This is a genomic window from Paraburkholderia megapolitana (assembly GCF_007556815.1).
Taxonomy (GTDB): Bacteria; Pseudomonadota; Gammaproteobacteria; order Burkholderiales; family Burkholderiaceae; genus Paraburkholderia; species Paraburkholderia megapolitana.
This window is the reverse complement of record NZ_CP041745.1, coordinates 2,904,176-3,019,518: the sequence shown is the minus strand read 5'-3', so window position 1 is coordinate 3,019,518 and position 115,343 is coordinate 2,904,176. Positions and strand designations below refer to the sequence as shown.

Below are 115,343 nucleotides of genomic sequence, written 5' to 3'. Positions count from 1 at the left end.
GCGGGTACGCGAGCGGAAATCCTCGAATCTCGCGCGATCGCCGCCGCATAGCGCTCTGATCACCTCGCTATAGTCGACATCGCCGAGGAAGTTGATCACGTCGACCTCATCGAGGTCGTAGCGACTGAGTTGCAGCAGCATATGCAGCGGCACGTACTCGCCGCCCTTCGCGCGACTTTCTTTTTCGTCTTCGATGGCGAACAGATCGTTCGCATCGTTCCACACCATGGCAGCGGCGTTATGCCCGAGGAACAGACACGCCCGGCGATACCGACCGCGTTCCTTTGGTGGTGTCGCGGCCAACGCGTCGTGCGTAACACCCGGCGTCGTACCGTGAAGAGGGAAGTGGTCGCGTGTCACATGAATTCCTTGACCAGTTCGAGCGCCTTGTCGATGTCCTGCCGGGTATGGCCGTAGTTGACGAAGAAGCGCAGCCTCGACTTGTTCTCCGGGACAGCGGGATACAGGATCGGCTGCACGTTGATGTGGTGTTGCAGCAGCTTGTGATAGACGTTGACACAGCGGGATTGATCGCCGATCACCACCGGGATCACAGGCGTGTCCTTACTTGGGCCGGTGTCCAGCCCAAGCGAGCGCGCCTTGTCGAGGAAGTGCCGCGCCAGCTGCTGCACTTCCTCCACGCGCCACGGCTCGTTCAACGCCGTCGCGATCGCTGCGCGGGCCGCGGCCGCGTTGGCGGGCGGCATGCCGGTCGTGTAGACGAAGCCAGGGGTCGTGTAGCGCAGATAGTTGATGAACGAGCGGCTGCCGGCGATATATCCTCCGCAACTCGCGAAGCTCTTGCTGATGCCGCCCATCGTGATATCGATCAGCGTCGGATCGACGCCGGCATACTCGCAGATGCCACGGCCTGTCTTGCCTACCACGCCGATCGACAGGCATTCGTCGACCATCAGCAGGGCCTTGTGGCGCAGTTTGACCTCGATGAAACGCGCGAGCTCCGGGATGTCGCCATCCATGCTGTATGCACCTTCGATGAAGATCATTACCTTGCGGTATTTGCCGCGTGCTGCGGACAGGAACTGGTCGACGTCGTTCCAGTCGTTGTGCGGGAACGCGCGCATTGCCGCGCCCGAGAGCTTCGCGCCTTGCAGCAGGCTGTCATGGCTGTATTCGTCGTAGAGGATCAGATCGTCCTGTTCCATCAGGTGCCCGACAACCGTCACATTGCAGAAGTTGCTACTGACAAAGGTCAGGGCGTCTTCATGCCCGGTCAGGGCCGCGATCTGCCGCTCGAGCTCGACGTGTACCGTGCGCTGGCCGGCAACGATGCGAGCCGCCGAGACGCTGGTGCCGTACTGATCCACCGCAGCCTTGGCAGCGCTGACGACATCCGGATGTCCCGACAGCCCGAGATAGTTGTGGTTCGAGAAGTTGAGGTAAGCCTTCTCTCCCATCGTCATCTGCGCGCCGTTGATACCTTCATGCGTCGTGAAGAACGGCGAGCCGATACTCTCGAGCTGCCGGCTGCGGGCATCGATGTCCGCGATGCCCGACAGACGATCGATGTCGTAGTACTCGGCGGGGATCGTGGCCACGTCCTCGAATTGCAGCGCAGGCCGGGTTTCGCCCAGCTGCTGATACAGACGCTCGCGCATGCTGGGGTCGAGGGACTTGTAGCCTGCCGCAAAGCGATACACGGCGTTCGCTTCGTCGAGAAAGCCCTGCAGCTGCGTATGACGCGCGAACATGTCCACCGGCACCGGTGCGCCGATCAGCGTGGAAAGGTCGGCAACGAGCGTCGCCTGCTGCAGGGAATCGAGTCCCAGCTCGTCGAGCCGGACCTCGGCCGATGTGGCGGCCAGCGTATCGCCGGCTTTCTTTTCGATCCAGCGCCTGACCCATTCGTCGACGCCGTCCTGCGGCAGCGTCACGACTTCCGGCAGATCGTCCGCGGTGTCGTCTCGTAGCGCTTGCCATTCATGGATTGCGGGCAGGTTGCCGGCGCGATACGCATCGAGAATGGCCGCACGCCGGATTTTTCCGCTCGAGGTTCGCAGCAGCGTACCGGGCTTAACGAGCACGATCTTCTCGACACCAATGTCGTGACGCTTCGCGATGTCGAGTCGAATTTTGCGCAGCACCGTATCGACATCCACCTTCGCGATAAATTCGCGGCGGACTTCTTGCAGGACGATCAGCGCATCGCCATCGGATACCGCTGCCGTGCCACCGGACAGCAGTGCTTCGTCGCTCGCGCAAGACGTGTCCTCGATATCCTGCGGATAATGATTCCGGCCGCGAATGATCAGCAGATCCTTTAGCCTGGCGCTGAGGTAGAGCGTTTCATCGAGGTAGAAACCGAGGTCGCCGGTGCGCATGTACGGACCGGCACCGGATGCAGTGCGGGCCTGGAAGGTCGTTTCAGTAGCTACCGGGTTATTCCAGTAGCCGCGCGCAACCGACGGGCCTTTGATCCAGATCTCGCCTATTTCACCCGCAGTGAGTTGTCTGCGGCTCACTGGATCGCAGATCACGACTTCCTGGTTGTCGGCGGGAACACCGTGTCCGACCAGTGCGATCGTGTGTTCTGACTTCTCACAGCTGACCGCCTTGTCGACACCGAGATCCTGCGAGTCGAAGTGATTGACCAGCATGCCGTCCCCGCTCGCGCGCGTACCGGCGACGAACAGCGTGCTCTCGGCCAGGCCATAGCACGGATAGAGCGCACGGCGTGCAAAACCGCAGGTGGAAAAGCGTTCGGCGAAACGTTCAAGAATTTCGGCCCGGACCGGTTCGGCGCCGCAGAATGCGTTCTTCCAGCTCGACAGATCGAGGCTTTCCGAATCTGCTTCTCCGATGCGCTCCGCGCATTGCTCGTAGATAAAGTTGGGGCCGCCCGAGATCGTGCCGCGGTACTTCGAGATCGCGCGCAGCCAGCGCTTCGGTTGCTGGATCACTGCAACGGGCGGCAGGATGACGACAGGAACGCCGCTGTGAAAAGGCTGCAGAACGCCACCGAGCAGGCCCATGTCATGGTAGGGCGGTAACCAGATGATGCCCTGGGCATGCTCGGAACAATCGAAGCGCAGCCGGATCGTTTCGAGGTTATCCGCAAGATTGTCGACGCCAACCATTACGCCTTTAGGATTGCCTGTCGAACCCGATGTGTACTGCAGTAACGCCAGCGTTGCGCCGCCGCGCGGATCGGCCTGCTCGTGGCTCGATAGCAGCGTCTCGATGGCGAGGACTGCGACGCTCGAGTGCCTGCCTTCCGCGCGGAGTGCTCTTTCGATAGCGTCGGTCTGGCTGGCGTTTGCGAGTATCAGCCGCGGCGCACAGTCCGCAATGATGTTCTGTACGGTGTCCCAACCACGCCCTCCCGGGCGAGGCGAGTTGGTCGGCACGACGATCACGCCTGAGCGCAGGCAGGCTGCCATCGCCAGTACGAAATTGGGACCCTGCGGCAGCATCAGTACGACCCTGTCATCGACAGCGCATATCTGTTGCAGGTGCCAGGCCAGTTGCATTTCGCCATGGTGGAGCGTGCTCCACGTCAACGCATCCGTCTCGTTCTCTCCGTCACCGAGAAAACGGAAGGCATATTGGTCCGGCCGCTGGACGGCGTGCGACTGCAAGGCTGATGAGAGCGGATTCATGAATATTTCTGTCAGGAAATGGTTGCGTGCACGATGGTTGCGTCCGCAGCCCTGAAATATTCGGGAGGAAACGCGATTAATGAAGGAGTTCTACAGATTCATTCCGTTATTTTCTTAAACAAGATACGATCGCTATCGAGGTTCGCAGCAAGGTCGGCTTGCAAACCTGGTACTGCTCACGGTGTGGCACAAAGTAGGTTTCGTGGAGTCGGGTGTGTTGGTCGTGGATTTCGTGAGCTCATTCCAGAGAGTCATTTGACATTGGCGACCATTAGACTCGGCTTGTTTCGCGATGTCTGTCCCGGAAACAATCGACATGGACGATTCACAAGAGTTAGTAAGACTCTCCCGGCAGTACGGGGTAAGACTACGCAATGGCTGGAGCGTTACGTTTGCGTATGGCTGCTTATAGCGAGGCGCTATCGCAGCCATATCTAAATCCACTGCAAACTCGTGAAGTGAATCGATGGATGCGCATGGTGGTGAACAGGTCGATGAGACGCAGTGTTCGGCATGCGCCTGCCGAGTCGCGGAGGAGAGGGTGCACCACAAGCTGCCCGATTCTGGCGCCACAGCGAGTGGTTTCGAGTATCGGGCCGCGTACGTAGCAGTGTTCTCCGATATCTGCGATTGATGTGCGAGAGAGGTCGATCGCCGGGCTGCAAAAAAAACGGCGGTCCGAAGACCGCCGCGTAGTTCTATTCCGTTGCTATGTCGTCACTGTTCAAAAGATTCCGACATTTGCTTCTCGTCGCAACAGAACCCGATCAGAAGATATTGCGCAAACCAATAGCGACGCCAGTCTGGTTATTGCGGCCAGGGTAGTCCGCAAGGAACGCACCGTTACCACGGGTGAAGTCGACCGTGCCATACACCTCAGTGCGCTTCGACAACGAGTACTCGGCAAGCACCGTAGCCGAATAGTTGATACCGTTGCCAAGCGATCCGTCGAGCTGCGCCGCGTTGCGTGCGTGATCGTAGTAGCCGGCCACCGTAAGCGCCAGCGGTGCCGTCACCTGCCACGTCGAACCGACGTAGAAGCTGTCGTCGATACGGTTCGGACTCACGTGCGCGAGAGTCGGTGCGCCGGACTGCTGCATATCGACGTCGGCGAGACCGGTGTTGTCCTGCGAATGCAGCCAGCCTGCCAGCACCTTGAGCGTCGGTGTGAACGAATAGACCGCACCCACGTTCGCGATGTTGAACTTCTTGCCGGAGACGTCGTTCTGCTGGAAGCCGGCGACGGCCTCGAGCGGCCCAAGCGCATACGACGCGGCAAAGCCATACATGCTGTTCTGGCCCGTGCTGCCCGGTACGCCGCCAAAGCCGTACATACCTTCCACGTGCAGGCCACCAAACGTGCCGTTGTACTTCACCGAGCTGTTCGTGAACAGGAACGGGCCGACCGGGTTATAGACCCAGCTGTCCTGCCAGTAATCGCCGACCGTCAACGGGTCGAAGGTGTTGCCCATCATGTCGAAGAACGGCGTCTGCTGACGACCGAGGGTCAGCGCGCCGTACTGGTTGTTCGACAGACCAACATAAGCATTGCGCTGGAAAAGCGTGTTGTTGCTGTTGTCGAACTTGCCGGACCAGAGCTGGAACTGGTTCTCGAGCTTGAAGATCGCCGACGTACCGCCACCGAGATCTTCGCTGCCCTTTAAGCCGAAACGACTCGGCGTTTCGACGCCTTCGCCCATGGCGATCTGGCTGTCGTTACCGGCATTGGCGTTGGTCAGGTAGCGCACGCTGGTATCGACAAGGCCGTACAGCGTGACTGAGCTCTGTGCGAAAGCGGACTGGGCAGAGAGTGCAAGCAGAGCGGCGCCGAGCGCCGCGGTGGTCTTCTTCATGAAATCCCCTTTGGTTACTTGGGCCGACGGTGCGCGAAGGTATGGCGTCCGCAATGGCGTGAAATTCGCTGCGCGAGCGGTATCCCGCGCATGAACAGTCGCGATGATATTTCCGACAAATTAAGACCTGGGATGAATTCGTATGAATGTAGCCCGGCCGCAACATGGAGTTGACTTACCGGCAGCGACGATTTTCATTGTGATTTTCACGGTCTGGCTGCGTGAACGATATTTCGATCTTTGAGTTCGCGGTTTTCAGATTCGGCTGCGGCCGGATATAGACACGTCAGGGAGGAAGCACCACAGGAAACCGGACGTGCGGCGCGCTACGCATGTGCTGCAGTGCAATGCGAATCGCGATAGCCCGCGTGTAATTACATTTCCTTTCAACGGGTTAAACGACGTTGCGCGAAGCACCTTCCAAATTACTTCTATTGAAGTCGTATAAACGTAATTTGAAGATTGTTAATTGTAATGTTGTGAAAAAGACGATTTAGAGTGTTCATTCGAAGCGTGCAAAACCCGGCCTGAGGAAAGTTGAAGTTTTGCCTTCTTTCCGTAGTTAACCTGGTCAGCGTGTCGCTGTACCCAGGGTTACTACGAGGTCGCGATGTGATTTGCAGCCCTGTGACTTGCCAACGGTCTTGCGGGAAATCCGCATGCGGACGGGGGAGGGTCGGGCTTCGTCGAGTACTGCGGGTTGGCTGCTGCGTCGATCGTGCGTGTACAGCACGTCGGTCAGGGCCAGGTGGGTAGGGGAAAGAAGGTTCGGAACAGCACCGGAAAACCTGCGGGGCATAACCTTTCAAATATATAACAGCCTTTTCACAGATGTCGCAAAGTGTATTCCCGGCAAACTTCTTTTGCTCCCATCAAAAAAAGTTTGACCTTTGATTTTTTGACCTGCTATCTTCGCCTCCCATGAAAGGCAGCACAGATGTTAACGCCGATTGGCCGATAACGCGAAGTTTCCGTGCATGAGTTTGTTGCTATAGCGGACGCGAAACCGGCGCGACATATAAGCAGTGCGGTCTATTAGTGTTTATACGGATCGGAATGTGAAATCGCGATTTCCAGCCTGCAATGCGCCGGCTGCGTATCGCGTGCCCATGCGCAGTGCATTGGATGAGGCAGTCGGGATTCAACTGGTTCAGGTAGTACAACGTCAATTTCGGACTCCAGATCAAGCCGCCGGCGTTTTTTACCGAAGAACCTGGCGAACATGATCTGCAGCAGACAACCCACTGCGGCGCCGAAATGAATGGTTCACGCTGGAGGAGCAAAGGCAAGTATGAAAGTCGAAGGGCAACTTCCTGCAGTCACAGCCCGGATTGAACGACCGGGGCGTCCGCGAGAGTTTGGGCGCAAGCAACAAACCCCCGTGCGCCGTTTTGGCGGCATCGGCGTCGTAATTCTGCTGCACATTGTACTGATCTACGCATTGCTCAACGGTCTCGCCACCAAGGTGGTGCAGGTCATCCAGCATCCCATCGAAACGAAAATCATCGAGCCGGTGAAGCCACCGCCTCCGCCGCCTATTCCCACAGTGCAATTGCCGCCGCCGAAGTTCGCGCCGCCGCCGCCGCCGTTTGTGCCGCCGCCGGAAGTGCCGGTGCAGGCGCCGCCGCAGGCGACCATTACCCATCAGTCAGCGCCCGTTGTATCCGCGCCTGCCGTGGCGGCACCCGTTGCGCCGACGCCGACGAAGGCGCCGAGTACGGAAGTCGGTGTGGTGTGCCCGAACTCCGATCAGATACGTGGTTCGATCCCGTACCCGAAGGAAGCAATGGAAAACAACACCACGGGTGATGTGCTGATTGAATTCGTAGTCGATCCGCAGGGCCACATTACGAATGAACGCGTCGCGAAGTCGTCTGAAGATTCATCACTGGATCGTGCGGCATTCAACGCGGTCAAGCGGTTCAGTTGTATTTCGCAAGGCCAGCCTGTCCGAGTACAGGTTCCGTTCTCATTCACCTTGAATTGAGCGCACTGGCTGTACGCACGGTACCGGTAGCGATGTTTTTAATCCGGGTTTACAGGTTCAACGCATGAACTGGAGCAGGTATGAAGAAGCGAACTCTGGCCGCACTGGCCGCAAGCATGTTGATGGCCGTGACCACGGCGGGTACTTTTGTCGCGCCGCAGCTTGCGTATGCGCAGGCAAGCGATGCAACAGCCGCCGCATCGGCGGCCCCGGCAGCTACGGCTGCACCGGCTGACGCAACTGCGTCGCAAACGGCTACGGCACAGACCGCTGCGCCGTCCGCCGACCAGCCGGCACCGCCGCCTGAGCCCGCCACGTCGGAAACCGTCAGCAACCCGTACGGTCTCGGCGCACTCTGGAAGAACGGCGACTTCGTCGCACGCTTCGTGCTGATCCTGCTGGTGATCATGTCGATGGGCAGCTGGTACATCATGATCACGAAGTTCTTCGAACAGTTCCGCGCTAACCGTCGTGCGAAGAGCGCCGACGAACAGCTGTGGACCGCACCGTCGCTCGTCGAAGGCGCGAAGCTGCTGGACGAAGCATCGCCGTTCCGCTTCATCGCCGAAACCGCGATCGAAGCTGGTGAACACCACGACGAGGCCCTGCTCGAAGCCGTCGATCGCAACACCTGGATCGACACCTCGGTCGAGCGCGCTATCACCAACGTATCGAACCGTCTGCAAGACGGCCTGGCCTTCCTCGGTACGGTCGGCTCGACGGCACCGTTCGTCGGTCTGTTCGGTACGGTGTGGGGTATCTATCACGCGCTGACGGCCATCGGTATCGCCGGCCAGGCATCGATCGATAAGGTTGCAGGCCCGGTGGGTGAAGCGCTGATCATGACCGCAATCGGTCTGGCCGTGGCAGTTCCCGCGGTGCTCGGCTACAACTTCCTGGTTCGTCGTAACAAGTCGGTGATGGAGCGTGTGCGCAACTTCGGCGCGCAGCTGCATACCGTCCTGCTCGCCGGCAGCATGCGTTCGACGCGTGCTGAGGCTCGCCAGGCATCGCTGGCCCAATAAGCAGGAGTCGGCTATGGCAATGAGCGTTGGGCAGGAAGGGGATGACGACGAAGTCATCTCCAATATCAACACCACGCCGCTCGTCGATGTGATGCTGGTGCTGCTGATCATCTTCCTGATCACGATTCCGGTGGTGACACACAACATACCGCTGCAATTGCCGAAGGAGACGATCCAGCCGCTGCAGACCGCGCCCAAGAGCATCACGGTAGCGGTGAACCGCGACGGCGATTTCTTCTGGAACGAAAAGCTGGTCGATGCGCCGACCTTGCTGGCCGACCTGAAGAGTGTCTCCGAGCAGCTGCCGCAACCGGAAATTCACGTGCGCGGCGATCAGAACACGCGCTACGAGTTTATCGGTCGCGTGATCACTGCCTGCGAGCGTGCCGGCATCGCGAAGGTTTCATTTATCACGGAGCCGCCCGCGCGCGGTGGCTAGCTTTGCATGGGATCGGACCGGGCGCTAAAGAAAACGCCAGGTCCGGTCGACAGGAGTCGGTATGGGAATGAACGTATCTTCGGGCGGCCGCAACGCTGAACCGGAAGTGATGGTCGATATCAACACCACGCCGCTGATCGACGTGATGCTGGTGCTGCTGATCATGCTGATCATCACGATTCCGATCCAGATGCACTCGATCAAGATGAATCTGCCGATCGGCAATCCGCCGCCGCCGCTCGTACAGCCGGAAGTGGTGCAGATCGATATCGACTTCGACGGCACGACGACGTGGAACGGTGTGCTGGTACCGGACCGCGCCGCACTCGAAGCGAAGCTGTCGCAAGTAGCCGCTGAACCGGTCCAGGCAGAAATCCATCTGCGCCCGAACAAGCTGGTGCCCTACAAGGATGTTGCTGCGGTGATGGCTTCGGCACAGCGTCTGGGTGCGACGAAAATCGGCCTGATCGGCAATGAGCAGTACATGCAATAAGGAAGCAGGAATGCGAGTGATCCACCAACGGTTCGGACGCGCGATCGTCGCGGCTGCTTTCGGAGGGCTGTGTGCGTTTGCCATGCAGCCCGCACAGTCGGTTGCGGCAGATACACTGCGCCCCGACGTGGCTAAGCCGCTGAACGCCGCGCAGGATCTCTACCGTGCGCACAAGTACAGGGATGCGCTGACGAAGATCGATCAGGCTGCGGCAGTGCCGGGCAAGACGGCCTACGAAACCTACATGGTCCAGGAAATGCGCGGTGCCGCAGCGGCGGCAGCGGGCGATAACGCCACGGCCGCGCAGGCCTATGAGTCGCTGCTGAGCTCGGGCCAGTTAAAGGGCGCTGACGAGCAGCGCACCGAAGCGGCGCTCGCCGGAATCTACTTCCAGCAAAAGAACTACGCGCAGGCAATCAGGGTTGCGCAGCGATATCAGAAGGCGGGCGGCACGGACCCCGATATGCGGGTTCTGCTCGTGCAGTCCTATTACCTGTCGAACGATTGCACGAGTGTCGTCAATCTGGTTCGGCCGGGTATCGACGCGACGGCGCGTGCGGGCCGCGCGCCCGACGAATCGCAGCTCCAGTTGCTCGCGACCTGCGCGCAGCGCGTCAAGGACGACACGTCCTATCGCGGCGCGCTCGAAAAGCTGGTGGCGTATTACCCGAAGCAGTCGTACTGGGACGATCTGTTCCACGCGATCCGCAGCAAGTCGCACTATGCGTCGGCGCTGGACATCGATACGTACCGGCTGCGCCGCGCGACCAATGCGCTGACGACACCCGACGACTACATGGAGATGACGCAACTGTCGATCGTTGCGGGCACAACGGCAGAGGCTAAACAGGTCATCGACCAGGGCTTTACTTCCGGCGTGCTCGGCCACGACGCCGGTGCGGATCGCGAGAAGCGCCTGCAGGCACTGGCCGCGAAGCGCGCGGCGGCACCGGCCGATCCAGCCAACCCGGTCGATCCGATCGATGCGGGCTTTAACCTCGTATTCGCAGGAAAGGCAGCACAGGGTCTGGCCGCAATGGAAGCGGCGATTGCGAAGGGTGGTCTCGATCACCCGGATCAGGCGCAACTGCATCTGGGCGTGGCGTATTACATCGCGGGCCAGAAGGCCAAGGCGATCCAGGCGTTTCGTGCGGTCAAGGGCGACGACGGTTCGGCTGATCTTGCGCGTTTGTGGATACTGGTCGCATCGAAATAAGAGCGGCGGTCTGTTGGTCCGTGCATACGCGGACCAACCCGCTTATTGAGTGGAGGAAGACGACTTCAGATTTCCCGTGAGTCTCTCCAGCAGCCGGGGCATCCGGTTTCTGCCAGAGACGAGTGCAAAGCATCTCTCGTAGGGTCTGACCGGGACATTACGCTCGATGGAATTTACTTTGCTATGCCAAACAAATTTTGACTACGGGATTCTGACTTGCTATGGTTTTGCCATTCGATAACAAGACACAAGTTACGACAGCATTAGGCGAAAAGATCCGTGCACTCCGTCAGAGACTTAAGTGGACGCTGGATGAAACAGCTACGGCAGCGGGCATTTCGAAATCGTTTCTGTCGCAGATAGAACGCGGTCACGCAACACCGTCTATTTCCTCGCTGGTCGGCATTGCCGACGCGCTGGGCGTTACGGTGCAGTACTTCATCGACACACCGACCGAAGCGAGATCGGTGCGTCGGGGCAAAGAACTAAAGCTGTTTGGATTCGCCGGCACCGGTAACCTGTTTGGACGGCTGACGAATTTATCGGTCGGCAGCCAGCTGGAAGTCATTCTGGTCAGGATGCCGGTCGGAGAAACGTCGTCGGAAGTGACGACGCGGGCAGGAGAAGAGTTTTTGTATGTGATGAGCGGCCAGATATCGCTCACGCTTGAACATACGACGTTCGTACTTGAAGCAGGGGATACCGCGCACTTTGAGTCGACGGTGCCGCACGCGTGGTCGAATACTGCCGGCGAAGAGGCCGTGCTCGTGTGGGTAGGGACACCGGGATTGTTCTAGTTCTAGCCAAAGTGCGCAGAACCAGTTGTTGTTGTATCACGCCATCATGAAAGCATTCCTTAATGTTGTGACGATTTCCACTACGAAAAGTCGTGGATAAAGGACTTATGCTAGCTGGCATTTAAGTAATATAGAAATGCATTAGAAAGAAATTAATCGGTATTTTGTAATAACTTAGTAGTGCGATTTTAAAAAACTGAAGTGTCCTGTTTATCTCTCCGCACACAGGGGTGTGGCAAGCGGCAGGTACGTGGGACAACTTCAATGAAGCGCGGCGCACGATCGCCGCCAATCAAGTGGTGGGGCCATGGGCCTCCCCTCACATACTGACGTGGCCCTACTGACAAGCGAGAAGGGAAAATGAAACAGCGTGCATTGGCGTTGGCCATCAAAAGAATAATCTGGGCCGAACTGGCCTTATCGGCGGCTGTTGCTGTACCGGTGTTTGCGCAGAGCCAGCCGGCTACCGCAACGCCAACGGAAAGCACGGCTGCTCCCGCAGCGGCAGCGCCCGCTGCAGCCTCCGGCGTGACGACGGCTCCGGCCGCAAGCGCCGCGACGACCACACCAGCGGCAGCCGGTACAACAAGTACCGCGGCGGGTGGCGGTAAGGTTCAACAGCTCAAGACTTTCGAAGTGACCGGCTCGCTGATCCGTCAGGCGGACAAGACGGGATTCCAGGCGGTTCAAACGGTCACGGCTAAAGACATTCAAAAGAGCGGTGCCTCGACAGTCGCGGACTTCCTGCGCGATACGGCCGCCAACTCGGCTAATAGCTGGAGCGAAGGCCAGTCCGGCAACTTCGCCGCCGGCGCCTCCGGTATGGCACTGCGCGGTCTCAGCGAGAAATACACGCTGGTGCTGGTAGACGGTCAACGGGTCGCGCCGTTTGCGTTCTTTTCGAACAGCACGGATAACTTCTTCGACCTGAACACGTTGCCGCTCAACGTCATCGACCGGATCGAAATCGTCAAGACCGGCGCGGTGTCGCAATACGGTTCGGATGCTATTGCGGGCGTCGTCAACATCATCACGAAGCATAACTACCAGGGCCTGCAACTCGACGCCAACTATGGCGGCACGGCTGCTAGCGGCGGCGGCAACGGCACGACGAAGTTCAGCGTGCTGGGTGGCTTCGGCGACCTGAATGCGGATCGCTACAACATCACGGTTGCCGGTAGCGTGTACCAGGACGCGGGGTCGACTCTGGCCGATCGCGACTCGACGAAGAACCAGGACTTCACGAATCAACCGGGCGGCTTTTCGCTGCTCGCGCCGTCGTACTGGAACCTGCCTAATGGCAACGCACAGGCATTGAGCAATTGCCCGTTCGGTGGATCCGTGCAACCGGCAGGGAGCAACTTCCTCGGTTCGAGCACGAAGGGCGGGACGGTCTGCGGATACAACACGGCGAATAGCACGTCGATCGTTCCTGAAGCGCAGCGTCTAAGCTTGAAGGTTCATGGTGACTTCAAGATCGACGACACCACGACGGCATTCGCCGATATCTGGGTAAGCCACAACCAGACCACGACTAACGACGGCCTCTGGAACAACGTCACCGGTAGCCCGCAGACGCCGACGCTGTTGCTCGGGCCGGGTGGCGCACTCACTCCGTTCAACAATACGGTGCCGGCAAGCAACCAGTACAACCCGTACGGTGTTCCGACGGCACTCACCTATGCCTTCCCGAACACCGCGACCGAGAAAACGGACGCCAACTACTTCCGGTTTTCTACCGGCGTAAAGGGTTCGTTCACCGCGCCGTATGGCGACTGGGACTGGGCGACGTCGTACAGCCACTCGCAGAGCGAGGTGTCCAATACCTACTCGAACGTCCTGAATGCGAACGTACTGAGCAACGTCTTTCAGAACGGCATCTACAACTTCGCTAATCCGTCCTCGACGCCTAACGGCTTGAACGGTTTGTACACGACGGCGAACAACATCGGGATCTCGAAGCTCGATACCGTCGACGCAACGATTTCCACGCCGAACCTGTTCCATCTGCCGGCAGGCGATGTCGGCCTCGGTTTCGGCGCACAGTTCCTGCACGAAAGCGAATTCCTCGGTCAGGGCGCCGAATATCTGACCGGCGAGATCGCCAATCCGGATCTGGAAAATGTACAAGGTAATCGCAATGTCGCGGCCGTGTACTACCAGATCGACATTCCGATCATCCACAACCTGACGTTCAGCCAGTCCGGACGTTATGACCATTACAGCGATTTCGGCGGTGCGTTCTCGCCGCGCTTTGCCTTGCGTTATCAGCCGGTTCAGGCGCTGACGATGTTCGCTTCGTACAACCGCGGTTTCCGCGCACCGACGTTCGTCGAGAACGCCACGTCGCGGTCGTTGGGTATTCAGGAGCTTGCGAACGGTCCGGTCACGACGATTACGTCGGGCAACCCGGACCTTCAGCCTGAGCGCACGCGCAACATCAACCTCGGCTTCCAGATCTCGCCGACCCGTACAACCGACCTCGGTCTCGAGTGGTACAAGATCCGCGTCGACCACGTGATCGGCGAGGCGCTTACGCCGCAGCAGATCGTCACGAATCCGGCCAACGGTCAGATTCTCTACGAGGTGTTCCCGTATGAGAACCTCGGCTACCTCGACACCAACGGTTTCGACGCCACGTTCCGTCAGGCGCTGCCGACGCAGGTCGGTACGTTCACGCTGTCGGGCGACTGGGCGTACGTCAACCAGTTCAAGCTCGGTTTGCCTTCGGGTCCGATCAACGGCGCCGGCAACAACTACACGATCACGCAACCGTTCGGCGGCAGCTTCCCGCGCTTCAGAGGCAACACGACACTGGACTGGGAATATCGCAAGTTCGATACGGCATTGACGTGGCAATTCACAGGACCGTATGCGCAGAACGCGCAGCCGGATCCGGCATTGCCAAGCCGCGTTGGCTCGTACAGCCAGTTCAATCTGACCATGTCCTATACCGGCTTCAAGCACTGGACGATCTACGGCGGCATCAACAACATCTTCAATCGCACGCCTCCGTACGATCCACTGTTTGCTAACTCGACGCTCGATCAAAACGGTTACGACCAGTCGCTGTACACGTACATCGGGCGCTTTGCACAGGTTGGCGCTACTTACAAGTTCTAAGGCGTCGTGGCAGGTTTAGGGTCGATCGTTCCGGTTTCGTAGTCTTTGGTCTGCGGTACCGGAGCGATCTTTTTTTGATCCGACGATAACTCGAGTCTGCGCGCCGATAGCGACTGGCGTCGTCGCGACATGCTCCGACCAGAACAACAATAAGAACCATGAAATTCCAGCGGTCGCGCTGCGGATGCAAGCAGTGTCGCTCTGGTGGCGTTTAGGTATGTAGTGCCTGGCGGGTAAGCAAGATGCTGTAGATGGGTGCAGTGCGAGACCGTAGTCAATCGATGGGAGAGATCCACGAGAGCTCTCCTCACATATATAGGCGTGGCCCTACTGACAAGCAAGAGGGGAAAAATGAAACAGCGTGCATTGGCGTTAGCCGTTAAACGAATAATCTGGGCTGAGCTGGCGTTGTCGGCTGCAGTAGCCGGGCCTGTGTTTGCGCAGAGTCAGCCGGCTGTGCCGACAGGCACTGCGATTGCGCCCGCGGCGGCTGCACCGGCCGCATCGGCTGCCTCGTCCGGGACAGCGACACCGGCGGACACTACTACGAGCGCTGCGACGAGCACTGCGACGCCCACGGGCAAAGTCCAGCAGTTGAAGACGTTCGAAGTGACCGGCTCGCTGATTCGACAGGCTGACAAGACCGGGTTCCAGCAGGTTCAGGTCATTTCCCCGAAGCAGATCCAGGATTCGGGTGCGCAGAGTGTGTCCGACTATGTGCGCTCCATTTCGGCCAACTCGGCAAATAGCTGGGGTGAAGCCAACGACGATAGCTTTGCCGCGGGCGGTGCCGGTATCGCACTGCGCGGACTCAGTGAAAAGTACACGCTGGTGCTCGTCGACGGTCAGCGTGTTGCGCCGTTCGCATTTGCTGTCAACGGCACCGACCAGTTCTTCGACCTGAATACGCTCCCGCTAAACATCGTCGATCGCATCGAAGTCGTGAAGACCGGTGCGGTGTCGCAGTACGGCTCGGACGCTATCGGCGGTGTCGTCAACATCATCACCAAGCACAACTTCCAGGGCCTGCAGCTCGACGGCGGCTATGGCGGTGCAACGCAAGGCGGTGCGGGTACGACCAAGTTCGGCATTCTGGGCGGCTTCGGCAACCTGGCGTCGGACGGTTTCAACGTCACGGCAACGGCCAGCTATTACAAGTCAAACGGCTTTACGCTGGCCGATCGCGACACGACAAAGAACGAAGATTTCAGCAACAAGCCGTTTGGCGGCAGTATCCAGTACCCGACGTATTTCCTTAACCCGACGACGGGTGCTGCGTCGGTACCGTTCGGTTGCGCCGGCGGCACGCTTGCGCCGTACACGAGCAGCATCATCGCGAGTCAGAGAGCCTCGGTCAGCTCAGGCAATGTCTGCCTGAAGAATACGGCCGAAGACACATCGATTCAACCGATGACCGAACGCTATAACGCCAAGGTCCACGCCGACTTCAAGATCAACGACCAGACGACCGCGTACGCCGACTTGTGGGAAAGCTACAACACGACGACCACGAGCGATTTCAACGCGGCAATCGGCAACTTTCTCCAGTACAACCCGGTTACCAAAACGGTCAGCCCGTATACGTCGCTGGTGCCGGCAAACAATCCGTACAACACGACCGGCGTTCCGCAGGAGTTCTTCGGTTCTGTTCCGACTACGATCAACGTCAAGACGAATTCGAACTTCTGGCGTGCGGGCACGGGCGTGAAGGGCACCTTCTCGCTGTACGGAGATGACTGGGACTGGAACACCGGGTACACCCATTCGCAAAGTACCGTCAGCAATACGACCAACGGTGTGTTCAACCCGACCGGCTTGACGGCGGTGCTGCAAAACGGCACGTATAACTTTGGGAATCCGTCCGCGACGCCGAACGGTCTGAACGGTGCACTCACGCAGTCGAGCAACCTCGGTATTTCGAAGCTCGATGCGTTCGACGCAACCCTGTCGACGCCGTCCCTGTTCCACATACCGACGGGCGATGTCGGCCTGGGTTTGGGTGCGCAGTTCCTGCATGAAAGCGAACTGATCGAAGAAGACGGCGCCACGATGAATGGCGGAATTCTCAATCCTAATCTCCAGACGGTCGACGGTGAACGCAACATCGCCGCGGCTTACTACCAGATCGATATTCCGCTGATCAACAAGATGCTGACGTTTAGTCAGGCGGGTCGATACGACCATTACAGCGACTTTGGCGGTGCGTTCTCACCACGTTTTGCTCTGCGGTTCCAGCCGATTCAGCAGTTGACCACGTACGCATCGTATAACCGAGGCTTCCGCGCACCGGAATTCCTCGAGAACACGAATTCGTCGAACCTCGGCATCCAGCCAGTCGGCCCGAACGGTCAGAACGAAACCGTCGTGACCCGAGGCAACCCGGCGCTGCAACCGGAAAAAACGAAGAACTACAACATCGGCTTCGAACTGTCGCCGACGCGTACGACCGACGTCGGCTTCGACTGGTACAAGATTCACGTCGACAAAGCGATCGGCACCACGATCGATCCGGCAGGTACGGTTCTCAACCCGGATGGTTCGATCGCGTACATGCTGAACACATACGAGAACCTCGGTTCGTTCGATACGGACGGCTTCGAAACGACGTTCTCACAGTCGCTGCCTACCAAGGTAGGTACGTTCAAGCTGTCGGCTGACTGGACGTATGTGTGGCACTTCAAGATGAATGGGATTGGCGGTCTGTCTTCAACGGTCGACGGTGCGGGTAATGACCTGACGCTCTCGCAGCCGTTTGGCGGTTCGTTCCCGCGCTGGAAGGGCAATACGGATCTGTCCTGGGCGTACCATCAGTTCACGGCGGATCTGCAATGGCAATACACGGGGCCGTACTCGAACGCACTGGGTCTGAACTATTCCACCGCGTCGTATAGCGAGTTCAACCTGAACGTCGCCTACAACGGCTTCAAACACTGGACGATCTACGGCGGTATCAATAACATCTTCAACCGGGCGCCGCCGTACGATCCGTTGTGGCTCAGCACCACCGATCAAACCGGTTACGACCAGTCGTTGTACACGTATATCGGCCGTTATGTACAGATCGGTGCAACCTACAAGTTCTAGGCCTTTGAGCTTGTGGCGTAGTTGTGTAGTCGCGTAGTTGTGTAATGAACAGATCGCTCCGGTCTCGCGCGTTGAGACACGGAGCGATCGTCTTGTTTCAGCAGCATGGCGCGCAGATCGAAGCGCCGCAGTAAGGTGCCGCAGTCGGACACCCAAGTGACTCAAGCGGCAACCCTCCGGTTGCCGTCGCGTCGTTGACGAACCGCACTCCGGCCACAAGCCGGTATGCGTCTTCAAGCAGGCAGATGATGAAATTCGTGAAGTTCCGGCCGTCACACACGCGGCCTGCAACCGTAGCACGTGGGCGTTTTGCCCCGGCGCTGGTGACCGCTCTGACGGCGCTGGCGCTACTCGGCGTCGTACCAGTTGCGGCTCACGCGAGCTCCGGCATCTCGCAGTACGATCAGCCCAAATACCCCGCCAGTTTCACCCACTTCGACTACGCGGACCCCGACGTGCCGGTCCACGGCACACTGAATTTTCAGAACTACGACGAAGCGCAAAGCTACGACTCGCTGAATCCGTATCTGGTGCGGGGGTCGCCTGCGCCGTACATCAAGACCTTGATGTTCGACACGCTGATGCAGCGCAGCTGGGACGAACTCGCCTCCGAATATGCACTGATCGCAAACGACGTCGAAGTCGCGCCCGATCTGACCTCGGCGACATTCCACATCAATCCGGCCGCCCGTTTTTCGAACGGCGATCCGATTACCGCGGCCGACGTCAAGTATTCGTTCGATACGCTGGAAAGTCCGCAAGCCTCACCGGTCTTTAGTGCGCAGTTCTCCGTGATCAAGCGTGCCGTGGTGATCGACAAGAGCACGATTCGCTTCGACTTCAAGCAGGCCGAGCGCGACGGACCGCTAATCGCCGGCGATCTTCCGGTCTTCTCGCCGAAGTGGGGCATGCGCGCCGACGGCACGCGCCCGCCGTTCGACCAGATCGCAACGTCGCCGCCGATCGCGAGCAGCGCGTATCTGATCGAAGCACGCAAGAACGACAAGGCGATCACGTATCGGCGCAATCCGACCTACTGGGCGTCGGACCTGCCGACACGGCGCGGTATGTTCCGTTTCGAGCGGATCAATTTCAGGCTCTATCTCGACCAGTACACGAAGCTCGAAGCCTTCAAGGCGGGCAACGACGATGTGGATGTCGAATACAGCGCGACGCAGTGGGCGCGCAAATACGTCGGCAAGAACTTCAAGAACGGCTTGTTGAAGAAGGGCGAATTCGACGACGGCCCGGCCCAGATGCAGGGCTTTCTGTTCAATCTGCGCAAGCCGATGTTCAAGGATCCACGCGTGCGTCGCGCATTGGGTCTTGCGTTCGATTACGACTGGATGAACCGGATGATGTTCTACGGTCAGTACCGTCGGACCAACAGCTACTGGGAAGCGAGCCCGTTCGGCGCGACCGGTATGCCGGGACCGAAGGAACTGGCGTTGCTCGAACCGCTGCGCGGCAGTATTCCGCCCGAGGCCTTCGGCCCGATGCTGAAGCAGCCCGACACGATTCCCCCGCACTCGCTGCGCGACAATCTGAAGCAGGCGCGCGATCTGCTCGCGCAGGCCGGCTGGCACTATCGCGACGGCGCGCTGCGCGATGCAAACGGTACAGCGATGTCGATCGAGTTCATGGATGACCAGCCCGGGATGGACCGTCTGACGCTGCCGTACATGCAGGCGCTCGGCAATCTCGGCATCCAGACGAACTTCCGCGAAATCGACAGTGCGCTGTACCAGAAGCGGCTCGACAATTTCGAGTACGACATGACCACCTTTATCTACCCGCCGGTGACGATTCCCGGTATCGAGTTGACGCGCCGCTTCGGCAGCGCAGCGGCGTCGCAACCGGGCTCGGAGAACTATCCTGGCATTAAGTCGAAAGCCGTCGATTCATTGATCAAATCCGCACTGAGCGCCACCACGCTTGACGATCTGGAAGCGGCGACGCGCGCGCTGGATCGCGTGATGATCTACTCGTATTACCTTGTGCCGCAGTACTACTCGCCGGGCGCGCGGATCGGCTACAAGAATACATTGGGCTTTCCGAAAGTCGTGCCCAATTCGTACCAGTATGAAGACTGGGTGATTAACTACTGGTACCTGAAGCCGGCAAAGACGCCGGGCGCCGCGGCCACAGCCGCCGCCGCTTCTGGCTCCGCTGCTCACTGAGGAACAGCATGCTCACCTACATACTCAGACGTTTGTTGCTAATGGTGCCCACGCTACTCGGCGTCGTCACACTGACCTTCGTCGTCACACAGTTCGTGCCGGGTGGGCCGGTCGAACAGGTGATGATGCAACTCCGCCACGGCACCAGCCGTGGCGGAGAGGCGGGGCGGGCGGGGGTGGCTATCACGGCAGCCAGGGCGTCGACCCTCAGCAGATCGAACAGATCAAGAAAGAGTTCGGCTTCGACAAGCCGCCGCTCACGCGTTACGTGCTGATGCTGAAGAACTATGCGACCTTCAACCTCGGCCAGTCCTACTACCAGCATGACAGCGTCTGGGACGTAATCCGCTCCAAGCTGCCCGTGTCGATCACACTCGGGTTATGGACGGTGCTGCTCACCTACCTGATATCGGTGCCGCTCGGGATCGCAAAGGCGGTGCGCAACGGCTCGCGCTTCGACACGGTAACGAGCGTACTGGTACTCGCCGGCTACGCGATTCCCGGCTTCGTGCTCGGCGTGCTGCTGATCATGCTGTTCGGCGGTGGCACGTTCTGGCAGGTGTTCCCGATGCGCGGCATCGTCTCGGACAACTTCAGCGACCTGAGCGTCGTGGGCAAGATCCTCGACTACCTGTGGCACATCGCGTTGCCGGTCACTGCATCGGTGGTCGGCAACTTCGCGATCGTCACGATCCTCACCAAGAACACCTTCCTCGAGGAGATCGGCCGGCAATATGTGCTGACCGCGCGTGCCAAGGGGGCCGCCGAGCGCGACGTGCTGTGGAAGCACGTGCTGCGCAACGCGGCCATTCCGCTGCTGACCGGTCTGCCCGCCGCCTTCGTCGGTGCCTTCCTGAACGGCAACCTGCTCATCGAAACGCTCTTCTCGCTCAACGGCATGGGTCAGCTGTCCTACGACTCCGTGATCCGCCGCGACTATCCCGTGGTGCTCGGCTCGCTGTTCCTGTTCACGCTGATCGGCCTCGTAACCAAACTTATTGCTGACGTCTGCTATGTCCTCGTCGACCCCCGCATCCAGTTCAACCGCATGGACCACTGAGTCCGCGGTCGTCACCCAGGCACCGTCACCTTCCCCGTGGCGGCGCACCTGGTGGCGCTTCAGACAGCAGCGGCTCGGTTACTGGAGCCTCATCATCTTCGGTGCGCTGTTTGTCATCAGCCTCTTTGGCGAGCTGCTGGCGAATGATCGTCCGCTTGTCGTGCGCTATGAAGGGCATTACTACTTTCCGATCGTGAAGGACTATTCGGAGCTGGTGTTTGGCGGCGACTTTCCGGCGCGCGCGAACTACCTCGATCCGTATATCCGCTCGCGGCTCGAATCGAAGGGTAACTTCGCGATCTATCCGCCCAATCACTACCACTACGACACCATCGATTACTTCGCCGCGCACCCGTTTCCGGCGCCGCCTTCGGCCACCAACTGGCTCGGGACCGACCAGTTCGGGCGCGATGTGCTCTCGCGCCTGCTGTACGGTTTCCGGCTGTCGGTGCTGATGGCGCTCGCGCTGACGGTATCGGGGGTATTGCTCGGCGTACTGACAGGGGCGGTGCAGGGCTTCTACGGAGGGCGCACCGACCTGATCGGCCAGCGCCTGATCGAAATCTGGAGTTCGATGCCAGACCTCTACCTGCTGATCATCTTCGCCTCGATCTTCGAGCCGACGCTGTGGCTGCTGTTCATCCTGCTGTCGATGTTCGGCTGGCTGGTCCTGTCCGACTACGTACGTGCCGAATTCCTGCGTAACCGCTCGCTCGACTACGTGAAGGCCGCCCGCACGATGGGGCTCACGAACTGGCAGATCATGTGGCGCCACGTGCTGCCCAACAGCCTGACACCGGTCATCACCTTTTTGCCGTTCCGCATGAGTGCCGCGATCCTCTCGCTGACCAGTCTCGACTTCCTGGGTCTCGGCGTGCCGCCGCCCACCCCCAGCCTCGGTGAACTGCTGCAGGAGGGCAAGAACAACCTCGATGCGTGGTGGATCTCGATCTCGGCGTTCTCGGCGCTCGTGATCACGCTGCTGCTGCTGACCTTCATGGGCGATGCGCTGCGCAACGCACTGGACACGCGCATGCGCGGTTCGGCATTCGGTGGAGGCAAGTGATGGCTCAACCCATGACTCAACCCCTGCTGGAAATAGACCGCTTCTCGGTGCGCTTTGGCGACAAGGTCGCGGTGCAGGACCTGAGCCTCTCCATCGCACGCGGCGAACGTGTGGCACTGGTCGGCGAATCGGGCTCGGGCAAGAGCGTCACTGCGCTGTCGATCCTGCGGCTCGTCGCCCAGGCGGAACTGAGCGGGCGCATCCTGCTCGACGGTGATGACCTGCTGCAGAAGACCGAGCAGCAGATGCGCGGTATCCGCGGTGCGGACGTCGCAATGGTGTTTCAGGAACCGATGACGGCGCTCAATCCGCTCTATACGATCGGCAAGCAGATTGCAGAAAGCTTACGGTTGCACGAGGGCTTGCGCCCGAACGCAGCCCGTCAACGCGGCATCGAACTGCTCAAACGCACCGGCATTCCCGAGCCGGAGCGGCGTATCGACAGCTTTCCGCACCAGTTATCGGGTGGCCAGCGCCAGCGCGCGATGATCGCGATGGCGCTCGCGTGCCGCCCGCGCCTGCTGCTGGCCGACGAACCGACCACCGCGCTTGATGTGACCGTGCGCCAGCAGATCGTCGACCTGCTGATCGGCCTGCAGGAGCAGGAAGCGGCCGACCGCGGCATGGCCGTGCTGCTGATCACGCACGACCTGAACCTGGTGAAGCGCTTCGCACAACGTGTGGCGGTAATGGAAAAGGGCGTGCTGGTGGAAACCAACACCACCGAAGAACTGTTCTCGAACCCGCAGCACCCGTACACGAAGCGGCTGCTCGACAGCGAACCGCAACGCGCAATCGATGCGATCGAACCGGATGCACGCACGCTGCTCGACGTGGAAAAGCTCGCAATCGACTACCGGATTCCGGCCAAAGGCTGGCGTTCGATGTTTGGCCGCGCAACGTTCCGCGCGGTGCACGAGCTTGACCTGAATCTCAAACGCGGGGAAACGCTGGGCATCGTGGGCGAGTCAGGATCGGGTAAATCGACGCTGGCGGCAACTGTGCTCGGATTGCAGCGTCCCGCGACCGGCGAGATCCGCATCGACGGCATCCCGTTGCCGAAGTCGGGGCAGAGCCGCGAGCGGCGCGAACTGTGCGCGCGCATGCAGGTGGTGTTTCAGGACCCGTTTGGCTCGCTCTCGCCGCGCATGACCGTCGAACAGATCATCGGTGAAGGGCTGGCCGTGCATCATAAAAACGTCGAGACGAAAGAGCGGCGCGGCCGCGTTGCCGCGCTACTCGAGGAAGTGGGCATGCCGGCCGAATCGATGGTGCGCTATCCGCACGAATTCTCAGGCGGCCAGCGTCAGCGGATCGCAATTGCACGCGCACTCGCGGTCGAACCGGAACTTCTCGTGCTCGACGAGCCGACCAGCGCGCTCGACGTATCGATCCAGAAGCAGGTACTGAACCTGCTGACGAAACTGCAGAAGAAGTACCAGCTGAGTTATCTTTTTATCACGCACGATCTGGCGGTGATGCGCGCGATGGCGCATCGCGTGATTGTGATGAAGTCGGGGCGCATTGTCGAAGCAGGCGATACGCTCGATGTGCTGCGCACACCGTCGCATCCCTATACCCAGTCGCTGCTGGCGTCGTCGTTGATCAACCAGCCGGCTTCTTCCAGGACCACCGCATGATTGACGAACGTTGGGCGCAGGCCGCCCGCGCGCTGCACAGCGAGGCCGATTTCTGGTCGCTGCGGGTCGTCGATGAGCAGATCGAAGATCACGAAGTGCGCAACGATGTCGCACAGCCGCTCAGCACGAACCGCGATCGTGGCGCGATGTTGACTGCCTGGGTCGGCGCGGGTGCCGGTTACGCGGCGACAGCGAACCTGTCGGCAGCGGGATTGCAGGCCGCGCTCGATATTGCAACCGCACGGGCACACGCAAGCGCCGCGTTATCGCTGATCGATCATCGCGAAGTAGCGCGGCCCGCCGCGAACGGCCGCTACGCATCGCCGAATCTGCAGCAGGCGTTGCCGTCCCGCGCCGAATGGCTCGATCTCCTGCGTCACGAATGCGCAAGCGCGAATCGCGATGCGCGGATCGTCGAGCGCATCGCGGGTGTGCAGATCACGCATACCGATCAGCTCTATATCACCAGCGATGGCGTCCGGATCGATCAACAGTTCCGCTTCCTGCTGCCGGCCATGAGCGTCGCTGCGCACGCGGACGGCGATACGCAGGTGCGTACGCTCGGCAGCTACGGCACGCTTTCGCAAGGCGGCCTCGAGGTGCTGGCGCGTTTCGGCTTCGATGGTGCCGGTGTACGCGTCGCCGACGAAGCATTGCAGCTTCTGGCCGCGCCGAACTGTCCTTCCGGTCCGCGCGACCTGTTGCTGATGCCCGACCAGATGATGCTGCAGATCCACGAATCGATCGGCCACCCGCTCGAACTGGACCGTATCCTCGGCGACGAGCGCAACTTCGCGGGCTGGAGCTTCGTCAAGCAGGAGATGTTCGGCTCGTATCGCTACGGCTCCGATCTGCTGAACGTGACGTTCGATCCGGAGCTGCGCGAAGAAGCGGCTTCCTATGGCTTCGACGACGACGGCACCGAGGCGACCAAGCAGTATCTGATCCGCGGCGGCGTGCTCGAACGGCCGCTCGGCGGCGCGCTCTCGCAGCAGCGTGCGCAGATGCCGGGCGTCGCGAATTCGCGCGCGTCGAACTGGAACCGTCCGCCCATCGACCGCATGGCGAACCTCAACATCGAACCGGGCACCAGCTCGCTCGACGAGATGATCGGCAACATCGAGCACGGCATCATGATGCGCACGAACACATCGTGGTCGATCGACGATCACCGCAACAAATTCCAGTTCGGCTGCGAGTTTGGCCAACTGATCGAAAACGGCAAGCTCACACAGGTGGTCAAGCAGCCCAACTATCGCGGCATCTCGGCGAATTTCTGGCGCAGTCTGAGCGCGGTGGGTAATGCCGGGACGCGCGGCGTGTACGGCACGCCATACTGCGGCAAGGGCGAGCCGATGCAGATCATACGTGTAGGTCACGCGTCGCCGGCCTGCGTGTTCAGCAACGTCGACGTATTTGGAGGCGCATGATGAGTGAGCGCGACTGGCAGGCTCACTTCACGCGGCTCGCCGATGAAATCGAACGTTTGCAGCAAGGTGCGGAAACGACGCTGAGTTCGTTTGTTGCGGAGCAGTCCGACTTTATCCGCTTCAATGCGGGCAAGGTGCGGCAGATCGGCAGCGTGTCGCAGGGCAAGCTGACGCTGCGTCTGATCGACGGTGCGCGTCAGGCGTATTCGACGTTCACGGTATGCGGCGACGTGCAGCAGGATCTCGATGCGATCGATGCAGCGCTCGCCGCGTTGCGCGACAGCCTGCGCGATGCCGCAGACGATCCGCATCTGCTGTTCGATACAACGCAATGGCAGCGCGTGACGCGTCGCTCTGGTCATCTGCCCGATCCGCAGGCGCTCATCCGCACGGTGGCTGAATGTGCGCAAGGTCTCGACTTCGTCGGTTTCTATGCCGGTGGGACGATCGTGCGCGGCTTTGCGTCCACAGGCGGCAGCCGTGGCTGGTACGAAGTCGATAGCTTCAATTTCAGCTGGTCGTTGTACGACCCAAGCGGCCGTGCGATCAAGACGACTTACGCCGGCGACGACTGGAGCGACGCTGCATTCGCGCAGAAGGTCGAACAGGCGGCGGCACGGCTGCCGGTGCTCGCGTTGACGCCGCGCGCGTTGTCTCCAGGGGGCTATCGAGCGTGGCTTGCACCGGCGGCGCTTGAAGAGTTGCTCGGTGTGGCGTCGTGGAGCGGTTTCTCCGCGCGTGCGCACGCGACCTCACGCAGCGTGCTGCGCAAGCTGCACGCTGGCGAAGCCGCACTCGATCCGCGCGTGACGCTCAGCGAAGACCTGGATCTCGGCATCACGCCTGGCTTCAACGAAGACGGCTACGTGCGCGAGAGCGTGCCGCTGATCGACGCGGGACGCAGTGCCGGTCGCCTCACGAATGCACGCAGCGCGCGCGAATACAGTCTGCAACCGAACGGCGCACTGGCATCCGAGGCGCCCGTTGCACTGTCGATGCTGCCGGGCGACCTGCCTGACGACGAGGTACTGGCGAAGCTCGACACGGGCCTGTACGTCGGCAATCTCTGGTACGTCAACGTGTCCGACCCGATGAACTGCCGTCTGACCGGCATGACGCGCTTCGCGACCTTCTGGGTCGAACACGGGAAGATCGTCGCGCCGCTCGACGCGATGCGTTTCGACGACAGCCTGTACCGTCTGCTCGGCGATCAGCTCGAAGCACTTGGCGCACAGCCCGAACTGCTGCTGAGCGACTCGACGTACGGCGAACGCGCGACCGGCGGCATGCAGTTGCCTGGCGTGCTGGTGCGCTCGTTCGAACTGACCTTGTGAGCGTATGAATCGAACGGTCGACACGACATCCAGACAACCGCCCGAAGGTTTGACGCTGCGCGCACTGTGCCCGGCCGATGCCGAGCAGCTTCACGTTTTGATGGGGCTACCTGCATCGATGCATGGCAATCCGCTCAAGCCTTTCGCGACGCTCGCCAGCACGCGTGAGTACATCGAGAAACTCGGTGAGTCGCAGATCGCGATCATGGCAACGGTCGGCGACACGCTGGTTGGCGAAGCAGGGCTGATGTCTAACAAGGGGCGTCGGGCGCATTCGGGATCGATCAGCATCGGTGTGCACGATGCGTGGCATCGGCGCGGCATTGGCCGTGCGCTGATGACCGAACTGCTCGATCTCGCCGACAACTGGCTCGGTCTGCGCCGCGTCGAATTGCGGGTGTTCGCGGACAATCACGCGGCGATCGCGCTGTATCGCGCGTTCGGTTTCGAGGTCGAAGCCCGGCGCCGCGGTGCTGTGTTGCGCGATGGCGTGCTGATCGACGACTATTTCATGGCGCGCTTGCGTGACCCCGCGCCGTTCGCCGCGGGTTAGCACGATGAACGAATACACAACACGAAACGAAGCGGCAACAGGTAGCCACGTGACAGTGCGAGCCTGCGAGCCCGAGGATATGGCCGCGGTTGCCGCCATTTTCAGCCAGCCTGGCGTGCGGCACGGCACGCTGTCGCTCGGCTATCGCAGCGCTGAAGCGATGACTGTCTTGCTGGGCCGCTTCTCCAGCGGAAGCACCTCGATCTGCGCCGAGCTCGACGGCCGTGTAGTCGGACATGGCGGGTTGCGTGCATATCGACCGACGTGCGCGCATGGAGCGGACTTAAGTATCGCCGTGGACGATGCGTACTGCAGGCGCGGCGTCGGTTCGGCGCTGATGCGGGCGTTGATCGACTGCGCGGATCACTCGCTCGGTTTGCGGCGCCTCGAACTCATGGTGTTCGCCGACAATGCGGCCGCGATTGCGTTGTATCGCAAGTTCGACTTTATCGAAGAGGGCCGCTCGCGTGGTTATGCGATGCAGGACGGCGTACTCGTCGATGCACTGCATATGGCGCGTCTTGTCGATGCACCGCCGCTCGCCGCCGTCGTCTGATTGATCTGTTGTCAGATGAGTCCCCCGCATTCCTGACACGCACCTCTGCAAATGCGGCACAGGTTCCACGCGGAAAGTTTGTAGAATGGCGCGGACGTTGCGGGCATCGATTGCCGCTGCGTCCTTCATCTACTTCCGCGAGATCACGACCGATCATGGCGCCGCCCAAGTCTCTTCCCGACCCGATCGCACCGGCGCAACTCGACGCTTCCGGCTATGAATTCTCGGAGCAGATCGGGCATCTGCTGCGCCGCGCCTATCAGCGGCATCTCGCGATCTTCAGCCAGACCATCGACGACCCGCAACTGACCGCGGTGCAATTCGCCGTGCTCAGTGCGAACCGCCGGCTCGGGCCGTCGTCGATGAGCGATCTCGGCAAGGCGACGGCGATCGACGGCGCAACGGTGCGCGGCATCATCGAGCGTCTGCAGGCGCGTGGGCTGGTCGAGCTGCAGAGTAGCCCCGACGATCGTCGCAAGAGCATCGTCGAGCTGACCGGCCGCGGGCACGCGCTGCTCGAACAGACCACACCGACGGCCGCGCGCATCAGCGAGCTGACGATGAGCGACCTCAATGCCGTAGAGCGCGTCGCGGTGCTGCATCTGCTGCGCAAACTGTGCGGTCCGGACGGCGAGTAGATCCGCAGCGCTACGTGAACGCACACCGCTCGCAAGATGCGCTGCACCAACCTCGGGACGATTTGCAGTGGTGCGCTTTTATAGTGTGTACATGTTTTTCAGTGGTGCGTCGCGGTACCGGTGGAAAGCTCGATGTCAGTCTCGATGCACTTTCTGAATGTTTTTAATATGTTGAATTTAAAAGGATTTTTATCCGTGGTCAACGATGATTCGGACACGGGTAAACACCTCTAACCATGGCATGCTCATTGCAACTAATCTTGCAGTTACCGTGTGTACGCTCATTTCGCTACCAGATCGAGCGTGTCGGCGGTGCAGAGCTTCTATAGCCATCGGAGTCCCCATCCGGTTCCCTCGCCTGGAGTGCTATACATGAAGTGTTTCCTCAAACGGGTCTGCGCGACGTTCGGTGCATCGCTGGTTATGGCCGCGGGCGCTCTGCATGGGTCCGCTGCACATGCCGACGAGATCTCGGTGACGCAGTGGGGCAGCAGTCTCTACGGGCTGCCCTATGCGGTAGCGATGGACAAGGGGCTCTTCAAGAAAGCCGGCGTCGACATCACGGGCATTCTGACCTCGGGTGGCGGTGGCACGACGGTGCGCAATATCCTCGCGAGCAAGACGCCGTACGGTGAAGTCGCGGTGGCCGCGGCGCTCGCCGCGCAACGTCAGGGCCTCGATCTGGTGATCGTCAACGTCGGCACGCGCAGCGTCGCGGAAGCATCGATGGTGACGATGCCGAACTCGAACGTACACAGCGTCGCCGATCTGGCCGGCAAGAAAGTCGCGATCACGTCGCCGAAAGGCGTCTCCGAAATGCTGCTGCTGATGGTGCTGAAGGCCAAAGGCGTCGATGCGGACAAGGTGCAGCGCGTCGCGTCCGGCGGCTACGTGAACGGCCTGACGATGCTCGAGCAGGGCGCCGTAGCGGGTGCCGTGCTGATCGAGCCGCTCTCGATCATCCGCAAGGACAAGTACCGCACCGTCTATCGCGCCGGCGACATCCTGCAGCCGATGACCACCTCGGTCGGTATCACCACACGCGAATTCGCGAAGAGCCATCCCGACGAACTACGCGCAATCATCGCGGGTCGTCGCGCGGGTGTCGATGCGACGTATGCCGATCCGGCCGGCGCCGCGAAGCTGCTCGAAACGAGTTTCAAGCTCACGCCTGACGTCGCGCGCGAAGCGGTCGACAACATGGTCAAGTCGCACATGTGGAGCACGGGCGAATTCGATCGCGCCGAGCTCGATCGCATGACGGATGGTCTCAAGCTGATCGGCGAACTGAACGGCGACGTGGACTGGTCGAAGCTCGTCGACACGAGCTTTCTGCCCGCCGACCTCAAAGCGAGGAGCAAGCTATGAAAGCGTGGAATGCGCCGCCCGCGTTGCAGATCGTCGAGACGTCGACCGCGCGGGCGACCGTGCCGCAAGAAGCGCATGTCGAGCTGACCGGTGTCACGCGCTACTTCAACAAGAACGGCTCGAAAGAGCTGTTTCATGCATTGGGGCCGATCGATCTGACGCTGACGAAGGGCGAGTTCTTCTCGGTGGTCGGGCCGTCCGGTTGCGGCAAATCCACCTTGCTCGATGCACTCGCCGGTCTCGCGAAGCCGAGTTCCGGCACCGTCACGTTCGAAGGGCAGCCGGTGAAGGGCGTACCCGATGGCGTCGGCGTGGTGTTCCAGGAAGACGCGTCGTTCCCATGGCTGACAGTGCGCGACAACATTTCGTTCGGTCTGCGCATGGCGGGTGTCGACGGTGCGGAGATCGCGCGCCGGGTCGACTACGCGCTCGGCTTCATGGGTCTGAAAGATTTTGCGGGCGCATACCCGGCGCAACTGTCGGGCGGTATGCGGCAGCGTGTGTGCATTGCGCGCACACTGGTGATCCAGCCGCGTTTGATCCTGCTCGACGAACCCTTTGGCGCACTCGATCAGCAGACGCGTCTCCTGATGGGCGACGAACTGCTGCGCCTGTGGCGCGAAACCTCGGCGACCGTGCTGCTGATCACCCACGCACTCGACGAAGCCGCGATGCTGTCCGACCGGGTCGGCGTGATGTCGGCGCGACCGGGTCTGTTCATCGACATCGTCGAAACCGGTTGGGAGCGCTCGCGCGACAGTCGCGTGGTGTCGACGCCGCGCTTCGGCGAAGTGAACGCGCGCCTGTGGGAGAAGTTGCGGGCCGAATCGCTGAAGGTCATGGGCATGCACTGACCGGACGAAGGAGTTCGAAGTGAAAACCGAAACTGTCGTACGGTTTGTCGTCGTGGCCGGGTTTGTCGCGCTGGTCGAGCTGCTATGCCGCACCGGCGCGATTCCCGCTGCGGTGCTGGTGCCGCCGTCGGCGATGGTGACGCACGGCATCGAGATGCTGCGTGGCGGCAAGTTCGATCGCGATATCGTCACGAGCCTGCTCGACATCGTGGCCGCATCGGTTGTGTCTGTGCTGCTCGGTTTCGCACTCGGGCTCGTGCTGCATGCGCTGCCGTCGGTGCGGCGTCCGCTCGAACCGCTGCTGGCAAGTTACTACGCGGTGCCGACGTTTATCTTCTATCCGGTCTTTATCGTGCTGCTCGGCGTCGGTTCGCTGCCGATCATCGCCATCGCCGTGATGCTCGCCGTCGTCACGATGATCACCGCGACGCTCAACGGGCTCGACCGGATTCCGCGCGCGCTGCACAAGAGCGCCCAGGTGATGCGATTGTCGCCATGGCGCTCGGCGATCCATATCAAGCTGCCCGCGACGCTGCCGTACCTGTTCACCGGCGTGAAGCTGTCGGTCGCGTATGCGTTCATCGGCGTGATCGCGTCGGAGTTCATCCTGTCCGGATCGGGGATCGGCTACGCGATCGGTTATGCGTATAACAACTTTCAGAACGACGACATGTACTCGCTGATGTTGTTCGTTCTGGTGCTCGTCACGCTGGTCAACGTCGTGCTGAACCGGATCGATCACCGGTTCCAGGCGCGTCGGCAACAGTGATGTCACGGGCTACGGAGCGATCGTCATGAGACGCTTTACCGATTCGTTGCTGGTCGCCGTGGCGATCGTCGCGTGCTGGCAATGTCTGCACTGGGCGGTCGGCGACAGTTCGATGGGGTCGCCATGGAGCACCGTGCAGGCGCTGTTCGGCATGCTCGGTACGACTACTTTCTGGAGTAACGTCGGCGAGACCGCACGCGCACTTGCCTATGCGCTCGTCATCGCGCTGGCGGGCGGCGTTGCGCTCGGTGTGCTGCTCGGCGTGAACCGTCTGTCGGGCCTCGTTGCCGAACCGATCCTGCTGAACCTGTATTCGCTGCCGAAGGTGACGCTGTATCCGCTGGTGCTGCTGGTGTTCGGGCTCGGCCTGTCGGCGAAGGTTGCGTTCGGCGTGATGCACGGTCTGATTCCGATCCTGATGTTCACGATGAACGCGATCCGTCAGATGCGACCGGTATATCTGCGCGCGTCGAAAACCATGCGGCTGTCGGCGTGGCGCACGGTTATTCATGTCGTGCTGCCGGCCATCTTCCCCGAAATCGTCTCGGGCCTGCGGCTCGGCTTTTCGCTGACGCTGCTCGGCGTGCTGATCGGCGAGATGTTTGCTTCGCAACGCGGGCTCGGCTATCTGCTGACGAGCGCGATGAATCTCGGCGATATCCGCACGATCATGGCCGTCGCGCTGTTTCTGACCGTGTTCGCGCTGTCGTGCAACGGTCTGCTGATGATGGCCGACCGGCGCCTGAAACATCGCTGAGCGGTTGTGTACGATCGAATCCATTTCCGTTAAGAGAGGTAGGGACACCATGTACGACGTATTCCAGACGGACCGCCTGATCGACCTGTGGTTGACCGAGGACATCGGCTACTGCGACCTCACCGCGCAGTTGATGATCGAAGCGCACGAGACCGGTGCGTTCTACATGAATGCACGCGAACCGCTGATCGTCGCCGGTATCGATGTCGCAGCGCGCGTGTTCCGGCGTTACGACTCGACGCTCGACGTCGTCGTGCGTGTGAAGGACGGCGACAAGGTCGATCCGGGCGCGGTGCTGCTCGACGTGCGCGGTAACGCGCGCAGCGTGCTGACCGCGGAACGTACTGCATTGAACATCGTGCAGCGGCTCTCCGGCATTGCCAACCTGACCGCGCAATATGTGGCGGCCGTCGCCGGCACGCGGGCGCGTCTGATCGATACGCGCAAGACGACGCCGGGTCTGCGGATGCTCGAAAAGCATGCCGTGACGTGCGGCGGCGGATTGAATCACCGGCTCGGTCTCGACAACGGCGTGATGATCAAGGACAACCATATCGCCGTGTGCGGTGGCATCTCGAAGGCTGTGCAACGCGCACGCCGGCAGTTGCCGGTGCTGACGAAGCTGGAGGTGGAGTGCGATCGTCTCGAGCAGGTCAGCGAAGCGCTCGAAGCGGGTGTCGACGTGATCATGCTCGACAACATGTCGGTCGCGGACATGACGCGCGCCGTCGAGATGGTCGGCGGCCGTGTGCAACTCGAAGCATCGGGCGGTATCAACCTCACGACCATCGGCGCGATCGCGAAGACCGGTGTCGATTACATCTCCACGAGCAAGATCAACCAGGCGGCGTCATGCGTCGACATCGGTCTGGATGATACGGAGTAGCCGCCATGACGGCAGGCATCTTTTTCTTCGTGGTCGGTCCGAGCGGCGCCGGCAAGGATTCGTTGATCGAAGGCGCGCGGCGCCTTGACAGCCGGTTCTATTTCGCGCGCCGAGCGATTACCCGGCCTGCGGGATCTCCCGGCGAAGATCACGAAGCGCTCGATGAAACCACGTTCGCTGAACTTGAAGAACGCGGCGAATTTCTGATTACGTGGTCTGCGCACGGTTTGCGTTATGGCCTGCGGCGGGATCTGCTAACGCTGCTCGCCGAAGGTCGTCATGTGATCGCGAACGGCTCGCGCAGCATGATCGCCGAACTGGCGACACGTGTGCCGCGACTAGTTGTGATCGAAGTGAGCGCGCCGGCCGATGTGCTGGCCGTGCGCATTCTCGAGCGTGGCCGCGAGACGCCCGAACAGGTGCGGCTCAGGGTACAGCGCGAAGTCGCGCCGCACGCGGCCGATGTCGAGACCTGGCGCGTCGTCAACGACGGCACGCTGGAGCAGGGCATCGAGCGTTTCATTGCGGCGTTGGGACATGCCGCGAATCCGCCGGCCAGCGCGCCGCTACTGCACGCGAAACTAGCCTGCGAAGCGCTCGACGAAACGCAATACGAGGCGCTGCTGCACGACATCCTCGAGTTGCGTTATCCGGATCGCGAGATCGACCGGTTTTTGCTGCACGCATGCAGTCATCTCACCGATGCCGAAGTGCTTGGGCTCGCACGGGTACGGGCGAAGCTCATGCCGCGCATCGAGTGGCACGAGCCGATCGTCGTCGATAAGCATTCGATGGGCGGTATTCCCGGTAGCCGCATCACGCTGATTGTCGTGCCGATCGTCGCCGCGTACGGTCTGGCGATGCCGAAGACATCGTCGCGTGCAATCACATCTGCAGCCGGTACCGCCGACGCCATGGAAACCGTCGCGCGTGTCGATCTCACCGCGCAGGAGGTGCGGCGTTGCGTCGAAGAGGCGCGCGCCTGTATCGCGTGGAACGGCCGGCTCAATCATTCGCTGATCGACGATCGCATCAATGCGTTTACGCGACCGCTCGGGCTCGATACGAACCGCTGGTCGGTGGCGTCGATTTTGTCGAAGAAGGTGTCGGCGGGATCGACGCATGTGATCGTCGATCTGCCATACGGACCGCGCGCAAAGCTGCACACCGCCGAGGAAGCGCGCGCGCTCGGCGATCTATTCGAATACGTCGGTACAGGCGTAGGCTTGCATGTGAAGGCGCTCGTCACCGACGGCAGCGGACCGATCGGCCGCGGCATCGGCCCGGCGCTGGAAGTGCGCGACGTCGGTCTCGTGCTCGACAACGACGGCGCTGCGCCTGTCGATTTGCGTGACAAGGCGCTGACATTTGCGGCGCATATTCTTGCATGGGCGCCTGGTGTCGGCGACGTGATCGAGGGTCGGCGGATCGCTGCCGGGTTGCTGGCGAGCGGCGCGGCACGCACGGCGTTCGAGCGTATCGTCGATGCTCAAGGACGCCGCGCGCAGCCGGTACTACCCGGCACGCACGTGCACGCGGTACGGGCTGCGCACGGCGGCACGGTGACGTCGATCGACGGCTGGTCGATTGCGGGCATTGCGCGCGAAGCCGGCGCGCCCGCCGATGCCGGCGCGGGCATCGACCTGCTGTGCCGCGTCGGCCAGACGGTAGCGGCCGGCGACACGCTGTACCTGATTCACGCGAACGACGCGGCTGCACTCGATCGGGCCGCGACCCTGGCCGCGGCCACACTGCAGACGGGTTATCGAATAGAGTAAAGAGTGACGAGTGAATGACCGGATGAGGAAATCGAAGTGAAAACGACCGTGGTGTCGAGCTGGCAGCAGTTCATGAATCTGACGGCCGAACTGGACGGATGGGCGTTTCGCGGCCAGCAGGATGCGAACTGGCTGCTACAGAGTTCGCTGTCGCGCTACCTCGCGGCATTCGTGCCGGACCGCTCGACGTGGCGCATCCAGGAGCAGCGCGCCATTCGCATCTTTCGTCGCAAGGCGCACAACTATCTGTCCGATGTGCGTGCGCTATCCGACGATCTACGCTGTCTCGGGCTGATGCAGCATCATGGCGCACCGACGCGCTTGCTCGATTTCACGAAATCGCCTTACGTTGCTGCGTTTTTCGCGCTGGAGCGGGCCGTGTCCGATGCGGCGATCTTTGCGGTCAATACGCCCGCGCTATGGACCAATCGCGCTTACCCGACCACGACCCCGCACCTGACGCGCGACATGATCGATCCGCGGCGCAAGGGCAACTTCGAGAAATTCTTTCTGACCGACAAGAACCCGGTGATCTGGTTCGGCGAGCCGTCGGAAATGGACCAGCGTCTGATCGCGCAGGCCGGCACGTTTGTGCTGCCGGGGCTGCTGCAAAAGCCACTCGACGAGATCGTCAGCAACTATTCCAGCGACGACGAACTGCTGCGCAAGATCGTATTGCCGCCGTCGGTTCGTGAAGACGCGATGCGTTCGCTGTATCGCATGAACATTACGAACGCCTCGTTGTTTCCGGATATGGAAGGGCTCGCGCGATCGATCGCGCTTGAGCTGGAAATAGTCTGGCCGACTGCATCGGTAAAACACAGCGTCGATGATGCGTGAGTCGCGCGCCGCATGAGCGGAGCGCGGCAACGCAAACTATCGTGGTCGACATCCCTCTTGGGCGAACGTGGTCTCAAGGCTTGCACGCTTGTCGTAGACCCGACGATCGGGATCGTAGGCACGTGGATCGACGGGGCGCTTGTTTGCGATATCGAATTGCGGTGCGCCGACGGCGGGGAGATGCGGCGACGCTTTCTCCGCATCGATTTCCGACGCGAGCTGGGCGCAGCGCTTGTCGTCCGAAGCGGACGACGTGCCTCCCGGACGGCTAACCGCGGTAGCCGCGTTGGCTGCCTGAGGACTGAGGTACCGATGCGGCGGTGCTACCGCCGCCTGGGACGCGGCATCTGCTGCCCAAACGCCTGTCGAACCGATCGCTGCAACCAGCGTGGCGAGCGTGACGGATAAGCGAATCATCATGTTTTCCCATGCACGAATACGAAGACCCGCATTCTATTTTCATTGGCGACACCTTACTGTCATGAAAGGTGTAAAACTGTAATGAAAGATAGAAAACTGTATAAACATACAGTATAGTGTCTCATTCATTCCGCCTTCGCCGGCGCCCATAGTCGGCGGCTGAAGCACGCCGTGTGCCGTATGAGTTCAGGTCGCGAAGCCGGATCAACTCCTTCAGACGGTCAGCCAAATTGTCCTCTCACGGAACCATCCGCATCCGCGGAGCACGCCAGCACAATCTCAAGAACCTCGACCTCGACCTGCACACCGGCGAAATGACGGTGGTGACCGGGCCGTCCGGGTCCGGCAAGTCGAGCCTCGTGTTCGACACGCTGTATGCCGAAGGGCAGCGGCGCTATGTCGAGACGTTCAGCGCCTACGCGCGGCAGTTTCTCGACCGCATGGACCGGCCGCAGGTGGATCGGGTCGACGGTGTGCCGCCCGCCATCGCCATCGACCAGACCAACCCGGTGCGCAGTTCGCGCTCCACGGTGGGCACGATGACCGAGCTGAACGACCATCTGAAACTGCTGTACGCCCGCGCGGCCGAACTGTTCGACCGTAACAACGCGCAGGCCGTGCGGCACGACACGCCCGAAACGATCTATGCCGAACTGGTGGCACGTGCGGCGGCGGACGACCCGCGGCTCGTGGTGACGTTTCCGGTCGAGTTGCCCGAATCGGCGTCCGATGCGGAGATCGAGCAGTGGCTGTCGGCGAGCGGTTACACGCGCGTGCAGGCGCAGCGCGAAGTTGCGTCGCCGACCGGCACGCGCAAGGTGCTCGATGTGGTCGCCGACCGCTTCCGGCTCGGCAACACGGACAAGGTGCGCGCGGTCGAGGCGATAGAAGCATCGCTGAAGCGCGGCGCGGGGCGTGTGAGCGTCTACGTGCTACCTGCGGACTCCGCTGCGCGCACTCCCGATGCAGAACCACAGATCTGGCGCTTCTCCACCGGCCTGCACAACCCCGATAGCGACCTGCGTTACGCGGACCCGCAGCCCGCGCTGTTCTCGTTCAATTCGGCGTACGGCGCGTGCGAAACCTGCCGCGGCTTCGGTCGCGTGATCGGCGTCGATCTCGGTCTCGTCATTCCGGACGCGCGCAAGACACTGCGCGGCGGCGCAGTCAAACCGATGCAGACGCCGGCCTGGAAAGAATGTCAGGACGATCTGATGCGCTACGCGGCGAAAGCCGATATCCGTCGCGACACGCCGTGGGCGGAGTTGACCGATGCGGAGCGTCATTGGGTGATCAACGGTTCGCCGGACTGGAATGGCAAGTGGCAAAGCCACTGGTACGGCGTGAAACGCTTCTTCGAGTATCTGGAATCGAAGGCGTACAAGATGCACATCCGCGTGCTGCTGTCGAAGTACCGCAGCTACACGTCGTGCGAAACCTGCGGCGGCGCGCGGCTCAAGACCGAATCGCTGCTGTGGCGTCTCGGCACGAAGCCGAATGCGGATGCGGTGCTCGAACCCACGCGCCGGTTTTTGCCGCGCGGTGTCGAGTGGTCGCGCAAGCAACTCGAAGCGCTGCCTGGGTTGACGGTGCACGACGTGATGCTGCTGCCTATCGAGCGCATTCGCCGGTTCTTCGACGACATCGCACTGCCCAGTGCACTGCTCGACGATGCGTTGAAGCTGCTGCTCGCCGAGGTGCGCACACGGCTCAAATACCTGTGCGACGTCGGGCTCGGTTATCTGACGCTCGACCGGCAAAGCCGCACGCTGTCGGGCGGCGAAGTGCAACGGATTAACCTGACCACGGCGCTCGGTACGTCGCTGACCAAAACGTTGTTCGTCCTCGACGAGCCGAGCATCGGTCTGCATCCGCGCGACCTGAACCGCATCGTCGAAGCGATGCATCGGCTGCGCGATGCGGGCAATACGCTGGTCGTGGTCGAGCACGATCCGTCGGTGATGCTGGCTGCCGATCGTCTGATCGACATGGGGCCTGGTCCTGGCGAGCGCGGCGGCACGATCATTTACGACGGCACACCGACCGGCATCCGCAGCGTTACCACGTTGACCGGCGACTATCTAAGTGGCCGCCGTCATGTTGCCGATGCCGCGCACTGGTCGCGGCGCGAAGTCACAGCGGACACACCGCGCATCGTCCTGGAAGGTGCGAGCGAACATAACCTGCGCGACGTGACAGTCGAGATTCCGCTGCAACGGCTTGTCTGCGTGACCGGCGTTTCGGGTTCGGGCAAATCGACGCTGCTGCAAGACGTGCTGCATCCGGCGCTGGCGCGCCACTTCGGCAACCCGACCGAATCGCCGGGCGCGTACCGCAACCTGTCGGGCGCCGAATACCTCAGCGACGTCGTGTTCGTCGACCAGTCGCCGATCGGCAAGACCGCGCGTTCGAATCCGGCCAGCTACGTCGGCGCATTCGACGAAATCCGCAAGCTCTTCACGAAGGCGCCGCTCGCGCAGCAGCGCGGCTACGGCGCGGGCATGTTCAGTTTCAACTCGGGCGACGGTCGTTGCCCGACGTGCGGCGGCTCGGGCTTCGAACACATCGAGATGCAGTTCCTGAGCGACGTGTACCTGCGCTGCCCCGATTGCGACGGACGGCGTTATCGCGCCGAAGTGCTCGAAGTGAAGATCGAGCGCGGTGCGCCGGCGCGCGCGCTCAGCGTTGCCGATGTGCTGGAGCTGACAGTCAGCGAAGCGATCGCGTTTTTTGCCGACGACGCGGAAGTGCTGCGCGTGTTGCAGCCTATCGTCGACGTAGGGCTCGAATATGTGAAGCTCGGGCAGCCGGTGCCGACCTTGTCGGGCGGCGAAGCGCAGCGTCTGAAGCTGGCGGGTTTTCTCGCCGAGACCGCGCAGCCGCGTACTACGCGTACCGCAAAGCCGGCCGTAGCGGGGCGGCTCTTCATGTTCGACGAACCGACCACCGGGCTGCACTTCGACGACATCGCGAAGCTGATGCGCGCGTTCGGCAAGCTGCTTGCGGGCGGTCATTCTCTGATCGTGATCGAACACAATCTCGATGTGATTCGCGCCGCCGACTGGCTGATCGACCTCGGTCCCGAAGGCGGCGACGGCGGTGGCCTTGTGCTGTGCGCAGGCACGCCCGACGACGTCAAGCAATGCGCCGCGTCGCATACCGGCGCGGCGTTGATCCAGTACGACCGGGCAGTGGGCGCGGCGGTTGAGGCTACCGATGGTGTGCCGCTGCAAACTTCGCTTGCCGCAGCGCGCGCACGTCGGGCGATCGAAGGCGATGACGTCGTGCGTATTGTCAATGCGCGCGAACACAACCTGAAGGCGCTCGACGTCGATATTCCGCACGGCAAGTTCAACGTGATCACCGGTGTGTCCGGTTCGGGCAAGTCGACGCTCGCGTTCGACATCCTGTTCCACGAAGGGCAGCGCCGCTATCTCGAGTCGCTGAACGCTTACGCGCGCTCGATCGTGCAGCCGGCCGGGCGACCCGAAGTCGACGCGGTGTACGGCATTCCGCCGACGGTCGCGATCGAGCAGCGCCTGTCGCGCGGCGGTCGCAAGAGTACCGTCGCGACGACCTCCGAAGTCTGGCATTTCCTGCGGCTGTTATACGTGAAGCTTGGCATACAGCATTGCATCCACGACGGCACGCCGGTGACGGCGCAAAGCGTCGAGTCGATCGCGGCGCAACTGCTGCGCGATCATCGCGGCCAACATGTCGGCCTGCTCGCGCCGCTCGTCGTCAACCGCAAGGGTGTGTATACGGATCTCGCGAAGTGGGCGAAAGCGCGCGGTAATACGCATCTGCGGGTCGATGGCGAATTTGTGCCGGTGGACCCGTGGCCGAAGCTCGACCGCTTCCGCGAACACACGATCGAATTGCCCGTGGCCGATCTCGTCGTATCGGCGGACGATGAAGCGGAGTTGCGTCGTCGGCTCGACGAGACGCTTGAGATCGGCAAGGGTGTGATGCATCTGCTGGCGCCGCTCGATGGTCTGCAGGATGCGTTAATGAAAGGGCGTGTAACCGCAGGCGTTGGCGACGTGAAGGTGCTGTCTACCAAACGCGCCTGCCCGGTATGCGGCACAAGCTATCCAGAACTCGATCCGCGGATGTTCTCGTACAACAGCAAGCACGGCTGGTGTACGACGTGCGTCGGCACTGGTCTCAAACTCACGCGCGAGCAACGCGCTGCTTATGACGACACCGTGTTGATCGAAGACGGTCGCGGTCGCGAGCAGAGCCTGCCGTCGGAGGAACAGGAACCTGAAGGCGTGGTCGACGAACCGTGTCCGGACTGCAATGGCACGCGGCTGAACCCGGTCGCGGGCGCGGTCACGTTTAGCTCGAAGGCCATCGTCGATGTCGCGCGCTGGACGGTTACCGATACGCGTCGCTGGATCGACGGTCTTAAGCTGACTGGGCGCGATGCCGGTATCGCGCGCGATGTCGTCAGCGAGATCGGTAGCCGGTTGCAGTTTCTCGAAGAGGTGGGGCTTGGCTATCTGAGCCTCGACCGTGCTGCACCGAGCCTGTCCGGTGGCGAGGCGCAACGCATCCGGCTCGCCGCGCAACTCGGCAGCAATCTGCAGGGCGTCTGCTATGTGCTCGATGAACCGACCATCGGCCTGCATCCGCGCGACAACCAGATTCTGTTGAACGCGCTGCGCAAGCTCGGCGACAAGGGCAACACGCTCGTTGTTGTTGAACATGACGAAGACACGATCCGTCGTGCCGACCACATCATCGACATCGGTCCGGGCGCGGGCAAGCGCGGCGGCGCGCTGGTCGCGCAGGGCAGTGTGGCTGATCTCGCCAAACAGCCCACATCGCTGACCGGACAGTTTCTCGCACGACCAATCGCTCATCCGCTGCAACCGCGCCGCACCGTCGAACCGGCGCGCAAGAACAAGCCCGCGGTGCCGGAGCAATGGCTCACAGTGCACGGCGCAAAGCTGCACAACCTGCGCAATGTCACAGTCGGCATTCCGCTGGCGCGGCTCGTCGCTGTAACGGGCGTGAGCGGCTCGGGAAAATCGACGCTCGCGCGCGATGTGCTGATGACCAACCTGCTCGATGCGGTCGGCCGCTCGGTGCTGTCGTCGCCGGCCACGCGGCGTGCGCGTAACGCGGTTCAGAGCGCGCCGGCGGCGAACCGCCGTTCGAGCGTGCTTGCGCGCAGTGCACCGCGTCCTGCGTACACGGTGAACCACGTATGGCAGGGCTGCGATTCGATCACCGGTTGGGAAGCGATCGATCGCGTGCTCGAAGTCGATCAGACGCCGATCGGCAAGACACCGCGTTCGTGCCCGGCGACCTATATCGGCGTGTGGGACACGATCCGCAAGCTGTTTGCCGATACGCTCGAAGCGCGGGCGCGCGGCTACACCGCGTCGCGTTTCTCGTTCAATACCGGCGACGGCCGCTGCCCCGCATGCGAAGGCCAGGGCGTTCGTACGATCGGCATGAGCTTCCTGCCCGACGTGAAGGTGCCGTGCGATGTGTGCCACGGGCAGCGCTTTAATCCGGAAACGCTCGCGGTGAGCTGGCGCGGCAAGAACATCGGCGATGTGCTGACAATGGAAATCGACGAAGCCGTCGAGTTCTTCGCGCCGATGTCGAACATCGCGCATCCGCTGCAATTGATGAAGGATGTCGGGCTCGGCTACCTGACGCTGGGCCAGCCTTCACCGACGCTGTCGGGTGGCGAGGCGCAGCGTATCAAGCTGGTCACCGAGCTGAGCAAGGTCCGCGACGACATCACACGACGCGGGCAGAAGGCGCCGCACACGCTGTACGTGCTCGACGAACCGACGGTCGGGCTGCACATGGCCGATGTCGCGAAGCTGATTCGCGTGCTGCACCGGCTCGCCGATGCGGGACATAGCGTTGTGGTGATCGAGCACGATCTCGATGTGATCGCCGAAGCGGACTGGATCATCGATCTCGGCCCCGAAGGCGGTGCGAGCGGTGGCACGATCGTCGCAGCGGCTGCGCCGGAGCAACTGGTGCGTGTGGCGCGGAGTCACACGGGCGAGGCGCTGGCGCCGGTACTGGCGCGCAGTGGCGATCAGCCCGCGGTGGAAGCGCAGGTTAGCGTTGGGTGAGAGTTAGAAGATGCGTTCGCCGTGCCTGCGCAGTGCAGAGTGTGAAGTGGCACGGCGAACGTCATCGTGAGTGGCCCGCGCTTATTTGGTGGTGTAGCCACCATTGATCAACAACGTCTGACCGGTGATCCACCAGCCGTCCGTCACGAGATGACGGATCAGCGGCACGACATCCTGAATGTCGGTTAGCCCCGTCTTGCTGAACCCCGACAGCGATGCAGCGGTCTTGTGATACGCGACCGCATCCGCGCCTTCGGCGGGGTAGAAGAACGGCGTATCCATCGGCCCCGGTCCGACAGCCGTCACTGAAATTCCACGCGCACCAAATTCCTTCGATGCCGCGCGCGTGAAATGCTCGACGGGTGCCTTGCTGCCCGCATAGCTCGCGTAGAAAGGTGTGAACGCACCGAGCAGCGACGTGACGAGCGTCACGAGCTTGCCGTTGTCCTCGAGATGCTTGCCTGCCTCCTTGATGAAAAAGAACGCGCTCTTCGAGTTGACCGCGAACATGTCGTCGTACTCGGCTTCGGTAATCTCGACGAACGGTTTTTTCAGAACCTTGCCGACCGTGTTGATCGCGATGTCGATGCGGCCGAAGGCGCTCTTTGCGTCGGTGAACAGTTTCTCGACTGCGGCCGCCGTCGTTAGATCGGCCTGAAACGCGCGCGCCTCGACGCCGGACTGCTTGATGGCCGCAACAGTCTGCTCTGCCGCATCCGCCGTCGCTGCGCTGTTGTAGTGAACCGCCACCGCTTTTACGCCGTGCGCCGCGAGATCGCGCGCGATCAGGCCGCCCAGATTCTTGGCGCCGCCCGCGATGAGTGCGACCTTGCCGTTGAGCGAATGATCTGCCATGAAAACCTCCTCGTTACGATGGGACGTTCCAGTCTAGACAAAACATTGTTAAAGATAATCTAGTGAATACTGGATTAATTATCCCGATTCCTGAACAATCGATTCGTGCCAAAGGAAGACGGATATGGACCGACTCGATCAATTGAAGGTGTTCGTGCAGATCGCCGAGATGGGCAGTTTCATCAAGGCCGCGAACCGGCTCGAACTGCCGCGCGCGACGGTGTCCGCGGCGATCCAGCAACTCGAAGCCGCGATGGGCACGCGTCTATTGCACCGGACGACGCGCACGGTGCAGCCGACCGCCGATGGTCTGCTGCTCGTCGAACGCGCGCGCGAACTGCTTGCGCATGCCGACGAACTCGATGGGCTGTTCCATGCGCGACTCGATGTGAGCGGCCGACTCACCGTAGATGTGCCGAGCCGGATCGCGCGTCGTCTGATCGCACCGATGTTGCCGGGGTTGCTGCGGCGTCATCCGAAGCTGGAGCTGGCGCTGCGTTCCACCGATCGTTCGATCGACCTGATCCAGGAGGGCGTCGACTGCGTGATACGCGTGGGGGAACTGACGGATAGCAGTCTCGTCGTCAGGCCGCTTGGGCATATCGCGCTGATCAACTGCGCGAGTCCCGGTTATCTGAACGAACATGGCGTGCCGGCGCATCCGCTGCAACTGGAGCGCGAGCACTGGATGGTCGGCTACGCGTCGCCGACAACCGGGCGCGAACTGCCATGGGAATATCTGACCGATGGCGAAGGGCGCGCGTCGTATGTGGCGGTGCCGAGTCGCGTTATCGTCAACAACGCTGAGAACTATATTGCGTGCTGTCTCGCTGGCGTAGGGTTGATCCAGATTCCGCGCTTCGACGTGCAGTATCTGATCGATCAGGGGCGGCTCGTGGAAGTGATGCCGGAGTGGCGTGCGGCATCGATGGATGTGTCCGCGCTGTATCCGCACCGGCGGCAGCGCTCGCGGCGGCTCAATGTGTTTATCGACTGGTTCGAGGAACTGATGCAACCGCACCTTGAGCATGCGCGTTAGGCGTGTCATGGTGTGCTGCGATTACTCGGTTTCGAGTCAGGTTCGGGACATCAATCGTTACCGCGTGCGACCGCTCTCGTACATTGCGCCATGCATATGCCGTAGTTCGTACTACGGCATATGCCGATGCGTATCGTTTGACACGTACCGTTTGATCTTCAATTTTTCTCAATGAGAATTTTCGTGCTCGCTATCGATTCGATACGTACGCGCCGACGTACTTCCTCTTGCTAAAGCGGCGCGGCCTTCTCGCAAGGCACTTTCGGTGATCGGCAGGCAACACGACAGCGACCCGCTGTCGTCGTACCAATCCTCATCAATACAGAAATTCGTACATCGATATAAGCAAATATCGGTGGACCGGTTTTATTTCAGACCATTACATTCTGGGTTCCTTATAAAAAGAGATACCACGATGCAGCGGAAAATCTATAAGAAATGATGGCCTGATTTCGTAGTCGGGTTGTTGCGACCTGCGTTTCGTCGCGCGGAAAACCTGCTTCCAGATCGCCCGTAATCCCTCTCTCGTACATTTCCATCGCTGGCTTCTCGTCGTAGAGGCCGGATGGGTCACGTCGTGCCTAAGCATCGGCGAGATCTCTTATATAAACAACAATGGGTACTTCGAAAGGTAGCCTGCATTCCATCGGATTCCGACTGATCTGCGTCGGACTGGCGAGTCTGTCTGGCGTGGCCGCATATTCCGTTAGCGCACAGGAAACCACACCGGCCGTTTCCGCAAGTGCGGCGATTACCGCAAGCACACCCGTGGCCGCAAGCGCAGCGCAAGACGTGGTCAAGGGCGATGCCGTGAGTCTCAAACCGGTCGTCGTAACCGGATCGCGGATTCCCCGTTCGCAAAAGGAAGGACCGACGAGTGTGACGGTCATCACCAGCAAGGACATCGAGAGCAAGGGTTACCGGAATGTCTACGATGCGCTGGCGCAGCAAACCCAGAATACGGGATTTACCGAGGGTGCGGACTACGGAAATACCTTCACGCCTGCGGCAAACACGATCGATCTGCGCGGACTAGGACCCAATCACACGCTGGTACTGGTCGATGGACACCGGGTGGCCGATTATCCGGTCGCCTACGACGGCAACGTCAACTTCGTGAACCTCGCGAATATTCCGTCCGAGATGATCGACCGGATCGAGATCCTGAACGGCGCTGCGTCGGCAGTCTACGGTTCCGATGCGATCGCGGGCGTTGTGAACATCATCATGAAGAAGCATATCGATGGTGTGGAGGTGAACGTGAAGGGCGGCACAACACAGGGAGGCGGCGGTACCAACGGTCGCCTGCAGATATCGGGCGGCAAGGACTTCGGCGCGCTGAGTACCGTCTTCGGCATCGAGGTCAGCAAGACCAATCCGATCTGGTCGGCGCAGCGCGACTTCATGTCGTCATCGACGCTCGAGGGAGAGACGCCGACCTCGATCTGGTCGCGCCAGAATCTCGATACCGGACAGTACCTTGGTGGGCCTGCCGCTTGCGGTGCGCTCAGCGGTATCCATGCATTTGGCGGCAGCGTAACGAGCGTCAATGGACAAGGCGGCTCGTATTGCGGCAGCGGCAAGGCGAGGCCGGACTTCTGGACCACCCAGACAGACAACAGTAGCGAGAACGTCTATGCGGGATTCGAGTACCGTCTGAATGACAAGACGACGCTGTTCGGCACGGCCTCAGGTGCATGGGATCAAACCAGAAACAATACGCGCGGACCGATCTGGACGTCGGCCGCGGCGACTACCGGTTACTTTTTCAACCAGACGACGGGCGCAGATGAGGTGTGGAGCAAACGCTTTGCGCCGGAGGAGATTGGCGGCGCGACAGCGTGGGACAAGCAATGGAACGATGTGTCCGGCAATCTTGCTCTCGGTGTGCGCGGTGCAATCGGCGACAGTAGCTGGAACTACGAGGCGACTTATAGTGCGTCCGGCTATCAGAGCCGCGCGACAGTGCCGCGTCTGGATTCATCCATCAATACGTACTATCTGGGACCGCAACTGGGCACAACCGCTGGTGGCGTGCCGATCTACGCACCCAATGCTAACCGCTTTGCAACGCCGCTCACGGCGTCGCAGTTCGCATCGCTTTATAGCGAATCCGCGAGCCAGAACAATACGTGGACGCAGAATCTCAGCCTCAGTGCTAACGGCGATCTGTTCAAATTACCGGCTGGTATGGTCAAGGGAGCCGGCGTGCTCGAGTACGGTACGCAGGGGTTCAGCAATACGGCCGATCCGCTGATCTACCAGGGCGCATACGACAACGCTAACGATACGGGAACCTTTAGCGGCAATCGCAAGCGCTATGCGGCTGCTGTCGAACTCAACATCCCGATCATTCATCAACTTGATGCGACCGTGGCGGGTCGCTATGACGACTACTTCTATAGCGGTCGCAGCGCGGGAAAATTCACCTACCAGCTGGGCCTCGAATATCGACCGATCAACACCTTCCTTGCGAGAGGCAACTACGGGACGAGTTTCCGCGCACCCGATATGAATTATCTCTATCAGGGCAAGCAGAAGGGTTACTTCGAGAGCACCACCGACTATTACCGCTGCAATCAGTCCGGTGAGCCCTTAAGCAATTGCGAGTTCGCGAATGTTTCCCCGGGCTCCAACTATATCCAGACCGGCAACACGAACCTCAGGCCGGAAAACGGCACATCGTGGGGATATGGATTTGTGCTGTCGCCGACTGCGGACGTGGATTTCTCGGCCGATTACTACAACATCCGCATCGACAACCTGGTCACGGTGATCGATCCGGATAACCTGTTGCGTACCGAAGCAAAATGTCGCGAGGGACAACTCAACATCAACTCGCCGGATTGTCAGGACGCGCTGTCGCGCGTGGTGCGCAATCCACTGACGGCAGTGCTTAACCCCGGCGCGATCAACGAGATACTCGTGAACCCGATCAACGCGGCGATGGAGCGGACCAGCGGTTTCGATCTGACCGGCAAGTGGCGTTTCAAGACACACGGATACGGGAATTTTTTGTGGACCGCCAATTTCACGAAAGTCTTGAGCCACAAATACCAGCAGTACGCGAACGGTCCGGTGCAGGACTTGCTGCATTCGCTGCAGAATCCCACTGGTAACCCGGAGTGGCCGGACAAGCTGACCGTCAGCGTGACCTGGTCGATTGCCAAATGGATTTCGACCTTGCAGGTCGAGCGCTACGGCAAGGTGCCCAATGCGGCGCAGACGGCGTACCTGTCGCCGACGGCGCTAGCCAACCTGAGCGTGGCGCATGAGTTCAGCAAAGACACGTCGGTCACGCTGATCGTGAACAACCTGATGAACACCATCAAGCACGACGATTCCGGCGGATGGCCGTACTATACCGTTGGCTACTACATGCCTTACGGGCGGACCTTCTGGCTGGAATTCGATCACCGCTTCAACTGAGCACTACTGGAGAACCAGAACATGAACATTCGACTTCATCATCTGGCGGCATCGATCATGCTGATTGCATCGAGCGCGGGCTTTGCTGCTACCGCACCGTCTGCCGCCCCGACCGCGACCGTACATTTACCGCCTGGCATCGCGTGGCAGCAGGGCGATGTCGACGCAGCATTCGCATTGGCTAAGACCTCCGGCAAACCGTTACTGCTTTATTGGGGCGCTGTCTGGTGTCCGCCTTGCAACCAGGTCAAGGCAACCATTTTCAGTCAGCAGGCATTCAAGGATCGTTCGTCGTTTTTCGTTCCGGTCTATCTCGACGGCGACAGTGCGAATGCGCAGAAGGTAGGCGAGCGATATAAAGTGCGCGGCTATCCAACGATGATCCTGTTCAAACCCGATGGAACCGAAATCACCCGGTTGCCTGGCGAGGCCGATCCCGATCGCTACATGCAGGCGCTATCGGCGGGCTTGAATGCAGCGCACCCGGTCAAGCAGACCTTTGCGATCGCACTGAAAGACGGCGCGAAACTGACTCGCGACGACTGGCGCATGCTGGCCAACTACTCATGGGACACCGATGGCGATTTGCCGGTGCCGGAGGATCGCATCAGTGCGACGTTGCAAACGCTGGCTCGACACGCAAAGGCCGATCACGCACCGGCCGAGTCGCAGCGGCTTGAGTTGACCGCGGTGAACATCGCCGCATCCGGCGATCCGAAACAAAGCAGCACGCTAGACAAGGCCGCTGCGCTGGCAACGTTGCATCAGGTGTTGCAAGACCCCAAGCTTAGCCGCGACGACTTCGATGCTCTGATCGAGAGCCCCGCGGACGACACGACCTATCTCGTCGGCAAGGGCACGCCGGGACAACGCGATCTCGCGAAGCAATGGGACGCGGTGCTCACGCGTCTGGCCGCCGATAGTTCGTTGTCGACGACCGACCGCCTGTCGGCGCTCGATGGCCGGGTGAACCTCGCGCGACTCGACACGCCGAAACCGGCACCGCTCGCTAAACCGCTACTCGATGCAGTGCGCGAGCAGGTAGCCGCGGCGGACAAGGCAACGACCAGTGCGTGGGAACGGCAGTCGGTGATCAGCGAAGGAGCCGAGACGCTGACTGATGCCGGGTTGATCGATGAATCGGATACGTTGCTGAAGTCGTCGATGGGACGTTCGCCCGCTCCGTACTATTTCATGTCGGAACTCGCAGCGAATGCGAAGGCACGTGGCGACAAGGCTGCTGCACTCGACTGGTACCAACGTGCGTACGATGCATCGAGCGGACCGGCGACCCGTCTGCGCTGGGGCGCGAACTACTTCGCTGGAGCCGTCACACTTGCACCTGACGACACTGCACGCATCCAGCACGTTGCATCGGATCTGCTCGTGCAGGCCGGTCAGACGCCTGGCGCGTTCTATGGCACCAACCGACGCGCACTGAACAAGGTCGTCACGCAACTCGCGCAGTGGAACAAGGGCGGGGCACACGATTCGACGGTGAAGGTGATCGTCAAACAGTTCGAAGGCGTGTGCAGCAAGCTGCCTGCCGGCGATGCGGCGCTAGCGACGTGTGAAAGTCTGATCCGGCCGGTTAAGGTTTGAGATTGAACAGCAGGACGAACGGTGCAAGCGATGCGCTGCGGTGATCCGCAGCGCACGCGTATTAATTCTGCGACCCCAGCCAAGCATCCGTCAGCCCAACCTCATAAGCAGCAATCAACTGCTGTAGATGCGTACTGGGATGGTACGCATCGGCGAACATATAAATCTGATCCGCATTGGGCGCCACATAGGTGGACGGACTACAAAAAAGCGCGCTGTCGGAATCCGCCGCATAGGGAATCGGCAAGGGAATTGGCCCGCACGCCACCTGTGTAGCGTTGCTGCCGTCGTACTGGAACCCAAGGCTCTGGAAATTAGCGGCGGTCTGATTGAAGAACGTATAAGCGTCGATCTGTAGCACGGCCGCAGAAGAAGGCAATGCAGATGCCAGCGCCGTATTCAACGCCTGCGTGATCTGCTGCAACGCCTGCATCGAACCTGGCAGTTGCTGCTCCGCCGCCGCACCGGCCGGTGTCTTGCTGAGATCAGGTACGTTCTGCACCGCAACGTGCTTCGCGCCGTTTGCGAGCAACGTCTGCACGATGCCGGCCAACTGAGTACCCACCTGTGCAGCAGTAGGCAAAACCGCTGTCAACGCAGTGGCCGGATCGGTTCCGGACTGAACCGCATTCACCCACGCGCCATAAACATCCTGCACATCGTTACCGCCGGCCTGTATCAGCACAAGCTGATGTGTGTTGAAGCGTTGATGCTGACTGAGGTAAGCCGAGACCTGCGAGGTGACCGGCGTTTGCAACTCGCCGGTGTCGCCGGTGGCATCGCCGGGATTGGGCGGATTCGCCACACGCGCACCGCCTTGTGCATAGCCGAACCCGTTGGGGAGAGTGACGCTCGGTTGGCCGAAGCCGCCTGTCAAGGCCGGCGTCAACGTGACGTTGTAGTGCGCGGCGATTCGCTGTACTGCGATCAAGCCTGGATTAGTGGTGTAGCGACCGCCGCCGAATCCGCTAGCGTACGCATACGTACCGACGTCGGACAAACTGTCGCCGAACGACACGACCTGTTCGATCCGGTTTGGGTTATCGGAGGAAATACCGCCGCCACCGCAGGCGGACACTGTCAGGCAAGCAGCGCAACTCAGGACAAGATGCGACCAGGACCTTGAACCCATAAGCACCTCGGCAGGTAGGAGTGAAGGCAAAGCAGCGCTTGCTGCCTTGCATAGCAATGCCAAGGTTCCACGTTGTACCGATCTGCTGGCGGATAGTCAACGTGATTGAACGTCTGAAAAACCGGCTTCGTCGTTAGCAACCTTCGCACGACGAAGCCGTTTCCCGCTTAGCCTCCCAGCGCCGGATCGCTCTTGCTGGCACGGCCCGTTTCGACGTGTCCACCCAGACGACGGACGAAGCTTTGATCCGTATCGACGGTGATGGTCAGGTCGTACCAGCCGTATACCTTGCGTAGGTCGAAATACAGCGTCTGGGTGTCGCCGCCGCGCACGCGTTTCGTGATGACGTGACCCGGGTTGTACGCATCCGCGATCGTAAACGTGCAGGCGGTGGTACCGGTATTGCGCAACCGCAGATCGAGGTTGCCGTTCGCGACGTCGTAGCCTTCCGCGACTTCCGGAATAGCCGTTGCGCCGTTGCTACCGTCGAGTCCCGCCAGCGTCCCTGCAAAGCGGCGCAGGAAGCTGTTCGGTCCATACACCGTGTAGTCGAACGCACCTTCATGCTTGAACGGCAACAGGTAGTCGACGAGACGCTTGCCGGCTTCGACCGTGTACGTGCGCGGCCCATAGATGCTGCCCGCCGAATACACGAGCAACGATACGGCGGCACGGCCCGTGTTGACGAAGCGCATCGTGAGACGGCTGCTGCCGGAGTCGTGAGCGACACGCACAAAGGTTTCGTAAGGCAGCGCGCGCAGCGGACGCACACCGGCTTCCTGTGTCGGTACGGACTGCTGGGCAGGCGGCACCGGTACATAGTCGGGATGGCGCAACTGATCGGGCGGCACGTAGCCGGCCGTGCTCGGCAGCGAGGGGAACGCGTCGTTCGGGTTGATGAAGTTGAACGCGGACGTGAGGTCGCCGCTCACTGCACGGCGCCACGGCGTGATGTTCGACTCGGGGATGTTGTACTGCTTGCCGAAGCGCGCTTCGATAAAGCGGATCACCGATGTATGGTCGAACAGTTCCGAGCACACCCAACCGCCTTTCGACCACGGCGACACGGCGATCAACGGCACGCGCGGTCCCATCCCGTACGGGCCGGCTGCGTAGCTGCTGTTGCCGGCGAAGTTTTCGTTCGAGGTATCGACGGTCGACAGGCCGTTGGTGCCGTTCGGTGCGAACGGCGGCGGCACGTGATCGAAGAAACCGTCGTTCTCGTCGTAGTTGATCAGCAGGACCGTCTTGCTCCACAGGTCCGGGTTCGACGTCAGCACCTGCAGCACCTGGTCGATGTACCACGCGCCGTAGTTGACCGGCCAGTTCGGGTGTTCGCTATACGCTTCCGGTGCGACGATCCACGAGACCTGCGGCAACGTGTTGTTCTGCACGTCCTGGCGCAGGATGTCGAAGAAGGTGCCGCCCGCGGAAACGTTCGTGCCGGTGCGCGCCCTGTCGTACAGCGGGTTGCCCGGCTGCGCATTGCGGTACTGGTTGAAGTACAGCAGCGAGTTGTCGCCGTAGTTGCCGATGTAGGGATCGTTGGTCCAGCCCCACGAACCCTGCGCGTTGAGCCCGGTCCCCTGGTCCTGGTAAATCTTCCACGTGATGCCGGCGTTTTGCAGGACTTCCGGAAACGTCGTCCAGCCGTAGCCGAGTTCCGAGTTGTCGATCACCGGGCCGCCGCCGCTGCCGTCGTTGCCGACCCAGCCGGTCCACATGTAGTAGCGGTTCGGATCGGTCGGTCCGAGCAGCGAGCAATGATACGAGTCGCAGATCGTGAACGCGTCGGCGAGCGAGTAGTGGAACGGCATGTCGTCGCGCGTCAGGTAAGCCATCGTCGTGGTGCCCTTCGACGGCACCCACTGGTCGTAGCGGCCACCGTTCCACGCGGCGTGCGTGCTGCTCCAGTCGTGCGGCAGATCCTGCAGGAACTGCAGGCCGAGGTTCGGTGCGGTGGGATGGAACGGCAACACGGTGCCGGCTGCGCCGTCGGCGGTGAGCGGCTGGTTCCACACGGGCTGGCCGGTCGGCAGATTGATGGCACGTGTATCGCCAAAGCCGCGCACGCCCCTCAACGTGCCGAAGTAATGATCGAACGAACGGTTCTCCTGCATCAGCACGATGATGTGCTCGACGTCGCGGATGCTACCGGTCTTATTGTTGGCGGGAATCGCGAGTGCATTGCGGATGCCGAGCGGCAGCATCGACAGCGCGGTCGCGGAACCGGCAGCCTGGGCGGCTGCGCGTAGAAAATCACGGCGATTTTTTGAGGTCATGTTGAGCTTGGATCTTCAGTAAGTGGGTAGAGCGACGGTGCAAACAACTCGGCACGGCACCGTTCCGGGGGCAGCAACTTCAATCGACGGTGTGAATCACGGGTGGGGCGAGACTTGCAGATGCGGATGCGGCTGCGCCATCGGCTTGCGACGAAGCAGCGGCGGGTGTGGCAACGATCGTGGAGGGCGAGACGTTGAAAGCGGAGGCGGATGGCGCGCTGTCCTGCGCCGATTGAGACGATTGAGCCGACGAAGCAGCGGCGTCGGACGCGTGGGCGCCGTCGTCGCTGCAGGCTGCGACGAGTGCGCAGCAGCAGAACGCCAGCACCACAGTGGGGCGTTGGAGCTGGCTGATTAAACGTTTGCTACGGCGTACAGCGAAACTGCGGAATTCTGGGGGGAATTCGGGGGACATGACGCTCTCCGGCACTCAAGCAGATTGCCGGGCGACGTGTCGACGCACGTTGGCCCTGCAGTCAACAAGCATAACCAGTAGCGTGTTTAGGAATTGTGAATCCGGTGCGATGACCTTGCCGCTCCGGATGGTGCTGCGTTCAAGCTTTCGGGAACGTTACCGCATGTGCGCCGATTTAGCTATCGCGCGTCGTGTCAACGAACGCTGCGATCGCGTCGTTCAGTGCACCGGGTACATCGCGATGCGGCGAATGTCCGCAGTCGTTCAGCTTTGCCAGTTGTGCTTGCGGCACCTGTGCGGCGATCGTTTCGATCTGCGCCATGGTGCCGTAGTGATCGTCATGGCCTTGCACCGCGAGCAATGGACAGCGAATGGCCGACAGCCGCCCGACGATGTTCCAGGCGCGAAACGCCGGGTCGAGCCAGATGTCGTTCCAGCCGTAGAACGCGGAATCGACGTCGGCATGATAGCGCGAGAGCCGTTCGCGCAGGTCGGTGGTTTCGTAGAGGTGTTTCGCTTCGCGGATGCCGTCGATCGTGACGTCCTCGACGAACACATGCGGCGCGATTGCGATTGCGCCGGCCAGCGCGGCGGGGAATGCTGCCGCGTACAGCAGCGCGATCGAACCGCCGTCGCTATGGCCGATCACCCACATCCGCGCACGCGTTTTTGTGTCGACACCAAGCGCGTCGAGCAGGGCGGGCAGTACGTCATGCGCCTGGTGGTGCATGAAATCGACGGGCCAACGTTCGGCGTGCGGGCGCGGTGTGGAGTGTCCATAACCGGGCCGCGAGTAAACGAGTCCGCGCATGCCGAGCCGGGCGCAGAGCGTGTGTGGCCAGTCGCGCCACGTTGCAACCGAGCCGGCGCCTTCGTGCAGGAACACCGCGAGCGGCGCATCAGGTGTGCTCGCTTCGAGCCAGCGGTATTCGATGCGCAACGCATCGCGCGTCTCTGTGGCGGGTAACGTAGCGAATTCGCTGGCTGTGGCGGCGGTCGTTGCGTTCGACGGAAGCGGCATGGCGTTTCTCGGAGCCTCAGAGCAGTTCCCGCAGCTTGAAGCGTTGAATCTTGCCGGTCGCGGTTTTCGGCAGGTCGTCGACGAAGATGATATCGCGTGGATATTTGTACGGAGCGAGCCGCTCTTTCACGAATGCTTTTAGTTCGTCGGCGAGTGTGCCCGAATCGACGGCGCTCTGCTTCAGCACGACGAATGCGCATGTCTTGACGAGGCCGCAGTGATCGACGCCGACGACCGCCGCTTCGAGCACCGCATCGTGCTGGACCAGCACCATCTCCACTTCCACCGGCGAGACGTACTGGCCGCTCACCTTCAGCATGTCGTCGCTGCGTCCTGCGTAGACGTAGCAGCCGCTTTCAAGCCGCCGATACTTGTCGCCGCTCCTGATCCATTCGCCGAGAAACGTTGCGCGCGATTTCTCGCGATTGCTCCAGTACATCAGCGCGGCACTCGGCCCCTTGATGTACAGGTCGCCAACGTCGCCATCGGCCACCGGCTGGCCCGCTTCGTCGCGCAGCTCGACGTCGTAGCCGGGCACGGGCCGCCCGGTCGTGCCGTACTGCACATCGCCGGCGCGGTTCGACAGGAAGATGTGCAGCATTTCTGTCGAACCGATTCCGTCGAGTATGTCGCAACCGAAGTGCGCCGCGAAGCGCTCGCCGACTTCGCGCGGCAGCGCTTCGCCGGCGGACGTACAGATGCGCAGCGCCACGTCGGCGCGTGCGGGCAGGTTCGGACACACAAGCATATTCGCGTAGAGCGTCGGCACGCCGTAGAAGATCGTCGGGCGATGACGCACGAGCCGCTCGAACACGGCGTCGGCGGTGGGGCGTCCAGCCATCAGGATCGCGGTCGCACCGACTGTGAGTGGAAACGTGAGCCCATTGCCAAGCCCGTATGCAAAGAACAGCTTGGCCGCCGAGAACACGACGTCGTGTTCGCCGATGCCGAGTATCGGTTTCGCGTACAGCTGCGCGGTCCAGTACAGGTTGGCGTGCGTATGAACGGTGCCCTTCGGCTTGCCGGTGGAACCCGACGAGTAGAGCCAGAATGCGATATCGTCGGCGCCGCTCGAGGTGGCGCGCACGGCGGGCGGTGCATGCTCGATCAGATGACTCAATACATACGCGCAGGGCAGGTCGCCTGCGCCAGGTTGCGAGGCGATCAGCATGCAGCCGTCATGTTCGGCGTCGCTCAACGCTTGCGCGATGACCGGCAACAACGCGCCCGATGCGATCACCGCGCGCGCGTGGCTGTGCGTGAGCATATAGACGTAGTCGGCGCAGGTGAGCAGCGTATTCGCGATCACCGGTACGACGCCTGCATACAACGCGCCGAGAAACGCGACTGGCAACTCGGCGGTGTCGTACATCACGAGCAGGATGCGTTCCTCCGCGTGAATGCCCAGCGAGCGCAGCGCGGTCGCGAAGCGGCGCGCGCGGTCTTCGAGTTCGGCGTAGCTCGTCGCGCTCGTATCGTCGATATAGGCGGTCTTCGCGGCGCGCGTTCGATTGAGATCGAACAGATGCGCCGCGAAGTTGAAGCGCGCGGGTGGCGCTGCTGCGATTTCCTGTGCAGGCGGGCTCGCCGGTGTGTCCAGCAGGGCTTGCATGGTTCCTCCAACGGTGGGGCGGCGTGCGCTCGATCGGTGTCGATGAGATCGCGAGGCGATGGCGATGCGTGCCGATCGGATCAGGCCGGTGTGAATTCGATCGCGCCTTGTGGCAGCAGATACAGGATCAGTGCTTCGCCGCCCGCGACCGTCGGACGATGCGCGCTACCCGGCCCGTAGACACACCAGCCCGCCGGGTGACCATCGAACGTTGCGCCTGCGTCGAGCGGCATGATCAGATCGATTTCGCCGTTCGGATGGACGTGGTGCGGACCGGCAAGATCTTTCATGTCGACGACATCGACCGAGAAGCCGTGGGTTTCCGGCAGCGCCTTGAAGATGCGTCCGTAGCGGATGCCGCCGCCCTCGCGATTGCACAGCCAGCCCTCGGCGACACCGGTGCGGCATGCTGCGGCCAGATCGCGAAAGACAGTGCTATCCGCCGGCCACGTTGCATTGAGCCAGCCGGCCAGCTCACCGTCGAGCGGACGGTCGGCCAGTTGCGAAGTAACGCCTGCGATGAGGCGCTGAAAATCGTCAGGGGACATGGGGGTCTCCGTGGACCGCCGGCCGCACGTCAGTGCATGCGAGGCCGGCGACCGTCTCCGGGACGCGGCCGCTAAAAGCGGCTGCGTACGTCAGCGTTTGTTATTCCGCCGGGTTTTGGCGAAAATTAACCGCTTGCTTGATGCATGTCAAGCACTATAGTACATATTCAAGCGGACATTGAACCTTTCATATGAAGCAAACTTACTCTGCTGACCCCGTCGCCGATGTTCCCGATGCCGATGCGCCAAAAGGCGAGCGCGATCCGTTTCTCACGGCGATGGGCGAGCGCGTGCGACTGCTGCGGGCGCGCCGCGGCATGACCCGCAAGGCGCTCGCCCAGGAGACCGGTCTTTCCGAGCGGCATCTGGCGAATCTGGAGTCCGGGGTCGGAAACGCCTCGGTGCTGGTGCTGCGGCAGATCGCGACGACGCTCAACTGTCCGCTCGCGGAGGTGATCGGCGACGAGACGACGTCGTCGGCCGAGTGGCTGCTGATCCGCGAACTGTTGCAGGGCCGGGACCAGGCCGCGCTGCAGCGCGCGCGCCTCGCGCTCGCGGAGATGTTCGCGCAGGCGCCGCGCGATCCGCATCGCAAGGACCGGATTGCGCTGATCGGGCTGCGCGGCACAGGCAAATCGACGCTCGGCCGGATGCTCGCGCAGGAACTGAAGGTGCCATTCGTCGAGCTGAACCGGGTCATCGAGCAACTGGCCGGCTGTCCGCCGTCGGAGATTCATTCGCTGTACGGCGCGAGTGCGTACCGGCGGTACGAGCATCGAGCTCTGGAGGCCGTGATCCATGAGCACGAGCGCGCGGTGATCGCGTCGCCGGGCGGGCTCGTGTCGGAGGCGGGGACGTTCAACGCACTGCTCGCGCACTGCTTTACGGTCTGGCTGCAGGCCACACCCGAAGAACACATGCGGCGCGTGGTCGCGCAGGGCGACCTGCGGCCGATGTCGGGCAACAACGAAGCGATGGACGACCTGAAGCGGATTCTGGCCGGTCGCGGCGAGCTGTACGGGCGCGCGGACATGACGTTCGATACCAGCGAAAAGACGCTCGCCGACGCCTATCTGCAACTGCGCGACCGGCTGGCGGCGCGGCTCGCAGCCGAGACGGCGGAGGATCGAGGCATCGAATGATGCACTAAAGTGCTTTACATGGGAAAAATAATGCACTATTGTTCGATCAAGCCTGCATCGAACAGCGTGCATTTATTTGGAGACGCCCCATGTCCATAGCCGAAACCGTCGCTCCTCTCGCGACCCAGCCGGTCGACTATCGCACCGCCCCTGCGCAGTACCGGCACTGGAAACTGAGCTTCGAAGGTCAGGTCGCGACGCTCGGCATGGACATCGCCGAAGACGGCGGCATTCGCGACGGCTACAAGCTGAAGCTCAATTCCTACGATCTCGGCGTCGACATCGAATTGCACGATGCGATCCAGCGCATCCGCTTCGAGCATCCGGAAGTGCGGACCGTGGTGCTGACGAGCCTCAAGGATCGCGTGTTCTGCTCGGGCGCGAACATCTTCATGCTCGGTCTCTCGTCGCATGCGTGGAAGGTCAACTTCTGCAAGTTCACCAACGAAACGCGCAACGGCATCGAAGATTCGTCGCGTCATTCGGGGCTCAAGTTCGTTGCCGCTGTGAATGGCGCGTGCGCAGGCGGTGGCTACGAACTCGCGATGGCATGCGATGAAATCTGGCTGGTGGATGACCGCTCGTCGTCGGTTGCGTTGCCGGAGGTGCCGCTGCTTGGTGTGCTGCCGGGCACCGGCGGTCTCACGCGGCTCACTGATAAGCGCAAGGTCCGGCACGATCGCGCGGATATTTTCTGCACCGTTGTCGAAGGGATTCGTGGCGAGCGTGCGAAGGAATGGCGGCTCGTCGACGAAGTGGTCAAGCCGAACCAGTTCGAGCAGGCTATCCAGGCGCGCGCGCTCGAACTTGCTGCGCACAGCGATCGTCCGGCCGAGGCGCAAGGTGTTGCGCTGACCCGCATCGAACGCGTCGAACGCAGCGACGGCCTCGGCTACGCGACTGTCGACGTCGCGATTGATCGTGCGAAACGTACCGCTACCTTTACCGCGAAAGCTCCCACAACGCCGCAACCCGACGACATCGACGGGATCGTTGTAGCCGGCACGCAGTGGTGGCCGCTGCGCTTCGCCCGCGAACTCGACGACGCGATCCTGTCGATGCGCACCAACGAGCTCGACATCGGCACATGGATCTTCCGCACCGAAGGCGATGCGCGTGCGCTGCTCGCCGTCGACGCATCGTTGATGCAGCACCAGCAGCACTGGTTCGTGCGCGAGACGATCGGCCTGCTGCGCCGCACGCTCGCGCGCATCGACGTGTCGTCGCGCTCGCTGTTTGCGCTGATCGAACCGGGTTCGTGTTTTGCCGGAACGTTCGCGGAACTCGCGTTCGCGGCGGACCGCACCTATATGGCCGCGCTGCCCAGCAACGAAGACGAAGAGCCGGTCATCACGCTGTCGGAAGTCAACTTCGGTCTGTATCCGATGGTCACGCATCAGTCACGCCTCGCGCGACGCTTCTATGACGAAGCGGCGCCGCTCGACGCGGTCCGCACGAAGATTGGCTGCTCGATCCGCCCGGTCGAAGCCGAGCGTCTCGGGCTCGTGACCGCAGCACCCGACGACATCGACTGGGCCGACGAAATCCGCATCGCACTCGAAGAGCGCGCGGCGATGTCGCCCGACGCATTGACCGGTCTCGAAGCGAACCTGCGCTTCAACGGGCCGGAGACGATGGAGACACGCATCTTCGGTCGTCTCACCGCGTGGCAGAACTGGATTTTCAACCGGCCGAATGCAGTGGGCGAGAAGGGTGCGCTCAAGGTGTACGGCAAGGGCAGCAAGGCGCAATTCGACGTCGCGCGAGTTTGACGCGCGCATTCCGCACAAGGAACCGACATGTCCACGATCAACTACAGCGACAAGATCCCGAACAACGTGAACCTCGCCGACGACCGCGCGTTGCAGCGTGCGCTCGAGCAATGGCAACCGAACTTCCTGTCGTGGTGGGGTGATATGGGCCCGGACGGCTCGCACAACTACGATGTCTATCTGCGTACGGCGGTCAGCGTCGATGCGGGCGGCTGGGCGCATTTCGATCACGTGAAGATGCCCGATTACCGCTGGGGTATTTTTCTCGCACCAGGCGAGCAGGACCGCACGATCCACTTCGGCGAACACAAGGGCGAGGCCGCGTGGCAGGACGTACCGGGCGAGCATCGTGCGAACCTGCGTCGCATCATCGTTACGCAGGGCGACACGGAGCCGGCATCGGTCGAACAGCAGCGCCATCTCGGGCTCACCGCACCGTCGATGTACGACCTGCGCAACCTGTTCCAGGTGAATGTCGAAGAAGGGCGGCACCTGTGGGCGATGGTGTATCTGCTGCATCGCTACTTCGGCCGCGACGGGCGCGAGGAAGCGGAAGCGCTGCTCGGCCGCCGCTCCGGCGACGACGACAATCCACGCATTCTCGGCGCCTTCAACGAGAAGACGCCGGACTGGCTCGCGTTCTACATGTTCACGTACTTCACCGATCGCGACGGCAAGTTCCAGTTGTCGGCACTCGCGGAGTCGGGCTTCGATCCGCTCGCGCGCACGACGAAGTTCATGCTGACTGAAGAAGCGCATCACATGTTCGTCGGCGAATCGGGCGTGTCGCGCGTCGTGCAGCGCACCGCGCAGGTGATGAACGAACTGCAGACCGACGACGTCGCGCGCATCCGTGCGGCCGGCGTGATCGATCTGCCGACCATCCAGCGTTATCTGAACTTCCACTACTCGGTGACGATCGATCTGTTCGGTGCCGATCATTCGTCGAATGCGGCGACGTTCTATAGCTCGGGCCTGAAGGGGCGCTACGAGGAAACGAAACGCGACGACGATCATCAACTGGTTGGTCAGAACTATCGGTTGCTCGACGTGCAGGACGGCAAGCTCGTCGAGCGCGAAGTACCGATGCTCAATGCGATGAACGAAGTGCTGCGCGATGACTACATCAAGGATTCGGTGGCAGGGGTGGGGCGCTGGAACAAGGTGCTCGAAAAGGCCGGTCTCGACTTTCGTCTCACCGTGCCGCATAAAGCGTTCAACCGGCAGATCGGCACGTTTGCCGGCGTGCGGGTTGCGCCGGATGGCCGCGTGATCGATGAAAGCGAATGGGCTGCGAACGAGGCGAAGTGGCTGCCGACGCCGGAAGACCGCGCGTATGTCGCGTCGCTGATGGGCTGCGTGAGCGAACCGGGCAAATTCGCGAACTGGATCGCGCCACCGGCGATGGGCGTGAACCGCCAGCCGGTCGACTTCGAATATGTGCGGTTCAATTAAGAACAGACCGTAGCACATGGCAGGAGACAACCATGAACGCGCCAGTATCGATCGACATCCTGAAGCAGCATCTGATCGATCCGGAGATCTGCATTCGCTGCAACACATGCGAAGAGACGTGCCCGATCGATGCGATCACGCATGACGAGAACAACTACGTCGTCAAGGCCGATACCTGTAACGGCTGCATGGCATGTGTGCCGCCATGCCCGACCGGTGCGATCGACAACTGGCGCACGCTGCTGCGTGCCGATGCGTACGGTGTCGATGAGCAACTGACGTGGGACGTGCTGCCGACGCAGGGCGCAGTGCCGGTGGCAACCTTGGCGACTGAAAACGCGGGTGCAAGCGACATCATTGAGCCAGGCCCGCAAACCGACACTGTGCGTGGTTCGACCGTACCACCGTGGTCCGCAGCAAAACCGCACGTCAATCTCTATACGCATAAGGCACCGACCACCGCGACGGTGGTCGGCAACTACCGCCTCACCGATGCGGCCACCGACAGCGCAATCCATCACATCGTGCTCGACTTCGGTGCGACGCCGTTCCCGGTGCTCGAAGGTCAGTCGATAGGTATTCTGCCGCCGGGCGCGAGTGCCGACGGACGCGCGCATCACGCACGGCAATACTCGATTGCGAGTCCGCGCGACGGCGAACGCCCCGGCTACAACAACGTTTCGCTGACCGTGAAGCGCGTCGTGCAGGATCACGACGGCAACGCGACCGCGGGCGTTTGCTCGAACTATCTGTGCGACCTGAAGAAGGGCGATGTCGTGAACGTGATCGGGCCGTTCGGCGGCACGTTCCTGATGCCGAACCATCCGAACTCGCATCTACTGATGATCTGCACGGGCACCGGCTCGGCACCGATGCGCGCGATGACCGAGTATCGCCGGCGCCGCAGGCTGAAGGGCGCGACCGGCAAGCTGATGCTGTTTTTCGGCGCGCGCACGAAAGAGGAACTGCCGTACTTTGGGCCGCTCACGAACCTGCCGAAGGACTTCATCGATACGAACCTCGCGTTCTCGCGCACGCCGAAGCAGCCCAAACGCTATGTGCAGGATGCGATGCGCGAACGCGCCCCCGATGTCGCGCAGTTGCTGAAGGACGACAACACGCACATCTACGTCTGTGGGTTGAAAGGCATGGAGGACGGCGTGCTTCAGGCGCTGAAAGAGATCGCGGAAGGGCAGGGTCTTGACTGGGACGCGTTGTGGCAGCGGCTCAGGAAAGAAGGCCGGCTGCATCTCGAGACCTATTGACGCATACCCAACCCCGACCCAACCCCGACCCAACCCCGCGTCAACCAGCGCGGCAGCCCGCGCTACACTCCGTATTGTCGAGCCTTGCCAAGGCGATCCGATCGGTCTAACTTATTCCCCCTTGGTATATTCTTCCAGCGCAAAATGCGTTGTGGAAATAAAGGCCGTTTGCTACAGTCCGCCCCATTCTGCCGGACCGGCGTCCGGGCGGCGGAGGCTGTCAGTCTCGACAAAACCACCCTACGGAGCACATTCTGATGAAGTCGATTCGATCCATCCTGTTGATTGGTTTGCTGCAGGTCGCCACCGCGACCGCGGCGTTCGCGGCGGACGGCCTGGCGCAGGTCAAGGCGGCCGGCGTGTTCAAGATCGGCACCGAAGGCACCTATGCGCCGTTCACCTTTCACGATGCGTCGAATCAGCTGACCGGTTTCGATGTGGAGATCGGCCGCGCGATCGCGCAGCGTCTCGGCGTCAAGGCGGAGTTTGTCGAAGGCAAGTGGGACGGTCTGATTGCGGGCCTCGATGCGGGCCGCTACGACGCGGTGATCAACGAAGTGGCGATCACCGACGCGCGCAAGGTCAAGTACGATTTCTCCACGCCGTACATCGCGTCGCACGCGGCGCTGATCGTGCGGGCGGACAACACGACGATCAAAACTTTCGCCGACCTGAAGGGCAAGAAGTCGGCCAACACGCTGACCAGCAACTTCGGCAAGATCGCCGTGGCAAACGGTGCGGAGGTGGTCGGTGTGCAAGGCTTCAATGAATCGGTCGATCTGCTCACGTCGGGTCGCGTCGATGCGACGGTGAACGACTCGCTGTCGTACCTCGACTTCAAGAAACACCGCCCCGATGCGAAGGTGAAGATTGCCGCACTCGACGATTCCGGCGACGCGGATAAATCGGCTGTGCTGATCCGCAAGGGCAATCCCGAACTGCTTGCGGCGATCGACAAGGCACTGGCCGACATCAAGGCCGACGGCACGTACCTGAAAATCTCCGAAAAGTATTTCGGCAAGGATGTCTCCAAGTAATCGCTCACGGAGCGCCTGAATCATGCCGGCATGGCTGCAATTGATGGGGCAGTCGCTGTGGCCCCTGCTGTACGCGGGGCTGGTGTTCACCGTGCCCCTCACGCTCGTTTCGTTCGCGATCGGGCTCGCGCTTGCGTTCGCAGTCGCGCTGGTGCGTCTGTTCGGACCGTCGTGGGCGGTCGCGATCGTGCGCTTCTATGTCTGGTTGATCCGCGGGTCTCCGCTGCTCGTGCAGCTCTTCGTGATCTTCTATGGCTTGCCGAACGTCGGCATCGTGCTCGATCCGTTGACGGCGGCGATCATCGGTTTTTCACTGAACGTCGGCGCGTATAACTCCGAAGTGATTCGCGGGGTGATCGAATCGATTCCGAAAGGGCAGTGGGAAGCAGCGTATTCGATGGGGATGACGCGCGGCCAGGCACTGCGTCGCGCGATCCTGCCGCAGGCGGCGCGCGTGGCCTTGCCGCCGCTGTCGAACTCGTTTATCGCGCTCGTCAAGGACACGTCGCTCGCCGCGGTGCTCACCGTGCCGGAGATTTTCCAGGCCGCGCAGCGCATCGCATCGGTGACCTACGAGCCGCTCATTCTTTATGTTGAAGCCGCGTTGATCTACCTGGTGTTCAGTTCGGTACTGTCCTCGGCGCAGGTCCGGCTCGAACGCAAGTTCGGGCGGCATGCACTTTTCCAGTCGGGCAACTGATGATCCGCCTCTCCGGTATCGACAAATATTTCGGCGACCACCAGGTGCTGCACACCGTGGATCTCGCGCTCGAACCGGGCAACGTGACCGCGTTGATCGGCCCGTCGGGCAGCGGCAAGAGCACGCTGCTACGCTGCGTGAACCTGCTCGAGATTCCCGAGGCGGGCACGCTCGAACTCGGCGGCGAGCGGCTCGCATTCAGCCGCACCGAAAAGCCTTCGCGCGATGCGGTGCTCGCGATCCGTCGTCGCACCGGCATGGTGTTCCAGAACTTCCAGCTGTTTCCGCATCGCACGGTGCTCGAGAACGTGATGGAAGGGCTGCTGACCGTGCAGAAGTGGGACAAGGCGCGTGCCCGCGAACGGGCGCAGGAACTGCTCGCCAAGGTCGGCATTGCACACAAGGCCGATGCGTGGCCGGTCACGTTGTCGGGTGGCCAGCAGCAGCGTGTCGCGATTGCGCGGGCGCTCGCGCCTTCACCTGATGTGCTGCTGTGCGACGAGCCGACTTCCGCACTCGATCCGGGTCTCGCCGCCGAAGTCGTCGAGGTGCTCAAGCAGCTCGCGAAGGAGGGCATGACGATGCTGATGGCGACGCACGACCTGCGCCTCGCCGCATCGATTGCGCGCGATGTCGTCTTTCTGAGCAACGGCTCAATCGTCGAATCCGGCAGTGCACGCGATGTCTTCACACGGCCGCGTCAGGCCGAAACCGCAAGCTTCGTGTCGACGCTCACGCAAGCGTTGCCGGAAAGCTGGACCGACTGAGTCTCGACGCCGCTATTGCGTCAGCGGCTTGACGAAGGTCAGCGTCATGCGATCCGATTCGCCGATGGCCGTATAACGCGCGCGGTCGGCGGTGCCGCCCTGGTAGGTGGGCGGCAACGACCATACACCGTGCGGGTAATCCTTCGTGTCTTGCGGATTCGCGTTGATCTCGCTGCGTGCGAGCAACGTGAAGCCGGCCGCGCGCGCGTGAGCGATCACGTAGTCTTCGGTCACGTAGCCGCTGTCGATCATCTGTTGCAGCGTGGTGCCCGGCGCCGCACGATGTTCCTCCACACCCAGTTCGCCGCCCGGTTTTAAGGCGGCATAGAACGCCTGCAGATTCGCATCGATCTGACCATCCTTGATCCAGTTATGGATATTGCGGAAGGTGAAGACGCGATCGATCGTGCCGTTCACAGGGAAGCTGAACTGCCCCACATGCAGCGTTCCGACGATCACATTGCCATACAGCGCCGGCGCGCTCGCGAGCTTGCGTTCGAACGCGGCGCCGGTCGTGTGCTCTTCCTGTGCGGCATCGGCGGCGGGGCTGACGTACTGCGCTTCGTATAACGTGCCGCGATCATGCAGATAGGGCGCAAGAATCTCGGTGTACCAGCCGCCGCCCGGGGCGATTTCGAGTACGCGTTGTGTCGGTGCGATCGCGAAGAACTGCAACGTCTGCTGCGGATGACGATAAACGTCGCGTGCTTTAGCGGCGTCGCTGCGCTGCGATCCGGCGATCGCTGCATTGAGCGCGACATCGGGTGCAGGCGGATTCGTGGACGATGTTGCGCAGGCGACGAGCAGTAGCGCCGTGGATAACGCGGCGCAGTGCGCCGCAAGCGTGAGGCGGGGCGTACGCATGGCGGTCGGAGAGTGGGGAGTGAAGTGACGGCCATTATGCGGCGCAGCGCTGGAAAGCGAAATGCGCGAATCGGTATATCGATATGCGCGTGGCTGCGGCGTGTCGAAGAGAGGCCAAGGCGTGCGCCGCAGTGCATCGATACGTTGGTCCCACAGCGTGTCGGCGCATCAGCCGATCACTACTCGCCACGCCTCGTGCTGCACGATCACCGAGATCCCGATGACGATCAGTACAAGAGGCAGGATCGCCGCGCCATAGCGCCGCAGCGGCGCCCCCAGCAACGGATGATTCACGAGCCACACGGCGCTCGCGCACCAGAGTGCTGTCATCGCGGCGAAGACCAGCGTGATCGTCACCGCATCGGCGGCAGAATGCGCGGCGTAGAGCGGCACATACACCGCGAGATTGTCCGAGCCGTTGGAGATGGCGACGCCGGCAACGGTCCACGGCGACGACCCGCGCGACGCGCTCGCTACTTCCGCCTGTTCCACACCGGAACGCGAGCGCAGCCATGTCCGTCCCTTCACGATGCCGACCGTGACCGGCAGAAAACCGAGCAGGCCGATATAGGGCTCCGGCAGCTTCGTGAGCAGTGCGGCTACCGCCAGCGCGATGACAACAAGCGCCGCCGAGCCGAGAAACTGCCCGACGATCACGCGATACTTGCCGTCGCGCGCATCGGCGAGAAAGGCGAGCAGTACGCACAGGTTGTCGATGTTGGTGGCGGCGTAAGCGGCAACGGCGAGAATCACGAGACTGGTCATGCGGATGGAATACCTGTAGTCGCAAGCGAGGCGCATCGCGTGCCGATGAGGCCCGCTAGCGTGTGCCGGCACGGGCCGACGGCTGGCCGCTATTCTGCCAGTCGCGCGGCGTTGGCAGGTACACGGCGGGTGCGCGCCAGTCGCGCGCCGAATGCATGCCCGCGGTCGCATCTCGTCGCAGGCGGGCGCTACGTTACAATTGGCGTCGCACTGAACCACGGAAGCTCGATGAAGACCCGGATTCTCCTACTCGCCAGCGTTGTCGCCGCAGCTACGCTGTCGGCTGCATGCACGGCCGTGTACCGCAACGCGGATGCGTGCGAACAATCGATGCGTATCGCGCTGGGCGCCGAATCGGCCGACAAGCTCAAGGTTTCGCACACGGGTGTCGGTATCGACGGCACGCGAGTGGTCGTCGAGGGGGAAATCCAGAAGGCTGCGTCCGAGGTAGCGGTGGCGACGGCAGCATCGGCCGCGTCCGAGGCATCCGACGCCTCCGAGGCTGCGGCCGCGTCTGCTGCTTCGGCGGCGTCCGCGGTGTCCGCTACCACGCGGCGCGCCGGCGAAGGCTTCAGTTCCCCGTTTGACGGTCTGCACCCGCCGACAGCACCGGTGAAGCAGGCCAGGCTGAAACCAGGCAAAGTGCCGGCCGCAGTCCAATGTACGTATAACCGGAGCGGCCTTACTTCGTTCCGCTGGCTCGCGCCGCCCGACATGGTCAAAACCAACCCGCCGTCCGACGACACCGATTGAAGTGCGGGCACCTTACTTTCACCCCCTGACTCTACTTTTTGCGCATCCTCTCGCTGGATCGGTAAAATGCTGGGTTGATCCACGGAAACTTGCCGTGGCGTTGCGTTGCGAAGGATTCCCCGAACATGACTGATCTTCGTCTTACCAAGCGGTTTGCAGCATTGCTGATGGCAGGCGGGCTGGTCGCCGGCTGCGGCACGTCGTCGCCGAACAAAATCGACTACAAAAGCGATTCGAAATCGAAGCAGGTGTCGCTGGCCATTCCGCCGAACCTGATCGACGAGACGCCGGATCAGCGTTCGCTGCCGCCGCAAGGTGGCGAAGCATCGCTTTCTTCGCTCAAGCAGGTCCAGCAGGCTGCTCCGGCCACCACCGACGTCGTGGTGCCGGTCGTCAGCAACATGCACATCCAGCGCGACGGCAGCGAAAGCTGGCTCGTCATCGACAACAAATCACCCGATCAGGCATGGCCGCAGATCCGCCGCTTCTGGCAGGAGCAGGGCTTCCTGCTCGTCGTCGACCAGCGCGCGAAGGGCGTGATGGAAACCGACTGGAACGAAACCCATCCGAAGGTGAACGACGGGCTGATCCGCAACACGCTGACGCTGGCGATGGGCAATTCGTACGTGACCGCCGAGCGCAACAAGTACCGCACGCGTCTCGAACCGACGTCGAACGGCGGCACCTATGTGTTCATCAGCCAGAAAGGCATGCGCGAAGCGCTGACCGGCACGAACAACGAGAACAGCAAGTGGGAGCCGAAGCCGAACGATCCGGGGCTCGAAACCGAATATCTGAAGCGGCTGATGGCGACGCTGGCAGTGAACGATTCGCGTGCCGGAACGGGCAATACGTCGGCTGCGCTGACGCCGGCGGGCTCGCAGGATGCACCGGGCGCGGCTACAGCCGGCGCGAAATCGGCGGCGGCCGCGACCGCGGCGCAGAACGTCGCACTCGCTGCACAGACGCCTGCACGTTCGGATTCGTCGGATAGCTCGGGTAGCGGCGCGCAGTTCACGTCCACCGAACTCACGCTCGGAGAGCCGTACGACCGCGCATGGGTGCGTGTGGGCATCGCGCTCGACCGCAGCAACTTCACCGTCGACGACCGCGACCGCGCAAACGGCCTGTACTACATCCGTTACGTCGATCCGACCGATCTGAGCGAAGCGGAGCAGGGCTTCTGGAGCCAGGTGTTCCACGGCAAGAAGGAAAAGGTCGCGAAGCAGTACCGCGTCAATGTCCGCGCGGTGACGCCGGAACAGACGCGCGTGGCCGTCGTCGATGCGGCGGGCCAGACCGATTCGTCGAAGCAGGCGAAGCAGATCATGTCGCTGGTGGTCGACCAGCTGCGCTGAAACCCTCGCGCTATCTCGCGTAGTACCCCGAAAACCCGCCCGGCGTCAGGCCTCGGCGGGTTTTTTCACGTCTGAAGATATACCTGCGACGTAACGTGACGTTACGCCGTAACGCCCGTCCAGCCAGCCCCTAATTTTCCTTACGGTTCCACCGACACCCATAACAATCAATGGGTTGCACACCTGTTTCTGTAACATTGACGGCTGGCACGTAAGCTGCTTTTACTCCCCCAACGCGGGATATGAGCCTTATGCAGCAAGGCTTTCGGCGCTTCCCGTGGTGCAGCAGAATTTCCGCGCCGGCCGACACGAGCCTGCGCGATGCCCGACGATGACTCGCGTGCCCAGCACGCGGGTCTCTGTGGCCCCGTCGCCTATCCTCGTAGGGCGACGGTTTCGCCCGCGCTCCTGTGGAGTGCGGGCTATTTTTTTTGTGGCGGCAGAAAACAGCGCGCCTCGACGTGAGCGGGGCGCGTGGCAGTACGGGTCGGGTTAGCTGGGCAAGGCAGGTGGCCTTGAAGCGGCCAGCCTTGACACGGCCAGGCGTGTCACTGACGCGCGCTTTCGGCACGCGGCGGCCCGATGCCAGGAATCCGCTTGATCACACCCGTCGCGAGCGCCGTGCCGGCGAGTATCACCGCGCAACCTTCGATCATCCCGATCGACACGCTCTCGTGCAGGAACAGCATGCCCCACAGAATGCCGAAGATCGGCACCACGAAGGTCACGGTGATCGCGCGGGCAGGACCGGTCACCGCGATGAGGTGGAAGTACAGCATGTAGGCGATACCGGTACAGGCAATGCCGAGTGCCAGCACCGCGCCCCATGCCGTGTGCGAGATCGGCGTGGCCGGCCACCAGAGAATCGCGAGCGGCAGCAACACGATGGTTGCGCCGGTCATCGTGCCGGCGGCGATGGTCAGCGGATCGATACCCGTCAGATAACGCTTCGTGTAGTTCGCAGCGATGCCATACAGCAGCGTGGCACCGAGCCCGGCCGCGGCGGCGAGCGCGGTAGTCGTGGGCGTGGCGGCCGCGCCGTGCGGCGTCGCGATCTGGTCCCACACGAGCATCAGCACGCCGGCAAAACCGACGACGAGCCCGAGCACGCGCAGCATGCTGAGCTTGTCCTTGACCCACAGATAGGCGACGAGCGCACCCCACAGCGGCGCCGTCGCATTGATCACCGACGTCACGCCCGCCGACAGCGTCAGCTCCGCATACGCAAACAGACAGAAAGGCGCCGCCGAATTGAGGACGCCGACGACGAGCAGTGGCCATGCGCGCGTGCGCAGCGTGTGCAGCGATTCGCGCACCGGGCGCCGCATGATCATCACGGCGAGCAGGAACACAGCGCCGATGCCGACGCGCAGCGCCATCAGCGGTGCCACGCCGAAGTCGGTCACACCGACGCGGATGAAAAGAAACGAGGCGCCCCACAAGGCGGCGAGTACGAGTAACTGGATCAGATTGGCGGGTTTCATGGATTCCGGCGTCATGCACGGTTGAGTCGTGACGTGCACACATCGTATCAGCGCGAATCCCCTGAAAGCTTCAGGCCGTAATGAAACGGCAAGAAACCGGAGAGCGGCTGGAGACGTGACGCCGCTGACGCCGCGCGTTCGAAGAGCGTCATCGTAAGCGCGGTGGACAGGCGGGCAAAACGATCAATTCTCACGGCTATGTGAGAAAAATTGCGGCCGCCCCGGCTCGAACCATAAACTGCGAACCGTGAACCGGGGCCAGCGCGTATCAGTGCGGAATCATCCCCTGCAGCACGTTCTGTTGCAGCCAGACGAGGATGCCGAGCAGCACGGTGAGCAGGATCGAGTGCTTGAAGGTCTTCGCGAACACGACGCCTTCCTTGCCTTTCAGCTCGGTGGTGGCGACGCCGGTCGCGATGTTCTGCGGCGAGATCATCTTGCCCATCACGCCACCCGACGAATTCGTCGCGGCCATCAGTATCGGGTTCAGGTTCAACTGGTTCGCGGCGACCACCTGCAGGTTGCCGAACAGCGCGTTGCCCGACGTGTCGCTGCCGGACAGAAACACGGCTACCCAGCCGAGGAACGCGGACACGAGCGGGAACAGCGCGCCCACCGATGCCGCACCGAGACCGAGCGTGTAGTTGAGCCCCGAGTAGTTCATCAGATACGCGAGCCCGACGATCGTCGCGACGGTCAGGATCGCGATGCGCGTTTGCACCCAGGTGTCGGCGATCGCGCCGCCGAACTGACGTACGCCGACGCCCGACACCGCCGCCGTGATGATCGCTGCGACGAGAATCGCGGTGCCGGTCGCAAGCGGCTGGAAGTCCCAGACCGCGCCATACGGCGTGTTATAGAGCGTGATGAAGACCGCCTTGTCGAGACCGGGCCACGGAATCTTCACGTCGCCGATCAGGAAGATCTTCGTAATGGTCCAGACGATCACCACGGCCGAGACGATCAGCCACGGGTACCAGCCCTGGGCACCACTTACTTTGCCGCGCACCTCGTTCACGCGATCGACGTTGATGGCGAAGGCCGGGTCGACGGCGGGTTTCCAGATGCGCAGGAAGGTGATCGTGACCAGCAGCGACACCAGCGAAGACAGCACGTCGGTCAGACTGTAGTTGACGAAGTTCGACGTGACGAACTGCGTCAGCGCGAAGCTCGCGCCCGACACGAGCAGCACCGGCCACACGCGCAGCATGTTGCGAAAGCCCGCATACACGCCGATCACGTAGAACGGCAGCAGCAGCGCGAAGAACGGCAACTGGCGGCCGACCATTTTCGCGAGCGCATCGGTGGGCAGATGGGTGACTGCGCCGAGCACCGTGATCGGCACGCCGAGCGCACCGAATGCAACCGGCGCGGTGTTGAAGATCAGCGTGAAGGTGAGCGCTTCGAGGGTCGGGAAGCCGAGCAGGATCAGCAGCGAACTGGTGATCGCGATCGGCGTGCCGAAGCCCGAAATGCCTTCGAGCAGCGCGCCGAACGAGAAACCGATCACGACGAGCACGATGCGCCGGTCGTTCGGCAGGTTGTCGATCATCCACATCCGGAACGCGGCGAAGCGGCCCGAACGTTGGGCGATGTTGTACAGCAGGATCGCGGCGAACACGATCCACATTACGGGCCAGCAGGCGAACACCGCGCCCGCGACAACCGAATTCAGCGCGAGCCCGACTGGAAACTGCCAGCCGAAGATCGCAACGATCAGCCCGACGACCAGCCCGGCAAGCGATGCCTGCCATGCAGGCCTTCGGGCCCAGCCGAGCAGGACGAGCACGACGGCGATCGGCAGGACGGCGACGAGAAAGGACGGCAGTAGTGCATTGCCGATGGGCGTCAATAATTGGTGGAACATCACGTCTCCTTCGTTGTTGTTCGAATCGACGCTTTGTTCTGCGTGTGGTCTAGGTCACGCGGCGCGTCGGTCGGATCAGGACGGATGGCGGCGGCGGCGTGCGAGGGCACGACGTGGGGTCGCGTATTAAGCAGGTAGTGCGTGCGGCAACCGCCAGCATAGAACGCTTGCTGGCCGCGTCAAGGCGGGAAACTACGCGGGGGAGATAGTGGAAGAAATGTGGCGAGGAAAGTGTTGTGCGGGTTGCTGCGATGCTGCGATGGGTCAAGCGGTATTCACCTTCGCACCGCGTAGCGCATGAAGGTGACGCCGTTGCCGAATGCGTGCTGCTCGATGCGCTCCAGCCGGATCGTTGCGTCGATGTTCTGAAACATCCGTGTTCCGCCACCGACGACGACAGGAATGCAATACACCGACACTTCGTCGATCAAACCTTGCTTGAGGTAGCTCGCGGCGAGCGTCGGTCCGGCCACGCCGATGTCTTGTGGCGACTCCGCCTTGATCTGGCGGATGTCGTCCGCGCTCAACTCGTGGACAAGGCGCGTGCGCGTCGTCGTGACCTCGGTGAGCGAGCGGGAGACTACGATCTTGTCGGTGTGCTGCCACGCGACGCCGAAGTCGCGTATGAACTGACTGACAGTCTGGTCTTCGGCAAGCACGTCCCATACAGCCATCGTCTCGAACATCCGGCGACCGTAGATCGTAATACCTTCGTGGGTCTGCTCGTGTTCGGCAAAGCGGTGTACTTCCTCGCTGACCTGACCCCAGTCGAACTTGCCGTCGACGTCGCTGACGTAGCCGTCGAGCGAAGCCATCATGCCGAACCTGAGCTTGGCCATTTAGTTTTGCAGCGCTTTAGTGATGCCAGCCGCGACCGCCTCCCCAACCACGTCCCCCCAGCCACGCCCGCCCCAGCCGCGGCCACCCCAACCCCAGCCGATGCCCAGCGAGATAGACGGTGCGCCCCACCAGCCATAACCGGCCGGATAGGCCGGGTAATAAGCGGGGTAGTAGGCCGGGTAGTAATCGGGCGGATAAGCGGGCGGATAAGCGGGCGCGACGTAGACCGGCGGTTGGGCCTGGGCGTAGTACTGGGCGGGTGGAGGCGTCGTCGTCGCGACTCGCGCCGACTGTTGCGTTGATGCCGTTGGCGGCGGTGGCACAGGCACGGCCTGTTGCGTGGTCGTAGCGGGGACCGTCGGATAGTAGGAGTAGTAGCCGCCCGGATAGTAGCCGTACGGGTAGTAACAACCGGCCAGCGATCCGGCCAGCACCAGCAGACAAGCCGCACCGCCGAGACGGGCCGCTGTGGAGAAAGATGCCACGGTGCGAGGGTTCATGACGGACTCCTTGAATCGGCGCGGTACCTGGGGCGCCACGTAATCCATTGAGCTTACCCCCGTGGCGTCTACACGGGGTTGCGAAGCGGTAACCGCATATTTCAAGCCATTGCAATAACGAACGCGGCGCATCCGTTGCCGGAATGCGCCGCGCTATTGCTTCGGATGTATCGGGCGGGAACCTGTGCCAGCAAAGGATCGGGTGTTTCTTCTCGATTCGCCGGTGTCGACCCGATTCTTACATATGGCTCACGATGAAGAACGGCTGCGCGTGGTTGAATTCCGCGCGCGGCTCGCTGTCACTTATTGATGTGACTCATTGCCGTCACTCATTGCCGCTGATAAATCTCCGCACCCTTGCGGACGAACTCGATGGCCTTCACTTCCATCCCCTTCTTCAGCGCTTCGTCGTCGGTGACGCCTTGCTGCGCTGCAAACTCGCGCACGTCCTGCGTGATCTTCATCGAGCAGAAGTGCGGCCCGCACATCGAGCAGAAATGCGCGACCTTCGCCGAATCCTTGGGCAGCGTTTCGTCGTGGAATTCGCGCGCCTTGTCCGGATCGAGGCCGAGGTTGAACTGGTCTTCCCAACGGAACTCGAAGCGCGCTTTCGACAGCGCGTTGTCGCGCACCTGCGCACCCGGATGGCCCTTCGCGAGATCGGCCGCATGCGCCGCGAGCTTGTACGTGATGATGCCGGTCTTCACGTCGTCCTTGTTCGGCAGCCCGAGGTGTTCCTTCGGCGTGACGTAGCACAGCATCGCTGTGCCGAACCAGCCGATCATCGCTGCACCGATGCCCGACGTGATGTGGTCGTAGCCTGGCGCGATATCGGTGGTGAGCGGTCCGAGCGTGTAGAACGGCGCTTCGTCGCACCATTCGAGCTGCAGGTCCATGTTCTCCTTGATGAGCTGCATCGGCACATGGCCCGGGCCTTCGATCATCGTTTGCACGTCGTGCTTCCACGCGATCTGCGTGAGTTCGCCGAGTGTTTTCAGTTCGCCGAGCTGAGCTTCGTCGTTGGCATCGTAGATCGAGCCGGGACGCAGACCGTCGCCGAGCGAGAAGGCGACGTCGTATGCCTTCATGATTTCGCAGATGTCTTCGAAGTGCTCGTACAGGAAGCTTTCCTTGTGATGCGCGAGGCACCACTTCGCCATGATCGAGCCGCCGCGCGACACGATGCCGGTCATCCGCTTCGCCGTGAGCGGCACGTACTGCAGACGCACGCCCGCGTGAATCGTGAAGTAGTCGACGCCTTGTTCGGCCTGCTCGATCAGCGTGTCGCGGAAGATTTCCCAGGTCAGGTCTTCGGCTTTACCGTTCACCTTTTCGAGCGCCTGATAGATCGGCACCGTGCCGATCGGCACCGGGCTGTTGCGGATGATCCACTCGCGCGTTTCGTGAATGTGCTTGCCGGTGGACAGATCCATCACCGTGTCGCCGCCCCAGCGGATCGCCCACGTCATCTTGTCGACTTCCTCGCCGATCGACGACGTCACCGCCGAGTTGCCGATGTTCGCATTGACCTTCACGAGGAAGTTGCGACCGATGATCATCGGTTCGCTTTCCGGGTGATTGATGTTGTTCGGAATGATTGCGCGGCCACGGGCGACTTCTTCGCGGACGAATTCCGGAGTGATAGCGGTGAGGCCGTTAGGACCGAATGCGCTCGCGCCGAACGCCTGGCCCGGATGCTGGCGGCCCATCATCGCGGCGAGCTTTTCGCCGTTCGGGCCGCTCGTCTTGAGGCTCTCGAGATACTCGGCGCGGCGCTGGTTCTCGCGGATCGCGATGTATTCCATTTCCGGCGTGACGATGCCCTTTCTCGCGTAGTGCATCTGCGACACGTTCTTGCCGGCGATCGCACGGCGCGGCGTGCGGTGCAGGCCCTGGAAGCGCAGATCGGCGGTGGCGGTATCGGCGGCGCGTTCGCGGCTGAAGTCACTCGACAGACCTGTCAGCGCTTCGGTGTCGCCGCGTTCTTCGATCCACGCCTGACGCAGTGCCGGCAGGCCCGCGCGAATGTCGATCTTGGCATCCGGATCGGAGTAGGGGCCCGACGTATCGTAGACATAGACCGGCGGATTCTTTTCGCCGCCGAAGCTGTCAGGCGTATCGGCCTGCGAGATTTCGCGCATCGGCACGCGGATGTCCGGACGCGAGCCGCTCACGTAGACCTTGCGCGAATTGGGCAGCGGGGCGACAGCGGCTTCGTCGACGTGTGCGTCGGCGGAAATGAATTTTGGGTTGGCGTTCATGCATATCTCCTTAGTGGGGCGGCTAGGCAGGAGATGAGATGAAGTGAGTCGGGGTTCGCGAGAGATGAGGCAGTGGTAAGCGGCGAAGCCCGGACGCTTCCCTGCGCTGGCATTATCCAGATCAGGTTCAAAGGGTATTTCTCACCCACGCAGCTCACCGCCCGATGGCGATGCGCGACGCAGGACCCCCGCGTTAGCAGCGCACACGATACACCGGGCGAGGCGGGCTTGGCAACTTGCTGCCGCCTCGGGCCGGTGCGCTTCCTGACAATTTCCTGACGCCGGCGGCGGGTCGACTCACAGCCAACGCTGGCTGCGGCGAGGCGCGCTCGCTGGACGCACCGTGCCAAGGCCGCTTGCCGCCCTGTGCAAAAAATTTGCGTTTTCGCTGTCATAACAGCCGCCGCCGCCCGACCAACACGCAGATTTCCCGATGGAGCGTGTCATGGTCTTCTTTTCAAACGGTCGGTGGTCCGGTTTTGCGCTGGGGCGTTTTGCGCGCTGGTGCGCGCTCGCGGTGGCGTGCGGGGCGGCTCTCGCGAGCGGCGTGGCGAATGCGGCCGCCGGCCAGTGCCTCGCGCATAGTCCCGCGCATCGGGTCGCGCTCGTCGAGCTGTATAGCAGCGAAGGCTGCAGCAGCTGCCCGCCCGCCGACAACTGGCTCAGTCAATGGAAGCAGGGCGGTGCAGCGCAAGGTGTCGTGCCGCTCGCGCTGCATGTCGATTACTGGAACAGCCTCGGCTGGACCGACCGTTTCTCGCAGCATCGCTTCACCGAGCGGCAACAGACGCTGACCGACGTTGCCGGTGCGCACACGATCTACACGCCGGAAGTATTCGTCGCGGGTCGCGAGTTGCGTAGCTGGTCGAGTGCGGACAGTTTCGCGGACCGTGTCCGCCAGATCGTCGCGCAACCCGCATCCGCGGATGTGGCCGTGGAGCTTAAGCCGCGCGCAGGCAGCCCGTCAGGCGCCTTCGACCTCGATGCGCAATTCACTTCGCATGCCGCCACCGCAGATCCGCTGAACGCATACGTCGCGGTCTATGAAAACGCGCTGACGTCGCAGGTGCGCGCAGGCGAGAACAGCGGCGCGACGTTGCATCACGAGCGGGTCGTGCGGCAATGGATCGGTCCGGTGCCGCTAGCTGCAGGCCACGCGCAGATTCGCCACGACGTCACGCTCGACGCGGTCGATGCCGGCGCACCGGCCGACCGGTTCGGTGTCGTCGCGTTCGTCGAGAACGCTGCTACCGGCGACGTGCTGCAGGCCGCCGATCTCGCGGCGTGTCACTAGGCCGCCTATTCGCTTCGCCTTCGGAAAACATCATGAACCCCACACGCCTGCCGGCCAGTCTCGCATCGATGCCCGCGCCTGTGCCGCCCGTGCAGCAGTCGCGCACGATCCACCCGGTCTGGGTGCGCATCACGCACTGGCTCAACGCACTCGCCGCGCTCACGATGATGCTGTCGGGCTGGCGCATCTACAACGCGTCGCCGATTTTCCCGAGTTTCTCGTTTCCGAATGGCATCACGCTCGGCGGCTGGCTCGGCGGTGCGCTGCAATGGCACTTCGCCGCGATGTGGCTGCTGGTGTTCAACGGCATCGTCTATCTGCTGCTGAATCTGGCGAGCGGGCGCCTCGTGCGCAAGTTCTTGCCGCTGTCGCCGCGCGCACTGCTGCGCGATTTCGTCAGCGCGTTGCGCGGCAAGCTCTCGCACGACGACCTGAGCCACTACAACGCCGTGCAGAAGCTCGCCTATCTGTTCGTGATCGTCGACCTGATCGTGCTCGTGCTGTCGGGGCTCGCGATCTGGAAGTCGGTGCAATTTCCGCTGCTGCGAGAACTGATGGGCGGCTACGACACCGCGCGGATCGTGCATTTCAGCGCGATGTCGCTGATGGCCGGGTTCCTCGTCGTGCATCTCGCGCTAGTCGCCCTGGTGCCGCGCTCGCTGCTCGCAATGTTGCGCGGCCGCTGAGCCTATCTCTCAGGACATCGTCATGCCTTCCTCGAAAAAACCTTCAGCGAAGCTCGATCGCGAGTCGATCCTGATCGATGCGCGTCGTGAGCTCGCGATGCCGTCGCGACGCCTGTTCGGCAAGCGGTTGCTGACGCTTGGCGGTCTGTCGATGCTGACCGGCTGCTCGCTCACCGACGACGACTCGGTGAATAAATTCCTCACAGCCGTGTCGCGTCTGAACGACCGCGCACAGGCCTTCCTCTTCGACCCGAAGCAGCTCGCGCCGACCTACACCGAAGCGCAGATCACGCGACCGTTTCCGTTCAACGCGTTCTACGGCATCGACGACGTGCCCGACGTGAACGGCGCCGCCTACCGGTTGCAGTTGAGCGGCCTCATCATGGGCAAGCGCACGTGGACACTGCCCGAGCTGTACGCGCTGCCGCATCAAGAGCAGATCACGCGGCATATCTGCGTGGAAGGTTGGAGCGCGATCGGCCGTTGGGGCGGCACGTCGTTCGGCGATTTCCTGCGACGCGTCGGCGCCGATACGAGCGCGAAGTACGTCGGCTTCAAGTGTGCCGACGACTACTACGAAAGCATCGATATGCCGACCGCGCTGCATCCGCAGACGCTGCTTGCCTTCGACTACGACGGCGAGCGCCTGCCCGCCAAATACGGTTTCCCGATGAAGCTGCGGATGCCGACCAAGCTCGGCTACAAGAATCCGAAGCACATCGTGGAGATATTCGTCACTAACACCTATCCCGGCGGCTATTGGGTCGACCAGGGATACAACTGGTTCGGAGGCTCCTGACGCGCGAGCCCGCCCTCGATGCAAGCAATTGCAGGCGGTCACGAGCGGCAGATGCTTCGAAAACGCCCGGCATGACCGGTTTTGATTTACTGCCTCACTGATTCACCGATTGACCAACTCACCTACAAAAACTGGAGTGATCCCATGAAGACGTTCGCAATTGCAGTTACCGCTCTCGCATTCACGCTGGGTAGCGGCGCCGTGTTCGCGCAGGCAAGCGGCGCGATGTCCAATGACGCGATGTCGAAAGACAGCATGTCCAAGGACGCGATGTCGAAAGATTCAATGTCGAAAGACTCAATGTCGAAAGATTCGATGTCGAAGGACAGCATGTCGAAAGACAAGATGGCCAAGCACGACAAGATGAAGAAGAGCGGCGACGCGATGGGCATGAAGCACGAAGCATCGGGTGCGATGAGCAACTGATCGTCTTCGTTTTGCAATCGGCACGGGAGTCGCTTCGCCGGCTCCCGTGCCGACATGCGGCTGCAACGATCGCAACGGCCGCAACAAAAGTTACGTCTGTTTTACAACCCCCTTCTGACTCTCCTGCATAATGCTGCCGGTGTGCGCCGCGACCCGCCGCACAGTGTCCCGGCTGTCCCGCACTCCACTGGTTTAGCGGCCGGGCTTATCGTCAGTCTCCCGTCTGTCCCGCTCGACCATCATGCCGTCCTGCTTCGCCCGCCCGGCTGCGCTACGCGCGCAGCGCGCACGCCCCGGTCTGCCGATTCTTTCTCCGGGCGCAGTTGCCCTTACGGCGCGAGCGGACTGACCCCATGGCTTCATCATTCTTCGCCCGCCTGCCGGTGCGCCTGCCGCGAACGCAGGGCGGCCGGATCGCGCTGTCGCTGGCTTTCGTCTATATCGTCTGGGGCTCGACGTATCTCGGCGTGCACGTCTCGCTGGAGTCGTTCCCGCCGCTGCTGCTGTCCGGGCTGCGCAACCTGTTGGCCGGCATCGGGCTGTTCGTGTTCGCGATCCAACGCCGCCCGCAGCGGCCGACGCTGCTCGAGATCCGCAACGCCGGGCTGGTCGGCACGATGCTGGTTGCCCTGTCGAGCGGGATGCTCGCGGTCGGAATGCGCACGGTCGGCACCGGCATGGCCGCCGTGATGGTGGCGACCGTGCCGCTCTTCGCGACGGTGATCGCGGCTGTGGCGGGCCGATCGATTTCGAAAGGAGAGTGGGGCGCCGTCGCGCTGGGACTGGTCGGCATTGCCGTGCTCAATCATGGCGATGCGTCGGCGGGATCGGCGGGCGGCAGTCTCGCGATTCTCGCCGGTGCGCTGTTCTGGGCCGGCGGCGCGCACCTCGCGGGGCGCCTGAAAATGCCGTCCGACCTGTTTCTGTCGACTTCGCTGCAGGTCGGGCTGGGCGGCGCGGTGTCGACGGTGATTGCGTGGACGCTCGGCGAACGGATGATGGATCTGTCGTTCGCGCCCGCGCTCGCCTTTCTGTACCTCGTGCTGGTCGGCACGATGGGCGCGTACGTCGCGTACGGCTATCTGATCCGCCATACGAGCCCGATCATCGCGAGCAGTTGCATGTACGTGAATCCGGTGGTGGCGGTGGCGCTGGGCGCAGTGACGCTCGGCGAGCCCGTGACGCGTTGGACGGTGATCGCGACGCTGATCATTCTCGCGAGCGTGGGCTTGTCGTTCTGGTTCGACCGGCAGCGCGTAACGAGCTAGCGTATGTACCGCCATGCACGGCGGTTATGAGCACCCCCAAAGCTGGCGCGTCTCGCGAGGCTCCCCGAGCAGGCAAGAAAAACGCCGGGTGGACCGGCGTTTTTCTTATGAACAGAACTTCGTCAGCAGGCTCATCTGCGTATTGCGCGACGACTTGCCTGGCCGCCGCCGCCGGTAATGCCCGTCGCTCTGCATCAGCCAGGCCGACTGGTTGTCGCCGAGGAACATCGACAGTCCTTCCGCGATCACACGCCGCTTGAGCCGCCGGTTGTTGATCGGGAAGGCCACTTCGACACGGCGGAACAGGTTGCGATCCATCCAGTCGGCGCTCGACAGATAGACCTGTTCCTTGCCGCCATCGTAGAAGTAGTAGATGCGGTGATGTTCGAGAAAGCGCCCGACGATCGAGCGCACCGTGATGTTCTCCGACAGACCGGCCACACCGGGCTGCAACGAGCACACACCGCGCACGATCAGATCGATCTTCACGCCCGCCTGCGACGCCTCGTACAGTTCCGCGATCACAGTGGGTTCGAGCAGCGCGTTCATCTTCGCGACGATGCGTGCCTTCTTGCCGGCGCGCGCATTCGCGGCCTCGGCGCGGATGGCTTCGATGAGCTTCGGATGCAGCGTGAACGGCGACTGCCACAATTCGTGCAACGCCAGTTCGCCGCCGATGCCCGTCAATTGCTGGAATACGTGATGCACGTCTTCGCAGATTTTCTGGTCCGACGTCATCAGGCCGAAGTCGGTGTAGAGACGGGCCGTGCGCGGATGGTAGTTGCCGGTGCCGAGGTGCGCATAACGCTTGAGCGTCGACTTGCCGCCCGCCGACACGCGCCGCACGATCAGCATCATCTTCGCGTGGCACTTGTGACCGACCACGCCATACACGACGTGCGCACCGACTGCCTCAAGCTGCGAGGCCCAGTTGATGTTGGTTTCCTCGTCGAAGCGCGCGAGCAGTTCCACCACCACCGTGACTTCCTTGCCGTTGCGCGCGGCCTGCATCAGCGCGTCCATCAGCGGGGAGTCGGTGCCGGTGCGGTAGATGGTCTGCTTGATCGCCACGACGTTCGGATCTTTCGCGGCCTGCAACAGCAGTTCGAGCACCGGCTGGAAGCTTTCGTACGGATGATGCAGCAGCAGGTCGCCCTGATCGATCACGTCGAAAAGACTGACGCCGTTGGTGACCTGCGCCGGAATGGCTGGAATATGCGGAACGAATTTCAGATCGGGCCGGTCGACCATTTCCGGCAACTGCATCAGCCGCACCAGATTGACGGGACCGTCGACGTAATAGCAGTCCTTTTCCTGCAATCCGCTTTCGTCGAGCAATCGACGCGCGAGATTTGCAGGCGTTTCCGCCGATACTTCGAGCCGCACCGCGTTGCCGAGATGGCGCGCGGGCAGTTCGCCCTGCAGCGCGACGCGCAGGTTGGTGATTTCGTCTTCGTCGACGAACAGTTCGCTATTGCGCGTGATACGAAACTGGTTGCAGCTGTGCACCATCAAGTTCGGAAACAGCTCGCCGACATAGCGCTGCAACAGCGAGCTGAGCAGCACGAAGCCGTGCGGATAGCCCGACAGCTCCTGCGGCATGCGCACGAGCCGCGGCAGCGCGCGCGGCGCCTGCACGATCCCCATCAGCGCCTGGCGGCCGAAGGCATCCTTGCCTTCGAGCTCGACGACGAAGTTCAGGCTCTTGTTCAGCACGCGCGGGAACGGATGCGCGGGGTCGAGGCCGATCGGCGTCAGCACGGGCAGCAGTTCGTCGATGAAATACTGGCGCGCCCACAGGGTCTGCGCCTCGTTCCACGCTTCGGTGCCGTGAAAGTGGATGCCTTCGTGTTCGAGCGCGGGCAGCACCGTGTCGTGCAGCATCGTGTACTGACGATGCACGAGCTTTTGCGCCCGCTCGACGACGAGATCATAGACATGCTGCAGCGACATCCCGTCCGGCGACAGCGCGCCCGGATTGTCGCGCATCTGTTCGTGCAGCCCGGCCATGCGGACTTCGAAGAATTCGTCGAGATTGCTGCTGGTGATGCAGATGAAACGCAGGCGTTCGAGCAGTGGGACGGACGGGTCGGCCGCCTGCGCCAGGACCCGCTCGTTGAAACCTAGAATGCCCAGCTCGCGATTGAGAAGAGGGTAGCGGATGGACATCGGCAGCGAGAATGGAAGATCAGGAAGGGGTTTGATAGGACGCTCGGAAACTCTCACAGAATGATGAAACTATCATGACATCGGGAATGTCACGAATTTTACGCTGTATTCGTGCTTTGTCGTAAATACGACGCAGTGCGTATGGGACCATGAAGGACGCACAATACGGAACGATGACATGGCGAGGTCCAGTACGCTTAGAATGGCGTCTTTAAACAGCGCCACAGCCGGTCAGATGGCGGCGCTCGCGCGCATGGAGTCCGCACAATCGATGGTCAACCCCACCCCGAAGCTCCTCGCCGCTGTCGATCTCGGTTCGAACAGCTTCCGGCTGATTGTCGGCCGGGTCGAGGAAACCGAGGCCGGTAGCCAGATCTATCAGGTCGATGCGCTGCGCGAGTCGGTGCGGCTTGCCGCCGGGCTCGCCCGCGACAAACTGCTCGATCGCGCCTCGCAGGTGCGGGGCTGGGATGCGCTGAAACGCTTCGGCGAACGGCTGCGCGACTTCCACCCCGACCACGTGCGCGCGGTCGCCACCAATACGCTGCGCGTCGCGAAGAACGCCGGCGAATTCCTTGTCGAGGCCCAGGCAGCGCTCGGTTTTCCGATTGAAGTGATCGCTGGACGCGAAGAAGCGCGGCTGATCTATGCGGGCGCCGCTCATTCCGTGCCGGCCAGTGCGGGCAAACGGCTCGTTGTCGATATCGGCGGGGGCTCGACGGAATTCATCATTGGCTCGCATTACACGCCGATCAAGATGGAAAGCCTGTATATCGGCTGCGTGAGCCATAGCCGGGCATTTTTCCCCGCGGGCAACGTGGACGAATACACGATGCGCCAGGCCGAACTCGCGGCTACGCGTGAAATCCAGATTATTTCCAGCGAATATCGCAAGACCGGCTGGGAACAGGCAATCGGCTCGTCCGGCACTGCGCGGGCGCTTGCCGAACTCGTCGAAGCGAACGGTTTCAACGATCCGGGTATCACGCACGGCATTTCGCGCGGCGGGCTCGAGCGGCTCAAACGCGCGTTGATCAAGGCCGAGAATGTGAACCGCCTGAAGCTCGTGGCGCTCAAGTCGGACCGCGTGCCAGTACTTGCAGGCGGCCTGTCGATCATGCTCGCGGTGTTCGACGAACTCGGCATCGATTACGTCGATACGACTGACGGCGCCTTGCGACTCGGTGTGCTGTACGACCTGCTCGGACGGTCGCAGCACGAAGACATGCGCACGCTGACGGTGGAAGGCTTCATGCGGCGCTACGGGATCGACCGGGCGCAGGCGGCCCGCATCGGCGAACTGGCGGTGCGCTTCTACGACCAGCTCGAAGAGCCCGATGAGGAACGGCGTGCGGAGAACCGTATGTTTCTCGGCTGGGCCGCCGCGTTGCATGAGATCGGCCTGTCGATCTCGCACAGCGCATATCACAAGCATTCCGCGTATATCGCGAGCAATGCCGACATGCCGGGTTTCTCGCGCACCGATCAGGCGCGGCTCGCCGCACTCGTGCTTGGACACGCGGGCAAGCTCGGCAAGCTGTCGCAGACGCGTGATGTCGAGTGGCCGCTGCTGTTCTGCCTGCGTCTCGCGTCGCTGCTGTGTCGTCGCCGTGCCGATGTCGGATTGCCCGGTATTCTCGTGGCGCAGGTGGGCGGCGGCTATGAAGTGCGTTTGCCGAACGAGTGGGTCGAGAACAATCCGTTGACCGACTACAGCCTGATTCAGGAAGCTGCTGAATGGGAGAAGGTCGGGATACCGTATCGCGTCGTGTATACCGACAAGGACGAGTAGGCTGCGTTGCGCTTTACCGGATGCGGTGAAGCTTGCGAACAGGTCTCGAATCGGATCTCGAATCAAAACAGAAGCCCGACGAGTTTTTTGCTCGCCGGGCTTCTGTTTTTAGCGGCATGCATTGCGCATGCCGTTCAAGAGCCAGCAATCAGCGCGTCAGTTCGTCGCCGAGGAAATGGCGTGCATAGCGGGCGTTGATATCGGACAGACGGAACAGCGTGAGGAAGTCGGCGGTATTGAAGTCGGGGTCCCACGCGGGCGCGCCGCAAATCTTCGCGCCGAGCCGCAGATAACCCTTGATCAGCAGCGGTGCTGCGACCTCGGTGCCGGTCTGCAAATCGTCGATGGGCAGCGGCGTGTGCGGGAACGCGCGGTATTCGGGCGCGGTCAGCGAGTTGTCGCGCAGCGAGCAATAGAGGTTTGCCGCGAAGTGACCGCCGTCGGCCATCGCGACGCTCGCGCAACCGAGCATCGTTTCGTAGCCGTTCTGCTGCATGTACGCACCGAGGCCCGCCCACAGCGACATGATCACCGAACCGCTGCGGTAGTCGGGATGCACACATGAACGACCGACCTCGACCATCTTCGAGCGCAGATGGGTGAGGCGCGACACGTCGAATTCGCTTTCCGCATAGAGCCGGCCGATGCGCGCCGCCTGATGCGGCGGCAGCACGCGATACGTACCGACCACTTTCAGCGTATCGAGATCGCGCACGAGCAGATGGTCGCAGTAGGCATCGAACGAATCGACGTCGAGGCCCGCAGGGCCAGTCAGTTGTGCGCCCATTTCTTCGGCGAAGACGCGATACCGCAGACGCTGCGCCTCGCGAAGCTCCTCGTCGCTACGCGCCCAGGCGACTTGCAGACGATGTTGTGCGGTGACGGTTTCTGATGCGCGCGGCAGACGACGGCGGCGCTTGAGCGGAAGGATCGAAGCGAGGGGCAGGGTAGGCGTCGGCAGTTCTCGCATGTGGCGTTCCTGGTCGAAAAAGGGTTTGTGTTTATGTACTTTTTCGCCAATGTAGTAATCGGTAATGACGCTCGCGTGGCAAAGCGATGACGATTCAATGACGTGCCGTAAGGTTGGCCTGTGGGTTGTGTTACGGCCGGTTGTGCGTTGTTGTGTAGTGCCGACACCTGGTACCTGGTGGGGGCAGGTAGGGTGTCTAGATCAGCTCGGGCGATATCGCTGCACGCAGCACAGCCTGTTCGTCGCCGGCGCGCTCGCGGCTTTCGAACCACCAGACGCCGGCTTTCTTCACCGGCCAGCTGGCGCCGCTGTGAGCGAGCAGCCGGGCAGCCACGTGACCGAGTGTCGGTTGGTGGCCGACTATCACAACCGTTTGAGCGACGCCGTTCGGCCAGCCGGCTGCGGCGAGTACGGCATCGGCGCTCGCGTCAGGAGCGATCTCGCGCACGACGCGATACTGGTCCGACAGTGACTCGGCGGTCTGCACGGTTCGCACGGCGGGACTGACGAGTATCAATGCGTCAGGGTCGATGCGTGCGCGCAGCCACTTGCCGACTGTCTGTGCCTGTTTGCGGCCGCGTGCTGTGAGTTGACGGGCGAGGTCGCTCGCGGCGATGTCTTCGGCTTCGGCGTGGCGCCAGAGGATCAGGTTCATGGGGGTGTCTCCTTTCTTTTGGCGTTGTGTTCCGGGTTGCGTTTTTGGGTGCGCGGGGCGGGGTTATTGTGGACCGGGAACCGGTGCCTTTGTCCGTCGATGGTTCTTTCGGCTTGCCGCAGAAGAGGTTATCGCAGCATAAGGTTGACCGCGTGACAGAAAGGCGGCTAGAATCGCAGGCTTCGTCGGAGCGTAGCGCAGCCTGGTAGCGCATCTGATTTGGGATCAGAGGGTCGTAGGTTCGAATCCTATCGCTCCGACCACGAAAAAAGCAGCAGGGACAAGGACTTACGAGCTAACGCCGTAGGTCCTTTTTCTTTTGTCCAATCGAAAGTCCAGCGGTTGTCTAATCGAAGTCGCTGCGGCCGGGCGTGACCGCTGCATGATCCCGATCAAGCCGGAGTATGTTGACGCATGGCTCAACCCGACTCTTCAAATCTCGATGATCGGGAGCGGCCGTACTACGCGCACAGACTGGCTGCGCGATAACCCGGAACCCGGAGAATCCAGATCCAGGGGCTTTGATCATGTTTGGCACCGTTGTACGCATATGCATGGTGATCTTTGTCCTGAACTTTGGGGCAGGCACGTTCATGCACGATGAGCGGTCCTGGCTGGCCACGCTGAGCCCCGATGCTACCCATACCTATCGTGTTCACTACACCGACAGTAGCGACGATTACTATTTCGGATCCTGGTGGGGCATCTATCGCGAGTCGAGCGTGTGGATCTGGCTTGGGGACATAGCCCTATTCCTGTTTGCAAACTGGCTGCTCGATGCAGGGTTACTGCACGACGACGATTGAAATCCCCACGCCGTCCGGTATCGTCCTTCGGTGGCTGCATGGATGCGCACCTCACAACGTGTACACGATTCGGCCTTTGGTGAAGACGCTGCCCACGCGAATCTTCGCGACCGGCGAGCATCGCGATCCATCATGCGATGCCCGCCGATACGCTCTACACAAATATCACCACTTCCATCCCAGCCCTGCATTGAAGCCCACCTGATTCCCCGTGGTGGCAACGCCCGCACCCCATGACCAGCGACCGTTCTCGGAAAGACGCTTGAGATTGATCGCGAGTGCTCCGTAGCCCTGGTACCCGCCCACGCCGGCCCCGAGTTCGAATTCGCCAGGGTCGAGCGTCGGCATGTAGTTGCCCGCCAGCGCCATGCTCATGGCGATCCCGGCGTAAGCCACGCGCGCGACGTTGTTGACGTTGCTCTGCACGCCCTGCAACTGGGATACGTTGACTGCGTCGGTTGGGTTGATACCCGGCGCCACATTGGTAATGCGACGCTCGTTGCCTGGCGAGCCGACCGATACCGTGTTGGCCTGGTCCGCAACCGAATTCGCACCCAGCGCGACCGCGCCTTGGGCCGTGGCTTGCGCGCCCGCACCGAGTGCGACCGAGTTGTTGCCGGAAGCCAGCGAATTGGAGCCGACTGCTGTCGCTGGATCGGCGATCGCCTGCGCCTGGTAACCGATGGCAACCGAACCCGCGTACTGCGAGGTCGCGCGGAAACCGATCGCGGTCGTGTTCGCGTCCTGTGCAAGCGACTGCGAACCGTACGCGGTCGCACCGTTGGCCACGGTCGTGGTCGTCGCGCCATTGACCCCGGCGATCGTGCCCGCGCCCGCACACAACCCGGTTGCCGTCGTATCCGTGCCGTTGGCTACACCGCAACCGGAAGCCTGCACGACTTGCGTGGAGGTGTTGTTGGTGGCGCGTCCCTGCGAGACGACTGCGCCGGACGAGTTGACACCGCCAGTGAGCGTGGCGCCGATGGTCGCACCGCGTGAGCTGGCGGTCGTGGATGCGGCATTGATGGGCGCGAGCGAAGTCGACAGGCTGGACAGGACTACGCCGTTTCCACCGGCACCGCTGGCAATCGCGCTGGTGATCGTGCTGAGTCCGGTGCTTACCGTGGTGGAGAGCGAGCTCACACCGGTGGACAACGAGCCGATGCCGGTCGAGGTCGATGCCGACAGGCTACCGATCGTGGTGCTGACTCCGGTCGACAGCGATGTGATGCTGGTCGACAGCGAGCCGATGCCCGTCGAACTCGACGTGGACAGCGAATCGATACCGGTCGATGTCGATGTCGACAGGCTGCTCACGTTGCTGTTGGTCGTGCTCAGACCCGTCGACAGCGAGTTGATCGCAAAGGCCACGGATGTCGACAGCGAGGACACCTGGCTGACGTTGACCGCATCTGTCGGGTTCACACCGGGCGCGACGTTGGTCAGCCGGACCGGTGTAGTTGCACCGACTCCGCCGAGTGTCACGCTCGAGTGCGACGGGTCGTCGTACTGGACCGAATTGGCGACGCCGGTGGACAGCGAGAGGACTCCGGTCGACAGCGAACCGATGCTGGTCGAGGTTAGCGTCGACAGACTCGCTACTGTGCTGCTTGTCGTGCTCAGTCCGGTCGAAAGCGAAGTGACGTTGTTCGTCAGGGTGCTGATGCCAGTTGAGGTTGAAGTCGACAGGCTGCCGATGCTGCTCGTAGTGGTGCTGAGGCCGGTCGACAGGCTCGACACGTTGCTGTTCGTCGTGCTCAGGCCGGTGGACAGGCTGCCGATGCCGGTCGAAGTAGAGGTGGACAGCGAGCTGATGCCCGTCGAGGTCGAACTCGACAGGCTTGCGATGCCCGTTGAGGTCGATGTGGACAGTGAGCTCACGCCAGTCGACAGGGAGCTGATGCCGCTTGATGTCGAAGTCGACAGGCTCGTCACGTTGCTGTTGGTCGTACTCAGCCCTGTGGACAGACTGGTGATGCCGGTCGATGTCGACGTGGACAACGAGCTCACACCGGTCGACAGGGAGTTGATGCCAGTTGACGTTGAAGTCGACAGACTTGTTACGTGACTATTGGTTGTGCTCAGTCCGGTCGAGAGACTGGTGATGCCGGTCGAAGTCGACGTGGACAATGAGCTCACGCCGGTCGACAGCGAACTGATGCCGCTTGATGTCGATGTCGAGAGGCTCGTCACGTTGCTGTTGGTCGTACTCAGACCCGTCGATAGACTGGTGATGCCGGTCGAAGTCGAGGTGGACAATGAGCTCACACCCGTCGACAGCGAGCTGATACCCGTGGAGGCCGAGGTCGACAGGCTCGTGACGTTGCTGTTGGTTGTGCTCAGACCGGTGGACAGACTTGTGACTCTGCTATTGGTCGTGCTCAGGCCCGTTGATAGGCTGGTGATGCCGGTCGAAGTCGACGTGGACAGTGAACTCACCCCAGTCGACAGTGAACTGATGCCGCTTGAAGTCGACGTCGACAGGCTCGTCACGTTGCTGTTGGTTGTGCTCAGGCCGGTCGAGAGGCTACTAATGCCGGTTGAAGTCGAAGTGGACAACGAACTCACGCCTGTCGACAGCGAACCGATGCCACTTGAAGTCGAAGTCGACAGGCTCGTCACGTTGCTGTTAGTGGTGCTCAGGCCAGTAGACAGGCTAGTGATGCCAGTCGAAGTCGATGTGGACAGCGAACTCACACCCGTCGACAGTGAACTGATGCCGCTTGATGTCGAAGTCGAGAGGCTGGTGACGTTGCTGTTAGTCGTACTCAGACCGGTAGACAAACTGTTGATGCCAGTCGACGTCGAGGTGGACAGCGAACTCACCCCAGTCGACAGCGAACCGATGCCACTTGAAGTCGAAGTCGACAGGCTCGTCACGTTGCTGTTTGTGGTGCTCAGACCAGTAGACAGGCTGGTGATGCCAGTCGAAGTCGAAGTGGACAGTGAACTCACACCCGTCGACAGCGAGCTGATGCCGCTTGAAGTCGACGTCGACAGGCTCGTCACGTTGCTGTTCGTGGTGCTCAGGCCAGTAGACAGGCTGGTAATGCCAGTCGAAGTCGAAGTGGACAGCGAACTCACCCCAGTCGACAACGAGCCGATGCCACTTGAAGTCGAAGTCGACAGACTCGTGACGTTGCTGTTTGTGGTGCTCAGGCCGGTAGACAGGCTGGTAATGCCAGTCGAAGTCGAAGTGGACAGCGAACTCACCCCAGTCGACAACGAGCCGATACCACTTGAAGTCGAAGTCGAGAGGCTAGTGACATTGCTGTTAGTCGTACTCAGACCAGTAGACAAACTAGTGATACCAGTCGAAGTCGAAGTGGACAACGAACTCACCCCAGTCGACAACGAACCGATACCACTTGAAGTCGAAGTCGACAGACTCGTCACCCTGCTGTTAGTCGTACTCAGATCAGTAGACAGACTACTGATACCAGTCGAACTCGAACTCGACAGACTCGTCACGTTGCTGTTGGTCGTGCTCAAACCGGTCGACAGCGAAGTAATCCCCGTCGAAGCCGAAGTCGACAAGCTCGAAATGCTGCTCGTCGTCGTACTCAAACCGGTGCTCAGTTGCGACACGGTCACTGCATCCTGCGGCGCGGAACCGTCGGCCACGTTGGTAATCCGGCGCAACGCCGTCGAGCTGCCCACCGACACTTCCGAAAGCGGCGCCGCCTGCCCGGTCAGAAAACCTGTCCCGGTGGGTGCAGCCGCACCTGTGACACTGCCGGCACCAATCGCCACACTGTTCGCATAGGTAGCTCGACTGCCGCTGCCGAGCGCCGTTGCCGAGGCCCCCGTGGCACTCGCGCCTGGCCCAATTGCGGTCGAAGACGACTGGGACGAAATGGCCGCCGAACCAATCGCAAGCGACGACGTACCCGACGCCGTTGCGTTAAACCCGAAAGCGTTGCTTTGCGTTCCGGAGGCAGTGGCCTGAAACCCAATAGACGTTGCAAAATTGCCGGCGAGCGCTCCCATACCGAACGCTACGGCGGCGGCTCCGCTCGCAGTCGTGTAAGAGCCGTATAAGGTCACGCCGCTCAGATTTGCGCCGTTTGCGTTACACCCCGCGACGGACGAAAACCCACCGCTGCCGTCGGCGGGGGCTGCACCTGCTCCATAGGTGCGCACGCCATCAGGCCCAGTACCCCCGGCAAAGCCGCAGTTTCCCCCACCATTGCCGCCGGAAAACGTGAAGATCCCGGCATAGCTCGCTTGAGCCGCTCCAAGCAGAAGCAAATTCACAAGGAGTTTGACCGACGCCGAGCGCTTGCCTTTCCCGCGCGCCGAATCCAGCTCGGATGCAGCGACCCACGCACCAAGGGCTTCATTCCAGATAGTCCTGTACGTCTTGTTCATTTTGAATCACCTCTCCGGTAGGGGCTGTGCGACGCAGCGAAGCCTTCAGGTAATTGCTGGGAGAATCGTTCCCGAGGCGAAAGAAAACGCCGCGCATCCAGATTTAAATGTGCGAATTACATATCCCCGAATATGCGAATTTTCAAACGATGAAATATTTTTGTATGCGAAACGCAAGAAAATAAGAAACCGATGTGCTGTCAGTCTCGAGACGCCATTTCTCAACTCGCTGGTCGCGTCTCAATGCAATGTTGCATTTGCTTGCATAACGTTTTTTCTTTTAGCAATTGGCACTTTAAAACAAATGCTTACAGTGGAAATGGCCGTGATTATTCGTAGTTGTTAAAATAATAAAATGCTAAAAATGTTGAAATTGCCGGCTATAATTTCATGTTTTGTGTTATCTGCAGGCGCATGATTTATTCGCCGCGAATCGAATCTGCGGGAGCAGGGCATTCACTCGGTGAGGTCGATTGCCGGACGGGCCGGCCAGGTCTATTCGGCGGTGCAGGTGTCGTACGGCTCTTTCGTGCAAACGGAAAGAGCTGGAACAGTCGCTATTTTTCTTCCGGGAAGCGCCGAAATACGCAACCTTCGACGGTTGCAAACCACATTACCAAACACTACTACTGGCAGCCCGGTGATCGAGACGCGTAATCAAAACCCGCATCCTGTGTCGAAAACCTTTGAACGATTTTCAGTTGCAAAGAGAGCGCTTCTGATATTTATCGCGACTCTGACTTTGGGGATTGCGGGTTTTCTGGGATTTTTTCGGGTTTTCGACAGCGTTTTGCAAACTTTTGCAAACAATTTTCAGCTTAAATCGCAAGGCACCGCCACCCACGAACCCTGCCGCTCGTCGTACACATGCTCTTCTTCCCGCACAGCATCCGTACTCCGCTCGACCCACATCGAATCGCCGAATTCATGCGTGCGATAGCGATGTGCTTCCAGCGTCGCCGTGACACGCGCAAGCGTCGATGCATCGGCGAACGCCCGTAGCAGCGCGTAGTGGCTCGAATCAGGTTCATGTGTACCCGACACGATCACATCGACGGCGCGCAGTCGCGTATGCGGCCCGATTCGCTGCGTCGCGGTGCCATCGCCAGGATGCACGGCACCGTCGATCGCTGCCGCATGTTCGAGTGCGCGCACAACGGTCGTTCCGATCGCCACGACCCGGCCGCCGCGCGCACGGGTTGTCTCGACGAGCGCTGCTGTTGCAACCGGAATGCGATACGGCTCGTCGAGCGGCAGACGTTGATCGAGCGTCGCATCGCCGGTCGATGACAATCCCGCCGCATGCGTGAGCGTCGCGAACGGCACACCGCGCGCATGCAGTGCGTCGAGCGTGCTCCAGTCGAGGACGAAGCCTGCCGAAGGCGGCTCGAACGCGACGGGCTGCGCGGCGATCGGCGTCCATACATCCCATAGCGCAAGCGGGTCGGCCAGGTGCGCGTACTGGACAGGCTTGCCATGCGATGCGAGCGTGCGCCACACCTGTGCAGCGTCGCCGTCGAAATGCAGTTCGACAAAGCGCGGATGACCGAGCAATCGCACGATCGTCGCGCCGTCAGCGCCGAATCTAAGGCGGTCACCTCGATGCAAATCGGGCGGTGCGGCTCGCTCTTCAGTCAGCGTATGGAAATCGCCGGTACCGAATACGATCGCGCTGAAGCGATTCATCGCATCGCCGCCGGCGAGCGACGTGCGCCCCGCAAGCCGCACTTCGATTACATTGCCGCTGCGCTCATGGACACCGTGCAGGCTGGCGGGCAAGGTTGCGGCATCGTTGGCGATCACGCAATCGCCAGGGCGCAACAGATCGGCGAACGCGGTGCGCGGGTGCTCGTCGATGCGACCGTAACGATCGACGGTGAGAAGACGCGCATCGCGAGGGCGTTGTATCGGGACAGTGGCTGCGCGCATCGTCAGGCCCTCGCCAACGCGTCGACATTGCTGGAGCCATTCGAACTCGACCCATCCGGCGTGCGCAACTCGCGCAGTGCAGCTTCGATCGTATCGGCCATCTCGCGCGCCGCAACCGCGGGTGCCTTGAGCCCGGCAGGGTCGCTATCCGGCACGGCGAGCGCATGCAGCGGCGTATCCATATCGCCAGGATCGAGCGACAGCAAACGCACGCGCTGCGTAGCAAGCTCGAGATTCCAGATTCGCGTCATGTGCCGTAGCGCTGCCTTGCTTGCGCCGTAGGCACCCCACGTCGGATAAGGCTCGACAGCTGCATCGCTCGACACGTTCAGCACGACTGCGCCGCCGCGTTCGCGTGCAGCGGCGGCCAGCGAACCGAGCAGTGCTTTCGTCAAGCGAAACGGGCCGAGCAGGTTCGCGGCCAGCGCGGCTTCGAGGTCCTCGCAAGTGGTATCGGCGAGCGGTGCGAGCGGCACCGGTCCCAGCGACGACGCGTTGTTCACCAGCACATCGACGCCGCCCAGCACGCCGCTGATCTGCAGCGCAAGCGGATAGATGTCGTCCTTCTTCGCGATATCGCCGACCAGCCCGACAACTTTCTGCCGCGCCGCCGTAACAGCCGCAACGCGGTCTGCGTGCCGCGCGACGAAGGCAACGTGTGCGCCGCGCGCGAGCAGTTCGTCCATCAGTGCGAGGCCGAGCCCCGAGGTGCCGCCCGTGAGGGCGACGCGAATGCCTGCGAGCGTATCGATCGACGAGGTCATGCCATGCTCCGTAGTGGATGAGAGCCGCGCGTGAGTCGCGCTGGCTCGATGGCCTGATAATAGGAACGCGTCGTCGTTCAACCGAGCGCGATGTCCAACCCCTTGTCGGAAAGTCGATACGATGGACGAAACCGTTCCCCCCGCTGCAGAAGAACCCGCCGACGATCAGGCTCACGACGTCACGCGCGCCGCGCAGCATCTCGCGCGCAATCTCGTCGCGCTGCGGCACGCGCGCGCGTTGACGCAGGAGGGGCTGGCGAAGGCATCGGGTGTGCCGCGCTCGACGGTGGCGAATCTGGAGTCGGGCGAGGGCAATCCGTCGCTGGCAGTGCTGATGAAGGTGGCGGGTGCGCTTGCCGCGCCGCTCGACGAACTGCTTGCATCGCCGCGCGCGAAAGTGCGTCGCTGGGCGGCGGCCGAAGTGTCGGTGCAGAACCGCGGCAATGGGCTGACGATCCGGCCGCTCGTACCGGAACCGATGCCGGACGGCATCCTCGAAACGATGTCCTTCATTCCAGGCGGCTATATGCGCGGCACGCCGCATCTACCGGGCACGCGTGAGTATTTCAGCTGTATCGACGGACGCGTTGCCGTGTTCGTCGCGGGCGAGCGGCACGGGCTCGAAGCAGGCGATGTGCTGGCGTTTCCCGGTCACGTGCCGCATTCGTATCGCAATGAGGATACGCAACACAGCGCGTTGGGCGTGTCGATCGTGATTCTGGCGAAGGCGGGAGTCTAGTCGCGCAGCGAACCTGCGACGTCGCGTGCTGCGCTGCGGATGACAACAACAAGAGAACGCGGCCCGCACGATCGGGGCCGACGGGAAAATGCCGGCAGTACGGATCGCGTGTGCAGTGCAGGCTTAACGGCCTACCGGGCGATTCGCGCGATCGCGGAACAAGCGAGGGTTAGTGCTTGCGCCGCATCCAGTCGAGCATGTGATGCTCGGCCAGCCAGTGGTGCGTCATGCTTTCGCCGCCGTGCTCGCGTCGGTAATTGCGCGATTCGAACACCGACAGCGCGATCAGCACCAGTACGCCGACGCCAAGGCCGATCAGTCCGGCGATTGTTTCTGCTTCCATGGCAGCCTCCTTTCGCAATGCGGCCATGCGTACATGGTAGGTCAGTTGCAGCAAAGGGAAAGGAGCGTGCCGGCTTGTCGTCGTGCATGCTGCGTTGCGGGTAGACTGCAGGGCCGCGGTCGTTTGTACCTGTGGTTTTCACATTCCCTTGCTTCGAGAATTTATGAATCGCGCCGCATGGCTGGTCCCGCTGTTTTCGTCCCTGATTCTGTCCGTCGCGGGTTGCGCCGACGGTTCATCCACCGCTCATCGCACGCCGCCGAAGGACCCGCCCGACTATCACGGCGTACCCACCGACGACCGGCCGCCGGCGATCGCCACGCCATCTGCCGCTGACACACCGAAGTAATCGGGAACAGGACATCGCAAAAGGCGAAGCTCCGGCGCGGGCACGCCGGAGCTTCTGACCCGCGAGCACTGTTCGCGCGGAGACCACGGGCTGCAGCTATTCGAGCACGAATTGGCTATGCGATTTGTATGCGCTTGATTCAAGCGGTAACTGGAATACGCGTGGAATATGCATGGAATGTGCGACACCGTGTGGTGCCCCGGCGTTGCTCAGGCGCGTTCCTGCACGCAGATCCACGGCGAGACGACGACGGCCCACAGGTTCGGATCGCGGGCGGCGAAATCGGCGGCTGTGTCGGCCTGGACGCGCTCGACGAGCCCCGCCGATAGCCACTGTGTAACTTGCGCGGCGTCGTCGCCGGCAATGGCTTCGGCCACGCTCACGAGATCGAGGTCGCCGGCAACGCGCAGCAGCATGCCGCGCGCAAAGAAACGCTCGAGTTCGGACCAGCCGATCTGTGCGGTTTCCGCGAGCAGTTTGGCGTACAGCGGAGTGTGGGAGGAGGCGGGCAGGGTCATGAGCATCAGTGGGATTCGGACAGCGGCCGCTACTATAAACCATCGGCGCGCGGCCAAAACGGGTCTGTTGCGCTGTCCGCATCGCATTCCGCGGATTTTTACAACCCATTAAGCTGATTATATCAATCGCTTCCAGCGACATTTATTCCGCGCAAGCGGACGGAAGGTGACGTGTGTCACCGTCTAACGGATTCAAGCGGCGTTCTCTTATGGGTGCGCTTGCGTACGAATAATGGACGATAGTTATCGGCAGTTCGAGGGCTTGCTTCGATTTAACGATCTCCTTGTGCCTGGCTATATTTCCCGGGCAACGCGATATTCGCCGAATGCCCACCACATATACGTTAGCGATGGATAACGTTAATAACGAGATGAAAATATCTCCCGTGACGACGCGTATGATATCGTGTGATTTGATGCGTTAATTTAACGATTTATATTCACATAATGCGTATTCCGTGCGCCGCAACACATTTTCCACACAATTAATCGATTGCGTGTGCATAGATGCGTTGTTAGATTTCCAATCGGCGCATGGTGAACCGGTCCTTTGCCGATATGCGCCGAACCCCCGTTAGCCCGGCCACGTGCCGGGCTTTTTTTGTAGGACCTCGGATGGACGCCCGTCGTGGCGGCTACTGCTTGCAGCGAATCACCATCGACCGGTTCTTGACGTTCGCTCCAAGCAGTCCACCGAGCGAACCGCCCGCGGTTGCCCCATTGTCGACATCCTTCGAAATGACGTCATAGCCATACGCGCCACAGGCAACGCCTGCGCGCTTGTAGCACTCGCCCCAGTTCGAGCTGGCGTCGCTGCCGCTGCAGTTGATGGCGAAGCCTGCCTGACCGTCAGGCAGATAGGTGAGCGTCGTCGTGCTGGAGCAGCCGGCGAGGCTCGTCAGCGTCAGCGCGGCGATGCCGGCCGCGCAGAGTGCGGTTTTCATCGCGGAAGTCCTGGTGTGGGACGCGGCCCGGTGCCGCGTCCTGCCGTCGATGGAGCGCGGTTCTACGCGTGCGGCTCCATTGCGGTATGACCACCGCTGGCAGCACGACGCGTGCCCGGGCCCGTGCGGTGTGTCGCGCTAGCGGGGCGGCAGGGCGCGCGACGGGTCGATCGAGCGCCCCTGATAGCGCAACTCGAAGTGCAGCACCACACGGTCGCTGTCGGTGTCGCCCATTTCGGCAATCTTCTGCCCTTGCGTCACCGCCTGACCTTCTTTCACGAAGAGCGCCCGGTTATGCGCATAGGCGGTCAGGTATTCCGAGTTGTGCTTGATGATCAGCAGATTGCCGTAGCCGCGCAAACCGTTCCCGGCATAGACCACCGACCCGGCAGCCGCCGCGACGACCGGCGTGCCGGCCGTGTTGGTGATGTCGATGCCCTTCGAGTTCTTGCCGTCGAAGGTTCTCACGACCGTGCCGTTGGCCGGCCAGATCAGCGATATCGATGTGGCAGGTGCGCTGACGGGCGCGTCCGCGGTTTCGGTCGGCGCGCTACTCGGCGCCGGCGTCCGCGTGCTGCCGGTACTGCCGCTGCCGCGTGCGCTGCCCGCGGTGCTCACCGATCCGGCGGGCGGCGCGACGCGCAGCACCTGACCGACCTCGAGCGAATCGGGATTCGACAGATTGTTCCAGCGGGCGATGCTCGACGTCGACTGCCGGTTGCTGCGCGCGATCTTCGAAAGCGTGTCGCCGCGTTCGACGCGGTAGTAACCTGGCCCGACCGGCGCGGAACCGCATGCGGCGAGCATCGTGACGAGTACAGCGGTAACCGGCACGCAGGCGAGCCGTCTGATTGTTGTTCCCAGCATTGGACCTCGCAAAGCGCCGCCGCGCGCCGATCCCGATCACGCGGCAGAGGCAAAACGTCCGATTCTAACGGTTTTGCATCCGGACACGCGAAAACGGCGCGGCGGCGGATGGTGAGCGCAGGTCAGCGGAGCGTCTCGACCTTGATGCGCAGCGCGGCCGTTTCGCTGTGGCCCGGTTCGAGCCGGCGCAGACCGAGGCCGTTGTGAATCGCATCGGGCAGCCCGAGCCACGGCTCGACACAATAAAAGTCGGAATCCGGCGCTTCGGTCCATGTAGTGACCGCGTACCAGTCGAGCGAGCCGGGGCGCCGCAGATCGATCGTCACGACGCGGTTCAGGCCGGGCGCGATGAGCCGTACCGGCTGGTCCGACACGCCCTCGAGACAGTGGAAGCGGTCGATGATGCGCGTTTCGTCGAGCGTATAGCGCGGCTCGCCGGGTTCCGCGGCGCTGATCGAGCCGTCCGGCAACTGGTAGCGGCGCTGGGTGGGCGGCAGCTCGAGCACGGTTTCGCCACGTTGTTCGTGCGGCAGCTCGAGGTAGAAGTGATGGCCCGCGTAGTAGGGCAGCGCGGTGTCGCCGGTGTTGGTGGTGGTGAGTTCGACGTCGAGTGTGTGGTCGTCGGCGAGCCGGTACACGGCTTCGAAGCGAAAGCCGAACGGATAGCCGGTGCGCGTCGCGGCGCTGTCGGCGAGCGTCATATGCAGGCTTTGGCCGTCGACGGCGACCTTGGTGTCGAACGGCAAGTCGCGGGCGAAACCGTGCATCGGCACTTCGCGCACCGTGCCGTGCGCATCGCGCCAGAAGCCGATTTTGCCGTCGACGCGGTGTCGTCCGAGAAACGGAAACAGCAGCGGATTGCCGCCGCGGATTTTCGAGGGATGGCTCCAGTCCGCGTGATCGGGCCAGTGAATGACGGGCTTGCCGTCGATATGCCACGACAGCAGGCGACCGCCCGCTTGCGGAGCGAAGCGGAGCAGGGATGCGCCGTGCGCGAGGTCGACGGTGGGCGGAGGCTGGATTTCAGGCATGGCGGGCAGGGGTTAGAGGGAGTTAGGGGCGTTGAAGAAAGAGGACCGCCGGGTGCGGCGTGCGCTGCCGATTGTGCGCTGCTTTGTCCTACGGGGAAACCCTCTCTGGGGAAACTGCGGGCGTGACGTGGAGCATCGGCTTACCGATAATCTGTCCCATCGCCCGGTCAATCCTGCTGCCGGGCCAGCAAGTTTCCGGAGGCATCATGGATCTCGCAATGGCAATGGGTGTTGCTCTGTTCGGTATGTTCACCGGCAGCACAATCTATTTCTTCTACCAGATCGCGCGTTAAGGCGAGATCGAACCGGCGTATTTGCCGCCGCCCCGCAAGCCCGCCACCCTGGCGGGCTTTGTGTTTTCTGCGACGTAACAATCGTATCGAGTTGTGCCGCAGCGCCGCAAATTTCCGTAAATCTCAGCTCAAACGCTTGGCGCTGTCTTGTGGGCCAGTCATAATCGGTGCGCTTCCGGGCGCCGGATCGCGAGATCCGGCGCGCTGTTCGTTCACACTTTCACCAAAGAGGGCCGTCGCGTGAGCTTGTGGTTTCTGATTTTTCTGAGCGTGTTGCAGGGCGTCACCGAACTCTTTCCGGTCAGCAGTCTCGGCCACACGCTGCTTGTGCCCGCGCTGTTTGGCATGCATATCGATGCACATGCGCCGCAGCTGCTGCCGTTTCTCGTCGCGCTGCATCTGGGCACGGCGCTCGCGCTGTTGTGGTACTTCCGCGAGCGCTGGGTTGCGCTTGTGCGCGGCTTTTTCGCGTCGCTGGCCGGGCGTCCTAACGACGACGGCCACATGATGTGGGCGCTGATCATCGGCACGATTCCCGCCGGTATCGTCGGTTTGTTGCTGGAGAAGCGGCTCGAGCACCTGTTCCACGATCTGCGGATCGTGGCGATCGCGCTGATTGTGAACGGTGTGCTGCTGTGGTTCGGCGATCGCCTGCAACGCGCGCGTGCGCACCTTGCGCCTGAAAAGCTCACGTTCAAGCAGGCGTTTCTCGTCGGGCTTGCACAGGTTGGCGCGCTGATTCCGGGTTTCTCGCGCAGCGGTCTGACGATGATCGCCGGCAACGCGGCGGGTCTCACATCCGAGAAGGCCGCCGAGTTCGCGTTCCTGCTCGGCACGCCGATCATCTTCGCGGCAGGTCTGCTCGAAGTGCCGAAGCTGTTTCATGCGCCTGGCCACCTCGCCGATGCGGTGCTTGGCGGTGTGCTCACTGCGGTCGCCGCGTACCTCAGCGTGCGCTTCCTGATGCGCTATTTCGAAGGGCGCGGGCGGCTCGCGGCGTTCGGCGTGTATTGCGTGATCGCGGGTGCGTTGTGTCTCGGCTGGTTCGTGCTGCATCCGGCGCCGGTGTGACGGTTTTTGCCGGCGCGCGATCCCGATCGAAGAGCAACCTCGTCAGCGGACGCGCAGTCGGTTAAAATCGCGGTCTTGCCTCCCCATAGTTCAACGGATAGAACACGGGTCTTCTAAACCTGAAATCGAGGTTCGATTCCTCGTGGGGGGGCCAAAAATCTCGCTGCATCCCGGAGACGCTCTGGTATGTCTGCCACGATGAACACCATCCGCCATATCCGCACCTCGATGCTCGATCTCGCATACGAGGAGCGCGGCTCGCCAACCGGCGATCCCGTCGTGTTAATGCACGGCTTCCCCTACGACCCGCGCGGCTACGACGACGTAGCAGAAGGACTCTCGGCAAGCGGACACCGCGTCATCACCCCCTACTTGCGCGGCTACGGCCCCACCCGATTCATTTCCAGCGATGTAATGCGCTCCGGTCAACAGGCCGCTCTCGCCCGCGATCTGCTCGACCTTCTGGATGTGCTCTCAATTCCCCGAGCAGCACTGGTGGGCTACGACTGGGGTGGCCGCGCCGCCTGCATCGTCGCGGCGCTCTGGCCGGAACGCGTGCGCTGCCTTATCACCGGCGATGGCTACAACATCCAGAACATCCCAGGCTCCGTCATTCCCGCCGATCCCGAAGCCGAACACCGGTTCTGGTATCAATACTATTTTCACGGTCAACGCGGTGTTGCCGGATTGACGGCAAACCGCGAGGCGCTGTGCCGTTTGTTATGGCGCTTGTGGTCGCCTTCATGGTCGTTCGACGACGACACCTATGCGCGCACGTCTTCTTCTTTCGACAACCCCGATTTCGTCGATGTCGTGATCCACTCGTATCGGCATCGCTACGGCTACGCGCCGGGCGATCCCGCGCTTGAAGAAATCGAGTACCAGCTAAGTCAGCAACCAGCCATCGACGTCCCCACGATTTCACTGTGCGGCGCCGATGACGGCGTCGATCCACCGGCCAGAACGGACAACGATTACGCACACTTTCGAGGCCACTACGAGCGCCGGGTATTGCCCGGTATCGGCCACAACATTCCGCAAGAAGCGCCCGCGGCAACGTTGCAAGCGCTGCGGGACCTCATGAAGCTGAGCCACCCGGCCTGAATGTAACCAATTGAATCCCCAGGTAAAAGTCGTAAACGCAATGTCAATTTTGGCTAAATGACATCGCCTTATCGCATTGGGCTACCTACTATGGTCCCGTCGGGGTGCCATCCGGTACCCATCGAGAACGGAGGTCGTCATGGCAAAGTGGCTCAGCCGGTTGATGCAACAACGTGCTCCCACGCCCGAGAAAGCGGCAACGTCGATGCTGGTCAATGCGCGCATGCAACTGTTCACTGCGGAGCAGCGCGTGATCGATGCCAACATTCAACTCGAATACTGGCGCGCACGCGTGCTGTTCCTCGAGGACGTGCAGACGCGCGGCATCCAGCCGTCGGCGAGTGTGGTGCCGAAAGTGATTGCAGACTTTGGATCGGGCCGTACGATCGGTCCGCGGCTCGCTACGGGAAAGTGATGGGCACGCAGAGATAAAAAAAGGCAGCCGAAGCTGCCTTGCGAAAGTCCCGCCTTGAGCGGACTGCTGCTTATCGTATGTCAACGTAACGCGTCACCGCGCTGTATCAATGCGCGATATCCAGCGCATTCGTCAGATCGCCCATCGCTTTGCCGCCGTTCGCCACCAGTGCGTTGTCGCGTGCGGTGAGTCCCGGCAGTGCCGGCAACGCGAAGCGATGCGTGATGAAGCGCAGGATCGACGTCGTGTCGTACTGCGTGTGATCGATGTAGCCCTTCTTCGCGAGCGGCGAAACGATCAACGCGGGGATGCGCGTACCCGGACCCCAGCGATCGCCCTTCGGCGGCGCGACGTGATCCCAGAAGCCGCCGTTCTCGTCATACGTGATGACGACGACCATGTTGTTCCACTGCGGGCTCTTCTGCAGATGCGCGATCAGGTCGGCAATATGCTGGTCGCCCGACGTCACGTCTGTATAGCCCGCGTGTTCGTTCAGGTTGCCCTGCGGTTTGTAGAACGACACTTGCGGCAGCGTGCCGGCATCGATGGCCTTGATGAACTCCGAACCGGCCAGACCGCCATCGAGCAGATGCTTCGCGCGATTCGCCGAGCCCGGTGCGAGATTAGCGAAGAAGTTGAACGGCTGATGATGCGGCTGGAAGTTCGGTGCCGACAGATTCGCCCCGTAGATCACGCCCGACGTGCCGGTTTGCGCGGCTTGCTGCGCTGCGCCCCATGCACCGCCGTACCACGCCCACGACACACCCGCTGTGTTCAACAGATCACCGATGTTCTGCTGGGTCTGCGGCGGCAAGGTCGTCGCAGCGCCCGGATCAGCGAGGTTCGCGTCGCCGCCCGAAGCCGGCTTGTTGCCGCTCGGTTGATACGGCGGCTGCATCGTGTTGACTGCGTAGAAGTCGGGTGTCAAGTTGCCCGAGTTGACGAACTTCGGCGGGCCGCTCAACGACGACGCCGGCGAATTCGTCGCGAGCTTCAGCGACACACCATCCGTATTCACCGACGAAATCGAACCGGCCGCGGGACTCTTGTCCGCGTTCGGATAGGTCGGCGTGCATGCGCAGACGAGCCACTGGTGGTTCAGGAACGAGCCGCCGAACGAACCCATGAAGAAGTTATCGGCGAGCGTGTATTGCTGCGCGATCTTCCACAGCGGCAGCTTGTCCGCGTTCATCGTGTAGTGACCCATCACGAGGCCACCCGAGTCGGCCCACGCGGCGAACTTGTCGTTCTTGCCGCCGTCGATCTGCATCTGGTTCTCGTAGAAACGATGGTACAGGTCGCGTGTCGTTGCGCTGGCCGGTGCGTTGAAGCCGTTCGGATCGTCGATGGCGAAAGCGGCGTTCGGCAGGTTGGCCGTCATGGCCTGGGTGATCACGGGCGTGACGCCGGTCTGGGTGAGGCCGTTCCAGATCTGCGGCAGCGTCGCGAGCACGGAGCCGTCGCGGTCGAGCTGCTGCGCGCTTGTCGCGCTCACGTTTTGCAAGCCGTTGGCGCCGGGGAAGTTGCCGTACAGGTTGTCGAAGCTGCGGTTCTCCGCATAGATGACGACGACGGTCTTCACCGCGGTGATGTCGGGCTTGCCGCTGATGTCGTTGCCGCCACAGGCGTACAGCCCGATTGCTGCTGCGATCGCGGTAAGCGTCGCGCAGATCAGTTTCTTGTTCATCGGTTTTATCTCTCTCGCGTTGGGGACAGGTCGATGCCGCCCGGCTCCAGGCACGGACGGCTGACCTGCGACGGAAGTGTCGCAGCGGTTTTTGACAGAGAGGTGTCAATAATTACTAGTGGCTTAAAGTTTGTGAACGTTTTGCTTGGGATTTACACGCTAAACGCCTGGCGATCGGAGAATATCGTAGGGGATATGTCATGTGAGCGACACATGAATGACATACGCTCGCGCAGTTGCTCAACACATAAAACTACTTACTATGCTGCGTGGTCTGGCGGGGATTCGAATGGGACGGCTTGCTGGCGCGACGCTGCGCGCCGGTCGGCGAGGTGCGGCATGTTTGCCGCTGGTGCTTGCGCTCGTGGCTTGCGATGCGCACGGCCCGGACAGCGGCACAACTGCTGCTGCATCTGCGTCGGGCGCGACAGCGAGCGGTTTGCTGTTGCCCGTGGCCGGCTCGGCAGCGTCGGGCGGCCAGACGCGCGCCGAGGTGTATGCGTCGGTGCGCAAGATGACCTTGGTCGGCAAGCAGCTGTTCTTCGACCCGTCGCTGTCGGGCTCGGGCAAGCTCTCGTGTGCGTCGTGCCACAGCCCCGAGCATGCATTTACGCCGCCGAATTCGTTGCAGGTACAACTGGGCGGCGGCGATATGCGGCAGCCCGGTTTTCGCGCGGTGCCGACGCTCAAGTATCTGCAATCGGTGCCCGCATTCAGCGAGCACTTTCACGACTCGGAAGACGAGGGCGACGAAAGCGTCGATGCCGGTCCGACGGGCGGGCTTACGTGGGACGGTCGCGTCGATCGCGGCTCGGACCAGGCGCGCATCCCGTTGTTGTCGACCTTCGAAATGAGCAGCACACCGCAAAAAGTAGCCGCTGCCGTCAAGGCGTCGCCGTATGCCGCAGCGTTTCGCGACGCGTTCGGCGCGCAGATTTTCGACAGCGACGATGCGACTTTCAAGGCCGTGTTGCAAGCGCTCGAAACTTTCGAGCAGACGCCGGAAACCTTCTATCCCTACACGAGCAAATACGACGCGTATCTCGCGGGCAAGACGCAGTTGACTGCCGCTGAGTCGCGCGGCTTGCAGCTCTTCAACGATGAGAAGAAGGGTAACTGCGCGAGCTGCCACCTGAGCGAGCGGGCGAGAGACGGCTCGCCGCCGCAGTTCAGCGATTTCGGCCTGATTGCGATCGGCGTGCCGCGCAACCGTACGCTTGCAGTGAATCGCGATCCGCGCTTTTACGATCTCGGCGCGTGCGGACCCGAGCGCAAGGACTTGCAGGGACGCGACGAGTTTTGCGGCATCTTCCGCACGCCGACGCTGCGCAACGTCGCGTTGAAGAAGCGCTTTTTCCACAACGGTCTGTATAGTTCGCTCGACGAGGTCGTGCGCTTCTATGTGGAGCGCGATACGAACCCGGAGAAGTTTTATCCAGTATCGAAGAATGGCGTCGTGCAGAAGTTCGACGATCTGCCGAAGCGCTACTGGAGCAATCTGAACACCGACCCGCCGTTCGACCGAAAACGCGGCGATGCGCCTGCGCTCGACGAAGCGGAGATCAAGGATGTGGTCGCTTTCCTGAATACGCTGACCGACGGTTACCGGCCGCCGGTGCGATGAGCTTGATGCGCTACCGCTAGCAGAGTGGGGCGCTAGAGGCACCGTGCTATCCTTTTTCGCGCCTGGTCCGATGGGTTATGCCCGTGCAGTACGGACCAGCGGTTCCTCAGCTACCCGGGAAAAGGACATGACGGTATCGAATGCCGAATGCGCGGCTTGCGCGCAACCGCTCTCGTTAATCTCACCTCGCGCACGCTGCGCATCCGCTACGCCTGCATCCCGCGGCTCGTCCCGTCGATGAGCGCGCGCATCGTGTCGTGCGGCGTTGTGCTGCTCGACCCCGACGGCCGCGTCCTGCTTGCGCACGCCACCGATACTTCTCACTGGGACATTCCGAAAGGCCACGGCGAAGAAGGCGAGGTGCCGCATGTCACCGCATTGCGTGAACTGGTCGAGGAAACCGGCATCGTTCTGGACGTCGAGCGACTAAAGGACCTGGGCCGCTTTGTCTATCGGCGCGACAAGGACCTGCATCTGTTCGGCGCGCGTGCACGCGATCACGAACTCGATCTCAGCGTGTGTGTCTGTACGTCGATGTTTCCGCGCCGCTCGGATGGCACGATGATTCCCGAGATGGACGCCTACCGCTGGGTCGCGCACGACGAAGTGGAGCGATACGCGAGCCGCAGCCTGACGAGGCTCTTTCAGACGACGCTGCTGTTGCCCGAACTGCACCGCACGTTGTGAACGTGCGATGAGTGCGCCTTGAATCGCGTCACGTCACCACGCCACGCGATTCAACAAGGTACGGCCGGGCAATGCCGCGACCGTGCCTCGACTGCCATGACACCGCCCATTCAGGCCGGCTTACCCCAGCTGTCGCGCAGACTCACGATGCGGTTGAACACCGGCTTGCCCGGCTTCGAATCGACACGATCCGCGACGAAGTAGCCGTGGCGCTCGAACTGGTAGCGCTGTTCGGGTTCGGCATCGCGCGCACCCGGTTCGACCCACGCGTTGACGATGCGCTTCGAGTCCGGATTCAGTGCTTCGAGAAAATCGCGGCCGCCGGCATCGGGCTGCGCTTCCTTGAACAGGCGGTCGTACAGACGTACTTCGGCGGGGACTGCATCGGTGGCGCTAAGCCAGTGGATGTTGCCCTTCACCTTGTAGTTGTTCGCGCCTTCGGTGCCCGATTTACTATCCGGGAAATAGTTGCAGTGCACGGCGATCACCTTGCCGTCCGCGTCCTTGTCCACGCCCGTGCATTCGACGACATAGCCGTAACGCAGCCGCACCTTGTTGCCAGGGAACAGACGGAAGAAACCCTTCGGCGGCGTTTCGTTGAAGTCGTCGCGCTCGATCCACAGTTCGCGCGAAATCTCGAACGACCGCGTACCGCGCTCCGGATGATGCGGATGCACCGGTGCGCTGCAGGTTTCAGTCGTGCCCGCGGGGAAGTTATCGATGATGAGCTTCAGCGGATCGAGCACGGCCGCCGCACGCGGCGCCTTGTCGTCGAGATCGTCGCGCAGCGCGCCTTCGAACACGCTCATGTCGATCCATGAATCGACCTTCGTCACGCCGATCCGCTCGCACAGCAACTGGATACTCTCCGGCGTGAAGCCGCGCCGACGCACACCGACGATAGTCGGCATGCGCGGATCGTCCCAGCCGTCCACATGCCCTTCGGTGACGAGTTGCAGCAGCTTGCGCTTGCTGGTGATCGCATACGTGAGGTTCAGGCGTGAGAACTCGATTTGCTGCGGCAGCGGCCGCGTGAAGATACCGGCTTCGGCGAGTTCGTTCAGGATCCAGTCGTACAGCGGCCGGTGATCCTCGAACTCGAGCGTGCACAGCGAATGCGTGATGTTCTCGAGCGCATCCGAAATGCAGTGCGTGTAGTCGTACATCGGGTACACACACCACGTGTCGCCGGTCCGGTAGTGGTGGGCGAAGCGAATGCGATAGATGACCGGGTCGCGCATGTTGAAGTTCGGCGATGCCATGTCGATCTTCGCGCGCAGTACGTGCTCGCCTTCCTTGAACTCGCCCGCTTTCATGCGGCGGAACAGGTCGAGGTTTTCCTCCGGCGTACGGTCGCGGAACGGCGAGGGCACACCGGGCTCGGTGGCCGAGCCGCGATTGGCGCGCATTTCATCCGCCGACTGGCTGTCGACATACGCCTTGCCGCGCTGGATCAGCAGTTCGGCGAATTCGTAGAGCTTCCCGTAGTAATCGCTCGCGAAGTACTGGTAGTCGGCGTCCGCTTCTTTCCATTCGAAGCCGAGCCAGCGCACCGCGTCGACGATCGAGTCGACGTATTCGAAGCTTTCCTTTTCCGGATTCGTGTCGTCGAAGCGCAGATGGCACACGCCGCCATAGCTGCGCGCAATGCCGAAGTTCAGGCAAATGCTCTTCGCGTGGCCGATGTGGAGGTAGCCGTTGGGCTCAGGCGGAAAGCGCGTTTCCACCCGTTGCCCCCACTTTCCGGAGCGGTTGTCGTCATCGATGATGTTGCGGATGAAATTGGACGCCGCCGGCGCGTCGCCGCGATCGGCGTCTTTGCGTTCGTTGTTCATGCGAGAAGGAGAGAGAGACAGTTTGAAGCGCGTTATGCGCCTGCTGATTTGTCAATTCTACCTGACGTGTCAATACGCGGCAGCCTTTACACGCCTTTCTGCATCGCGGCGCGCCGCTGCCACCTTGGTTCGCCGCCCGGCCGGCGAATTTTCGACCGCGCTGTTGCACGCTGTAACAGGAGGTAAAACGCTTTGTGCGCGCGCATGGCGGCCACTTAGGATGCGTCGGTCGCGGCGGTGGGATGCCGCTGCGGGCCGCTCTACAGGGCGGCTGCAATCTGCCTGTTCACAAGGATCATCATGAATCGACGTATCGCTGGCGTACTGAAAATTGCGGTTTCTGTCGCACTGGTTGCGAGCTTGTCCGCCTGCTATTCGATGTCGCGCTCGCAGGCGCACGCGGCGATCGGCGCGGGGGCGGGCGGTGCGCTCGGCTATGTGCTGACGGGCGGACCGGTCGGCACGATTGTCGGCGCGGCAGCGGGCGGGCTGATTGGGGCGGGTCACTGAGGCGGGTCGCCGAACGACCGCGCCGCCTGTTTCAGTCCACCACTTCTTCAGATCACCGACTGCCCGCGCAACGCGGCAATCTGCCCGTCGTCGTAGCCCAGCACATCGCGCAGGATTTCGTCGGTATGTTCGCCGAGCGTGGGTGGATGAGTGAGTGCCTGCGGCGGCGTGGCGCTCATCTTCACCGGATTGCGCACGAGCTTGACCGTTCCGCCCGAAGGATGCGGCAGATCGACCTGCAAGCCGCGCGCGATCACCTGCTCGTTCTCGAACACTTCCTCAAGATTGTTGATCGGACCGCACGGCACGCCCGCGGCTTCAAGCGAGGCGATCCAGTCGTGCTTGTCGCGCGTGCGGACCATCTCGGCCAGCAGTGGCACGAGCACGTCGCGATTGCGCACGCGGTCCGGGTTGGTCGCGAAGCGGTCGTCGTCGGCGAGTTCGGCGCGGCCGCCGGCCTCGACGAATTTGCGGAACTGGCCGTCGTTGCCGACTGCGACGATGATCCAGCTGTCGCTCGTCTGGAACGTCTGATACGGCACGATGTTCGGATGCGCGTTGCCCCAGCGCGTGGGCGGCGTGCCGCTTGCGAGGAAGTTCGAGTTCATGTTTGCGAGCATCGCGACCTGGACGTCGAGCAGCGCCATGTCGATGTACTGGCCTTCGCCCGTGCGGTCGCGGTGCGCGAGCGCGGTCAGCACCGCGACCGTCGAATACATCCCGGTCATCAGGTCGGCGATCGCCACGCCGGCCTTCTGCGGGCCGCCGCCCGGCAGCGCGTCGCGCTCGCCGGTAATGCTCATGAAGCCGCCGATACCCTGCACGATGAAGTCGTAGCCCGCTCGCTGCGCATACGGCCCGGTCTGACCGAAACCCGTCACCGAGCAGTAGATCAGATCCGGCTTCACCGCTTTGAGTGACTCATAGTCGAGGCCGTACTTCTTCAACTGACCGACCTTGTAGTTTTCCAGCACCACGTCGCTGTGCGCGGCCAGTTCGCGCACGATCCGCTGGCCTTCGGGGGTGGCGATATCGATGGTGAGCGAGCGCTTGTTGCGGTTCGCCGCGAGGTAGTAGGCGGCTTCGTGGGTGTCCGTGCCGGCGGGCGTTTTCAGGTACGGCGGCCCCAGTGACGCGTATCGTCGCCGACCTCGGGGCGCTCGACCTTGATCACGTCGGCGCCGAAGTCGGCGAGCGTTTGCGCGCACCAGGGGCCCGCGAGTACGCGGGTGAGGTCTAGTACGCGGATATGACTGAGTGCACCCATATTTTGATCACGTCTCCATTGTCGACCGCAGTTAGCGCTTTAGCTGTCGACCCGAGTTCGCGCTTTAGCACGTTACTCGCGGCCTATGCAGAGCACTTACTGCGGTCCCATGCCCGTAGGGCGACCGACTGGGTTTCGCCCACCAACTGGCAGCCGAAATCGTCTGAATGTGCGGAATCTTAAGCGATTCCCGAGTCCTGGGGCAGTCGGGCGTGCACGCCAGGGACACCGATGTCGGCCCGCACGATGCCGCGCGTCCCCGGGGCAACCGCCGCCGCGCAAGAAGCGCAACCCATGCGGCCCACCGGCCCGCAGCGTGTCCCGACAAAGCCCAGGCCCCGCGCAGAAGCGCCGATCCCGTATAATCGGTCGTTTCAAAGCCAATCCAGCGCTAATCGGCTGGCGCATCCCCGCGATGTCGCCAGATCACGCAGAGACCGTCCCCAGCACGCCATGAAAGCCGCCGAAATCCGCGAGAAATTCCTCAAGTTCTTCGAATCGAAGGGCCACACGATCGTCCGCTCGTCGAGCCTTGTGCCCGGCAACGACCCGACCCTGCTGTTCACCAATTCGGGCATGGTGCAGTTCAAGGATGTCTTCCTCGGCGCGGAATCGCGTCCGTACGCGCGTGCGACGACCTCCCAGCGCAGCGTGCGCGCGGGCGGCAAGCACAACGATCTGGAAAACGTCGGCTACACCGCACGGCATCACACGTTCTTCGAGATGCTCGGCAATTTCTCGTTCGGCGACTACTTCAAGCGCGACGCGATCCACTACGCGTGGGAACTGCTGACCGGCGTCTACCAGTTGCCGAAAGACAAGCTCTGGGTCACCGTCTATCACGAGGACGACGAGGCGCACGACATCTGGGCGAAGGAAGTCGGCGTGCCGGTCGAGCGGATCATCCGCATCGGCGACAACAAGGGCGCGCGCTACGCATCGGACAATTTCTGGCAGATGGCCGACGTCGGCCCGTGCGGCCCGTGTTCGGAAATCTTCTACGATCACGGCCCGGACGTGTGGGGTGGTCCGCCGGGATCGCCGGAAGAAGACGGCGACCGCTACATCGAGATCTGGAATCTCGTGTTCATGCAGTTCAGCCGCGACGCGCAGGGCAACATGACGCCTCTGCCGAAGCAGTGCGTCGACACCGGCATGGGCCTCGAGCGGATCGCCGCCGTGCTGCAGCACGTGCACAGCAACTATGAAATCGATCTGTTCCAGGCGTTGATCAAGGCCGCCGGTCGCGAAACCGGCGTGGCCGATCTGACGAACAACTCGCTGAAGGTGATTGCGGATCACATCCGCGCATGCTCGTTCCTGATCGTCGACGGTGTGATTCCCGGCAACGAAGGGCGCGGCTATGTGCTGCGCCGGATCGTGCGCCGTGCGATCCGCCACGGCTACAAGCTTGGTCGCAAGGGCGCGTTTTTCCATCGGCTCGTCCCCGATCTGGTCGCGCAGATGGGCGGCGCGTATCCCGAACTGAAGGAAGCCGAACAGCGCGTGACCGACGTGCTGCGCCAGGAAGAAGAGCGCTTCTTCGAAACCATCGAACACGGCATGTCGATTCTCGAAGGCGCGCTGGCGGAACTCGATGCGAAGGGTGGCAAGACGCTCGACGGCGAACTCGCGTTCAAGCTGCACGATACGTATGGCTTCCCGCTCGACCTGACTGCAGACGTGTGTCGCGAACGTGGCATCTCCGTCGATGAGCCCGCATTCGACGACGCGATGGCGCGCCAGCGCGACCAGGCGCGCGCGGCCGGCAAGTTCAAGATGGCGCAGGGTCTCCAGTACTCGGGTGCGAAGACCACGTTCCATGGTTATGAAGAAATCGTTTTTGACGACGCGAAGGTGATTGCGTTGTACGTCGATGGCGCGTCGGTGAACGAGGTCGCGAAGGGCCAGCAGGCCGTCGTCGTGCTCGACCACACGCCGTTCTATGCGGAGTCGGGCGGCCAGGTCGGCGACCAGGGCGTGCTCAGCAATGCGAGCGTGCGCTTCGCAGTGGCCGATACGCTGAAGGTGCAGGCCGATGTGGTCGGCCATCACGGCACACTTGAGCAGGGCACGCTGAAGGTTGGCGACGTTTTGAAGGCCGAGATCGATGCGATCCGCCGCGCCCGTACCGAGCGTAACCACTCGGCAACTCACCTGATGCACAAGGCGCTGCGCGAAGTGCTCGGCACGCACGTTCAGCAGAAGGGTTCGCTCGTCGACGCTGACAAGACACGCTTCGACTTCGCGCACAACGCACCGATGACCGACGAGCAGATTCGCCAGGTCGAGTCGATCGTCAACGCGGAAGTGCTGGCGAACGCGCCGGGCATCGTGCGCGTGATGCCGTTCGATGAAGCGGTGAAGGGTGGTGCGATGGCGTTGTTCGGCGAGAAGTATGGCGATGAAGTGCGCGTGCTCGATCTCGGTTTCTCGCGTGAATTGTGCGGTGGTACGCACGTCAGCCGCTCGGGCGATATCGGCTTCTTCAAGATCGTGGCGGAAGGCGGTGTGGCAGCAGGGATTCGCCGCGTGGAAGCGATCACGGGCGATAACGCGGTGCGTTACGTGCAGGAACTCGACGCACGCATCGGCGAGGCCGCTGCTGCGCTGAAGGCGCAGCCGTCCGAGCTGACGCAGCGGATCGTGCAGGTGCAGGAACAGGTGAAGTCGCTGGAAAAGGAACTCGGCGCGCTGAAGTCGAAGCTCGCATCGAACCAGGGCGATGAACTCGTTGGCCAGGCCGTCGACGTGGCAGGTGTGCATGTGCTGGCTGCGACGCTCGATGGTGCCGACGTGAAGACGCTGCGCGAAACCGTCGACAAGCTGAAGGACAAGCTGAAGAGCGCGGCGATCGTGCTTGCGTCGGTTGAGGGTGGCAAGGTCAGCCTGATCGCCGGTGTGACACCAGAGGCCAGCAAGAAGGTGAAGGCGGGCGAGCTGGTGAACTTCGTGGCGCAGCAGGTCGGCGGTAAGGGCGGTGGACGTCCGGATATGGCACAGGCAGGCGGCACGGACCCGGCTGGGCTGGCGGCGGCGCTGGCGGGTGTGAAGGGGTGGGTCGAGGCGCTGCTGTAAGCGCAGACGCATTCGTCTGGCTTGGGGGTGGAATGAAAGACCGCGCGTTGCGAAACGCGCGGTTTTTTTATGGCCGCTAGCCGCTGTTGCTCTCTTCACTGCGGCGTTGGTACCGGCATTGGCACGCGGTGCATCGCGCTGACGAAAGCCAGGAGGTGCACGATACGCACTCAGCTTTTACGTTCGCGTCAGCACCGCATCATTCCGCCCAGCCGCATGTGCAATCAGATTGCTTTCCCCTAGCAACGCAGCGCGCAACGCATTGAGCGCCGCGGAAAAATGCCCGCGCCGCCACGTCAGCAACGTATCGATCTCACCGAGTTCACCGAGCGAATGCAGCGCGATGTCGTCCGTATCGGGCTGCAGCTCAAGTACAGAGCGCGGCGCCACTGCCACGCCCGCACCGGCCGCCACGCACGCGACGATCGCGTGATACGAACCGAGTTCGAGCACCCGCGCCGGACGGATATCGTTCTCCATGTACCACCGCTCGACATAGCTGCGGTACGTGCAACCGCGCTCGAATGCAATCAGCGTCGACAGCGCGATGTCGCGTGCCTGACGGATCGGCCGATGGCCGCGTGGGGTCAGCATGACGAGTTCTTCGCGAAACACCGGCACCGCTTCGAACAGGTCGTCGGGCCAGGGGCTATCGAGCGGCCGCGCGATCAGCGCAGCATCGATTTCGAATTCCCGCACGCGTTCGATCAGGCCGGCGGTCGTGCCGGTTTCGAGTTCGAGTTCGACCTCAGGCCAGGCCTGGTGATAGCGCGCGAGCAGCCCGGGCAGGCGGCTCGCCGCCGCGCTTTCCATCGTGCCGAGCCGCAGGCGGCCAGCCGGACGGTTTTCGCGGAGCGCGTGACGCGCCTCGTCGGCGAGCGCGAGCAGGCGTTCGGCGTAGGGCAGTAACGTCTGGCCGGCCGGCGTCAGCACAAGCCGCCGCCCATCGCGAATGAACAGCTCGGTGCCGAGTTGTTCTTCGAGTTGCTGGATGCGCGTCGTCACATTCGACTGCACCCGGTTCAGCTTCGCAGCGGCCCGCGTGACGCCGTTCTCGCGCACCACAGCGCGGAAGATCGTCAAGGCGGCGAGATCCATAGTTCTCTCCTGGCGATGATTCGTATCTGGATTATTCATTTTTCGTGATGTTTGCGTCAAGTTAGCATACTGTCAGGTGGATAGCCGCTTGCCAGTCGCTTACTAGCCGCTTGCACGATTAGCCGTCTCGCTTGCCGATCCCCGTTGTCCGCGCTGCCAAACCCGACTGCTTCATGACCGATTTCGCCTCCCCACCATTGGCCCCCGTCGATACCGAACCGCACGCGGCCCGCCGCGCTGCGCTCGCCTGCATGATCGCGCTCGCGGTGGTGCTGGGCGTGGGGCGCTTTGCGTTCACGCCATTGCTGCCGTTAATGATGTCGAGCGGCGCGCTCGACATCCGGCACGGCGGCTGGCTCGCATCGTTCAACTACGCGGGCTACTTCGTCGGGGCGGTGACGTGTGCTGCGCTGCGCGTTCAACCCGCGCGGATGGTGCACGTCGGCCTCGTGCTCACCGTGCTGTTGACGCTTGCCATGGGACTCACGTCGACGTTCTGGATCTGGGCCCCGGTGCGCTTCGTGGCCGGCGTCGTCAGTGCGTGGACTTTCGTGTTCGCGTCGCAATGGGGCCTGCGCCGGCTCGCCGAACTCCACGCGAACGAGTGGGGTGGTGTGATTTATACGGGGCCTGGGTTTGGCATCGTTGGTACGGGGTTGCTTGTTAGCGCGGCAGGTGGGTATGGCGCGACGCTCGGGTGGCTCGGCTTTGGTGCGATATCGGCGGTGCTGACGGCGTTTGTGTGGCGGGTGTTTGTCGCGCCAGTCGCGACGCGTGCGGACGGGCGTACGGCGGTGGCGACCGGTGCAGCTGCTGCAACTGGTGCCGCGGCTGCTGGTGTGTCGTCGCATGGTCCCACGGCGAACGCGGCACCGTCCGCTGCCACGCAGGCAGGCGCCCGGGAAGCACCCGCGGCGGCCGTGACGACCCAGCACCCTGCACATCGCGCAGACGCTTTCTGGCTCGTCGTGCTGTACGGCATTCCCGGCTTCGGTTACATCATCACCGCCACCTTTCTCCCGGTGATCGCCCGTCATGCGTTGCCCACCGGCTCCGCATGGCCGGACCTGTTCTGGCCAATGTTCGGCGCTGCGTTGATCGTCGGGGCACTCAGCGCGGCGCGGTTGCCTTCGCACTGGGACAACCGCACGCTGCTCGCGGGCAGTTATGTGCTGCAGGCCATCGGCATCGTGCTCGGCATCGTCTGGCCGACCGCGGGGGGCTTCGCGTTGGGTAGCGTGCTGATCGGTTTGCCGTTCACGGCGATCACGCTCTTTGCAATGCGCGAGGCTCGCCGTCTGCATGGCGACACGGCGGCGGGGCTGATGGGATACGCAACGGCGGCCTATGGGCTTGGGCAGATCGTCGGGCCGCTGGTCGCCGCGCCGGTTGCGGCGCATACCGGTTCGTTCTCGCCGGCGTTGTGGCTGGCGGCGGGGGCGTTGCTGCTCGGCGCGGTTGCGCTGGTGGCGGTTGCGGCGATGCGCCGCCGCTGATCACGGTCTGCACACCCGGAGCCACATTCGCTGCTCCTTCTGTCGAAACTTCCCTGTCACTCCGTTGTTGTTGCGCGAGCGAAGAGCGCCGCTGCCTGGCTGCGGCGACTGCGGCTGCGGCGATGCGATGCCGCTGACTTGCCACAGGGGAAACCGGACTCGCTGCTGCATCGAGGTGAAATCCCGGTCGCTCCGTTGAACGTCGTCAATGGCCCGGGCGCCAGTCACTGCGCTCCGTAGTGCGCCACCCGCCGCGTCTTCTCACACGATCGTCTCCCGCTCCCCACTCGCCTCCACCGCCCCTTCGTTCGATCAATCGAACACGTTTCGGGGCCGCGCACTAAAATGTCCGCTTTCCTGCCATTCTCCTGCGTCCGTCGCCGGACGTTTCGCCAGTCATGCCGCCGTTCGCATCGAATAACGCATCGATCAACGTATGGATCAACGCATCGGATAACGAACCGGACAACCTCGCGAGCAGCTATCCGCAGGCACGGCCCACGATCATCACTGCGCCGTGTCGTCAACCGACGACACCTCCACCCCACTTCAATAGAACATGAGCGACTACCGATACTGCCCCCGCTGCGCCACCCCGCTAATCGAGCGCGCCGATCCCGCGCACGAAGGCGGCCGCGTGCGTCAGGTCTGTCCCGACGACACCTGCGGCTACGTCCACTGGAACAACCCGCTGCCGGTGGTCGCCGCGATCGTCGAGTACGAAGGCAAGATCCTGCTCGCGCGCAATGCCGCATGGGCCGAAGGCATGTTTGCGCTGATCACCGGCTTCCTCGAAAACGGCGAGACACCCGAGCAGGGCATCGCGCGCGAGGTGAAAGAAGAGACCTCGCTGGACACGGAATCGGTCGAGCTGATCGGCGTGTACGAGTTCATCCGCAAGAACGAGCTGATCATCGCGTACCACGTGCGCGCGAACGGCACGATCGCGCTATCGCCGGAGCTGCTCGAATACCGGCTCGTCGAACCGGCGAAGCTGCGGCCGTGGCGTGCGGGCACCGGCCAGGCGCTCGGCGAATGGATGCGCCGGCGCGGGCTGCCGTTCGAATTCGTCGAGCGGCCCGGACAATAACGGCGAATAACGGCGCGCGCTCCTTCAACCCCGCAACGGACATCGACATGGCCTTCATCTTCTATCTGACTCACATCCATCTGGGTTACGACGCACTCGCGCAGTTGCCGGCGGAATGCGCGCGGATCGGCATCGCGCGGCCGCTGATCGTGACCGACAAGGGCGTCGTCGCAGCTGGCCTCGTGCAGCGCGCGCTCGATGTGCTGAAGCTCGGCGATGTGCCGGTGTTCGATGACACACCGTCGAATCCGACCGAGGCGATGGTGCTGGCCGCGGCCGCGCGTTATCGCGAGGAGGGTTGTGACGGCTTGATCGCGGTGGGCGGCGGATCGTCGATCGATCTCGCGAAGGGCGTGGCAATTGCAGCAACACATCCGGGCACGCTCACTGAATACGCGACGATCGAAGGCGGCAGCGGCAAGATCACCGACGCCGCTGCGCCGCTGATCGCGGTGCCCACCACAGCCGGCACCGGTAGCGAAGTGGCGCGCGGTGCGATCGTGATTCTCAATGATGGTCGCAAGCTCGGTTTTCACTCGTGGCATCTGCTGCCGAAGTCGGCGCTGTGCGACCCAGGTCTCACGCTCGGCCTGCCCGCACCGTTGACGGCGGCCACCGGCATGGACGCGATCGCGCATTGCATCGAAACCTTCCTCGCGCCGGCGTTCAATCCGCCCGCCGACGGCATCGCACTCGACGGGCTCGAGCGCGCATGGGCGAACCTCGAGCG

89 protein-coding genes, 2 tRNA genes, 3 pseudogenes and 1 riboswitch (2 of these 95 running past the window's edge) are annotated in these 115,343 nt (G+C 62.1%); of the genes and pseudogenes, 61 read left to right on the top strand and 33 right to left on the bottom strand.

Annotated features, from left to right (window positions below; genetic code table 11):
• The 3 genes from FNZ07_RS26685 to FNZ07_RS26675 all read right to left on the bottom strand — a co-directional run.
• Positions 1-141, bottom strand: partial view of a carbamoyltransferase C-terminal domain-containing protein gene (locus tag FNZ07_RS26685; RefSeq protein WP_170275840.1) — the 5' portion only. 1,683 nt of this gene lie to the left of the window's left edge; only the first 141 of its 1,824 coding nucleotides appear in the window; the start codon lies at positions 139-141; the stop codon falls past the left edge of the window.
• 215 nt (positions 142-356) lie between these two features.
• A complete protein-coding gene (locus tag FNZ07_RS26680) occupies positions 357-3,620 on the bottom strand; it encodes an aminotransferase class I/II-fold pyridoxal phosphate-dependent enzyme (RefSeq protein WP_091020186.1) in 3,264 nt (1,087 codons plus the stop codon).
• A 767-nt stretch (positions 3,621-4,387) separates the two neighbouring features.
• Entirely contained in the window at positions 4,388-5,473 is a 1,086-nt protein-coding gene (locus FNZ07_RS26675; protein WP_091020188.1) for a porin, read from the bottom strand.
• Positions 5,474-6,764: 1,291 nt separating this feature from the next.
• Between FNZ07_RS26675 and FNZ07_RS26670 the strand changes: the two genes are divergently transcribed.
• The 24 genes and pseudogenes from FNZ07_RS26670 (at position 6,765) to FNZ07_RS26555 (ending at position 35,346) form a co-directional block, all read left to right on the top strand.
• Positions 6,765-7,460 carry an energy transducer TonB gene (locus FNZ07_RS26670; protein WP_091020190.1) on the top strand — a complete coding sequence of 232 codons (696 nt, stop codon included), beginning with the start codon at positions 6,765-6,767 and terminating at the stop codon, positions 7,458-7,460.
• 80 nt (positions 7,461-7,540) lie between these two features.
• Positions 7,541-8,485 (top strand): MotA/TolQ/ExbB proton channel family protein, encoded by a 945-nt coding sequence (locus tag FNZ07_RS26665; RefSeq protein WP_091020192.1) that lies wholly within the window; start codon positions 7,541-7,543, stop codon positions 8,483-8,485.
• 13 nt (positions 8,486-8,498) lie between these two features.
• The gene (locus FNZ07_RS26660) at positions 8,499-8,924 is read left to right on the top strand and encodes an ExbD/TolR family protein (RefSeq protein ID WP_091020194.1); all 426 of its coding nucleotides are present in this window, start codon (positions 8,499-8,501) and stop codon (positions 8,922-8,924) included.
• A gap of 61 nt (positions 8,925-8,985) precedes the next feature.
• Positions 8,986-9,417, top strand: a complete 432-nt coding sequence (locus FNZ07_RS26655; protein ID WP_091020197.1) for an ExbD/TolR family protein — start codon at positions 8,986-8,988, stop codon at positions 9,415-9,417.
• A gap of 10 nt (positions 9,418-9,427) precedes the next feature.
• Positions 9,428-10,633, top strand: coding sequence for a tetratricopeptide repeat protein (locus FNZ07_RS26650; RefSeq protein WP_091020199.1), 1,206 nt, complete (start codon positions 9,428-9,430; stop codon positions 10,631-10,633).
• A gap of 221 nt (positions 10,634-10,854) precedes the next feature.
• Entirely contained in the window at positions 10,855-11,430 is a 576-nt protein-coding gene (locus tag FNZ07_RS26645; RefSeq protein ID WP_091020201.1) for a helix-turn-helix domain-containing protein, read from the top strand.
• Between the two features lie 360 nt (positions 11,431-11,790).
• On the top strand, positions 11,791-14,553 hold the full coding sequence (locus tag FNZ07_RS26640; RefSeq protein ID WP_091020203.1) for a TonB-dependent receptor plug domain-containing protein: 2,763 nt from the start codon (positions 11,791-11,793) through the stop codon (positions 14,551-14,553).
• Positions 14,554-14,904: 351 nt separating this feature from the next.
• Positions 14,905-17,637: a TonB-dependent receptor gene (locus FNZ07_RS26635; protein WP_091020205.1), complete on the top strand. Its 2,733-nt coding sequence runs from the start codon at positions 14,905-14,907 to the stop codon at positions 17,635-17,637.
• A gap of 248 nt (positions 17,638-17,885) precedes the next feature.
• Positions 17,886-19,817, top strand: coding sequence for an extracellular solute-binding protein (locus FNZ07_RS26630; RefSeq protein WP_091020225.1), 1,932 nt, complete (start codon positions 17,886-17,888; stop codon positions 19,815-19,817).
• 8 nt (positions 19,818-19,825) lie between these two features.
• Positions 19,826-20,877 (top strand): annotated as a pseudogene (locus tag FNZ07_RS26625) (microcin C ABC transporter permease YejB).
• Positions 20,831-21,943: an ABC transporter permease gene (locus tag FNZ07_RS26620; protein WP_096717034.1), complete on the top strand. Its 1,113-nt coding sequence runs from the start codon at positions 20,831-20,833 to the stop codon at positions 21,941-21,943. The pseudogene FNZ07_RS26625 and the gene FNZ07_RS26620 overlap by 47 nt, the downstream one beginning before the upstream one ends.
• Before the next feature lie 11 nt (positions 21,944-21,954).
• Positions 21,955-23,583 carry an ABC transporter ATP-binding protein gene (locus FNZ07_RS26615; protein ID WP_144269494.1) on the top strand — a complete coding sequence of 543 codons (1,629 nt, stop codon included), beginning with the start codon at positions 21,955-21,957 and terminating at the stop codon, positions 23,581-23,583.
• Positions 23,580-25,013, top strand: a complete 1,434-nt coding sequence (locus FNZ07_RS26610; protein ID WP_091020500.1) for a TldD/PmbA family protein — start codon at positions 23,580-23,582, stop codon at positions 25,011-25,013. The genes FNZ07_RS26615 and FNZ07_RS26610 overlap by 4 nt, the downstream gene beginning before the upstream one ends.
• Positions 25,010-26,347 (top strand): TldD/PmbA family protein, encoded by a 1,338-nt coding sequence (locus FNZ07_RS26605; protein ID WP_091020498.1) that lies wholly within the window; start codon positions 25,010-25,012, stop codon positions 26,345-26,347. Before FNZ07_RS26610 ends, FNZ07_RS26605 begins: the two co-directional genes overlap by 4 nt.
• Before the next feature lie 4 nt (positions 26,348-26,351).
• A complete protein-coding gene (locus tag FNZ07_RS26600) occupies positions 26,352-26,900 on the top strand; it encodes a GNAT family N-acetyltransferase (RefSeq protein ID WP_091020496.1) in 549 nt (182 codons plus the stop codon).
• A gap of 4 nt (positions 26,901-26,904) precedes the next feature.
• Entirely contained in the window at positions 26,905-27,456 is a 552-nt protein-coding gene (locus FNZ07_RS26595; RefSeq protein ID WP_091020508.1) for a GNAT family N-acetyltransferase, read from the top strand.
• A gap of 155 nt (positions 27,457-27,611) precedes the next feature.
• Complete coding sequence (locus FNZ07_RS26590) at positions 27,612-28,094, top strand: MarR family winged helix-turn-helix transcriptional regulator (protein WP_091020493.1); 483 nt, start codon at positions 27,612-27,614, stop codon at positions 28,092-28,094.
• Between the two features lie 372 nt (positions 28,095-28,466).
• Positions 28,467-29,462 carry an ABC transporter substrate-binding protein gene (locus FNZ07_RS26585; RefSeq protein WP_091020489.1) on the top strand — a complete coding sequence of 332 codons (996 nt, stop codon included), beginning with the start codon at positions 28,467-28,469 and terminating at the stop codon, positions 29,460-29,462.
• Entirely contained in the window at positions 29,459-30,316 is an 858-nt protein-coding gene (locus FNZ07_RS26580; protein WP_091020486.1) for an ABC transporter ATP-binding protein, read from the top strand. The genes FNZ07_RS26585 and FNZ07_RS26580 overlap by 4 nt, the downstream gene beginning before the upstream one ends.
• A gap of 19 nt (positions 30,317-30,335) precedes the next feature.
• A complete protein-coding gene (locus FNZ07_RS26575; RefSeq protein WP_091020483.1) occupies positions 30,336-31,085 on the top strand; it encodes an ABC transporter permease in 750 nt (249 codons plus the stop codon).
• A 25-nt stretch (positions 31,086-31,110) separates the two neighbouring features.
• Positions 31,111-31,842, top strand: coding sequence for an ABC transporter permease (locus tag FNZ07_RS26570; RefSeq protein ID WP_091020481.1), 732 nt, complete (start codon positions 31,111-31,113; stop codon positions 31,840-31,842).
• Between the two features lie 49 nt (positions 31,843-31,891).
• Entirely contained in the window at positions 31,892-32,728 is an 837-nt protein-coding gene (gene nadC / locus FNZ07_RS26565) for a carboxylating nicotinate-nucleotide diphosphorylase (protein WP_091020479.1), read from the top strand.
• A gap of 5 nt (positions 32,729-32,733) precedes the next feature.
• Entirely contained in the window at positions 32,734-34,506 is a 1,773-nt protein-coding gene (gene phnN, locus FNZ07_RS26560) for a phosphonate metabolism protein/1,5-bisphosphokinase (PRPP-forming) PhnN (RefSeq protein WP_091020477.1), read from the top strand.
• A gap of 36 nt (positions 34,507-34,542) precedes the next feature.
• Positions 34,543-35,346, top strand: coding sequence for an FRG domain-containing protein (locus FNZ07_RS26555; RefSeq protein WP_091020474.1), 804 nt, complete (start codon positions 34,543-34,545; stop codon positions 35,344-35,346).
• A gap of 36 nt (positions 35,347-35,382) precedes the next feature.
• On the opposite strand, the gene FNZ07_RS26550 is transcribed toward FNZ07_RS26555, so the two are convergent.
• Positions 35,383-35,766 carry a hypothetical protein gene (locus tag FNZ07_RS26550; RefSeq protein ID WP_091020471.1) on the bottom strand — a complete coding sequence of 128 codons (384 nt, stop codon included), beginning with the start codon at positions 35,764-35,766 and terminating at the stop codon, positions 35,383-35,385.
• A 230-nt stretch (positions 35,767-35,996) separates the two neighbouring features.
• Between FNZ07_RS26550 and uvrA the strand changes: the two genes are divergently transcribed.
• On the top strand, positions 35,997-41,873 hold the full coding sequence (gene uvrA / locus FNZ07_RS26545) for an excinuclease ABC subunit UvrA (protein WP_091020469.1): 5,877 nt from the start codon (positions 35,997-35,999) through the stop codon (positions 41,871-41,873).
• Positions 41,874-41,954: 81 nt separating this feature from the next.
• Here uvrA and FNZ07_RS26540 read toward each other — a convergent pair whose 3' ends face one another.
• Positions 41,955-42,728, bottom strand: coding sequence for an SDR family oxidoreductase (locus tag FNZ07_RS26540; protein ID WP_091020467.1), 774 nt, complete (start codon positions 42,726-42,728; stop codon positions 41,955-41,957).
• A gap of 124 nt (positions 42,729-42,852) precedes the next feature.
• On the opposite strand from FNZ07_RS26540, the gene FNZ07_RS26535 reads away from it, so the two are divergent.
• The 3 genes from FNZ07_RS26535 (at position 42,853) to FNZ07_RS26525 (ending at position 48,798) form a co-directional block, all read left to right on the top strand.
• Complete coding sequence (locus FNZ07_RS26535; RefSeq protein WP_091020466.1) at positions 42,853-43,767, top strand: LysR family transcriptional regulator; 915 nt, start codon at positions 42,853-42,855, stop codon at positions 43,765-43,767.
• Positions 43,768-44,457: 690 nt separating this feature from the next.
• A complete protein-coding gene (locus tag FNZ07_RS26530; protein WP_245811756.1) occupies positions 44,458-47,196 on the top strand; it encodes a TonB-dependent receptor plug domain-containing protein in 2,739 nt (912 codons plus the stop codon).
• Between the two features lie 21 nt (positions 47,197-47,217).
• Complete coding sequence (locus FNZ07_RS26525; protein WP_091020463.1) at positions 47,218-48,798, top strand: thioredoxin family protein; 1,581 nt, start codon at positions 47,218-47,220, stop codon at positions 48,796-48,798.
• 61 nt (positions 48,799-48,859) lie between these two features.
• Here FNZ07_RS26525 and FNZ07_RS26520 read toward each other — a convergent pair whose 3' ends face one another.
• The 6 genes from FNZ07_RS26520 to FNZ07_RS26495 form a co-directional block, all read right to left on the bottom strand.
• Complete coding sequence (locus tag FNZ07_RS26520; RefSeq protein WP_091020460.1) at positions 48,860-49,930, bottom strand: SGNH/GDSL hydrolase family protein; 1,071 nt, start codon at positions 49,928-49,930, stop codon at positions 48,860-48,862.
• Between the two features lie 167 nt (positions 49,931-50,097).
• A complete protein-coding gene (locus FNZ07_RS26515) occupies positions 50,098-52,212 on the bottom strand; it encodes a phosphocholine-specific phospholipase C (protein WP_091020458.1) in 2,115 nt (704 codons plus the stop codon).
• A gap of 79 nt (positions 52,213-52,291) precedes the next feature.
• Complete coding sequence (locus FNZ07_RS26510; RefSeq protein ID WP_143098188.1) at positions 52,292-52,627, bottom strand: hypothetical protein; 336 nt, start codon at positions 52,625-52,627, stop codon at positions 52,292-52,294.
• A 175-nt stretch (positions 52,628-52,802) separates the two neighbouring features.
• Positions 52,803-53,648 carry an alpha/beta fold hydrolase gene (locus FNZ07_RS26505; protein WP_091020456.1) on the bottom strand — a complete coding sequence of 282 codons (846 nt, stop codon included), beginning with the start codon at positions 53,646-53,648 and terminating at the stop codon, positions 52,803-52,805.
• Between the two features lie 16 nt (positions 53,649-53,664).
• A complete protein-coding gene (locus FNZ07_RS26500) occupies positions 53,665-55,260 on the bottom strand; it encodes a benzoate-CoA ligase family protein (RefSeq protein ID WP_091020454.1) in 1,596 nt (531 codons plus the stop codon).
• Between the two features lie 80 nt (positions 55,261-55,340).
• On the bottom strand, positions 55,341-55,808 hold the full coding sequence (locus FNZ07_RS26495; protein ID WP_091020451.1) for a DUF4863 family protein: 468 nt from the start codon (positions 55,806-55,808) through the stop codon (positions 55,341-55,343).
• A gap of 191 nt (positions 55,809-55,999) precedes the next feature.
• Between FNZ07_RS26495 and FNZ07_RS26490 the strand changes: the two genes are divergently transcribed.
• The 7 genes from FNZ07_RS26490 to FNZ07_RS26460 all read left to right on the top strand — a co-directional run bounded on the left by FNZ07_RS26490 (position 56,000) and on the right by FNZ07_RS26460 (position 63,946).
• Positions 56,000-56,950 (top strand): helix-turn-helix transcriptional regulator, encoded by a 951-nt coding sequence (locus FNZ07_RS26490; protein ID WP_091020449.1) that lies wholly within the window; start codon positions 56,000-56,002, stop codon positions 56,948-56,950.
• 89 nt (positions 56,951-57,039) lie between these two features.
• Positions 57,040-58,722 (top strand): 2,3-epoxybenzoyl-CoA dihydrolase, encoded by a 1,683-nt coding sequence (boxC, locus tag FNZ07_RS26485; RefSeq protein ID WP_091020446.1) that lies wholly within the window; start codon positions 57,040-57,042, stop codon positions 58,720-58,722.
• Between the two features lie 27 nt (positions 58,723-58,749).
• Complete coding sequence (gene boxB / locus FNZ07_RS26480) at positions 58,750-60,177, top strand: benzoyl-CoA 2,3-epoxidase subunit BoxB (protein WP_091020444.1); 1,428 nt, start codon at positions 58,750-58,752, stop codon at positions 60,175-60,177.
• 32 nt (positions 60,178-60,209) lie between these two features.
• The gene (gene boxA, locus FNZ07_RS26475; RefSeq protein ID WP_091020441.1) at positions 60,210-61,442 is read left to right on the top strand and encodes a benzoyl-CoA 2,3-epoxidase subunit BoxA; all 1,233 of its coding nucleotides are present in this window, start codon (positions 60,210-60,212) and stop codon (positions 61,440-61,442) included.
• A gap of 257 nt (positions 61,443-61,699) precedes the next feature.
• A complete protein-coding gene (locus FNZ07_RS26470) occupies positions 61,700-62,479 on the top strand; it encodes an amino acid ABC transporter substrate-binding protein (protein WP_091020439.1) in 780 nt (259 codons plus the stop codon).
• Between the two features lie 22 nt (positions 62,480-62,501).
• Positions 62,502-63,179: an amino acid ABC transporter permease gene (locus FNZ07_RS26465; protein WP_091020436.1), complete on the top strand. Its 678-nt coding sequence runs from the start codon at positions 62,502-62,504 to the stop codon at positions 63,177-63,179.
• Positions 63,179-63,946: an amino acid ABC transporter ATP-binding protein gene (locus tag FNZ07_RS26460; RefSeq protein ID WP_091020434.1), complete on the top strand. Its 768-nt coding sequence runs from the start codon at positions 63,179-63,181 to the stop codon at positions 63,944-63,946. The genes FNZ07_RS26465 and FNZ07_RS26460 overlap by 1 nt, the downstream gene beginning before the upstream one ends.
• A gap of 12 nt (positions 63,947-63,958) precedes the next feature.
• Here FNZ07_RS26460 and FNZ07_RS26455 read toward each other — a convergent pair whose 3' ends face one another.
• Both FNZ07_RS26455 and FNZ07_RS26450 read right to left on the bottom strand, forming a co-directional pair.
• Positions 63,959-64,810: a class I SAM-dependent methyltransferase gene (locus tag FNZ07_RS26455; RefSeq protein WP_091020432.1), complete on the bottom strand. Its 852-nt coding sequence runs from the start codon at positions 64,808-64,810 to the stop codon at positions 63,959-63,961.
• A 168-nt stretch (positions 64,811-64,978) separates the two neighbouring features.
• Positions 64,979-65,575 carry a cadmium resistance transporter gene (locus tag FNZ07_RS26450; RefSeq protein ID WP_091020430.1) on the bottom strand — a complete coding sequence of 199 codons (597 nt, stop codon included), beginning with the start codon at positions 65,573-65,575 and terminating at the stop codon, positions 64,979-64,981.
• A 228-nt stretch (positions 65,576-65,803) separates the two neighbouring features.
• On the opposite strand from FNZ07_RS26450, the gene FNZ07_RS26445 reads away from it, so the two are divergent.
• Positions 65,804-66,328, top strand: coding sequence for a hypothetical protein (locus FNZ07_RS26445; protein ID WP_091020428.1), 525 nt, complete (start codon positions 65,804-65,806; stop codon positions 66,326-66,328).
• Positions 66,329-66,453: 125 nt separating this feature from the next.
• Positions 66,454-67,686, top strand: coding sequence for an outer membrane protein assembly factor BamC (gene bamC / locus FNZ07_RS26440; RefSeq protein WP_091020426.1), 1,233 nt, complete (start codon positions 66,454-66,456; stop codon positions 67,684-67,686).
• A 548-nt stretch (positions 67,687-68,234) separates the two neighbouring features.
• On the opposite strand, the gene FNZ07_RS26435 is transcribed toward bamC, so the two are convergent.
• From FNZ07_RS26435 to thiC, 5 genes are all read right to left on the bottom strand, one after another.
• Positions 68,235-69,170 (bottom strand): DMT family transporter, encoded by a 936-nt coding sequence (locus FNZ07_RS26435; protein ID WP_091020506.1) that lies wholly within the window; start codon positions 69,168-69,170, stop codon positions 68,235-68,237.
• A gap of 268 nt (positions 69,171-69,438) precedes the next feature.
• A complete protein-coding gene (locus FNZ07_RS26430; RefSeq protein ID WP_091020424.1) occupies positions 69,439-71,037 on the bottom strand; it encodes an L-lactate permease in 1,599 nt (532 codons plus the stop codon).
• 275 nt (positions 71,038-71,312) lie between these two features.
• Positions 71,313-71,876, bottom strand: coding sequence for a dihydrofolate reductase family protein (locus FNZ07_RS26425; RefSeq protein WP_091020422.1), 564 nt, complete (start codon positions 71,874-71,876; stop codon positions 71,313-71,315).
• Positions 71,877-72,377 (bottom strand): hypothetical protein, encoded by a 501-nt coding sequence (locus FNZ07_RS26420; RefSeq protein ID WP_144269493.1) that lies wholly within the window; start codon positions 72,375-72,377, stop codon positions 71,877-71,879.
• A 329-nt stretch (positions 72,378-72,706) separates the two neighbouring features.
• Positions 72,707-74,638 (bottom strand): phosphomethylpyrimidine synthase ThiC, encoded by a 1,932-nt coding sequence (thiC, locus tag FNZ07_RS26415; protein ID WP_091020420.1) that lies wholly within the window; start codon positions 74,636-74,638, stop codon positions 72,707-72,709.
• 80 nt (positions 74,639-74,718) lie between these two features.
• Positions 74,719-74,838, bottom strand: a riboswitch (TPP riboswitch).
• Between the two features lie 245 nt (positions 74,839-75,083).
• Between thiC and FNZ07_RS26410 the strand changes: the two genes are divergently transcribed.
• The 5 genes from FNZ07_RS26410 (at position 75,084) to FNZ07_RS26390 (ending at position 79,111) form a co-directional block, all read left to right on the top strand.
• Entirely contained in the window at positions 75,084-75,932 is an 849-nt protein-coding gene (locus FNZ07_RS26410) for a DUF1223 domain-containing protein (RefSeq protein WP_091020415.1), read from the top strand.
• A 68-nt stretch (positions 75,933-76,000) separates the two neighbouring features.
• Complete coding sequence (locus tag FNZ07_RS26405) at positions 76,001-76,618, top strand: cytochrome b/b6 domain-containing protein (protein ID WP_091020502.1); 618 nt, start codon at positions 76,001-76,003, stop codon at positions 76,616-76,618.
• A gap of 22 nt (positions 76,619-76,640) precedes the next feature.
• The gene (locus FNZ07_RS26400; RefSeq protein WP_091020413.1) at positions 76,641-77,417 is read left to right on the top strand and encodes a molybdopterin-dependent oxidoreductase; all 777 of its coding nucleotides are present in this window, start codon (positions 76,641-76,643) and stop codon (positions 77,415-77,417) included.
• Between the two features lie 144 nt (positions 77,418-77,561).
• Positions 77,562-77,843: a pentapeptide MXKDX repeat protein gene (locus tag FNZ07_RS26395; protein WP_091020410.1), complete on the top strand. Its 282-nt coding sequence runs from the start codon at positions 77,562-77,564 to the stop codon at positions 77,841-77,843.
• Positions 77,844-78,196: 353 nt separating this feature from the next.
• The gene (locus FNZ07_RS26390; RefSeq protein WP_091020408.1) at positions 78,197-79,111 is read left to right on the top strand and encodes an EamA family transporter; all 915 of its coding nucleotides are present in this window, start codon (positions 78,197-78,199) and stop codon (positions 79,109-79,111) included.
• A 105-nt stretch (positions 79,112-79,216) separates the two neighbouring features.
• Here FNZ07_RS26390 and ppk1 read toward each other — a convergent pair whose 3' ends face one another.
• Complete coding sequence (gene ppk1, locus FNZ07_RS26385; RefSeq protein ID WP_091020406.1) at positions 79,217-81,280, bottom strand: polyphosphate kinase 1; 2,064 nt, start codon at positions 81,278-81,280, stop codon at positions 79,217-79,219.
• Positions 81,281-81,482: 202 nt separating this feature from the next.
• Here ppk1 and ppx point away from each other — a divergent pair, with 202 nt between their 5' ends.
• Complete coding sequence (ppx, locus tag FNZ07_RS26380; protein ID WP_091020404.1) at positions 81,483-83,072, top strand: exopolyphosphatase; 1,590 nt, start codon at positions 81,483-81,485, stop codon at positions 83,070-83,072.
• 148 nt (positions 83,073-83,220) lie between these two features.
• Here ppx and FNZ07_RS26375 read toward each other — a convergent pair whose 3' ends face one another.
• A complete protein-coding gene (locus tag FNZ07_RS26375) occupies positions 83,221-84,042 on the bottom strand; it encodes a GNAT family N-acetyltransferase (RefSeq protein WP_091020402.1) in 822 nt (273 codons plus the stop codon).
• A 196-nt stretch (positions 84,043-84,238) separates the two neighbouring features.
• On the bottom strand, positions 84,239-84,697 hold the full coding sequence (sixA, locus tag FNZ07_RS26370; protein ID WP_091020400.1) for a phosphohistidine phosphatase SixA: 459 nt from the start codon (positions 84,695-84,697) through the stop codon (positions 84,239-84,241).
• A 186-nt stretch (positions 84,698-84,883) separates the two neighbouring features.
• Between sixA and FNZ07_RS26365 the strand changes: the two genes are divergently transcribed.
• From FNZ07_RS26365 to FNZ07_RS26360, 3 genes and pseudogenes are all read left to right on the top strand, one after another.
• Positions 84,884-84,960, top strand: a tRNA-Pro gene (locus FNZ07_RS26365).
• Positions 84,961-85,049: 89 nt separating this feature from the next.
• Positions 85,050-85,186, top strand: a pseudogene (locus FNZ07_RS34635) (SOS response-associated peptidase family protein); the annotation flags it as partial.
• Positions 85,187-85,224: 38 nt separating this feature from the next.
• Positions 85,225-85,503 (top strand): hypothetical protein, encoded by a 279-nt coding sequence (locus tag FNZ07_RS26360; RefSeq protein ID WP_091020398.1) that lies wholly within the window; start codon positions 85,225-85,227, stop codon positions 85,501-85,503.
• Between the two features lie 165 nt (positions 85,504-85,668).
• Here the strand turns inward: FNZ07_RS26360 and FNZ07_RS26355 are convergent, their stop codons facing one another.
• From FNZ07_RS26355 to FNZ07_RS26345, 3 genes are all read right to left on the bottom strand, one after another.
• Positions 85,669-89,874 (bottom strand): ESPR-type extended signal peptide-containing protein, encoded by a 4,206-nt coding sequence (locus tag FNZ07_RS26355; RefSeq protein WP_144269492.1) that lies wholly within the window; start codon positions 89,872-89,874, stop codon positions 85,669-85,671.
• An 813-nt stretch (positions 89,875-90,687) separates the two neighbouring features.
• Positions 90,688-91,803: an S-adenosylmethionine:tRNA ribosyltransferase-isomerase gene (locus tag FNZ07_RS26350; protein ID WP_091014714.1), complete on the bottom strand. Its 1,116-nt coding sequence runs from the start codon at positions 91,801-91,803 to the stop codon at positions 90,688-90,690.
• Positions 91,804-91,805: 2 nt separating this feature from the next.
• The gene (locus FNZ07_RS26345) at positions 91,806-92,567 is read right to left on the bottom strand and encodes an SDR family oxidoreductase (RefSeq protein ID WP_091014711.1); all 762 of its coding nucleotides are present in this window, start codon (positions 92,565-92,567) and stop codon (positions 91,806-91,808) included.
• 121 nt (positions 92,568-92,688) lie between these two features.
• Between FNZ07_RS26345 and FNZ07_RS26340 the strand changes: the two genes are divergently transcribed.
• On the top strand, positions 92,689-93,306 hold the full coding sequence (locus tag FNZ07_RS26340) for a helix-turn-helix domain-containing protein (RefSeq protein ID WP_091014709.1): 618 nt from the start codon (positions 92,689-92,691) through the stop codon (positions 93,304-93,306).
• 169 nt (positions 93,307-93,475) lie between these two features.
• Here the strand turns inward: FNZ07_RS26340 and FNZ07_RS33760 are convergent, their stop codons facing one another.
• Positions 93,476-93,649 (bottom strand): hypothetical protein, encoded by a 174-nt coding sequence (locus FNZ07_RS33760; RefSeq protein ID WP_170043828.1) that lies wholly within the window; start codon positions 93,647-93,649, stop codon positions 93,476-93,478.
• Between the two features lie 163 nt (positions 93,650-93,812).
• Here FNZ07_RS33760 and FNZ07_RS26335 point away from each other — a divergent pair, with 163 nt between their 5' ends.
• Positions 93,813-93,998: a YajG family lipoprotein gene (locus FNZ07_RS26335; protein WP_091014706.1), complete on the top strand. Its 186-nt coding sequence runs from the start codon at positions 93,813-93,815 to the stop codon at positions 93,996-93,998.
• Positions 93,999-94,207: 209 nt separating this feature from the next.
• On the opposite strand, the gene FNZ07_RS26330 is transcribed toward FNZ07_RS26335, so the two are convergent.
• The 4 genes from FNZ07_RS26330 to FNZ07_RS26315 all read right to left on the bottom strand — a co-directional run bounded on the left by FNZ07_RS26330 (position 94,208) and on the right by FNZ07_RS26315 (position 97,358).
• Positions 94,208-94,516, bottom strand: coding sequence for a DUF2288 domain-containing protein (locus FNZ07_RS26330; RefSeq protein WP_091014823.1), 309 nt, complete (start codon positions 94,514-94,516; stop codon positions 94,208-94,210).
• Between the two features lie 635 nt (positions 94,517-95,151).
• Complete coding sequence (locus FNZ07_RS26325) at positions 95,152-95,460, bottom strand: hypothetical protein (protein WP_091014704.1); 309 nt, start codon at positions 95,458-95,460, stop codon at positions 95,152-95,154.
• A 138-nt stretch (positions 95,461-95,598) separates the two neighbouring features.
• Complete coding sequence (locus tag FNZ07_RS26320; protein ID WP_091014703.1) at positions 95,599-96,327, bottom strand: peptidoglycan DD-metalloendopeptidase family protein; 729 nt, start codon at positions 96,325-96,327, stop codon at positions 95,599-95,601.
• A gap of 122 nt (positions 96,328-96,449) precedes the next feature.
• Entirely contained in the window at positions 96,450-97,358 is a 909-nt protein-coding gene (locus tag FNZ07_RS26315; RefSeq protein WP_091014700.1) for an aldose epimerase family protein, read from the bottom strand.
• 122 nt (positions 97,359-97,480) lie between these two features.
• Between FNZ07_RS26315 and FNZ07_RS26310 the strand changes: the two genes are divergently transcribed.
• The 5 genes from FNZ07_RS26310 (at position 97,481) to FNZ07_RS26290 (ending at position 100,241) form a co-directional block, all read left to right on the top strand.
• Positions 97,481-97,651 carry a UDP pyrophosphate phosphatase gene (locus FNZ07_RS26310; RefSeq protein WP_143098101.1) on the top strand — a complete coding sequence of 57 codons (171 nt, stop codon included), beginning with the start codon at positions 97,481-97,483 and terminating at the stop codon, positions 97,649-97,651.
• Between the two features lie 240 nt (positions 97,652-97,891).
• Positions 97,892-98,722: an undecaprenyl-diphosphate phosphatase gene (locus FNZ07_RS26305; protein ID WP_091014694.1), complete on the top strand. Its 831-nt coding sequence runs from the start codon at positions 97,892-97,894 to the stop codon at positions 98,720-98,722.
• A gap of 79 nt (positions 98,723-98,801) precedes the next feature.
• A tRNA-Arg gene (locus FNZ07_RS26300) sits at positions 98,802-98,876 on the top strand.
• Positions 98,877-98,908: 32 nt separating this feature from the next.
• Positions 98,909-99,826, top strand: a complete 918-nt coding sequence (locus tag FNZ07_RS26295; protein WP_245811536.1) for an alpha/beta fold hydrolase — start codon at positions 98,909-98,911, stop codon at positions 99,824-99,826.
• Between the two features lie 139 nt (positions 99,827-99,965).
• Positions 99,966-100,241, top strand: a complete 276-nt coding sequence (locus tag FNZ07_RS26290) for a hypothetical protein (protein WP_091014693.1) — start codon at positions 99,966-99,968, stop codon at positions 100,239-100,241.
• 106 nt (positions 100,242-100,347) lie between these two features.
• On the opposite strand, the gene FNZ07_RS26285 is transcribed toward FNZ07_RS26290, so the two are convergent.
• Positions 100,348-101,928, bottom strand: coding sequence for an acid phosphatase (locus tag FNZ07_RS26285; RefSeq protein WP_091014692.1), 1,581 nt, complete (start codon positions 101,926-101,928; stop codon positions 100,348-100,350).
• A gap of 289 nt (positions 101,929-102,217) precedes the next feature.
• Between FNZ07_RS26285 and FNZ07_RS26280 the strand changes: the two genes are divergently transcribed.
• Both FNZ07_RS26280 and FNZ07_RS26275 read left to right on the top strand, forming a co-directional pair.
• Positions 102,218-103,552: a cytochrome-c peroxidase gene (locus FNZ07_RS26280; RefSeq protein ID WP_091014691.1), complete on the top strand. Its 1,335-nt coding sequence runs from the start codon at positions 102,218-102,220 to the stop codon at positions 103,550-103,552.
• Between the two features lie 237 nt (positions 103,553-103,789).
• The gene (locus tag FNZ07_RS26275; RefSeq protein ID WP_091014818.1) at positions 103,790-104,239 is read left to right on the top strand and encodes an NUDIX hydrolase; all 450 of its coding nucleotides are present in this window, start codon (positions 103,790-103,792) and stop codon (positions 104,237-104,239) included.
• A 110-nt stretch (positions 104,240-104,349) separates the two neighbouring features.
• Here the strand turns inward: FNZ07_RS26275 and FNZ07_RS26270 are convergent, their stop codons facing one another.
• Positions 104,350-106,074 carry a glutamine--tRNA ligase/YqeY domain fusion protein gene (locus FNZ07_RS26270; protein ID WP_091014690.1) on the bottom strand — a complete coding sequence of 575 codons (1,725 nt, stop codon included), beginning with the start codon at positions 106,072-106,074 and terminating at the stop codon, positions 104,350-104,352.
• A gap of 300 nt (positions 106,075-106,374) precedes the next feature.
• Here FNZ07_RS26270 and FNZ07_RS26265 point away from each other — a divergent pair, with 300 nt between their 5' ends.
• On the top strand, positions 106,375-106,584 hold the full coding sequence (locus FNZ07_RS26265; RefSeq protein WP_091014689.1) for an ornithine carbamoyltransferase: 210 nt from the start codon (positions 106,375-106,377) through the stop codon (positions 106,582-106,584).
• 47 nt (positions 106,585-106,631) lie between these two features.
• Here FNZ07_RS26265 and FNZ07_RS26260 read toward each other — a convergent pair.
• A pseudogene (locus FNZ07_RS26260) lies at positions 106,632-107,851 on the bottom strand (CaiB/BaiF CoA transferase family protein).
• Positions 107,852-108,304: 453 nt separating this feature from the next.
• On the opposite strand from FNZ07_RS26260, the gene alaS reads away from it, so the two are divergent.
• Positions 108,305-110,929 carry an alanine--tRNA ligase gene (gene alaS, locus FNZ07_RS26255; protein WP_091014687.1) on the top strand — a complete coding sequence of 875 codons (2,625 nt, stop codon included), beginning with the start codon at positions 108,305-108,307 and terminating at the stop codon, positions 110,927-110,929.
• Between the two features lie 177 nt (positions 110,930-111,106).
• Here alaS and FNZ07_RS26250 read toward each other — a convergent pair whose 3' ends face one another.
• The gene (locus tag FNZ07_RS26250) at positions 111,107-112,027 is read right to left on the bottom strand and encodes a LysR substrate-binding domain-containing protein (protein ID WP_091014679.1); all 921 of its coding nucleotides are present in this window, start codon (positions 112,025-112,027) and stop codon (positions 111,107-111,109) included.
• Positions 112,028-112,200: 173 nt separating this feature from the next.
• Between FNZ07_RS26250 and FNZ07_RS26245 the strand changes: the two genes are divergently transcribed.
• The 4 genes from FNZ07_RS26245 to FNZ07_RS26235 form a co-directional block, all read left to right on the top strand.
• Positions 112,201-113,523, top strand: coding sequence for a YbfB/YjiJ family MFS transporter (locus FNZ07_RS26245; RefSeq protein WP_091014678.1), 1,323 nt, complete (start codon positions 112,201-112,203; stop codon positions 113,521-113,523).
• Positions 113,524-113,921: 398 nt separating this feature from the next.
• Complete coding sequence (locus tag FNZ07_RS33755; protein WP_170275839.1) at positions 113,922-114,086, top strand: hypothetical protein; 165 nt, start codon at positions 113,922-113,924, stop codon at positions 114,084-114,086.
• On the top strand, positions 114,083-114,613 hold the full coding sequence (locus FNZ07_RS26240; protein ID WP_091014676.1) for an NUDIX domain-containing protein: 531 nt from the start codon (positions 114,083-114,085) through the stop codon (positions 114,611-114,613). Before FNZ07_RS33755 ends, FNZ07_RS26240 begins: the two co-directional genes overlap by 4 nt.
• 47 nt (positions 114,614-114,660) lie before the next feature.
• Positions 114,661-115,343, top strand: the 5' portion of a protein-coding gene (locus FNZ07_RS26235; protein WP_091014674.1) for an iron-containing alcohol dehydrogenase. It continues 466 nt past the right edge of the window; 683 of the gene's 1,149 nt are visible here — the first part of the coding sequence; it begins with the start codon at positions 114,661-114,663; its stop codon lies off the right edge, out of view.

What these genes read in the sequence shown, in the direction of transcription:
- FNZ07_RS26680 (WP_091020186.1), bottom strand. Translation starts at nt 3,620, where the DNA reads ATGAATCCGCTCTCATCAGCCTTGCAGTCGCACGCCGTCCAGCGGCCG.
- FNZ07_RS26675 (WP_091020188.1), bottom strand. Translation starts at nt 5,473, where the DNA reads ATGAAGAAGACCACCGCGGCGCTCGGCGCCGCTCTGCTTGCACTCTCT.
- FNZ07_RS26670 (WP_091020190.1), top strand. Translation starts at nt 6,765, where the DNA reads ATGAAAGTCGAAGGGCAACTTCCTGCAGTCACAGCCCGGATTGAACGA.
- FNZ07_RS26665 (WP_091020192.1), top strand. Translation starts at nt 7,541, where the DNA reads ATGAAGAAGCGAACTCTGGCCGCACTGGCCGCAAGCATGTTGATGGCC.
- FNZ07_RS26660 (WP_091020194.1), top strand. Translation starts at nt 8,499, where the DNA reads ATGGCAATGAGCGTTGGGCAGGAAGGGGATGACGACGAAGTCATCTCC.
- FNZ07_RS26655 (WP_091020197.1), top strand. Translation starts at nt 8,986, where the DNA reads ATGGGAATGAACGTATCTTCGGGCGGCCGCAACGCTGAACCGGAAGTG.
- FNZ07_RS26650 (WP_091020199.1), top strand. Translation starts at nt 9,428, where the DNA reads ATGCGAGTGATCCACCAACGGTTCGGACGCGCGATCGTCGCGGCTGCT.
- FNZ07_RS26645 (WP_091020201.1), top strand. Translation starts at nt 10,855, where the DNA reads ATGGTTTTGCCATTCGATAACAAGACACAAGTTACGACAGCATTAGGC.
- FNZ07_RS26640 (WP_091020203.1), top strand. Translation starts at nt 11,791, where the DNA reads ATGAAACAGCGTGCATTGGCGTTGGCCATCAAAAGAATAATCTGGGCC.
- FNZ07_RS26635 (WP_091020205.1), top strand. Translation starts at nt 14,905, where the DNA reads ATGAAACAGCGTGCATTGGCGTTAGCCGTTAAACGAATAATCTGGGCT.
- FNZ07_RS26630 (WP_091020225.1), top strand. Translation starts at nt 17,886, where the DNA reads ATGAAATTCGTGAAGTTCCGGCCGTCACACACGCGGCCTGCAACCGTA.
- FNZ07_RS26620 (WP_096717034.1), top strand. Translation starts at nt 20,831, where the DNA reads ATGTCCTCGTCGACCCCCGCATCCAGTTCAACCGCATGGACCACTGAG.
- FNZ07_RS26615 (WP_144269494.1), top strand. Translation starts at nt 21,955, where the DNA reads ATGACTCAACCCCTGCTGGAAATAGACCGCTTCTCGGTGCGCTTTGGC.
- FNZ07_RS26610 (WP_091020500.1), top strand. Translation starts at nt 23,580, where the DNA reads ATGATTGACGAACGTTGGGCGCAGGCCGCCCGCGCGCTGCACAGCGAG.
- FNZ07_RS26605 (WP_091020498.1), top strand. Translation starts at nt 25,010, where the DNA reads ATGATGAGTGAGCGCGACTGGCAGGCTCACTTCACGCGGCTCGCCGAT.
- FNZ07_RS26600 (WP_091020496.1), top strand. Translation starts at nt 26,352, where the DNA reads ATGAATCGAACGGTCGACACGACATCCAGACAACCGCCCGAAGGTTTG.
- FNZ07_RS26595 (WP_091020508.1), top strand. Translation starts at nt 26,905, where the DNA reads ATGAACGAATACACAACACGAAACGAAGCGGCAACAGGTAGCCACGTG.
- FNZ07_RS26590 (WP_091020493.1), top strand. Translation starts at nt 27,612, where the DNA reads ATGGCGCCGCCCAAGTCTCTTCCCGACCCGATCGCACCGGCGCAACTC.
- FNZ07_RS26585 (WP_091020489.1), top strand. Translation starts at nt 28,467, where the DNA reads ATGAAGTGTTTCCTCAAACGGGTCTGCGCGACGTTCGGTGCATCGCTG.
- FNZ07_RS26580 (WP_091020486.1), top strand. Translation starts at nt 29,459, where the DNA reads ATGAAAGCGTGGAATGCGCCGCCCGCGTTGCAGATCGTCGAGACGTCG.
- FNZ07_RS26570 (WP_091020481.1), top strand. Translation starts at nt 31,111, where the DNA reads ATGAGACGCTTTACCGATTCGTTGCTGGTCGCCGTGGCGATCGTCGCG.
- nadC (WP_091020479.1), top strand. Translation starts at nt 31,892, where the DNA reads ATGTACGACGTATTCCAGACGGACCGCCTGATCGACCTGTGGTTGACC.
- phnN (WP_091020477.1), top strand. Translation starts at nt 32,734, where the DNA reads ATGACGGCAGGCATCTTTTTCTTCGTGGTCGGTCCGAGCGGCGCCGGC.
- FNZ07_RS26550 (WP_091020471.1), bottom strand. Translation starts at nt 35,766, where the DNA reads ATGATGATTCGCTTATCCGTCACGCTCGCCACGCTGGTTGCAGCGATC.
- FNZ07_RS26540 (WP_091020467.1), bottom strand. Translation starts at nt 42,728, where the DNA reads ATGGCAGATCATTCGCTCAACGGCAAGGTCGCACTCATCGCGGGCGGC.
- FNZ07_RS26535 (WP_091020466.1), top strand. Translation starts at nt 42,853, where the DNA reads ATGGACCGACTCGATCAATTGAAGGTGTTCGTGCAGATCGCCGAGATG.
- FNZ07_RS26525 (WP_091020463.1), top strand. Translation starts at nt 47,218, where the DNA reads ATGAACATTCGACTTCATCATCTGGCGGCATCGATCATGCTGATTGCA.
- FNZ07_RS26520 (WP_091020460.1), bottom strand. Translation starts at nt 49,930, where the DNA reads ATGGGTTCAAGGTCCTGGTCGCATCTTGTCCTGAGTTGCGCTGCTTGC.
- FNZ07_RS26515 (WP_091020458.1), bottom strand. Translation starts at nt 52,212, where the DNA reads ATGACCTCAAAAAATCGCCGTGATTTTCTACGCGCAGCCGCCCAGGCT.
- FNZ07_RS26510 (WP_143098188.1), bottom strand. Translation starts at nt 52,627, where the DNA reads ATGTCCCCCGAATTCCCCCCAGAATTCCGCAGTTTCGCTGTACGCCGT.
- FNZ07_RS26505 (WP_091020456.1), bottom strand. Translation starts at nt 53,648, where the DNA reads ATGCCGCTTCCGTCGAACGCAACGACCGCCGCCACAGCCAGCGAATTC.
- FNZ07_RS26500 (WP_091020454.1), bottom strand. Translation starts at nt 55,260, where the DNA reads ATGCAAGCCCTGCTGGACACACCGGCGAGCCCGCCTGCACAGGAAATC.
- FNZ07_RS26495 (WP_091020451.1), bottom strand. Translation starts at nt 55,808, where the DNA reads ATGTCCCCTGACGATTTTCAGCGCCTCATCGCAGGCGTTACTTCGCAA.
- FNZ07_RS26490 (WP_091020449.1), top strand. Translation starts at nt 56,000, where the DNA reads ATGAAGCAAACTTACTCTGCTGACCCCGTCGCCGATGTTCCCGATGCC.
- boxC (WP_091020446.1), top strand. Translation starts at nt 57,040, where the DNA reads ATGTCCATAGCCGAAACCGTCGCTCCTCTCGCGACCCAGCCGGTCGAC.
- boxB (WP_091020444.1), top strand. Translation starts at nt 58,750, where the DNA reads ATGTCCACGATCAACTACAGCGACAAGATCCCGAACAACGTGAACCTC.
- boxA (WP_091020441.1), top strand. Translation starts at nt 60,210, where the DNA reads ATGAACGCGCCAGTATCGATCGACATCCTGAAGCAGCATCTGATCGAT.
- FNZ07_RS26470 (WP_091020439.1), top strand. Translation starts at nt 61,700, where the DNA reads ATGAAGTCGATTCGATCCATCCTGTTGATTGGTTTGCTGCAGGTCGCC.
- FNZ07_RS26465 (WP_091020436.1), top strand. Translation starts at nt 62,502, where the DNA reads ATGCCGGCATGGCTGCAATTGATGGGGCAGTCGCTGTGGCCCCTGCTG.
- FNZ07_RS26460 (WP_091020434.1), top strand. Translation starts at nt 63,179, where the DNA reads ATGATCCGCCTCTCCGGTATCGACAAATATTTCGGCGACCACCAGGTG.
- FNZ07_RS26455 (WP_091020432.1), bottom strand. Translation starts at nt 64,810, where the DNA reads ATGCGTACGCCCCGCCTCACGCTTGCGGCGCACTGCGCCGCGTTATCC.
- FNZ07_RS26450 (WP_091020430.1), bottom strand. Translation starts at nt 65,575, where the DNA reads ATGACCAGTCTCGTGATTCTCGCCGTTGCCGCTTACGCCGCCACCAAC.
- FNZ07_RS26445 (WP_091020428.1), top strand. Translation starts at nt 65,804, where the DNA reads ATGAAGACCCGGATTCTCCTACTCGCCAGCGTTGTCGCCGCAGCTACG.
- bamC (WP_091020426.1), top strand. Translation starts at nt 66,454, where the DNA reads ATGACTGATCTTCGTCTTACCAAGCGGTTTGCAGCATTGCTGATGGCA.
- FNZ07_RS26435 (WP_091020506.1), bottom strand. Translation starts at nt 69,170, where the DNA reads ATGAAACCCGCCAATCTGATCCAGTTACTCGTACTCGCCGCCTTGTGG.
- FNZ07_RS26430 (WP_091020424.1), bottom strand. Translation starts at nt 71,037, where the DNA reads ATGTTCCACCAATTATTGACGCCCATCGGCAATGCACTACTGCCGTCC.
- FNZ07_RS26425 (WP_091020422.1), bottom strand. Translation starts at nt 71,876, where the DNA reads ATGGCCAAGCTCAGGTTCGGCATGATGGCTTCGCTCGACGGCTACGTC.
- FNZ07_RS26420 (WP_144269493.1), bottom strand. Translation starts at nt 72,377, where the DNA reads ATGAACCCTCGCACCGTGGCATCTTTCTCCACAGCGGCCCGTCTCGGC.
- thiC (WP_091020420.1), bottom strand. Translation starts at nt 74,638, where the DNA reads ATGAACGCCAACCCAAAATTCATTTCCGCCGACGCACACGTCGACGAA.
- FNZ07_RS26410 (WP_091020415.1), top strand. Translation starts at nt 75,084, where the DNA reads ATGGTCTTCTTTTCAAACGGTCGGTGGTCCGGTTTTGCGCTGGGGCGT.
- FNZ07_RS26405 (WP_091020502.1), top strand. Translation starts at nt 76,001, where the DNA reads ATGCCCGCGCCTGTGCCGCCCGTGCAGCAGTCGCGCACGATCCACCCG.
- FNZ07_RS26400 (WP_091020413.1), top strand. Translation starts at nt 76,641, where the DNA reads ATGCCTTCCTCGAAAAAACCTTCAGCGAAGCTCGATCGCGAGTCGATC.
- FNZ07_RS26395 (WP_091020410.1), top strand. Translation starts at nt 77,562, where the DNA reads ATGAAGACGTTCGCAATTGCAGTTACCGCTCTCGCATTCACGCTGGGT.
- FNZ07_RS26390 (WP_091020408.1), top strand. Translation starts at nt 78,197, where the DNA reads ATGGCTTCATCATTCTTCGCCCGCCTGCCGGTGCGCCTGCCGCGAACG.
- ppk1 (WP_091020406.1), bottom strand. Translation starts at nt 81,280, where the DNA reads ATGTCCATCCGCTACCCTCTTCTCAATCGCGAGCTGGGCATTCTAGGT.
- ppx (WP_091020404.1), top strand. Translation starts at nt 81,483, where the DNA reads ATGGCGTCTTTAAACAGCGCCACAGCCGGTCAGATGGCGGCGCTCGCG.
- FNZ07_RS26375 (WP_091020402.1), bottom strand. Translation starts at nt 84,042, where the DNA reads ATGCGAGAACTGCCGACGCCTACCCTGCCCCTCGCTTCGATCCTTCCG.
- sixA (WP_091020400.1), bottom strand. Translation starts at nt 84,697, where the DNA reads ATGAACCTGATCCTCTGGCGCCACGCCGAAGCCGAAGACATCGCCGCG.
- FNZ07_RS26360 (WP_091020398.1), top strand. Translation starts at nt 85,225, where the DNA reads ATGTTTGGCACCGTTGTACGCATATGCATGGTGATCTTTGTCCTGAAC.
- FNZ07_RS26355 (WP_144269492.1), bottom strand. Translation starts at nt 89,874, where the DNA reads ATGAACAAGACGTACAGGACTATCTGGAATGAAGCCCTTGGTGCGTGG.
- FNZ07_RS26350 (WP_091014714.1), bottom strand. Translation starts at nt 91,803, where the DNA reads ATGCGCGCAGCCACTGTCCCGATACAACGCCCTCGCGATGCGCGTCTT.
- FNZ07_RS26345 (WP_091014711.1), bottom strand. Translation starts at nt 92,567, where the DNA reads ATGACCTCGTCGATCGATACGCTCGCAGGCATTCGCGTCGCCCTCACG.
- FNZ07_RS26340 (WP_091014709.1), top strand. Translation starts at nt 92,689, where the DNA reads ATGGACGAAACCGTTCCCCCCGCTGCAGAAGAACCCGCCGACGATCAG.
- FNZ07_RS33760 (WP_170043828.1), bottom strand. Translation starts at nt 93,649, where the DNA reads ATGGAAGCAGAAACAATCGCCGGACTGATCGGCCTTGGCGTCGGCGTA.
- FNZ07_RS26335 (WP_091014706.1), top strand. Translation starts at nt 93,813, where the DNA reads ATGAATCGCGCCGCATGGCTGGTCCCGCTGTTTTCGTCCCTGATTCTG.
- FNZ07_RS26330 (WP_091014823.1), bottom strand. Translation starts at nt 94,516, where the DNA reads ATGACCCTGCCCGCCTCCTCCCACACTCCGCTGTACGCCAAACTGCTC.
- FNZ07_RS26325 (WP_091014704.1), bottom strand. Translation starts at nt 95,460, where the DNA reads ATGAAAACCGCACTCTGCGCGGCCGGCATCGCCGCGCTGACGCTGACG.
- FNZ07_RS26320 (WP_091014703.1), bottom strand. Translation starts at nt 96,327, where the DNA reads ATGCTGGGAACAACAATCAGACGGCTCGCCTGCGTGCCGGTTACCGCT.
- FNZ07_RS26315 (WP_091014700.1), bottom strand. Translation starts at nt 97,358, where the DNA reads ATGCCTGAAATCCAGCCTCCGCCCACCGTCGACCTCGCGCACGGCGCA.
- FNZ07_RS26295 (WP_245811536.1), top strand. Translation starts at nt 98,909, where the DNA reads ATGTCTGCCACGATGAACACCATCCGCCATATCCGCACCTCGATGCTC.
- FNZ07_RS26290 (WP_091014693.1), top strand. Translation starts at nt 99,966, where the DNA reads ATGGCAAAGTGGCTCAGCCGGTTGATGCAACAACGTGCTCCCACGCCC.
- FNZ07_RS26285 (WP_091014692.1), bottom strand. Translation starts at nt 101,928, where the DNA reads ATGAACAAGAAACTGATCTGCGCGACGCTTACCGCGATCGCAGCAGCA.
- FNZ07_RS26280 (WP_091014691.1), top strand. Translation starts at nt 102,218, where the DNA reads ATGGGACGGCTTGCTGGCGCGACGCTGCGCGCCGGTCGGCGAGGTGCG.
- FNZ07_RS26275 (WP_091014818.1), top strand. Translation starts at nt 103,790, where the DNA reads ATGAGCGCGCGCATCGTGTCGTGCGGCGTTGTGCTGCTCGACCCCGAC.
- FNZ07_RS26270 (WP_091014690.1), bottom strand. Translation starts at nt 106,074, where the DNA reads ATGAACAACGAACGCAAAGACGCCGATCGCGGCGACGCGCCGGCGGCG.
- FNZ07_RS26265 (WP_091014689.1), top strand. Translation starts at nt 106,375, where the DNA reads ATGAATCGACGTATCGCTGGCGTACTGAAAATTGCGGTTTCTGTCGCA.
- alaS (WP_091014687.1), top strand. Translation starts at nt 108,305, where the DNA reads ATGAAAGCCGCCGAAATCCGCGAGAAATTCCTCAAGTTCTTCGAATCG.
- FNZ07_RS26250 (WP_091014679.1), bottom strand. Translation starts at nt 112,027, where the DNA reads ATGGATCTCGCCGCCTTGACGATCTTCCGCGCTGTGGTGCGCGAGAAC.
- FNZ07_RS26245 (WP_091014678.1), top strand. Translation starts at nt 112,201, where the DNA reads ATGACCGATTTCGCCTCCCCACCATTGGCCCCCGTCGATACCGAACCG.
- FNZ07_RS33755 (WP_170275839.1), top strand. Translation starts at nt 113,922, where the DNA reads ATGCCGCCGTTCGCATCGAATAACGCATCGATCAACGTATGGATCAAC.
- FNZ07_RS26240 (WP_091014676.1), top strand. Translation starts at nt 114,083, where the DNA reads ATGAGCGACTACCGATACTGCCCCCGCTGCGCCACCCCGCTAATCGAG.